The 95,355-nt window shown below is 56.1% G+C and carries 77 protein-coding genes, 1 tRNA gene and 2 pseudogenes; 35 read left to right on the top strand and 45 right to left on the bottom strand.

Going from position 1 to position 95,355, the window contains the following annotated elements:
- Window positions 1–301: 301 nt before the first annotated feature.
- On the top strand, window positions 302–574 hold the full coding sequence (locus DMG62_15435; GenBank protein ID PYY22115.1) for a hypothetical protein: 273 nt from the start codon (window positions 302–304) through the stop codon (window positions 572–574).
- Between the two features lie 91 nt (window positions 575–665).
- On the opposite strand, the gene DMG62_15430 is transcribed toward DMG62_15435, so the two are convergent.
- Window positions 666–1,286, bottom strand: a complete 621-nt coding sequence (locus DMG62_15430; protein ID PYY22114.1) for a CDP-alcohol phosphatidyltransferase — start codon at window positions 1,284–1,286, stop codon at window positions 666–668.
- 83 nt (window positions 1,287–1,369) lie between these two features.
- Between DMG62_15430 and DMG62_15425 the strand changes: the two genes are divergently transcribed.
- The 3 genes from DMG62_15425 to DMG62_15415 all read left to right on the top strand — a co-directional run bounded on the left by DMG62_15425 (window position 1,370) and on the right by DMG62_15415 (window position 5,067).
- Window positions 1,370–2,089: a hypothetical protein gene (locus tag DMG62_15425; protein ID PYY22113.1), complete on the top strand. Its 720-nt coding sequence runs from the start codon at window positions 1,370–1,372 to the stop codon at window positions 2,087–2,089.
- A gap of 44 nt (window positions 2,090–2,133) precedes the next feature.
- Window positions 2,134–2,847, top strand: coding sequence for a hypothetical protein (locus tag DMG62_15420; GenBank protein PYY22112.1), 714 nt, complete (start codon window positions 2,134–2,136; stop codon window positions 2,845–2,847).
- 195 nt (window positions 2,848–3,042) lie between these two features.
- Window positions 3,043–5,067: a DNA ligase (NAD(+)) LigA gene (locus tag DMG62_15415; GenBank protein ID PYY22111.1), complete on the top strand. Its 2,025-nt coding sequence runs from the start codon at window positions 3,043–3,045 to the stop codon at window positions 5,065–5,067.
- A gap of 38 nt (window positions 5,068–5,105) precedes the next feature.
- On the opposite strand, the gene sucB is transcribed toward DMG62_15415, so the two are convergent.
- Window positions 5,106–6,488, bottom strand: a complete 1,383-nt coding sequence (gene sucB / locus DMG62_15410; GenBank protein ID PYY22110.1) for a 2-oxoglutarate dehydrogenase, E2 component, dihydrolipoamide succinyltransferase — start codon at window positions 6,486–6,488, stop codon at window positions 5,106–5,108.
- 225 nt (window positions 6,489–6,713) lie between these two features.
- Window positions 6,714–8,006 (bottom strand): amino acid dehydrogenase, encoded by a 1,293-nt coding sequence (locus tag DMG62_15405; GenBank protein PYY22109.1) that lies wholly within the window; start codon window positions 8,004–8,006, stop codon window positions 6,714–6,716.
- A 192-nt stretch (window positions 8,007–8,198) separates the two neighbouring features.
- On the opposite strand from DMG62_15405, the gene DMG62_15400 reads away from it, so the two are divergent.
- Window positions 8,199–8,564 (top strand): hypothetical protein, encoded by a 366-nt coding sequence (locus tag DMG62_15400; GenBank protein PYY22108.1) that lies wholly within the window; start codon window positions 8,199–8,201, stop codon window positions 8,562–8,564.
- Here the strand turns inward: DMG62_15400 and DMG62_15395 are convergent.
- The 4 genes and pseudogenes from DMG62_15395 to typA form a co-directional block, all read right to left on the bottom strand.
- A complete protein-coding gene (locus tag DMG62_15395) occupies window positions 8,561–9,526 on the bottom strand; it encodes a TIGR00730 family Rossman fold protein (GenBank protein ID PYY22107.1) in 966 nt (321 codons plus the stop codon). The two genes, DMG62_15400 and DMG62_15395, sit on opposite strands and share 4 nt — an antisense overlap.
- Window positions 9,527–9,598: 72 nt before the next feature.
- Window positions 9,599–9,979 (bottom strand): hypothetical protein, encoded by a 381-nt coding sequence (locus DMG62_15390; GenBank protein PYY22106.1) that lies wholly within the window; start codon window positions 9,977–9,979, stop codon window positions 9,599–9,601.
- A 20-nt stretch (window positions 9,980–9,999) separates the two neighbouring features.
- Window positions 10,000–13,071: a hypothetical protein gene (locus DMG62_15385; GenBank protein PYY22105.1), complete on the bottom strand. Its 3,072-nt coding sequence runs from the start codon at window positions 13,069–13,071 to the stop codon at window positions 10,000–10,002.
- A 259-nt stretch (window positions 13,072–13,330) separates the two neighbouring features.
- A pseudogene (typA, locus tag DMG62_15380) lies at window positions 13,331–15,105 on the bottom strand (translational GTPase TypA).
- Between the two features lie 86 nt (window positions 15,106–15,191).
- Here typA and hemL point away from each other — a divergent pair.
- Entirely contained in the window at window positions 15,192–16,511 is a 1,320-nt protein-coding gene (hemL, locus tag DMG62_15375; protein ID PYY22104.1) for a glutamate-1-semialdehyde-2,1-aminomutase, read from the top strand.
- Window positions 16,512–16,565: 54 nt separating this feature from the next.
- On the opposite strand, the gene DMG62_15370 is transcribed toward hemL, so the two are convergent.
- On the bottom strand, window positions 16,566–17,942 hold the full coding sequence (locus tag DMG62_15370; GenBank protein ID PYY22103.1) for a hypothetical protein: 1,377 nt from the start codon (window positions 17,940–17,942) through the stop codon (window positions 16,566–16,568).
- An 8-nt stretch (window positions 17,943–17,950) separates the two neighbouring features.
- Here DMG62_15370 and DMG62_15365 point away from each other — a divergent pair, with 8 nt between their 5' ends.
- Window positions 17,951–18,154 carry a hypothetical protein gene (locus tag DMG62_15365; GenBank protein PYY22102.1) on the top strand — a complete coding sequence of 68 codons (204 nt, stop codon included), beginning with the start codon at window positions 17,951–17,953 and terminating at the stop codon, window positions 18,152–18,154.
- A gap of 81 nt (window positions 18,155–18,235) precedes the next feature.
- Here the strand turns inward: DMG62_15365 and cobA are convergent, their stop codons facing one another.
- From cobA to DMG62_15335, 6 genes are all read right to left on the bottom strand, one after another.
- Window positions 18,236–18,991 (bottom strand): uroporphyrinogen-III C-methyltransferase, encoded by a 756-nt coding sequence (cobA, locus tag DMG62_15360; protein PYY22101.1) that lies wholly within the window; start codon window positions 18,989–18,991, stop codon window positions 18,236–18,238.
- Window positions 18,988–19,557, bottom strand: coding sequence for a siroheme synthase (locus tag DMG62_15355; protein ID PYY22100.1), 570 nt, complete (start codon window positions 19,555–19,557; stop codon window positions 18,988–18,990). Before DMG62_15355 ends, cobA begins: the two co-directional genes overlap by 4 nt.
- On the bottom strand, window positions 19,558–21,267 hold the full coding sequence (locus DMG62_15350) for a nitrite reductase (protein ID PYY22099.1): 1,710 nt from the start codon (window positions 21,265–21,267) through the stop codon (window positions 19,558–19,560).
- 8 nt (window positions 21,268–21,275) lie between these two features.
- Window positions 21,276–22,358, bottom strand: a complete 1,083-nt coding sequence (locus DMG62_15345; GenBank protein PYY22098.1) for a putative sulfate exporter family transporter — start codon at window positions 22,356–22,358, stop codon at window positions 21,276–21,278.
- Window positions 22,359–22,913: 555 nt separating this feature from the next.
- Window positions 22,914–24,389, bottom strand: a complete 1,476-nt coding sequence (locus tag DMG62_15340; GenBank protein PYY22097.1) for an adenosine deaminase — start codon at window positions 24,387–24,389, stop codon at window positions 22,914–22,916.
- 169 nt (window positions 24,390–24,558) lie between these two features.
- On the bottom strand, window positions 24,559–24,789 hold the full coding sequence (locus DMG62_15335) for a hypothetical protein (protein PYY22096.1): 231 nt from the start codon (window positions 24,787–24,789) through the stop codon (window positions 24,559–24,561).
- A gap of 169 nt (window positions 24,790–24,958) precedes the next feature.
- Here DMG62_15335 and DMG62_15330 point away from each other — a divergent pair, with 169 nt between their 5' ends.
- The 4 genes from DMG62_15330 to DMG62_15315 all read left to right on the top strand — a co-directional run bounded on the left by DMG62_15330 (window position 24,959) and on the right by DMG62_15315 (window position 28,880).
- A complete protein-coding gene (locus DMG62_15330) occupies window positions 24,959–25,729 on the top strand; it encodes an ABC transporter ATP-binding protein (protein ID PYY22095.1) in 771 nt (256 codons plus the stop codon).
- Window position 25,730: 1 nt separating this feature from the next.
- The gene (locus tag DMG62_15325) at window positions 25,731–26,363 is read left to right on the top strand and encodes a hypothetical protein (protein PYY22094.1); all 633 of its coding nucleotides are present in this window, start codon (window positions 25,731–25,733) and stop codon (window positions 26,361–26,363) included.
- A gap of 32 nt (window positions 26,364–26,395) precedes the next feature.
- On the top strand, window positions 26,396–27,403 hold the full coding sequence (locus DMG62_15320) for an ABC transporter substrate-binding protein (GenBank protein PYY22123.1): 1,008 nt from the start codon (window positions 26,396–26,398) through the stop codon (window positions 27,401–27,403).
- Between the two features lie 190 nt (window positions 27,404–27,593).
- Window positions 27,594–28,880: an aminopeptidase P family protein gene (locus DMG62_15315; protein ID PYY22093.1), complete on the top strand. Its 1,287-nt coding sequence runs from the start codon at window positions 27,594–27,596 to the stop codon at window positions 28,878–28,880.
- A gap of 162 nt (window positions 28,881–29,042) precedes the next feature.
- On the opposite strand, the gene DMG62_15310 is transcribed toward DMG62_15315, so the two are convergent.
- The 10 genes from DMG62_15310 to DMG62_15265 form a co-directional block, all read right to left on the bottom strand.
- Window positions 29,043–29,630 (bottom strand): protein yceI precursor, encoded by a 588-nt coding sequence (locus DMG62_15310; protein PYY22092.1) that lies wholly within the window; start codon window positions 29,628–29,630, stop codon window positions 29,043–29,045.
- An 88-nt stretch (window positions 29,631–29,718) separates the two neighbouring features.
- On the bottom strand, window positions 29,719–32,427 hold the full coding sequence (locus tag DMG62_15305; protein PYY22122.1) for a glucosidase: 2,709 nt from the start codon (window positions 32,425–32,427) through the stop codon (window positions 29,719–29,721).
- 327 nt (window positions 32,428–32,754) lie between these two features.
- Window positions 32,755–33,516, bottom strand: coding sequence for a 6-phosphogluconolactonase (pgl, locus tag DMG62_15300; protein PYY22091.1), 762 nt, complete (start codon window positions 33,514–33,516; stop codon window positions 32,755–32,757).
- A 106-nt stretch (window positions 33,517–33,622) separates the two neighbouring features.
- A complete protein-coding gene (gene glk, locus DMG62_15295; GenBank protein ID PYY22090.1) occupies window positions 33,623–34,633 on the bottom strand; it encodes a glucokinase in 1,011 nt (336 codons plus the stop codon).
- 217 nt (window positions 34,634–34,850) lie between these two features.
- On the bottom strand, window positions 34,851–36,380 hold the full coding sequence (locus DMG62_15290; protein PYY22089.1) for a glucose-6-phosphate dehydrogenase: 1,530 nt from the start codon (window positions 36,378–36,380) through the stop codon (window positions 34,851–34,853).
- Window positions 36,381–36,812: 432 nt separating this feature from the next.
- Window positions 36,813–37,811 carry a decarboxylating 6-phosphogluconate dehydrogenase gene (gnd, locus tag DMG62_15285; protein ID PYY22088.1) on the bottom strand — a complete coding sequence of 333 codons (999 nt, stop codon included), beginning with the start codon at window positions 37,809–37,811 and terminating at the stop codon, window positions 36,813–36,815.
- 285 nt (window positions 37,812–38,096) lie between these two features.
- On the bottom strand, window positions 38,097–40,988 hold the full coding sequence (tal, locus tag DMG62_15280) for a transaldolase (protein PYY22087.1): 2,892 nt from the start codon (window positions 40,986–40,988) through the stop codon (window positions 38,097–38,099).
- A gap of 309 nt (window positions 40,989–41,297) precedes the next feature.
- Complete coding sequence (gene rpiB, locus DMG62_15275; protein PYY22086.1) at window positions 41,298–41,777, bottom strand: ribose 5-phosphate isomerase B; 480 nt, start codon at window positions 41,775–41,777, stop codon at window positions 41,298–41,300.
- Window positions 41,774–43,792: a transketolase gene (gene tkt, locus DMG62_15270; GenBank protein ID PYY22121.1), complete on the bottom strand. Its 2,019-nt coding sequence runs from the start codon at window positions 43,790–43,792 to the stop codon at window positions 41,774–41,776. The genes rpiB and tkt overlap by 4 nt, the downstream gene beginning before the upstream one ends.
- 410 nt (window positions 43,793–44,202) lie before the next feature.
- The gene (locus tag DMG62_15265; protein ID PYY22085.1) at window positions 44,203–45,327 is read right to left on the bottom strand and encodes a (2Fe-2S)-binding protein; all 1,125 of its coding nucleotides are present in this window, start codon (window positions 45,325–45,327) and stop codon (window positions 44,203–44,205) included.
- Window positions 45,328–45,405: 78 nt separating this feature from the next.
- Here DMG62_15265 and DMG62_15260 point away from each other — a divergent pair, with 78 nt between their 5' ends.
- Genes DMG62_15260 through fsa form a run of 3 tightly spaced genes read left to right on the top strand, consistent with a single transcriptional unit; the run spans window position 45,406 to window position 48,053 of the window.
- Window positions 45,406–46,491: a hypothetical protein gene (locus DMG62_15260; protein PYY22084.1), complete on the top strand. Its 1,086-nt coding sequence runs from the start codon at window positions 45,406–45,408 to the stop codon at window positions 46,489–46,491.
- Between the two features lie 40 nt (window positions 46,492–46,531).
- The gene (locus DMG62_15255; GenBank protein ID PYY22083.1) at window positions 46,532–47,380 is read left to right on the top strand and encodes a hypothetical protein; all 849 of its coding nucleotides are present in this window, start codon (window positions 46,532–46,534) and stop codon (window positions 47,378–47,380) included.
- Between the two features lie 4 nt (window positions 47,381–47,384).
- A complete protein-coding gene (gene fsa / locus DMG62_15250) occupies window positions 47,385–48,053 on the top strand; it encodes a fructose-6-phosphate aldolase (GenBank protein PYY22082.1) in 669 nt (222 codons plus the stop codon).
- A 41-nt stretch (window positions 48,054–48,094) separates the two neighbouring features.
- On the opposite strand, the gene DMG62_15245 is transcribed toward fsa, so the two are convergent.
- Window positions 48,095–49,243: a glycosyl transferase family 2 gene (locus DMG62_15245; GenBank protein PYY22081.1), complete on the bottom strand. Its 1,149-nt coding sequence runs from the start codon at window positions 49,241–49,243 to the stop codon at window positions 48,095–48,097.
- Between the two features lie 234 nt (window positions 49,244–49,477).
- Between DMG62_15245 and DMG62_15240 the strand changes: the two genes are divergently transcribed.
- From DMG62_15240 to DMG62_15215, 6 genes are all read left to right on the top strand, one after another.
- Window positions 49,478–49,963, top strand: coding sequence for a hypothetical protein (locus DMG62_15240; GenBank protein PYY22080.1), 486 nt, complete (start codon window positions 49,478–49,480; stop codon window positions 49,961–49,963).
- A 339-nt stretch (window positions 49,964–50,302) separates the two neighbouring features.
- The gene (locus DMG62_15235) at window positions 50,303–51,028 is read left to right on the top strand and encodes a cytochrome C biogenesis protein (protein PYY22079.1); all 726 of its coding nucleotides are present in this window, start codon (window positions 50,303–50,305) and stop codon (window positions 51,026–51,028) included.
- Between the two features lie 90 nt (window positions 51,029–51,118).
- Window positions 51,119–51,670, top strand: a complete 552-nt coding sequence (locus DMG62_15230; protein ID PYY22120.1) for an alkyl hydroperoxide reductase — start codon at window positions 51,119–51,121, stop codon at window positions 51,668–51,670.
- A 20-nt stretch (window positions 51,671–51,690) separates the two neighbouring features.
- A complete protein-coding gene (locus tag DMG62_15225) occupies window positions 51,691–52,212 on the top strand; it encodes a disulfide bond formation protein DsbC (protein PYY22078.1) in 522 nt (173 codons plus the stop codon).
- 203 nt (window positions 52,213–52,415) lie between these two features.
- Window positions 52,416–54,920 (top strand): ATP-dependent DNA helicase RecG, encoded by a 2,505-nt coding sequence (locus DMG62_15220; protein PYY22077.1) that lies wholly within the window; start codon window positions 52,416–52,418, stop codon window positions 54,918–54,920.
- Window positions 54,921–55,101: 181 nt separating this feature from the next.
- Window positions 55,102–55,356, top strand: coding sequence for a hypothetical protein (locus tag DMG62_15215; protein PYY22076.1), 255 nt, complete (start codon window positions 55,102–55,104; stop codon window positions 55,354–55,356).
- Window positions 55,357–55,377: 21 nt separating this feature from the next.
- On the opposite strand, the gene DMG62_15210 is transcribed toward DMG62_15215, so the two are convergent.
- From DMG62_15210 to DMG62_15200, 3 genes are all read right to left on the bottom strand, one after another.
- A complete protein-coding gene (locus DMG62_15210; protein ID PYY22075.1) occupies window positions 55,378–55,578 on the bottom strand; it encodes a hypothetical protein in 201 nt (66 codons plus the stop codon).
- Between the two features lie 80 nt (window positions 55,579–55,658).
- Window positions 55,659–57,740, bottom strand: coding sequence for an HD family phosphohydrolase (locus DMG62_15205; GenBank protein PYY22074.1), 2,082 nt, complete (start codon window positions 57,738–57,740; stop codon window positions 55,659–55,661).
- A gap of 194 nt (window positions 57,741–57,934) precedes the next feature.
- On the bottom strand, window positions 57,935–60,409 hold the full coding sequence (locus tag DMG62_15200; protein ID PYY22073.1) for a hypothetical protein: 2,475 nt from the start codon (window positions 60,407–60,409) through the stop codon (window positions 57,935–57,937).
- Between the two features lie 253 nt (window positions 60,410–60,662).
- Between DMG62_15200 and DMG62_15195 the strand changes: the two genes are divergently transcribed.
- The gene (locus tag DMG62_15195) at window positions 60,663–61,115 is read left to right on the top strand and encodes a tRNA-specific adenosine deaminase (GenBank protein ID PYY22119.1); all 453 of its coding nucleotides are present in this window, start codon (window positions 60,663–60,665) and stop codon (window positions 61,113–61,115) included.
- A 78-nt stretch (window positions 61,116–61,193) separates the two neighbouring features.
- Here the strand turns inward: DMG62_15195 and DMG62_15190 are convergent, their stop codons facing one another.
- Window positions 61,194–61,376 carry a hypothetical protein gene (locus DMG62_15190; protein ID PYY22072.1) on the bottom strand — a complete coding sequence of 61 codons (183 nt, stop codon included), beginning with the start codon at window positions 61,374–61,376 and terminating at the stop codon, window positions 61,194–61,196.
- Between the two features lie 285 nt (window positions 61,377–61,661).
- Window positions 61,662–63,446 carry a hypothetical protein gene (locus tag DMG62_15185; GenBank protein ID PYY22071.1) on the bottom strand — a complete coding sequence of 595 codons (1,785 nt, stop codon included), beginning with the start codon at window positions 63,444–63,446 and terminating at the stop codon, window positions 61,662–61,664.
- A 223-nt stretch (window positions 63,447–63,669) separates the two neighbouring features.
- Between DMG62_15185 and aroE the strand changes: the two genes are divergently transcribed.
- The 6 genes from aroE to DMG62_15155 all read left to right on the top strand — a co-directional run bounded on the left by aroE (window position 63,670) and on the right by DMG62_15155 (window position 72,498).
- Window positions 63,670–65,280, top strand: a complete 1,611-nt coding sequence (gene aroE / locus DMG62_15180; protein PYY22070.1) for a shikimate dehydrogenase — start codon at window positions 63,670–63,672, stop codon at window positions 65,278–65,280.
- Window positions 65,281–65,634: a hypothetical protein gene (locus tag DMG62_15175; protein PYY22069.1), complete on the top strand. Its 354-nt coding sequence runs from the start codon at window positions 65,281–65,283 to the stop codon at window positions 65,632–65,634.
- Window positions 65,635–65,936: 302 nt separating this feature from the next.
- Window positions 65,937–66,167 carry a hypothetical protein gene (locus DMG62_15170; GenBank protein ID PYY22068.1) on the top strand — a complete coding sequence of 77 codons (231 nt, stop codon included), beginning with the start codon at window positions 65,937–65,939 and terminating at the stop codon, window positions 66,165–66,167.
- 182 nt (window positions 66,168–66,349) lie between these two features.
- Window positions 66,350–67,879: a glutamate--tRNA ligase gene (locus DMG62_15165; protein PYY22067.1), complete on the top strand. Its 1,530-nt coding sequence runs from the start codon at window positions 66,350–66,352 to the stop codon at window positions 67,877–67,879.
- Window positions 67,880–68,058: 179 nt separating this feature from the next.
- A complete protein-coding gene (locus DMG62_15160; GenBank protein PYY22066.1) occupies window positions 68,059–70,284 on the top strand; it encodes a GTP pyrophosphokinase in 2,226 nt (741 codons plus the stop codon).
- Window positions 70,285–70,581: 297 nt separating this feature from the next.
- On the top strand, window positions 70,582–72,498 hold the full coding sequence (locus tag DMG62_15155; GenBank protein ID PYY22065.1) for a transcriptional regulator: 1,917 nt from the start codon (window positions 70,582–70,584) through the stop codon (window positions 72,496–72,498).
- 107 nt (window positions 72,499–72,605) lie between these two features.
- Here DMG62_15155 and DMG62_15150 read toward each other — a convergent pair whose 3' ends face one another.
- Complete coding sequence (locus DMG62_15150) at window positions 72,606–73,487, bottom strand: hypothetical protein (protein ID PYY22064.1); 882 nt, start codon at window positions 73,485–73,487, stop codon at window positions 72,606–72,608.
- Between the two features lie 142 nt (window positions 73,488–73,629).
- Here DMG62_15150 and DMG62_15145 point away from each other — a divergent pair, with 142 nt between their 5' ends.
- Window positions 73,630–74,343 (top strand): UMP kinase, encoded by a 714-nt coding sequence (locus tag DMG62_15145; protein ID PYY22118.1) that lies wholly within the window; start codon window positions 73,630–73,632, stop codon window positions 74,341–74,343.
- Window positions 74,344–74,487: 144 nt separating this feature from the next.
- Here DMG62_15145 and DMG62_15140 read toward each other — a convergent pair whose 3' ends face one another.
- The 5 genes from DMG62_15140 to DMG62_15120 form a co-directional block, all read right to left on the bottom strand.
- Entirely contained in the window at window positions 74,488–74,694 is a 207-nt protein-coding gene (locus DMG62_15140) for a hypothetical protein (GenBank protein PYY22063.1), read from the bottom strand.
- 78 nt (window positions 74,695–74,772) lie between these two features.
- Complete coding sequence (locus DMG62_15135) at window positions 74,773–75,333, bottom strand: cell shape determination protein CcmA (protein ID PYY22062.1); 561 nt, start codon at window positions 75,331–75,333, stop codon at window positions 74,773–74,775.
- Window positions 75,334–75,945: 612 nt separating this feature from the next.
- A complete protein-coding gene (locus DMG62_15130; protein ID PYY22061.1) occupies window positions 75,946–76,707 on the bottom strand; it encodes a 3-ketoacyl-ACP reductase in 762 nt (253 codons plus the stop codon).
- A gap of 211 nt (window positions 76,708–76,918) precedes the next feature.
- On the bottom strand, window positions 76,919–77,176 hold the full coding sequence (locus DMG62_15125) for a hypothetical protein (GenBank protein ID PYY22060.1): 258 nt from the start codon (window positions 77,174–77,176) through the stop codon (window positions 76,919–76,921).
- Complete coding sequence (locus DMG62_15120) at window positions 77,151–77,435, bottom strand: hypothetical protein (protein PYY22059.1); 285 nt, start codon at window positions 77,433–77,435, stop codon at window positions 77,151–77,153. The genes DMG62_15125 and DMG62_15120 overlap by 26 nt, the downstream gene beginning before the upstream one ends.
- Window positions 77,436–77,632: 197 nt before the next feature.
- Here DMG62_15120 and DMG62_15115 point away from each other — a divergent pair, with 197 nt between their 5' ends.
- Window positions 77,633–78,118 carry a RidA family protein gene (locus DMG62_15115; GenBank protein PYY22117.1) on the top strand — a complete coding sequence of 162 codons (486 nt, stop codon included), beginning with the start codon at window positions 77,633–77,635 and terminating at the stop codon, window positions 78,116–78,118.
- A 297-nt stretch (window positions 78,119–78,415) separates the two neighbouring features.
- A complete protein-coding gene (locus DMG62_15110) occupies window positions 78,416–78,844 on the top strand; it encodes a hypothetical protein (protein PYY22058.1) in 429 nt (142 codons plus the stop codon).
- Between the two features lie 240 nt (window positions 78,845–79,084).
- Here DMG62_15110 and DMG62_15105 read toward each other — a convergent pair whose 3' ends face one another.
- Window positions 79,085–79,666 (bottom strand): hypothetical protein, encoded by a 582-nt coding sequence (locus tag DMG62_15105; GenBank protein ID PYY22057.1) that lies wholly within the window; start codon window positions 79,664–79,666, stop codon window positions 79,085–79,087.
- Between the two features lie 143 nt (window positions 79,667–79,809).
- Between DMG62_15105 and DMG62_15100 the strand changes: the two genes are divergently transcribed.
- The 3 genes from DMG62_15100 (at window position 79,810) to DMG62_15090 (ending at window position 84,525) form a co-directional block, all read left to right on the top strand.
- The gene (locus tag DMG62_15100; protein ID PYY22056.1) at window positions 79,810–82,302 is read left to right on the top strand and encodes a ribonuclease R; all 2,493 of its coding nucleotides are present in this window, start codon (window positions 79,810–79,812) and stop codon (window positions 82,300–82,302) included.
- Between the two features lie 120 nt (window positions 82,303–82,422).
- A complete protein-coding gene (locus DMG62_15095; protein ID PYY22055.1) occupies window positions 82,423–82,695 on the top strand; it encodes an oxidative damage protection protein in 273 nt (90 codons plus the stop codon).
- A gap of 90 nt (window positions 82,696–82,785) precedes the next feature.
- Complete coding sequence (locus DMG62_15090; protein PYY22054.1) at window positions 82,786–84,525, top strand: glycosyl transferase; 1,740 nt, start codon at window positions 82,786–82,788, stop codon at window positions 84,523–84,525.
- A gap of 156 nt (window positions 84,526–84,681) precedes the next feature.
- On the opposite strand, the gene DMG62_15085 is transcribed toward DMG62_15090, so the two are convergent.
- Window positions 84,682–85,893 (bottom strand): glycosyl transferase, encoded by a 1,212-nt coding sequence (locus DMG62_15085; GenBank protein PYY22053.1) that lies wholly within the window; start codon window positions 85,891–85,893, stop codon window positions 84,682–84,684.
- A gap of 109 nt (window positions 85,894–86,002) precedes the next feature.
- Here DMG62_15085 and DMG62_15080 point away from each other — a divergent pair.
- A tRNA-Pro gene (locus DMG62_15080) sits at window positions 86,003–86,079 on the top strand.
- Between the two features lie 32 nt (window positions 86,080–86,111).
- On the opposite strand, the gene DMG62_15075 is transcribed toward DMG62_15080, so the two are convergent.
- From DMG62_15075 to DMG62_15045, 7 genes are all read right to left on the bottom strand, one after another.
- On the bottom strand, window positions 86,112–86,558 hold the full coding sequence (locus DMG62_15075; GenBank protein ID PYY22052.1) for a hypothetical protein: 447 nt from the start codon (window positions 86,556–86,558) through the stop codon (window positions 86,112–86,114).
- Window positions 86,559–86,651: 93 nt separating this feature from the next.
- Window positions 86,652–89,135: a 2-oxoglutarate dehydrogenase E1 component gene (locus DMG62_15070; GenBank protein PYY22051.1), complete on the bottom strand. Its 2,484-nt coding sequence runs from the start codon at window positions 89,133–89,135 to the stop codon at window positions 86,652–86,654.
- Between the two features lie 134 nt (window positions 89,136–89,269).
- Window positions 89,270–91,945, bottom strand: a complete 2,676-nt coding sequence (aceE, locus tag DMG62_15065) for a pyruvate dehydrogenase (acetyl-transferring), homodimeric type (GenBank protein PYY22116.1) — start codon at window positions 91,943–91,945, stop codon at window positions 89,270–89,272.
- A gap of 137 nt (window positions 91,946–92,082) precedes the next feature.
- Window positions 92,083–92,745 (bottom strand): elongation factor Ts, encoded by a 663-nt coding sequence (gene tsf / locus DMG62_15060; protein ID PYY22050.1) that lies wholly within the window; start codon window positions 92,743–92,745, stop codon window positions 92,083–92,085.
- A gap of 154 nt (window positions 92,746–92,899) precedes the next feature.
- On the bottom strand, window positions 92,900–93,793 hold the full coding sequence (gene rpsB / locus DMG62_15055; protein ID PYY22049.1) for a 30S ribosomal protein S2: 894 nt from the start codon (window positions 93,791–93,793) through the stop codon (window positions 92,900–92,902).
- 207 nt (window positions 93,794–94,000) lie between these two features.
- Window positions 94,001–94,396 (bottom strand): 30S ribosomal protein S9, encoded by a 396-nt coding sequence (locus DMG62_15050; protein ID PYY22048.1) that lies wholly within the window; start codon window positions 94,394–94,396, stop codon window positions 94,001–94,003.
- A gap of 138 nt (window positions 94,397–94,534) precedes the next feature.
- Window positions 94,535–94,969 (bottom strand): 50S ribosomal protein L13, encoded by a 435-nt coding sequence (locus tag DMG62_15045; protein PYY22047.1) that lies wholly within the window; start codon window positions 94,967–94,969, stop codon window positions 94,535–94,537.
- Between the two features lie 217 nt (window positions 94,970–95,186).
- Here DMG62_15045 and DMG62_15040 point away from each other — a divergent pair.
- Window positions 95,187–95,355 (top strand): annotated as a pseudogene (locus DMG62_15040) (IS1 family transposase).

Raw genomic sequence — 95,355 nt, 5'->3', positions numbered from 1 at the left:
ACCCGAAGTTGCACACATCTTCGCACACATTCTCGCTCTCAGATCTGATCAGGAGAAGTGTTTGCTCTTGACATCGCCTTTTATAGAACCCGGCGCACAGCTTTCCGCTAGACCGACGGTTTTTGATCATTCTGTGGCATTTTTGCCACTTCCCTTGTGGCCGCAATTCGTGGTAGCACAGCAGTAGGAATGTCGAAGTTCGGTGCTAATTCGGGAACTAAGCGGTTGCGGGCTGGCTACTGTCTGTCGAGAGGCGAGAAGTATGGCCAATGGAACCTCATCGTGATCCCACCTCGATACCATGATGATCCCACTGAAATTCGTGGGATATCCCATCCTGATCCCCTGGCACGATGGGGATCGATCCCATGGACCTCATGGGATCACGATGGGATCGGCTCGGCTAAGTCCTTTCGATCATGGGATGGAGCTAGAAACGCAGTTGCTGGGCGATCGAAAAGGCTCGTTGTTGCAGCGGATCGGAAATTCCCGCAATTCGCTGTTATTTTCCCGCCAAGCTGGTCTTGCCCAGTGTTTATGCGGGTTTCCGCTCTTGAAAAAAATTCGCTGTTAAATACGCTGATAATTTCACTGTTAATTCACTGTTCCGATCCTTAACAGCGTAATAACAGTGAATTTAAGCAAGTGCCCTTCGGCGGAAGACGCTAGGTCGTCCGGGCGGCCTTGCCGTCATTGTGCGTCACCGCCCGCAGGCGCACCATCAGCAGGAAGACATAGTGGAGCGCTGAGATGATGGTGAGGGCGAAGACCGTCCACAGTCCTGCCTGCTTGACTGCTTCTACCCAGACCCACGGTTTCACCTCCACCAGAATCGTCGCACCGAGCGCGACGATCTGAGCCACGGTGTTGGCTTTGCCGAAGATGGTAGGGCTGAAGTCGCGGAGAGGAGTCGTGGCGTAGACGAGCGTGCAGACTACGAGGATGATGATGTCGCGGCCGAAGACGATGACGGTGATGCGCCACGGGATGCGGTGGGTTATGGAGAGGATCAGGAACAAGGTGCTGATCAGCAGCTTGTCGGCGATTGGGTCGAGATACTCTCCGAGCTTGGTACGCTGGCCGAGCGAGCGGGCGAGGAGTCCGTCGAGTCCGTCGCTGATGCCGGCGAGGATAAAAAGAGTAAGCGCCACTTCATAGTGGCCGTCGAGGATGGAGCTGACGATAAAAGGAATGAAGCTGAGACGAAGCAGGGTGAGCAGGTTGGGAAAACTGCGCAGTTGACGGAGCAAATGTTGGCTTCCTTCGTTATTCCCTGCGAAAGACATTCGCCAGGGCCGGCGAACAATTTATTTGCGATGTCTTTAGTTTTTCCGCAGGTCTAGCTGTGTGCTCCTCCTAGAATACTGCTGTGGACCGGAATCTGGCAGCGTCTGTTGAAGATCCCATTGAAGGAGCGTCTCCGGACGCGGTGCCGCCCTCGCGCTTTTCCCTGAAACAAAGGCTCTCGCTCTGGCTGATCTCGTGGGCAGGCTTTCTGGCAATCCGACTCATCGGCCCTACCCTGCGCGTCTCGATCACGTATGAACCTGGCTCGGAAAACGAGCCGAGAACGCGTCCGGCGATCTATTGCTTCTGGCACCGGTGCGTATTCGCTGCCGCATACCTGTTTCGGAACCATGGGATTCGCGTACTCACCAGCCGCAGTTACGACGGTGAATACATCGCCCGGATCATCGAGCGTCTCGGCTTTTGCGCGATCCGTGGATCGAGCTCTCGCGGGGCCGTGCAGTCACTGCGCGAGTTGCAGCGCGAGCTGGAAGCAGGCGCCTTTGTCGGCTTCACCATCGATGGTCCTCGCGGTCCGCGGTACGTTGCCAAGCCGGGACCGATTCATCTGGCGCGGCTCACCGGCGCTCCTATCTTCTCTTTTTATGTAGCTGCCGAAAGCGCCTGGATTCTGCGGACCTGGGACGCGTTTATCCTTCCCAAACCTTTCTCACGCGTTCATTGTTACGTGCGCAGTCCAATTCGAGTTGACGCTGACGCGAACCATCAGCAAGCGCTCGCGCGCATGCAGTCGGATCTGGAGACGGCACAGCGCTGCGCGGAAGCTCGCTTCGGCGCGTAACATATTGCGGTTTCAACTCTATATCCAACTGATATATTCGCGGAATGAATGCCAGCGCTCTGCAGGAAGAGCTGCGCCGCGTCTTATGGGAGCGCATCAAGGCGAAGAAACTTAGCGGGCTCGGGTTGGCGAAGCAGACCGGATTCGAGCAGGCCTACATTTCCAACTTTCTGAATCGCAAGCGATCGCTCAGCCTGGAGGGAATGGACCGAGTCCTGAGCGCGCAAAATCTTTCGGTGTATGACTTGCTGAATCGCGAAGAGATCAACAAGCGGGCCAGTAGCATCACGGCGTCTGAGGGTGACTTTGAGAATGTCGTTCTCACCGAGCCCGAGGTCGCTGCCACGGCTCCGAGTATCACTCGCGATAATGTGCGCGACATTCTGAAATTCAAGAAATCATTTCTGCGACGGCTGCGTCCTGCTCTCGGCTCCGGCAGAGAGCAATGGCAGCGTTTTGTACTGATCAAAGTCGATGCTCAGGAAGCGGCCAGCATGTATCCGCGCCTCTTGCCCGGCGCGACCGTGCTGATCGATCGCCATTACAACCTGCTGCAACCGTACCGAAAGAATGAAGCCAATATCTATGCCGTGCATCGGAATCGCACGTGCACCATCAAATACGTGGAGCGAGACGGCGATCACTTGGTTCTGCGTCCGCACAATCAGGCGCATCCTGTGAGCGTTCTGCCCCTGGAGGGAAGAGAGGCATCAGCGATGATCGTCGGACGCGTGTGCCATGTAGCGATCGAAACCTGAAAAATTGAACAGGAGGGCAAAGAGGCAACGGAGGCGGCGAAAAAGTCAGGTAACTGAGTTCTGAAAGCGAAATTGATTTCATGTATTGCCTGCTCCGAAGCCGCCGTGTCCTCCGTGTTCAATTTTCGGTTTTAGCTTTCGCCGCATTCGCGCAACGCTCATCCATGCTCTTGATATCCTTCTGACATTCCGACGATGTCTGCCAAACCCTCAGCAACTCTCGAACGCGAAATCGAAGCTCTTCGTGATCAGATTCGACATCACGAACACCGCTATTACGTTCTCGACGATCCCGAGATCAGCGATGCCGACTTCGATCTGCTTATGCAGAAGCTCAAGAAGCTCGAAGCTGAGCACCCTGACCTGATTACTCCTGATTCTCCGACGCAGCGCGTAGGTGGGAAGCCGCGCGAGGGGTTTCCCAAGGCGAAACATTCCAGTCCGATGTTGTCGCTCGACAACGCTTACAACGAAGGGGAGTTTCGCGACTGGGCGCGTCGCGTCTACGAATTGACCGGCAGGAAGAGCGTCGATTTCGTCTGCGAACTCAAGCTCGATGGCATGTCGCTTGCGCTTACTTACGACAATGGCCAATTAGTTCGCGGACTGACGCGCGGCGATGGCACCACCGGTGAGGACGTCACCGGCAATGTGCGAACGATGCCGGCAGTTCCACTTCGGATCGATCAAAAAAAACTGGCTGCGGCCGGGCTTCCGCCGCAGTTTGAAGTACGCGGCGAAGTAATCATGCCGATCAAGTCGTTTCTGCGTATGAATGACGAGCGCGAGCAGCAGGGACTCTCGCGAGCGGCGAATCCGCGTAACGCGGCTGCAGGCAGCATTCGCATGCTCGATCCAGGTACGGTCGCTGAACGGCGGCTCGATTTCTATTCCTACTTCTTACTGCGGGATGGCAACATTTTTCTGCCGAGCCACTTTGAATCCCTCGAAGCCCTCGAGAAATGCGGGTTCAAAGTGAATTCACATCGTCTGCGGACCAACCATCTCGACCAAATACTGGAGTTCATCAACAAGATGGAGGCACAGCGCGAGAAGCTGCCCTACGAAATCGACGGGATTGTCGTCAAAGTAGATTCTTCGCAATTATGGCGGCAGCTTGGTTTTACTGGTAAAGCTCCGCGCTGGGCTATCGCCTACAAATATGCGGCGCGCTCCGGTACCACGCAGATTGAAGACATCCTTGTGCAGGTTGGGCGAACCGGCAAGCTGACTCCGCTGGCCGCGTTGCGTCCAGTTCCGATCGGGGGAACTACCGTTAAGCGCGCTACGCTACATAACCAGGACGAAATAAATCGATTAGGCGTGAAAATCGGCGACTGGGTACTGGTAGAACGCGGTGGCGACGTCATCCCGAAGATCGTCAAGGTCATCGATGACAAGGATCACCCACGTGGAAGTCGCACATTCGACTTTCCGACACACTGTCCAGAATGCGGGGGGAAAGTGGTGCGCGCCGAGGGCGAAGCCGACCATCGCTGCGTGAATGCGAAGTGCCCGGCCAAGTTGCGCGAGAGTCTGCTGCACTTCGCTTCGCGTGGGGTAATGAACATCGAGGGCATGGGTGAATCGTTGGTGAATCAAGTCGCGGACCGGCAACTCGTGAAAGACGTTGCCGATATTTACTCACTTACCGAAGAGAAGCTGTTGTCGCTGGAACGAATTGGCAGGAAGTCGGCGCAGAATCTATTGCGCGAGATCGATAACTCCAGGCAGCTTCCGCTGGAACGCGTGATTCTCGGATTGGGAATCCGCTTCGTCGGCGAGCGAACGGCTGAATTGCTTGCTGAGCACTTCGGCAGCATGGATGGATTCATGAATGCGAGCTTTGACGAGCTGCAGCAGGTGAACGAAGTCGGTCCACGCGTAGCGGAAGCGATCACCGAATACTTCTCCGAGCCGCGCAATCGCGAGCTGGTCGAGCGTCTGCGCAAAGCTGGCCTGAAGTTTGAGGGCCAGAAGAAGCAGCGCGGCACAAAACTAGCGGGAAAGACCTTCGTGCTGACCGGCACGTTGCCCAACTTCAGTCGAGATCAAGCAAAAAAGATGATCGAAGATGCCGGGGGGAAGGTGTCGGGGTCCGTGAGTAAAAAGACCGACTACGTACTTGCAGGAAGCGATGCTGGTTCAAAGCTGGATAAGGCGCAGGAGCTCAAGATTCCCGTCATCGATGAGGATGGATTGACGAAGCTGCTGGCGTAATCAGTAGAGACGCAACATGCTGCGTCCCTACTGTGTTGCTACCCGATATCCTCGCTCCAGTTCTCGAGGTAATTGCGCAGCGCTACCATGAACTTGTCGGCATCCGCTCCGTCGATGATGCGGTGGTCATAGCCGAGCGTCAGGCGGATGATGGAGCGGATCGCGATCAGATCGTTTCCATCTTTGTCCGTAATCACGACCGGCTCTTTGAAGAGCCCGCCCATGCCGAGAATCGCTACCTGCGGTTGCATGATGATCGGCGTGCCGAACTGCGGGCCGAAGATTCCCGGATTGGTAATCGTGAACGTGCCACCGGCAACCTCGTCCGGCAGCAGCTTTTTTGCCCTCGCGCGCTCAGCGAGATCATTGATTGCGCGCTGCAGGCCGACGAAGCTTCGCTCTTCCGCCTGCTTCACGACTGGAACAATCAACCCCCAATCGAGCGCAACCGCAATGCCGATGTTCACGTTCTTGTGATAGCGGATGCCATCGCCTTCGACTGATGAGTTGACGATCGGCAACTGCTTGATGCCGGCGATCACAGCGCGCGCGATAAACGGCATGTAAGTGAGCTTCACGCCGTTACGAGCTTCGAATTTCGCGCGCTCTCGCTCACGGATTTTTACGACTCGCGTCATGTCCACCTTGAACACAGTATGGACGTGCGCGCTGGTGTGCTTCGATTCGACCATGCGCCGGGCGATGATCGAGCGCATCTTGCTCATCGGCACGAGTTCGCCTGGCATAGGAGCAGGCAGCGTCGGGACAGGAACGGCTGCTGCTTGAGGTGCGCTCGGCGCAGCAGCCGCTGGACGCTGCGCTGCAGCCTGTGCGGGCGCGCCCGCAGGATACTTCTGAATGAATCCCAGGATATCTTCCTTGGTGATACGGCCGCCCATTCCCGTTCCGGGAACCTGACCTAAATTTACATTGTTCTCTTTGGCGATCTTTCGGACCAGAGGACTGGATCGGACGCGATCACCATCGCCCGTGCTGATCTCGGTGACGTTCGAAGACTGACCACTCGACGCGGCAAAAGTTTCGGTTTCATCTTCCTCCTGCGATGGCGCAACGGGCTGCGCTTGCGCCGGAGGTGCTGGAGCGGGAGCAGGCGGTGCAGCGGCTTTCGGCGGCTCAGGCGCCGCAGCTTTGGCCGGAACCGACGGAGCGGCGCCACCAGCGCCGTCGACGTCAATCACGCCTACGACTGTGTTTACCTGAACGGTGGTGCCTTCCTTAATCTTGACTTCCTTCAATACCCCACTTGCCGGCGCGGGAATCTCGGCGTCGACTTTATCAGTGGAGATCTCGAAGAGCGGCTCGTCGCGCTGAACTTTGTCTCCCGGCTTCTTCAACCACTTGGTAAGAGTGCCTTCGAAGATGGATTCGCCCATCTGAGGCATGATTACATCTGTAGGCATGCAGACCTTTCTAAACAGCAGCTATTAGCAATTAGCGATAAGCAATTAGCGAAAAGCTGACCCCAACGCAATTTTTAATTATAGCTGTTAGAGACGGCGCCCAGGCCACTGGAACAAGACACCCGAGGTGAAGCAATATGCAAGTAAGCGGAAGCAAAATCTTCCGTTATTTCATGCAGGCGTAGCTAATCGCTAATTGCTAATCGCTGCCGTTCTGCTGCTTCTTCACGCATAAATTCCGCGCTGGCGAATTGTGAACTGCACGCGATCTACTGCGAGCATATACGCGGCGATGCGATTGTTCACGTTGTGTGTCTCGGAGTAGCGAACGACTTCATCGAACGACTCTTTGAGAATGTCTTCGAGCTGCTCGTTCACCACTGATTCCTTCCAGAAAAAGCCTTGGCGATCCTGTACCCACTCAAAATACGATGCAGTCACTCCACCGGCGTTCGCGAGAATGTCTGGAATTACGAAAATGTTCTTGTCGGCGAGCATGTCATCAGCCACAGCAGTCGTTGGTCCGTTCGCGCCTTCCGCAATGATTCGCGCTTTGATCTTATCGGCGTTGCGGCTGGTAATCACATTCTCGATGGCTGCCGGAATGAGAATGTCGCAATCTGTGACGAGCAGCTCATTGGTGCTTATCGCCTCCGCGCCTTTGAATTCAGTGATGGTGCCATTCCGTTGCCGGTGCACAGTTAGCGCATCCACGTCGATACCGCTCTTGTTGTAAAGACCGCCATCGTACTCGCCGATCCCGATGATCTTATAGCCGACATCCCTCATCAGCTTGGCGGCATTGGAACCGACATTGCCGAAGCCTTGCACGATGACGCGCGTACTTTCCGGCTGCATGCCGAGCTTGCGCACGGCTTCATTGCAAACGATCATCAGGCCGCGTCCGGTTGCTTCGCGACGTCCGCGCGATCCGCCGATGTTTAACGGTTTCCCTGTGACCACGGCTGTGACGGTCTGACGCATGTGCATGGAGTAGGTGTCCATAATCCATGCCATGGTCTGCTCGTTAGTGTTCATGTCGGGAGCGGGAACGTCTTTCTCAGGACCGATGAACTCGATGAGTTCGGCGGTGTAGCGACGCGTAATCTTTTCCAGTTCCGTAGACGAGAGCTTCTTCGGATCGCAAATAACTCCGCCTTTAGCCCCGCCAAACGGAATGTTCACCACAGCGCACTTCCATGTCATCCAGCTGGCGAGGGCGCGAACTTCATCGAGTGAGACATCGGGACTATAACGAATGCCTCCCTTTGCCGGTCCGCGCGCGATCGAGTGCTGTACACGGAATCCGGTGAAAACCTCAATACTGCCATCATCCATCAGCACGGGAATGTGCACGATGATCTCGCGGTTGGGATAGCGCAGCACCTTCCAGATGCCGGGATCGAGCTTCAATTTCTGTGCGGCTAAATCGAAGCGCGCAGCCTGAGCCTCCCATGGGTTGAATTCCTGTTCGGCGGAGAAATTGCTGACGCCGGGTTCCTTGGTCTGAGTCGTCATGGATGATCTCGCTGAGGTCGGATTAGGAAATGCGATTGGCGCAGGCTAGACGGGGGCTCTATCTTGAAACCTGCCGCCCGAGCAAACCTGCCAGTATAAATTCGCACATGGTCCCGCGCAAATCGCGGAACCTCCGACGCCAACTCCGGATTTGATAAAGTAGGAGCACTACTCCTGCAATTCTCAAACTGAATGCGCAAGAAAATTCTCTCCGTGGCAAGCAACGACGCTCTACGTGTCACGCGCCACATGATGCTCCAAAGCCGGGGCTTCGAAGTAGTGTCTACCGCCAATATTCGAGAAACACACAATGTTCTGAAGTCGGCCGATTTTGATCTCGTGATCTTGGGCGTTGCCATCGAGGGTGGTCAGAAGCGCGAGATGGCGAATCTGACTCGCAAGCATTGCGATCGCGCGGAGATTCTTGAGCTTTGTCGCATCAGCCCTGAAGTCCGCGATGCGGACCATCATCTCTTCAGCGCCGAGCCTGAAGAGATCGACCACACCATTCGACGCATTCTCAACGGCAAGAAAGTGCCGGAGCAGACATCGAACTAGCCACGCGTCTTCGCAATCTCCGGTGCCTCGCCCTGGTCCTTCGCTTCTTCCTTGTCTGGTTCGGGGGCGGGAAGGTGTTGCGGCTGAAGGTGATACCTGGTCAGGCCTTCCTTTAATATTTCAAATCCCTCTTCCGGAGTGTCGACATAGCAGAAAAGCTCCTTGTCTTCCGGAGAGATAGTTCCGGTATCAACCAGAGCATCGAGATTGAGCACGCGGTTCCAATATTCTTTGCCGTAGATCAGCACCAGAATTTTCTTTGCCAGCTTTTCCGTCTGTGCCAAGGTCAGAATCTCGAATAACTCATCGAGTGTGCCGAAGCCACCGGGGAATATCACCAGCGCCTTGGATAAATACGCGAACCAGTATTTGCGCATGAAGAAGTAGTGGAACTCGAAGTTGAGCTCGGGAGTAATGTACCGATTCGGGAATTGCTCGAAAGGCAGTCGGATATTGAGTCCGATGGTCTTCCCGCCGGCCTCGCTGGCCCCCAAGTTCGCCGCCTCCATGATTCCCGGACCGCCGCCCGACGTCACCACGAACCGATGCCGCTTGGAATGCAGCTTCATCGACCACTTCGTGAGCAGGAACGCGAGCCGTCGAGCCTCCTCGTAATAGCGCGCCATTGCCACTGCGGCTTGAGCTCTCTTCAATTTGAGAGAGTTTTCCCGGCCATGCAGAGCCCCGTCGAGAGTCGCAGGTTGCTCTCGCTCCGGAGCTGGAATTGCGGAACCCGGTTTCTCGAGAAGCTGCAGCGCTGTCTGAGCCGAAGAAAGATTGGCAAACCGCGCAGAACCAAAGAAGACGACGGTGTCCTGAATGCGCTCACGACGGAAACGCGCCAGCGGCTCCTGATATTCGGCCAGGATGCGCATGCCACGTCCATCAGGGCTGTTTAGAAATTGTGGGTTCTCGTAGGCGAGAGGAGCTTTTTCAAGAATCGGTTTCTCGTGTTGTGGCATGAGCAAGAAAGTTGAAGTTGGCCTTTAGTCTGGATTCAAGCTTACAGGAGTGGGAAGAGAGATGCAGACGGCTCAGCGCCGATCGCGATAATGCACGGCTTCGGAGATGCCGATCCAGAGGTCCAGCAGGCCCAACCCGCTGGCCAAGCCCCGAATGAATCCTGTGCCCAGGAACGAGCGGAGTCCCGGAAAATCGTTTACGAGAGCATTCTCCGTCCAAGCCGGGAGCCAGGGAAGAACACAGAGAACCAGTCCGACCCACAAACAAAAGATGACCGTGCTGACCAGAAAGAAGCGCTGCATCCACACGGGCGGAGGGGGCTCGCTCGAAGGAGGTGGCGTGAGCAATGCAGTTGTGGTATCGACGCGAGAAGCCACAGATCTGTCCTGCTCAGATGCAGAGTCCGGCTCATCGTGAGCGGGAAACCTCAAGGTCTTGGCTTCACGATCCATCAAGCTCGATTGTAGAGCATTTAGGTACGGAGACTGCGGATGCGGTCGGCTACGTCGCGGTAGTCGATGTTCGCTCCGTACACTTCCATGAAGTTGTCGAGGGCAGCCTTTTTGTTGCCTGCTGATTCGAAGGCATTCGCCATGTCGTAATAGACAGCGAGGCGGCTGTCTTCGCTGATGCCGCTCACGGCCAGTGCCCGTTCATACCACCGGATTGCTGCTTGTGGTGCTCCTTTATCTACCAGGCACTGCGCTAGCCACGTGTACGCCTGGATCGACTGAGTAAAAGAATGACCGTTGTCGAGAGCGCGACAGACCTTCTGCAATTCGCCAATTGCCTCGTCGAGGAGTCCCATTTCGCGGAAAGCGACGCCGAGATTGTAGTGAGTCTCAGGATCATCTCCGCCGGATGCGGGCTCGTCGATGCCTTCCTTGAATTCATCGAGCAGATCGGAAAGCATTGAGTTCGCCTGCAGCGTATCTGCCGAGTCGGACAGTGCTGCGCGGGCTTGAGCGGCCACTTGCGGGCGCGCTCTCGCTGGAGCAGCAACAGTTTTCTGACCAGGAGCCTTTGCGGAGGCCGGAGTTGGTGCAGGGGCGAGGTCCCCAAGTGCATCTTCCAGATCGGCAACCATGCCGGCCAGTGGATTCGCTGAGGCAGCCGGCGCTCGCGCCGCTGCACGTGATGGAACAGCGGGAATAGCAGGAGAAGTTCGAATCGAAGGCGCAGTAAATGATGCCGGCTCGCCCGCTGCTACCTCCGGAATCAGATCTTCCAATCCGGAGGCTGCATCGTCTGCCAGCAGATCGCCGAGTACATCTTCGTTCTGGGCGGAAGCAGCCGCTGCTGGACGTTGGGGCATCGGAGGCTTCTTAGCGGTCTTAGCGGCTGGCGGCGCCTCTGGCGCCGTGGCAGGCACCCATGGTTTGGCTTTGCCCGAAATTTCAATAGCCACCGCTGGCTTGTGTTCAATTTCGGGAATGACTTCCACGGGGGCAGGTTGCGCCGCACGCGCAGGAGCGACCTTCAACTTTCTCGCGGATACGCGCAGTTCTTCAAGCGCAGGATGTTTGGCGGCGACTGTCTCGAGCCGAGCGATGGCTGCTTCAGCCTCCGCGGACATGCCCTGCGACACGTAGAAACGAGCTTCTTCCAGGATCTCGTCCGGAGTGCCGTCTGCAGTGATCTCTTGCACTCCGCCGGACCGAGCTACCGTCTCCGGACGCTTTGCGTGCTGTTCCGCCGCGGCCGGAGATTCCACGGTGAGCATGTCTTCCCACTCACTAACGCCTTCGGCCTCCGCCGGTTCATTCGGAGTCAATTCCGCTGCCGCTGCTGGCATTTCTTCCACGGGAAGCGCTGAGAGGTCGAACTCAGCAATCGACGGCTCTTGCGGAGCAACGGACGACGCTTCAAACTGCGCAGGCTCAGCCCCAAATGAACGTAATTCGCGAGGCGGCTCCACTGCTGGAGTTTGATTGATGTCGACCACCGGAGCGGTGGCTGCGGCTCCCGCCGCCTGCTCCTGATACTTCCTCGCCATCTCGCGGAACTGCGCTGTCTGGGGCTCAAAACCCGCTTCGGCGTGTACTTCAGCCAGAGCTATGCATGAATTCGCGGCATCAGCGAATCGACCAACTCGCGCGTACGTCGCCGCGAGCCGCTGGCGCACACGAATGTCCTTTGGCGCCTTAGGCAAAATCTGCTCGAGCGGAGCAATCGCCTTATCGGGAACGTTGTACGAGGCGAAGAGTTCTGAATCGGTGAGAGCCGAGTTGATCTCTTCGCTGAGATCCCTCGAGTATTCCTGAACGAATGCTGGGGGAGCCTCGAGGTCATCGCCCATGAGGGCGTCGACCATCAGCGCCCGCTCGCCTTCTTCCGTTGAGAGCTCGCGCGTGACTGCGTCTTTGCCCATGCGCGAGTTAATCTGGCGGTAGTTCTGCTCGTGCAGAGGATTCTCAGGCTCGGCTTGGGCTAGCAGTTGATAGAGATCCGCAGCTTTCTGAAGCTGCCCACCCTGCACGTACGCATGCGCCAGCAATTCCTGCACTTCACACAGCGAAGCTGGCGGTGCACCCGCCTTCTGCAGAAGCGCGAGGGTTGATTGCAACGCTGGTGGGCTCTCTTTCGCTTTCGAAACCAGCGCCGAAAGGGCATCCATCAGTGCCTGGCTGTTCCCCGGCAAAAACTTGTCGGCATACCGCTCGTAGACGCTAACCGCCTTCTCAGCTTTGCCGGCATCGAGCAACACATTCGCGTACATGGTGACCGTCGAAGCGTCGTTCTGCTCGGCTACGATCTTCGCGATCAGCGGATCTGCCTTCTCGAAATCGCCGGCCTGAAGGTATGACTGAAGCAGTGTCCGCACCACTTCGGGACGAGAATCCGCATCAGGCAGCTTCGCGAAATTCTCGGCTGCCAACGCGCTGTCGCCGGACGCGGCCGCGATTTGTCCCCGCAGCAAAAGCGCTGGAGAGTACTTCGGATCCAATTTGAGAACGCGCGCTAACGCTTCGTTTGCCGCATCATTCGACCCGCGCTGGTAGTGTGATTGCGCGGAATTGAAGTAGATCTCAAGCGCTTCCTGGCTCTTGCCCAGCTTCAGGTAAAGATCCGCAACCTTGGCCTGCATCGCTGCATTCTCGGGATCGAGATCGAGCATCTTCTTGAGAATGCCGGTCGCCTGCTCGCGATCATTGTTCTTGAGATATTGGTCAGCTACTGTGGAGTACTGCGCGCGCGCGTCGTTATACAGGCCTTGTTGCGTATATAACTCGGCAAGGCGAACCACCGAATCCAGCGCATTAGGGCTCAGCTTCGTCAGCTTCTTATAGATGGCGATCGCCTTGACGACAAAGCCGTCGGAGGAATAGGCCTCAGCAACTTTTCGGAAGTAATCTGCGGCGAGGTCTGCCCGGCCCAATCGCGCGTAGAGGTCGCCAACGGTATTGAGAACCGTGAGATCTCTCGGATCCTGTTTTAGAATCTTCTCGTATTCGGCGATGGCGTTCTGCAGCTTGCCTGACTGGACGAACTTCTCAGCCGCGCTGAGGATCTTCGTCTTATTGGAACCGAAACCAAGCGCCATATGGGATGAGTCCGAAAACGATAACGACGTGACGCTGACGAAATTGGGCGGCTTGACTGCGCAGCGGCACGTGCGGTCTGCAACCGCAAGATCACCGAGGTCGAGACACACCAATGCCGTTAGACCCGCGTCGGTGGCAAAGTTAACACATCCATTGTGCGGCTAAAGCAAGCCGGGTCTTAGTCGTAACGGGTAAACACCTGATTACGATAGGGTTCAGTCTTCGCTGTTACGAATGGTTCGCGGCTGAGTCGCGACGCTAATCCTTCTCGGCTCCGACGAGCTGCGCGCCACGCTTTGGCCGGCGGTTTGCCTGAAGGACCTTTTTGCGCAGACGCAGCGTCTTGGGAGTCACTTCGACGAATTCGTCGTCCGCAATGAACTCGATCGCCTGCTCAAGATTGAGAGCTTTATAGGGCACAAGCCGAATCGCTTCGTCGGCGGTCGAAGCTCGCATATTGGTTAGTTTCTTCTCCCGCACCACGTTGACATCAAGATCAACATCCCGCGCATTCTCGCCGATAATCATTCCCTCATAAACATCCGTCCCTGGACCAACGAACAGCTCACCACGCTCCTGCAGGTTAAATAGCGCGTAGGCGGTGGCGACCCCGGCACGATCCGAAACCAGTGCACCGGTCAGGCGCTGTGGAATCTCTCCCTGGTACTCGGTGTAGCCATCGAACAGCGAATTCATGATGATCGTGCCGCGCGTGTCGGTCAGCAGCTCGCTGCGGAGGCCGATCAATCCGCGACTTGGCACGCGAAATTCCAGACGCACCCGGCCGTAGCCGTGGTTGTGCATCTTGGTCATCTCACCTTTGCGCGGACCAAGCTTCTCGATCACCACGCCAATGAAGTTCTCAGGGATGTCGATGGTCAAGTGCTCAAGCGGCTCCATGAGCTTGCCGTCGATCCTGCGCGTCACAATCTCCGGCTTGCCGACCATCAGCTCGTAGCCTTCGCGGCGCATGGTTTCAATCAGGATTGAAAGCTGCAGCTCGCCGCGCCCCATGACCTTGAAGTTGTCCGTGTTGACCGTCTCTTCGACTTTGAGGCTCACGTTGGTCAGCAGTTCCTTCTCGAGGCGCTCGCGCAGATTACGCGAGGTTACGTACTGCCCGTCGCGCCCCGCAAACGGGGAAGTGTTGACTGTGAATTGCATCGCGATGGTGGGCTCGTCGATCACGATCGGGGGCAAGGGCGCGGGCGATTCAATCCCAGTGATGGTCTCGCCGATGGTGATTCCGGTGACACCGGCGACAGCGACAATGTCTCCGAGCTGCGTCTGATCGATGTCCACGCGCTTGAGTCCGCTGAAAGAGAACAGCTTGGTAATCTTTACTGTTTGAAACGATCCATCCCGCTTCGCGATGGCGACCTCTTCGCCGTTCTTCAGCGTGCCGTTGAATACGCGTGCAATGGCCAGGCGCCCCAGATAGTCACTGTAATCAAGGTTGGCGACCTGAATCTGAAGCGCTCCAGCCGAGTCTCCCTTTGGCGGAGGGATGTGTTCCAAAATGGCATCAAAGAGCGGCTGGAGATCAGTGGCCGGGGATTGGATCGAACTTGAGGCGGTGCCGGCTTTTGCGTTGGTATATAGAACAGGAAAGCCTAACTGATCTTCTTTCGCGTCGAGATCGATGAAGAGGTCATAGACCTCATTCAGCACCTCTTGCGCGCGAGCATCCGGACGGTCAATCTTATTGATGATCAGCACCGGGGGCAGTCCTGCTTCTAGAGCTTTGCTAAGAACGTAGCGCGTCTGCGGCAGCGGCCCTTCACTGGCATCGACAAGCAGCATCACACCATCCACCATCTTGAGAGCGCGCTCCACTTCTCCGCCAAAGTCGCTGTGGCCGGGAGTATCAACAATGTTGATCCACGCTCGAGTTCGTTCGAGTCCATCACGCGTTCGGCCACTATTTCATTCGAGCGGAATGCGCCGCTCTGGCGCAGCATACCGTCGACTAGCGTTGTCTTGCCGTGGTCAACGTGAGCAATGATGGCGATGTTTCGTATGGAAGAATTCAAATGACACCTTTCATATCTAATCTTACCGAACTGACCATTCTCGAATCGCTCTTTCTGCAGAACTAACTCGTATACTCTGGATATCCATGCCTGGTTCGGCTAAATCCCATGCATTGCAACAACGCGCCGAAAAGCTCTTTCCTGGAGGCGTGAATTCCCCCGTCCGCGCGTTTCGTGCTGTCGGAGGAGATCCGCCGATCATCGTTCGTGCGCAAGGTGCAAAGCTGTGGGACGCCGACGGTAATGAATATATCGACTATGTTGGCTCCTGGGGACCGATGATTCTCGGGCATGCTGATCCTGAAGTGACCGAGGCGGTAGTTCGCGCGACCCAGAATGGTACGAGCTTCGGAGCATCGACTCCTGCTGAGGTAGAGCTTGCCGAGCTGGTGAAGGCCGCGTTCCCTTCCATGGAGATGATGCGGTTTGTGAGTTCGGGAACTGAGGCGACGATGTCCGCGATTCGCCTGGCACGCGCATTTACCCGGCGCAAGTACATCGTGAAGTTTGAGGGCTGTTACCACGGACACGCTGACTCGTTGCTGGTGAAGGCCGGCTCCGGCGTCGCGACATTAGGCATTCCCGGATCGGCAGGAGTCCTCGACGAGCAGGCGCAGTTCACTCTGGCGCTGCCATTCAATTCGATGAAGGCCGTTGAGCAGGCCTTCGCGCGCTACAAAGATCAGATCGCTGCCGTAATCGTCGAACCGATCGTTGGCAACATGGGCTGCGTGCGTCCGCGCGAAGGGTATCTGCAGAAACTGCGCGAGATCACGCGCGAGCAGGGGTCACTCCTCATATTTGATGAGGTAATGACGGGATTCCGCGTTGCCTTTGGCGGAGCGCAGGAGCTTTATGGCATGCAGCCAGACCTGACGACGCTTGGCAAGATTATCGGCGGAGGTTTGCCAGTCGGAGCTTACGGAGGCCGACTCGAGATCATGCGCATGATCGCACCGCTCGGCCCGGTGTATCAGGCGGGAACGCTCAGCGGAAATCCCCTGGCCATGGCGGCAGGAATCGCAACCGTAACCCGACTGCAGCGAGATCGTACAAAAATTTATTCCGCGCTCGAGCGCAGCTCTTCAACGCTGGTGAACGGCATCACAGAAGCAGCGCGCGAGAACGGAGTTGAGGTTACCAGCGCACGCGTCGGCTCGATGTTCACGTGGTTTTTCCGAACGGGGCAGATCTTTGATTACGAGGACGCCGCGAAATCAGATACGGCACAATTCGCGCAGTTCCATCGTGACATGCTCGACAGAGGCATCTATCTTCCACCCTCACAATTCGAAGCAGCCTTCCTCAGCATCGCGCACAGAAAAGCAGAGATTGATCAGACCATCGACGCCGCGCGTGATACCTTCCAGCAAATCGCATCTAAGCCGCTGGGCGTCAGCCGATAACCAAGGAGCACTCGAGAGCGTGGAAGCTTAGGAGCTCAGCAGCTCAGAAGCTGGTTACCAGTCCTTCGTAAATCCCGTCCAGTAATCGAACGAATTACACGATTCGTCCTGCTCCGCCTTCGAGTAAAGCGTCACGTAGGTAAGAGCGCGCATCCGGCCAAAAGTTCTCCCATCTGGTGTGGAAGGGATCACATCGCGCCAAGTGCCGGTGTTTATGTAGAAACGATCCCCGGACGCGTCGCTCTTGATCAAGCAAACTTCAGGCGAGTGAGTATGTCCCGCAAGAACCACGCGGACCTTGTTCTCAACCACGAGTTGTTCTCGCATCGCCGAGAGTTGCGGCTGATCGGGCTCTCCTCCCATCATGAATCGCGCGATCTTTCGCGCCGCCTCACGCGCCGGCCGGTTGCGCCATCCGCCCATCTGCAGCAGTCCTCTCGCTAACTCCAGTTCAGCAGGCGCCCAGGGCTTGGCTCGTCGGGACAGCCAATAGCGAAAGAATTTGTTGTCGTGGATTTCGGCAATGAGTTCCTGCAGCACCGGGACCAAATTTTCCCAAGCCTCTTCCGCCGAAAAGTTGCCGCGGGAATCATCCAGCATGTAATCGAGCAAAGCCGACTGTGGACGCACATCGTCGAACTGCAGCAGTCGAAGGTACAACGATCCCAAAACCGGATCTTTCAGGATCTGCTCATCCCCGTACTTTCGCCGAAATAGATAGGGAAGCCGGACAGCAACGTCGATAGTGAGGAAGTCACCGAAATTCGCTTGCGAGTAACCCGCTTCCTCGACCTGCAGCGGAATCGGTTCTTTTCTGGAAAAATCGACGGTGAAGTTATTGTTGTCATACTCGTGGCCGTGCCGAACCAGCGCGTCCGGATCCTTGAAGAGCGCATAATGCGGAAATCGCTCGACGGACTGGATGCCGATCAGCTCGCATACTCGCTTTCGGATTGCGTCTGACGCGTTGGCCAGCCGGTCATGATTGCCAGAGAGACAGGTGATCTTCACCGGGCAAGGAAACTCCTGCTCGACCCAATCGCGCGATTTTTGATCATGGCCTTTGTACTTTCCTGCGGCCAGGTTGCGAAACAGCTCCAGCGTCCGGCTCACTGCAGGTTCGGCAGCTACAGCATCGACGATCTTCAGAATCTTCTTTTCCAAGTCGGGAGAAACCTCGTCGAGCGATACATAAGGCCGAAGGTCGTCGCTGAACCAAAGCACCGTGCGATTGAGATCGAAGAGGTCGCCGGCAATTACCAGTTCGAAACGCTCCGAGCGTCGCCGTCGCGCTTCGTCTGCCATATGGGAAATGAAGCTGCGGTAGGCTTTCGGATCAAGATTGCGGTGAAAGATGATTTGCTTGCCATTCCCGCTGATTACGTCGGAGGCTTCTTCTTCGAAGTGCAGGTCAGAGATGACAGCAATCATGCAGGGATGTGAGCTCCGGGAGATTCGCCCGCGAATCTTATGATTCTGTCATCCTGAGCCTTCTTTTGACGAAGGATCTCCCGGAATATTTCGTCTTAACTGCTGGATATTGGCTTTGGCCCGGAATCGTGAAAGAGCCAGGACACGCCATTGAAGATTGCGACATAGCGGGAGATCTTTCGCCAAAGAAGGCTCAGGATGACACTGTTTAGGAAATCGGAGGCACGATTGCCAAGGTTAGGCGGCGCTCGCATTCACCTTAGCGGCACATCCAAGACCTATAAGAACTGAAGTCAGATGACTTTGCCGCTGCGGTTTGCTGAACCTGCATCGAGTGGCGCGAGGGCTTGTATTTCATCGTGCCTAAGCACCTCCCCGACGAGCAGAATCGAAGGCGCAGGCAAAGCTCCCGAATTGGGAAGAGCGCCCAGAGTAGTCCGAAGAACTGATTGTGTCTCGTGCGAAACGGCACTTACCACCGCACAGGGAGTTTCGGCAGAAAATTTTTCCTGCAGAAGCTGATTCACTATCGTCGAGTAATCGGAACCAGGCATATACACCACGTGTGTCGCCCGGTCGTCGGAGGCTCCCTGGGAGCGATGCCCAGTGCTGAAGATCACTCGAGCGGCCTTGCGACGATCGGTAAGCGATGTCTGCAGAGCCGCAGCGGCAGCGAACGCCACGCTGATTCCGGGGATCACTTCGAATTCAATTCCGCGCGCATGTAGAGCATCAATTTCTTCCCCCGCCCGCCCAAACAACATCGGGTCCCCAGACTTCAGCCTCACTACGTTTCGTCCGAAGCTCGCATAGGCGACGATCATCGCGTTGATCTCTTCCTGGGTAACGCGTGCAGCGCCACAGCGCTTGCCAACGGAGATAATCGTCACTGTCCGCGGAATTAGTCCGAGAATCTCGCGACTGATCAAATCGTCGTGCAGTACGACATCAGCTTCGCGCAGCACGCGAACAGCCTTCATCGTGAGCAATTCCGGATCGCCCGGGCCTGCGCCTACCAGGAAAACCTTGCCGATGAGTGAAACCTTCACGTAGTAACTCCGCGCGGATAGACGAGGCCGCGCAAGAGCTGCAACCGCTCCGGTCCAGGCGCGTGCTCACGAAGAATTCGCCGGCGTTCGTCTCCGATTCGCTTGACCGTTTCGTCAAGATCCTCGGGCAGAAGCTGGCCGATCTCATCGCGCACGCGTTGTGCCAGCTGTGGGCTCTCGCCCTGCGACGAGACCGCAACGACTAGCGATCCTCTACGAACTACCGCAGGGTAGTAGAAGTCACAGAGCGGTGGCACATCAACCACATTGGCAAGAATCCCGCGCTGCTGCGCTTCGCCGTAAATCTGCTGGTTCACTTCTGGATCCGATGTCGCTGCGATGACAAGATAAACGCCGTCCAAATCGCCGGGCACATATTTTCGGGTATACCAGGTCACTCGATTCCCGAAAAATTCCCGCGTAGCAACAGCCGGCGAGGGATCGACGATCGTCACCTGCGCCCCTGCATCGAGCAAGCCCGCGATCTTCTGCGTGCCGACCTGCCCCCCACCGATGACCAGGCAACGTCGTCCATCGAGCTTCAAAAAGATCGGAAAGAGATTCATCTACTCCACTCCATGCGGCACTGCACGCGAGGCCAAATCGCGTTCGACGGGAGCAAACTGCGCTCCGGCAAGAAATTCGCGAAGCTCGAGATCGCTGTGGCGCGAGAACCACGCGCGCAGGTTCTCACCACTCTCCCGCGTCGTGAGGTAAGTGCGGAGCAGTCGCTCCAGCGCTTCGGGCACCTCGGTCGCCGGCACGCGATATCCCACCGGCCGCGCGGTTCGCGCCCATGCGCCTACTGATCCGCCTGCGCAGAAATAGTAGGCGTCCACCAGCTTGCCGTTATGCTTGATCTTCTTTCCCTCGAGCCCAATGTCCGCGATCCAATGCTGGCCGCAACTGTTGGGGCAGCCGGTGACGTGCAATTTGAGCTGCTGATCGAATTCGGGAATGCGCGACTCGAGCTCTTCAACGAGCCATCGGGCAAACGATTTCGTTTCCGTAATTGCCAGCTTGCAGAACTCCGTGCCGGTGCAGGCGACAGCGCCGCGCCAGAAGGGTGTCGCTTCAACCTGCAGATCGATATGCTGCAGCTCCCGCGCGAGTTCAGAAGCGCGGCTCCGCGGCACATTGACGAAAATGAGGTTCTGCATCGTGGTTGTGCGCAGTTCGCCCGTGCCGAAGCGTTCGGAGAGCTCGGCGGCCTGGGCAAGCTGATCTCCAGAGACGCGTCCGCGGAGAACCGACGCGCCGACATAGGCGAGCCCAGGCTGCTGCTGCGCATGAATTCCAACGTGGTCGCGATAGATATCGGCCGGAACCTGCTCATACTCAGCAGCCTCGAGCTTGTAGCCCAATCTCCACTCAAGCTCGCAACGGAACCGTTCTTCACTCCACCCTTGCTGAAGAAACAGGTGCTTGAGCCGTGCACGTTCCCGGTTCTCGCGCAATGCTGATTGTTCACGAAAGAGTTCCGCCACCGCACGCACCACATCGACCGCTTTTTCCAGCGGAATAAATGCGTTCAGCCGAACTCCGAGATGCGGATCAGCAGAAAGCCCGCCGCCCACACGCAGAGAAAATCCTGCCTCTGTTCGGCCAATCCGGACTCGCTCAGTCGCAGTCAGCGCGACATCGTTGATTTCGGGATACGAGCACCACGTTCTGCACCCTGTCGCGGTAATTTTGAATTTGCGCGGCAAATTGTAGAACTCCGAATTTCCGGAGAGTGCGCGCGCGATTCCCTGCGCGATCGGCGACGCGTCGAAGATCTCATCGGCCGCAACTCCCGCCAGTGGACATCCGGTCACGTTGCGCACCACGTCTCCGCATGCGCCTTTGGGGCCGAGTCCCACGGCTGCGAGTGCATCCATGGTTTCGACCAGTCCTTCAATTGTCAGCCAGTGCAGTTGAATGTTCTGTCGGACCGTGATGTCAGCCAGATTGCGAGCATGTTTCTTCGCGACCGCTGCAATCGCACGCAATTGATGAGAGTGCAGAATGCCGTTCGGCAAACCGATGCGCATCATGAAATACTCGGTCGCGAGTCCCTCGCCGCCTTTGCCTCCGATAGCGCCTGCTCCATCGCCCTGCGTGTAAATCCCCCACCATTTGAAGTACGCGTTGGCCCATTGCGAAGGAATGCTGCCGCGCCCATCGCGAGCAAACTGCCGGATCTGTTCGACGTGATCCCAGGGGTTGAGTTCACGCTTCAGGCGCTCGATCTTCTGCGCCTTGGTTTCTTTCACGACTTGTGCCGCTTCTGCCATAGAGATCCTTAGAAATGAGCTACGCGGCTGGCGCCAAGCACCAATCCAAGCGTGAGGGTTGCAATTACGATTTCTCCCAGAGCTCCCACCACAAACGGACGCAGCCCTTGCTTCGCCATCGCGCGGATGTCGGTTCGTAGACCGACCCCTGCAAAGGTGAGCAGGAACGCCCAGCGCGAAAGATTCCCCAGCGCTGCCGTCTGCGCCTTGTCAAAGACATGGAAGCTCGCGAGCGCCGAGATGAGCAGGAAGCCGAGTACAAATTTGGGAAACTTGGTCCAGAGGAATTGAGCTTTGTTTGGCTTGAATTCCCTAGCCTTGCTGGCAGCCCAGCGCAGAGCAAATCCAAGCACTACAAACCCAATCATCGCGTTGCGGGTGGTCTTCGCCAGCACAGCAAATTTCTGCGCGATGTCGGAGTAGATCGCGCCGGTTGCAACCGCTTCTGCCGTGTTGTCTACGGCAAGGCCAGACCAGAGTCCGAAGGCGTGATCGGACATGCCGAGCGCGTGTCCGATGAGCGGGAATGTGAACAATGCAATGGCGCCGAGCGCCAGGATGGCGGCTATTGCGAAGGATGCATCCTCGTCGTCGGCGTCGATCGCGCCCTGCGTGGCAATAATTGCTGAGACTCCGCAAACTGACGATCCCACCGCGAGCAGTGCGCTGAGATTTCGGTTTAATCCAAACAGACGGCCAAGCCATGTCATGAAGGTGATGGCAAGCGCCAGCTCGATAACAACCAGCACAAGGCTCACGCTGCCCATTAGCGCCAGGTCGCCAACCAGAAAGCGGGCTCCGAGCAGGACAATTCCCGTCTTGAGCCAGAAATCATACGTGGCGATCCCGGCGCGAAAGACCTTCGGGACTCCTACGGTATTGGCAACAACCACGCCAATGAGAATCGCCCAAAGAACATATTCAATATTGGGAAGGTGCAAATGATGCGTCTTGCCGTAGAGCGCGATCCTCTGCTCGATGAATTTTCCGAGTAGCCCGATCGCGGCGAGCAGGGCAATGCCCGGCAAGGGTTCGAAAAGCCGTTCTGGGAAGGAGGCTAGTCTCGGTTGCGGTATCGCAGCGGTTGCCATCTCGATCTCCTCTACCAGGGAACTTTCTTGATCACGCCCAGGCGCACGATCACAGCCAGGGCCAGCGCTGTCCACACGGCGAGCGCATCCAGTGACAGGGAAAAACGTTTGCGAAGTTGCGTCATAGCTGCTCCATTTGCGGCTGAAAGTAAGAAAGCCCATCCGGTATGGATGGGCTCTGGAGACTTATCGGGAACTGCTAAGAAAGTCTAGGAATGCACCTCCACACACGAGCGCACACAAATCCGACAACAACACATGCTCGCGATGGAGAGGTTATGCATTAGCAAAATAAACTATCGGACGGAGGTCTGGTCTGTCAACTGCGCATGAGATTCGAGTGGAAGGTTGCGGGATTCACGGATTTTGGCAATACATCCCAAGTAGTTCTGTGACAGGGAATAAGGAGAGCCGGCCGCCTCGGCCGTGTTTGGGAGTGGCACCTCATCACAAGGTTGGATCGGACAGTCAAAAGTCAAAACCCGGCCGAGGGCGGCCGGTTCTCCTTTCAATTAGCGTTCCACTTTAATCAGCGTTCCACTGACATTTGGGATGTCACCATTTTCGTCCCTCAAACTCCCTGAACCTCGCATCGAGATCGCTCAACAACTTCGCTCTCACCGGCGGCTCAACGAAGCTATACGCAATCGAGTCCCTTACGATCTTCTTCAATTCCGCATACGTCAGCCCATAAGCCTGAACAGCCCGCACATACTCATGCGTCATATCGCTCCGCGAAACACCCTCATCATCGGTAGCGATCACGACCGGCACTCCATACTTGCGGTACACCGGGAAAGGATGCCGATCCCCTTTAACGCCGAGAATCAGATCATTGCTTGTGAGACAAATCTCCACCGCGATCTGCTTCTGCGCCATCTCTCGCAAGAGCTCGAGCGGACGATCTTCCTGCATCACATCCGCTCCGTGTCCGATGCGCTGCGCATGACCGGTATGGATCGCCTCGCCAATATGCGAACGCAGCCCGCTCGGCGGTACCTGACCTGGAGCGAGCTCACCCGCATGTTCCGTGAGGTGCACGTCGGGATAGAGCTTGTGGAAGTAATCAAAGATCCTCATGTGCAGGTCGTAATCGTGCATCGAGGTGTATCCGTCTTCCGGCATCACGGGATTCACAGCTACGAACCGCGGATCGGCCTTCACGACGGCAAACCCGGTCATGATTTCAGCAAAGACCTGCTCTTTCGCCGTTCCGCGATAGACCTCGTAGATGTAGCGGATCGTCACCTTGCATCCGGGATCGGTATGGGCGGCTTCGGGACAACCGAGCACACGATCTTTCTCCGCCTCGGCGTCGTTGAGGATTTTCAGAACGCCCGCGACGGCGCTCTGGATTCCGGCAGCATTGAGCTTCTCGCGTTGTTCGTCGAAGTTATCGCTCCAAGCCGTTTTGGAACCAATCGCTCCGGAGTTCCGGTCGAATCCGACTGTCATCTCCAGGTACGACTCATTCTGGTGTCCAGCGCGCGAAGCCACTTCAGCAAGCGTTTCTCCAGTGTGAGCATTTGCCACTGCGACGAAGCGCCCAAAGGTCTGGAAAAAATGATCTTCAGCCGACTCCGAGCTCCCCGGCATGGAGTATGGAACGAAGTCGCGCATCGAAAGCGCGTCGATCATCAAGCGGTAGAGCGTCGGATCACTCGTCAGCCGTTCGGCGGGAACGATATCCCGTGACTCGTCGCATGGAGGCTGCGCAAAGGTAAGATGTTTTTGATCGATGCACAGCTTGTCGTTGACGGCGAACTGCAGATAACTCTCCGCATAAATTGCGCCGATTAGGTGATTGTGAAGGTCTCCACCTTTCGGCATTTCCCGCAAGAAAGCCGCAAGCAGCGGCGGACTCTTGCGTATGGATTCCAGATAATTGGAAGTTCGCTGTTCAGGAGTTTGCGCGAAGAATAATGGTGAACAAACGATCAGAAGATATAGGCAAGAAATTACTCTCGACATGGGAATCGCAAAGGATAACAGTTTTTGCCTGCGTGGTTCCGGCCGCCCTCGGCCGGGCATGGGCTGGGGCTTCCAAAGGTTCGATCTTTTGATGGGAAATCATCAACGGGAAAGTCGCACGAACTATATTTATGGAGTCCCCGCACCGTACCGGCCGAGGGCGGCCGGAACCACGTAGGCAAACAAAAGCCTCCCAAATCGGGAGGCCTTGTTTTTTGATTTGCAGAGTTTATTTGGGGTTCGAGGTGCCAGCGGTGCTTCCCGAGTCCGTAGTGGTGGTGCTCTTCTTGTGCTTCTTGTGATGCTTCTTGGTGGTCGTGGTCGTGGTCTTGGTCGTGCTCTGGTCACCGGAGGCTGTCTGTCCCGAAGACGCAGTGCTTCCGCTTGTTCCGCTCTGTCCTGACGGGGCGCTGTCCTGAGCGAAGCTCAGCGACGCTGTCAGAGCGAGGGCAAATACCATGGTCAACAGTTTTTTCACTTGTTCCTCTCCTCTTGGGGTAAGTAGAGATAAAACCGAGTGACGCGATCTCTGCCCCATATTGTAGACAAAATTTGGCAATCGCACACAACTGGCTGGAAATGACGCGGATCGCGTCTAAGATCGCCTTCCTGCGATACCATTCCAGTAAATGAGCAGCACGGACGAGAGCTCCGGATCCTCGCCTGTCATTGAATTCCGTGAAGTTGGCTACAAACTCGCCAATCAGAGTTTGCTGTGCGACATCAGCTTCTCTGTTTCCGCAGGTGAAACTCTGGTTCTGCTCGGGCGAAGTGGCGCGGGTAAGACCACTGCGCTGAAGCTCATCAATCGCCTGCTTACGCCTACGTATGGCGAAATACAAGTGAATAGCCGCAGCACGATCTCGTGGGATCCAATTCTGTTGCTGCGATCGATCGGATGGGTGATCCAGGAGTCCGGACTTTTTCCTCACTACTCTGTGGAAGGCAATATCGCTGTGGTGCCGAGGCTTGAGCGTTGGCCGGAGGATCGCGTAAGAGCACGCGTCTCCGAACTCATGCAGCTTGTCGGGCTGGACGCGAATTTGCGAACTCGATACCCACATCAGCTCTCCGGTGGCCAGCGGCAGCGTGTTGGGGTGGCAAGGGCGCTGGCGGCCGACCCCCGCATTCTGCTGATGGACGAACCCTTCGGCGCACTCGATCCAATCACTCGCGCGGAGTTGCAGAAGGAGTTTCTGGATCTGCAACGGCGCCTGCGAAAGACGGTCGTAATGGTTACCCATGATCTTCACGAGGCCCTGCGGCTTGCCTCGCGTATTGCGTTGCTCGATTCGGGAAAGTTGATCGGCCTGTTCGGCAGTCAGGAATTTGCCCATTCACAGGACGAACGCGTGCTGAAGTATGTGAGCCCGTTTCGGGAAGCGGCGTTGCCGATCTAATATGCTCAACTTCTTCATCAGGAACCGAGGCCAAATCGCCTCGCTCACGCTCGAGCATCTGTGGCTCGTGGGCGTTGCTATGGCTTTTGCCGTGATTGTTGGCATTCCGCTTGGAATCCTCGTGAGCCGCAATCCATGGCTGCGTAAACCTGTCCTGGGCGGAACGAACGTTCTGCAGACCATTCCTAGTCTGGCGCTGTTCGGGTTTCTTCTGCCCGCTCCATGGCTGGGAGCACGCGCTGATCGCCTGGCCATCGTTGCGCTTGTGCTGTACGCGCTGCTGCCAATTGTGCGCAACACCTACACAGGGATCATGAGCATCGATCCCGCAGTAAGAGAAGCGGCGATTGGAATGGGAATGACAGGCAACGAGCTTCTCACGCAAGTGGAGCTCCCGCTGAGCGCGCCCTTCATGCTCGCCGGAATTCGCATTGCAACAGTGACTGCAGTAGGAGTTGCGACGATAGCTGCGGCCGTCGGTGCAGGAGGTCTCGGCGAACTTATTTTTCGCGGCGTCGCGATGGTGAACGATCAATTGATTCTTGCCGGAGCCATTCCCGCAGCCCTGCTCGCGATCGTGGCCGACATTGCGCTTGGTGCAGTCGAGAAGCGGCTCCGCGTGCCCAACCCATGAGAGCGCGTGCCCGCCCACGCTGCATGGTAGAGATGCGGCATGCTGCGTCTCTGCCATGCCGCTTGCACCATGGAATCTGTCATCCTAAGGCCCTGATTTGGCCGAAGGACGTCCCGGGATGCCTGAGAGTGCTGGGTCGCAGGTGCGGCTCTTTGACCAAAGATGCCGTATTGCAGGCTTTGATTGCAACGCTGCTCATCCTGACCACCGGCTGTCAGCCCTCACACTCCAACCGAATCGTCGTCGGCTCAAAGAACTTCAGCGAGCAGGTGGTCCTCGCAGAACTGATTGCACAACACATCGAAGCCAAATTGCACGTACAGGTCGAGCGACGATTTTATTTGGCAGGAAGCTATATCGCTCACCAGGCAGTGTTGGCGGACCGTATCGATCTCTATCCCGAATATACCGGCACCGCCTTCACAGCAATCCTGAAGCAAGCTCCAAACTGGGACGCGAACGTTGTTTTCAACCAAGTGCGCGAGCAGTACGAGAAACAATTTCACCTCACCGTAATCTCGCCGCTCGGATTCAACAACTCGTTTGCGATGGTCATGCGCGGCGCGGAGGCGCGCAGACTCGGCATATCGAAACTCTCCCAAGCGAAAACCTACTCACCGCAATGGACGTTCGGCTGCGGCTACGAGTTTCTCGAGCGTCCGGACGGCTATTCGGGCTTTGTAAGGAGGTACGATCTTACGTTTGCCGGCAAGCCGCGCGTGATGGACCTTGGCCTCTTGTATCGCGCTCTCAAGGATCACCAGATAGATCTTGCCGCCGGCAACGGCACTGACGGTCTGATTGCAGCGCTGGACATGGCGGTGCTCGAAGACGACCTGCACTACTTCCCGCCGTACGAGGCTGTTCCCATTGTGAACGACAAAGCCCTGCGCCGCTTCCCTCAACTCGCGACGACGCTGAACGATCTCACCAACACTATCTCTGACGGCGAAATGCGGCGGATGAACTATGCGGTCGATGGCGAGCACCGCGACGTGGTCGATGTAGTCAGGGAATTTCGGGAGAAGAAAGGACTGTAAAGAATCGGGCCATCGGGCCAAGTAAGAAGGCCATCGGCACTCGGCTGTCGGCTTTCGGCCTCTGGGTTGCTGTGTAACTCACAGAAGAGCTTCCTGGCAGAAAGCCGAACGCCGATAGCCGAACGCCTTTTGAGTTTTTACTTCACCCGATGGCCCGATCACCCGATTCTTTCTATAATCTCGCTCACTCATGCTCACTCGCCGCGACTTCACCAAACTTGCTGGACTCGGTGCAGCAACTGCGCTCGTCCCATCGATCTCGACAGCCCAGGAACAGAATGCGCCGAGTCTTCCTGCGCCGATTGCGCAGCTGAAGTCGCGCAAAGCTGAAGCCAAGCCAATCGCGATCGAGGAGCGGCAGCAGCGGCAGGAGCGGGCCCGCCAACTGATGCGCGAGAACAACCTCGACGCCATCCTGATGATCGGCGGCACTTCGCTGGTGTACTTCACGAACATTCGCTGGTGGAACAGTGAGCGGCTGTTCGCGGCGGTTCTTCCCGCGAAGGGAAATCCTTTTTACGTCTGTCCCGCATTCGAGGAGGACCGGGCGCGCGAGCAGATCGCCAATGGTCACGAAGGCAACAACGCCGACGTTCGCACGTGGCAGGAGGACGAGGATCCGTACCGCCTGGTCGCCGCCGGGCTCAAAGATCGGGGTATCAGCAGTGGACGCATTGGCATTGAAGAGCGCACGACATTTGTCTTTAGCGACGGCATCGCAAAAAGCGCACCCCAAGCGAGCATCACCAGCGCAACTGCCGTGACTGCGGGATGCCGGATGATCAAGACTCAGCACGAGCTCGATCTCATGCGCCTGGCGAATCAGGTGACGCTTGAGGCCTACGAGGCAGTTTACAAGTCCTTGCACGCGGGAATGTCGCAATATGACTTTGCCAACCTCATCGAAGCTGCCTATTCCAAATTGGGATTTCGTGGCGAAGCCAGTGTGAACACCGGCGAGGCTTCTGCCTTGCCGCACGGATCGGCGAAGCCGCAGATCATCCGCGAAGGCACAATCGTCCTCATCGACGATGGCTGTTCGGTGGAAGGCTATCAGTCGGACATCAGCCGAACGTTCGTTCTTGGAAAACCGACCGACAAGATGCGCAAGGTCTTCGATATCGTCCACCGAGCTCAAAGCGCCGCGCGCCAGCAGGCGCGGCCCGGAGTAGAAGCGCAATCAGTGGACGCAGCCGCGCGCAAGGTGATCGCCGACGCTGGCTACGGACCGGACTACAAATACTTCACGCACCGCGTCGGCCATGGCATTGGCATGGACGGCCACGAGTGGCCGTATCTAGTGCGTGGTGACACCATCGCGCTGCGCCCGGGCATGGCTTTCAGTGATGAGCCAGGGATTTACATTCGCGGAGAATTCGGCGTGCGGCTCGAGGACGATATGTACATCACCGAGAACGGCGCCGAGCTATTCACGCCGCAGAGTCCGTCGCTTGAGGACCCTTTTGGGAAGGGATGAAGAATCGCGTGATCGGGCCAAGTAAATGGCCATCGGCACTCGGCTGTCGGCCTTCGGCCTCTGTGTTACTGCGTAACTCACAGGAGAGCTTCCTGGCAGAAAGCCGAACGCCGATAGCCGAACGCCTTTTGAGTTCTTACTCCACCCGATCACCCGATTGTATTATTTCCCCGGCCCCTTCTGCGTCAGCTCGGCATCGATGTCGATCTTAATCTCTTCGCCAATCATCACCGCCGGAGCTTTTGCTCCGACGCCGAAGTCTTTGCGGTTGACGCTGGTCGATGCCGAAAGTCCACGACGCTTACCTCCACCGCGCTCAATGGGTGCTGATGGACCATCCACGTCGAGGGTAACTTCCTTCGTCACGCCATGAATGGTAAGGTCACCGACAACTTTCAGTTTGCCCTCCCCATTCTTACTGATGCTCTTCGACTTGAAGGTGATCTGGGGAAACTGCGCGGCGTCGAAGTAATTCGGACTCTTCAAGTCGCTGTCGCGATTCTCGTTGCCTGTGTCGATCGTATTGACTTCCATGGTCGCGGTGACACTCGACTTGGTGACGTCATTGTCGTCAATCATTGCCGAGCCGGCGGTCTTCACAAAGCGGCCATGAACATTGCTAATGCCCATGTGGCGCACGGTGAAGCCAGCCGTGGTGTGCGCGGGATCGATTTGCCACTCTGCGCCCTGAGCCCAGACAGCGGCGGTGAATAGTGCAACAGCGAACAAGCTGATTGCGTGTCGTTTCATTCGGTCTCCTGAAAAAATCGAATTAGTTCAATCAGAGATGCAGGACATTGTACGGTCTGATGCAAATTTTGCGCACGTTAACTTAGCATCACTTCGCGACTTTGGTCTGCTTCCTTGCATTCGCCGATGCTCCCACCCGCCGCATCTGAGGCTCGCCGTTCTGCTGCATGAGCTTGGCGATCAGACCGGTCCAGCCCGTCTGGTGCGACGCACCCAGTCCGGCGCCGGTGTCGGCGTGGAAATACTCATAAAAAAGCACAAGGTCTTTCCAGTAAGGATCGCTTTGGAATAGCGGATTCCGCCCGTGCGCCGGGCGCTTTCCCTCTGCGTTTCGCGTAAATAAGCCTGCTAAACGATCGGAGAGCTCAGCCGCCACCTGGCCGAGATTCATTGAGTTTCCCGATCCGGTCGGACACTCCACTTTCAGCTTGTCGCCGTAGTAGTGGTGATAGCGCTGCAGCGCCTCGATAATCAGGAAGTTGACAGGAAACCAAATTGGGCCGCGCCAATTGGAGTTGCCGCCGAACAAACTCGTGGTCGACTCACCTGGCTCATAGTCCACCACAGACTCGCGTCCGCCAATCTCCAGCTTGAATGGATGATCGCGGTGAAACTGCGAGATGCTGCGGATTCCATACGGCGACAGGAACTCCTTCTCGTCGAGCATAATCTGCAAAATCCGCCGCAGACGCTTTTCATCGACGATCGCCAGCAGTTGCCGTTCCTTCACGCCTTCGGCGTGGAAGCATGCGATGTTTCTTGTAAGGTCCGGACGATGCTCCAGATACCACTGGATTCTGTGCGCGAAGTTCGGCAAGCGCTGCATCAGTCCGGGTTCGAGTGTCTGCACGGCGAACAGCGGCACCAGTCCCACAATGGAACGAATGCGCATGGGGATGTGCTCGCCATCGGAAACGTGCAGCACGTCGTAATAGAAGCCTTGTTCCTCGTCCCAGATCCCTTCGCCATCGATGCTGCGGTTCATCGCGTTCACGATGTACAGGAAGTGCTCCCAGAACTTGATGGCCGTATCCTCGTACACGGGATCCTGCATCGCCAGATCCAGCGCGATCATCAGCATGCTGAGGCTGTAAGTAGCCATCCAACTGGTGCCATCGGATTGCTCCATGAAGACGCCGCTCGGAAACTTCATGCTGCGATCAAAGGCGCCGATGTTGTCCAGTCCCAGGAAGCCTCCCTCAAAAATGTTGTTGCCTGAGGTATCTTTCCGGTTCACCCACCAGGTGAAGTTGATCAGCAGCTTGTGAAAGATGCGCTCGAGATAAGCAAAGTCCCCTTTGCCCGTCATGCGCCGCTCGATCTGATAGACGCGATGCGCAGCCCAGGCGTGCACCGGCGGATTCACGTCCGAGAAGTTCCACTCGTACGCAGGCAACTGCCCATTGGGATGCATGTACCATTCGCGGCATAGCAGCGTGAGCTGATCCTTGGCGAAGTTCCAGTCCATCAAAGCAAGCGGAACACAATGGAAAGCCAGATCCCAGGCCGCGAACCACGGATACTCCCACTTGTCCGGCATGGAGATGATGTCGTCTGAGTAGAAGTGGCTCCAGTCGTGATTTCTGCCCTGAAGCCTTTCCTTGGGCGGCGGCGGTTGTGCGGGATCGCCCGCGAGCCACGTGCGCACGTCGTAGTTGTAGAACTGCTTCGACCAAAGCATGCCGGCAAAGCCTTGGCGCATGATGTTGCGACCCTCAGGCGACATCGACTGCGGAATGATGTCGCGATAGAACTCGTCGGCATCCAAGATTCGTTCGTGGAAAACCTCATCGAATGCCTTCCCGAAATGATCCTGCATGCTGTTGATGTTTTCGGTAAATACCAGCTTGACGACCGCGCTCTCGCCCGGCGCGATCTCCAGGTCGTAATACGCCGATGCCTTGGTCCCGGTCTGCTCTGCGTTGATGCGATAGCGCTGCGCCTTCACCACGTAATCGTTGATGCCGTCTTTCTGATAAAAGCCGCGATTAGGCGCGTTGAACAGACGCCTCAGATTGCTCTCGTTTTCCGTGAACAGAAGCTGTGGCGATCCCTCGGCGAAGAGCCAGCGCTCGCCGTACTGGGGATGGTAGACGCGCATTAAAGGCATGCCCTGAACGTCAGCCATACGCTCCAGCTTCGGCTTGATCTGCTCGGGATCGTCTTTCCACGACCAGAGGTTGCGAAACCAGATCGTCGGCAGCAGGTGCAGCCGTGCCGTTTCGGGACCGCGATTCCACGCGGTGATGCGAATCAGTATGTCCTCGCTCGTCGCCTTCGCATATTCGACAAACACGTCGAAATAGCGCCCATCATCGAATATTCCGGTATCCATCAGCTCGAACTCGGGATCGAGGCGCGTTCGCCGGCGGTTCTCCTCAATCAGCCGCGGGTAAGGAAACTCCTGCTGCGGATACTTGTACAAAGCCTTCATGTAAGAATGCGTCGGTGTGTTGTCCAGATAGAAGTAGCATTCCTTTACATCTTCTCCATGATTGCCTTCTTGTCCGCTCAGTCCAAAGAGCCGCTCTTTGAGAAACGGATCATGCCCATTCCACATGGCCACGGCAAAGCAGATGAGCTGATGCCGATCGCAGAATCCGGCGATGCCATCTTCATTCCAGCGATATGCACGCGATCGCGCCTGATCAAAAGTGAAATAACCCCACGCATCGCCATTCGCACTGTAGTCCTCGCGAACTGTGCCCCACGCGCGCTCGCTGAGGTACGGCCCCCAGCGCTTCCAGTAGACTTCGCGATTCTTGTCTTCGATTAGGCGTTCGTGTTCTTTACGCATGAAGAGGCAGCGGAAAAGCAGCAATTAGCGATTAGCAATTAGCTACAGCAGTATCTCTATCGGATTGCAGACTGTTCACTTTGTTGCAGGATAAATGTTTCGATGTTGCTCGGCGAACTTGGGAACTAATGAATTGTCATCCTGAGGCCAGATGTTGGCCGAAGGATCTCCCGCGATGTTTCCGACATGATTGCAGCCAGTGCGGCTCTTTCACCAAGAACTCGGGCATTTTTGGCCAAAGTGCCATGCGAGGGCGACTAAGTTCGACGCATTCCGGGAGATCCTTCGGCCAACATCGGGCCTCAGGATGACAACGCAACAGTGCAGTCACTTAGTCGCTGGCGCGAGCGTCGCTGCTGCCGCCCTATCCACCAGCCAAATCAGTTCTCCGTGCGTCGGCTGCACATACTTCACTGGATAAACATCCGGGCTACCCTGACCGATCACCTCGCTGAAAGGCTGCGCTTTATCTTTCCCGCAGACCATCAGCAACACGCATTCTGCCTGATTGATCACAGGACGCGTGAAGGTAACCCGCCACGTATTGAACTTCGGCACCCAGTTCGCGACTACGCGCTTCTTGAGTTCATGAACAGCCGTTGTACCAGGAAAGAGCGAAGCGGTGTGACCGTCAGGTCCCATCCCAAGAAAGATCAGATCGAAGCGCGGCAGCTGATCGTCACCCTTGAGTTGAAAGACCTTCACCAGTTCGCGATCGTATTCTCCGGCTGCTTTGGCGGCATCGGGATTCTCGGTGTGAATGCGGTGAATGTTAGCCGCGGGAATTGGGACCTTCGACAGCAGAGTCTCCTTAGCCATCCGGTAATTGCTGTCCGCATGATCGGGAGGCACATGGCGTTCATCGCCAAACAAAATTTGCACTCGCGACCAGTCCACCAGCTTGGGATTCTTCGCCGAGCGCTCGGCCAGGATGGAGTGCATCGTTTTGGGCGTCGATCCACCCGAGAGTGCGACGGTGAATCGCCCATGATGCGAAATCGCGCGCTTCGCGCGCGCAACAAATTCGTCGGTAGCGGCCGCTGCGACTTGTTGAAGATCCTCGAGTACATGGATGCTGGGCTTGGACATCAGTTGCTGCCTTTGCGGAGAAAGTAAACCCCAACCATAGAATAATTGGCTTTTACTTTGCCCGATGACCCGATCAGCCGATAACCCGATGGCTCAATTCTTCCCTTCACCCAATCGCCACCTGCCCAACCTCGCTCCCCGCATGCATCATCGCCACATGTCCCGCGCCGAGCAGCGCGGTCTTGTCATTCAGCACCACGCGCACGGGAATGTTCTCGAGCAGCGGACGCAGGCGTCCCTTATCGCAAAATGCCTGGAAGAAGCGCGGCTCCTTCATTTTGAGCAGAATCTTCGGCGCGATGCCGCCGCCGATGTAGACGCCACCTGTTGCCAGATACTTGAGCGCCAGATTTCCCGCAGCTGCTCCGTAGATCTCAACAAAAAGATTTACCGCCTGCACGCACAACGGGCTCTTTCCCGAAAGACCGTGCTTTGAAATCACTGCCGAAGCATCGCCCGCCTTGATTTCGTCGGCGAGCCAGGCCTCTTCCTTCCCTTTTCCGGTATCGCGCAGGAACTCGTAGATATTGAACTGCCCGGGACCAGAGAGGACGCGCTCCCAACTCACGTGTCCGCCGAACTTCTGGTGCAGGTAATGCCAAAGTTCGGCCTGAAGCTCGTTCGCTGGAGCAAAGTCGGCGTGTCCACCCTCGGCCGCAAACGGATGATGCACATCGCCGTCCCAATATAGTCCGGCTTCGCCCAATCCAGTGCCGGCGGAAATGACAGCACGATTTCCCTTCGCTTCCGGTACTCCCGGAGCGATCACCTCGAAATCTTCTGCGCACAGCTCGGAGAGTCCATGCGCGTTAGCTAAGAGATCGTTGATCAGGTAAACCTTGTTCAGGCGGAGTTCCTTCTCAAGTTCCTTCTCGTCGATGATCCACGGCAGGTTTGGAGCTTCGACGCGGCCTTCATTCACCGGTCCGGCGACACCAAAGCAGGCAGTCCCGATTTGGTATCGATACTTGTCTCTGAATTCAAGCACTGCGGCATAGAGACTGCTGTAATCGTGGCTGTGCTTGACCTCTTCCACGATGGGGCGCAAACGTCCGTTCTGCCCTTCAAAATATGCAAGCCTTGCGCTCGTACCGCCGATGTCGCCGGCCAGGATCATGGTCAAGATTGTCTTTCTCCCATTGTTGCTCGAGGAATCGGGCCATCGGGTGATCGGGTCATCGGGTGAAGTAAGAAGGCTATCGGCACTCGGCTGTCGGCTTTCGGCCTATGTGTTGCTATGTAACTCACAGGACAGCTTTCTGGCAGAAAGCCGAACGCCGATAGCCGAAAGCCTTTTGGGTTTCACTTCACCCGATGACCCGATGGCCCGATTCCTATAGGTTTCTCCAGTGTCTGCCATCCCGAGCCATCAACTCCTCAGCCTCCCTCGGCCCCCACGTGCCTGCCTGGTAGTTCGGGAATTCCCTTGGAGGCAGCGCCTTCCACACGTCGAGCACTGGATCAACTGCTGACCAACCGGCCTCGACCATATCCGCGCGCTGAAAGAGAGTGGCATCGCCGATCATGCAGTCGTAGAGCAATACTTCGTAACCAGTTTGCGCGGTGCCGCCAAAATAATCCTGGTAGTTGAAGCTCATGTGCACTGGCCCGACCTTCACCAGCGGACCCGGAACCTTGGCGCCGAACTTAAGCGCAATACCTTCTTCCGGCTGGACGTTGATGACTAATTGATTGCTCGGCAGGTGCTCGATGTCGGTGTCGCGGAAGAGCACGAACGGCGCGCGCTTGAACTCAATGGCGATTTCCGTATGTCGCCGCGCCATGCGTTTGCCTGTGCGCAAGTAGATCGGAACGCCTGCCCAACGCCAGTTGTCGATCGAGAGCTTCAGTGCGATGAAGGTTTCAGTTCGGGAACTGGGATTCACGCTCGGCTCCTGACGGTAGCCAGGCATGCGTTCGCCTTTCTGCGTCGTTCCAGTGCCGTATTGACCGCGCACGGCGTTGTGAATCACCTCTTCTCCGCTCATCGGACGAATGGCGTGCAGCACCTTCGACTGCTCATCACGCACGTCATCTGCCTGGAACGAGATCGGAGGCTCCATCGTGGTCAGGCTGATGAGCTGCATGATGTGGTTGGGCACCATGTCGCGCAGCGTGCCCGAGGTGTCGTAGTAGCCTCCACGGCCTTCCACTCCCACGGTCTCGGCCACAGTGATCTGCACATGATCGATGTAGTTGCGGCTCCAGATCGGCTCGAAAAGTCCATTCCCAAAACGGAATACTAAGATGTTCTGCACCGTCTCTTTGCCCAGATAATGATCGATGCGGAAGATCTGGCTCTCGTAGAGCACTTCCTTGATCTGCTTATTCAGCTCCCTGGCTGACTCCAGATCATGCCCGAATGGCTTCTCGATGATGACCCGGCGCCAGGAACCGTTCTCTTCCTCCGAAAGATTTGACTCGCCCAGCTTCTGCACCGAGGTGGCAAAGAACTGCGGCGCGATGGCGAAGTAAAAGAAGTAATTGCCGTGCGTCCCGTGGACCTCATCGACTTCCTTCAACTGCACGCGCAAGCGCTTATAGGCTTCGCTGTCGCCGAATTCGCCCTGCACATAATAAGAATGACGTTCAAGCCAATCCACCAGTTCCGGATCGGCGCCCTCGGCGAACTGCTTGAGCGAATCGCTGACATGCTTGCGAAACTGATCGGTAGTCCAGCCATCCTTGGACATGCCGACGATGGCGAACTCGCGCGACAGCAGTCCGGTGCTCAACAGGTTGTAGATCGATGGCAGCAGCTTGCGCTTGGTAAGGTCGCCGGTCGCACCGAAGATGACCATTACGCAGGGACCGGTGGTCTTGGTGTGTGGAATGTTTGTCTGTACGGACGTTGCGGTCGCCATATGAGTCCTTTTTCTGCAGCTTACTTTTTATCGACTGTCATCTATCGACTGTCATCCTGAGGCCCTCTCTTGGCCGAAGGATCTCCCGAAATATTTCGGACGTACTTGCAGCCAGTGTGGCTCTTTCACGAGAACCCCAGACGTTTGGCCAAAATGCCACGCGGCAGCAATTACGTTTGACACATTCCGGGAGATCCTTCGGCCAAAAGAGGCCTCAGGATGACAGTTCTTTACTGCACGACAGTGGCTTACTGCATGGTAGAAGCGCAGCATGCTGGGTCTCTACGAAAATTTATCGGGCACTGTCGCACAGCCTCCGTCGGCTGTGGCTCTGCCCAAAACGAACACAGGCGAGGGCGCCTGTGCCACAAATGAGTTGATACCAAACTGCTTCGTGGCCGAAAGCCGACAGCTGATGGCCGAAAGCCGTTTTCAAGCAATCTTTCCCGCCGCCTTCTTCGGCTCAACATGTCCGCCAAACTTTTGCCGCATGGCTGACAACGTCTTCTCGGCAAATGTGTGTTCCTGGCGCGAGCGGAATCTGGTGTACAGCGCGGCCGTCAGCACGTCAGCCGGAACCGCTGTGGCGACCGCGGCTTCGATTGTCCAGCGTCCTTCGCCGGAGTCCTGGACGAATCCGCTGTATTGGGCAAGTTCGGGATCTTCTATAAGGGCCATCGCCGTCAAGTCGAGCAGCCACGAGGCCACTACCGATCCCCGACGCCACACTTCGGCGATCTCCGGAAGGTTTAGGTTGTAGCGCTGATCTTCGGAAATTTCTTTGGAGTTGGCGTTGCGGAAAATATCGAAGCCTTCGGCATACGCTTGCATCAGGCCGTACTCGATGCCGTTGTGCACCATCTTCACGTAATGTCCCGCTCCCGAAGGACCGGCGTGAATGTATCCCTGCTCGGCGGTGTTGCCCGGCTTCTTCTCCCATCCGGGAGTGCGTGGGATGTCACCGATTCCCGGCGCGAGTGTCTTGAAGAGCGGATCGAGACGCTTCACTGCCTCATCGGGACCGCCAATCATCATGCAATAGCCGCGATCGATGCCCCAGATGCCACCGCTGGTGCCGACGTCGACGTAGTGAATGCCTTTTGCCCTGAGGATCTTCGCGCGGCGGATGTCGTCCTTCCACATGGAGTTGCCGCCGTCGATGATGGTGTCGCCAGATTCGAGCCTTTCCGTGAGTGCGAAGACCGTCTTCTCGGTGGGATCTCCGGCGGGAACCATCACCCATACAGCACGCGGCTTGTTGAGTTTCTTCACTAGATCGTCCAGCCCGCTGCTGGGGACTGCGCCTTCCTTAGCGATCGCGTTGACAGTTTCGGCGCTCAGGTCAGAAACAACGATCTGATGGCCTCCGCGTATAAGGCGGCGCACCATGTTGCCGCCCATTCTTCCTAGACCTACCATGCCCATCTGCATAAGGTGGAACTCCTTTTAGAAATCGACACTCTTCGACCGTCATCCTGAGCCCCTCTTTTGGGCGAAGGATCTCCCGCGATGCGTCGGACTTAGTTGCCCCTTCGTGGCACTTTGGCCATGCACTCAGGCCCTCGTGAAAGAGCCGCACAAGCAGCAAGTAAGTCCGACATATTCCGGGAGATCCTTCGGCCAAAACCGGGCCTCAGGATGACAGTCTCTGAATTCAATCTGCATGGAGAGACGCAGCATACTGCATCTCTACCGATGTTCGTCACTTTGAGGTACTCAAATAACCTGCTTAACCACTCGATCCAGCGTCGCCAATCCCGCCGCCACATCTTTCCCTAAATGCACCCTCAGCGCCCGCCGATTCCGTTTGCTTAACACCTGGAAGTCGCCCCGCGCCTGCGCCGCTTTCACCACGCCGAACGTGAACTTCTGCCCGGGCACGGGCAGATCGGCTGCATCGTCGCAAGTGATCTGCAGAAAGACTCCCGTATTGGGACCGCCTTTGTATGCCTGTCCGGTGGAATGCAGGAAGCGCGGACCAAAGCCAAGGCACGTCGCTGATTTCTTGCGATCGCGGATCGCCTTGCGTGTGCTCTGCAGCGCCTTGTCATTAGCTTCGTTCATCTGCACGTAGGCGAGCAATGCCGCATAATCTCCAGCGCCAATGGTGTCGAGATGCGCACGGAGATACGCCGCCAGCGTCTTTTCTTTGCCTGCAGCAATCGTGAGCTTGCCTGCGTACTTCTCGTCCGCGAAGAGCTTGATGCCCTGGTCGTCGAGGATGGGGGACTCGGGCGGCAACGATCCGGTCTCTTCGTACTTCTGGGTGAGCTCGCGCGTCTCGATCTTGCTGGCCTCGACGTCGGGCTGATTGAAGCAGTTGATTCCGATCACAGATCCTGCAACCGCGGTTGCGATCTCCCAGCGGAAGAACTCCTGACCGATGTCGTACTTGTCCAGCACCTTGATGCGGACGACGGAGAGCCCAGCTTTCTCCAGCGCGTCCACCTTTGTGTCCTGCGCGGCATCGGCTGCGCCTTCCAGGCGGATGTAAACGAAGAGCCGGTCTTTGCCATAGACTTCAGGCGAGCCGACCTCTTCGCGATCCACCGGGATAATGCCTTTACCCTCTTTGCCAGTAGACTCGGCAAGCAACTGTTCGAGCCATGCACCCAGGTCGGAAATACCCGGAGAGGTAATGAGTGTGACCTTGTCTTTGCCGGCATTGCAGTGCACGCCCATGATGATTCCCAGAACGGCACCTGGATTGTCGGCTACGGGAACCGTCGCCGCACAGGCCTGCACCATCTCCTCGGTACAGTTCAGGAATTTCTTTACGTTTACGCCCATCACCGCTGAGGGTACGAGTCCGAAATCGGAGAGCGCGGAGTAGCGGCCGCCGATGTCGGCGCGTCCGTGGAAGATGTGACGGAACTTATCGCGGGTCGCGACCTTCTCGAAAGCCGATCCCGGATCGGTAATCGCGATGAAGTGCTCGCCAACTTTCGCTTCTCCTACCGTCTGCTTCATGCGCTCGAAGAAGTACTGTTTGAAGATGTTGGGTTCCAGCGTGCTTCCTGATTTGCTGGAGACGATGAACAATGTCGTCTTCAGGTTGAGCCTGCCCTCGAATGCTTTGATCTGCGCCGGATCAGTAGAGTCGAGCATGTGGAACTCGGGAAAGCCTTTCGCGCGTCCGAAAGTCATGCTCATAACTTCCGGAGCCAAGCTCGATCCCCCCATGCCGAGCAGCGCCACGTGGCTGAAGCCAGACTGCTGCACTTCTTCGGCGATGGAGTTGAGATGGGCGATATGCGCAAGTTGATCTTCGGTCATCGCCAGCCAGCCCAGCCAGTTGGATTCGTCGGAGTTGGTCCAGAGCGACGAGTCGCGTCCCCACAGGCGGCGCATCTTCTTGCCCTGTTCCCATTCCTGAACGGTCGCTTTCACCCTGGCTTCGAGATCGGCAGGCAGCTTCCACGTCATCTGGGCGATTTTTGGGGCTAAATTCTTCTTCCTGTTCTTCTCGATGGCTTCGAGCAATTTCCCGAATGCTTCTTCGAAGATATTCACTCCATCGGCGAGCAGTTTCTCCGTGGCGTCTTTCATCGACACCCCGGCGTTCGCCAGGTTCTGCATGGTTTGGCGCGCGGCGTCGAGATTGGCTTCGAGGCTTTCTTTGGGAACGCCGTGATCGCGGAATCCGTCGAAGGTTGCCGGAGGAATCGTATCGACGGTGTCTGGTCCGATAAGCTCCTCAACGTAGATCACATCGCGATAGCTTGGATTCTTGGTGCTGGTCGACGCCCAGAGCAGACGCTGTGTCTGCCCGCCCTTGGCCTTGAGCGCGTTCCATCTTGGGCCGCTGTAGATCTGCTTGTACCTTTCGTAAGTGAGCTTTCCATTGGCGATGGCGACTTTGCCTAACAGGGATTCGAGGAGCTGGCGCTCCTGGTCGGAGCCGGCACGCTTGATTTTTTCTGTCAGAAGGTTGTCGATAAGCGTATCGATGCGGCTGATGAAGAAGCTGGCCACGCTGGCCACGCGCGATACATCCCCGCCTGAAGCGGCAAATTTCTCCAGTCCGGTGATGTAGGCCTCGGCTACGTTTTCATACGCCTGCTGCGCGAAGAGCAACGTGACGTTCACGTTGATGCCTTCGCTGATCAGTTGCTGAATCGCCGGAACGCCGGCTGGAGTAGCAGGCACTTTGATCATCACGTTCTCACGCGCGACGCGCTTCCACAGACGGCGGGCCTCTTCGAGCGTTCCCGCGGTGTCGTTGGCGAGATCGGGCGAGACCTCCAGGCTCACGTATCCATCGCGGCGTTTCGTCGCTGTGTACACCGGCTTCATGATGTCAGCGGCGTCCTGAATGTCGCCGATCGCAATCTCTTCGTAGATTCCCTTCGCGTCCAGGTTGCTGGAGTTCAGGCGCGATAGCTTGTCGGCGTAGTCGTTGCTGCCGGCGATTGCCTTCTCGAATATCGCGGGATTCGAGGTAACGCCGGCGAGACCATCTTCGTCAATGTGGCGCTGCAGCTCACCGCTGGTGATAAGACTGCGCCGAATGTAGTCGAGCCATACGGATTGTCCGTAGGTGGCCAGCGCTTTGAGTGGATTGATGGAAGTGATGGACGTAATAGCAGTGGCACGAATCGCGCTCATTTTCTTGTACTCCTAAAAATTTTTAATTCGAGGCTGCATGGTAGAGACGCAGCATGCTGCGTCTTTACGAACGTTTAGTGAGTCCTGGTGGCACAGCCGCCCTCGGCTGTGGCTCCGCCCACACTCAACAACACTGGCACAGCCCGTACCACCATGAACTTTCCTGTTTTACTGACATACAAATTTGTCAGTAATCAGTGAATCCAGCCCTGTGCCCGAAGCACCTTGTCTGTTGCGAGCCTTGTGCAGAGCCACAGCCGAGGGCGGCTGTGCCACAAAATCCACAAGGAGCCTTCTACTGACAACCGCTTAGTGAATACTGCTTTTCACCGAAACTTTCTTCCCGTACCGCTCCTCAATCGACATCACCTTGTTCAGCCTGCGCTCGTGCCGTTCCTCATGCGTAAACGCGGCGCGCATGTAGTTGTCGACCAATTCCTTGGCTAATGCGACGCCGATTACGCGTGCGCCGAGGACCAGCACATTCATATCGTCGTGCTCCACGCCCTGATGCGCCGAGTAGCCGTCATGGCACAATCCAGCGCGGACTCCGGGCATCTTGTTGGCCGCCACCGACGCGCCCACGCCGCTGCCGCAAATCAGCACCGCACGTTTCACAGTGCCGTCGAGAATGCTCTTGCCCACAGCCTCAGCGAAATCCGGATAGTCGACTGGATCGGTGCTGTTGGTGCCGAGATCAATCACCTCGTGACCCTGTTCGCGCAGATGAGCCGCGACTTCTTGCTTGAGCGGAAATCCGGCATGATCGGCGCCAATAGAGACCTTCATGCTCCCTTGGCTACCTTTCTCGTCAACATTTCCCTGGCTACACTGATGATCGCCTCAGGCGTAAAGCCGAATTTTTTCTGCAACTCTTTCAATGGGGCTGAGGCGCCAAAAGTCTTCATGCCAATGCGTGCACCGGGATTGCGCACGTACTGCGCCCATCCATAAGTGGAAGCCTGCTCGACAGAAATGCGATTCTGCACTGCCGAGGGCAACACGCTCTCCCGGTATTCCTCACTTTGGTGCTCGAAGAGTTCCCACGAAGGCATGCTGACGACGCGCACATTTTCGCCCTCCGCGGTTAACTTTTCGTAAGCCTCGACGCAGATCTGCACTTCGCTGCCAGTGCCGATGATGATCAGCTCCGGCGTTGTCTTCGGATCGCCGGCCAGAACATACGCTCCTTTGGCCACTCCCGAAGCGGGCGCGTACTTCGCGCGATCGAAAGTCACGCAATTCTGACGCGAAAGGATCATCGCCACCGGCTCCGAGGTGAGCTTCATCGTCACCTTCCACGCTTCCGCCACCTCGTTGGCGTCGGCTGGACGGAAGGTGATGAGTCCCGGAATGGCACGAAGCGATGCGAGATGCTCGATAGGCTGATGCGTGGGCCCGTCCTCGCCGACTCCAATCGAGTCATGAGTAAAAATGTGGATTACCGGCAGCTCCATGATCGCGCTCAGGCGAATGGACGTGCGCGCGTAGTCGCTGAAGATCAGGAATTGCGAGCCGAACGGGCGGAGCTTCGAGGTCGAGAGTCCATTGAGAATGGAGTGCATCGAGTGCTCGCGGATGCCGAAGTGCAGATTGCGTCCGCCATAGTTTTCGGCGCTGAAGTCGCCGGCGCCGTCGAAGGTGAGGCGCGTCTTGGTCGATGGTGAGAGGTCAGCCGATCCCCCGATGAGCCAAGGCACGTTCTTCGCAATTGCATTCAGAACCTTTGCTGACGAGTCGCGTCCGGCGAGTCCCTTGGAATCGGCCGGAAAGATGGGAATGTCCTTATCCCAACCATCGGGAAGCTGGCGGCGCTGCATTTTGTCGAGATCACCGGCGAGCTGCAGATATTTCTGGCGGTACTGTTCGAACTTCTGACGCCACCCAAGGCGTGCTTCGCTTCCGCGCTTCCCGATTCCGGACTTGAAGTGGTCTATCACACCGTCGGGCACAAGGAACTTCGCGTCTTCGGGCCAGCCATAATTGCGTTTCGCGAGCTTAATCTCGGCCTCGCCCAGCGGCTCGCCGTGAGCGCCACTGGTGTCCTGCTTGTTGGGAGCGCCGTATCCGATGTGGCTGTCGACGATGATCAGAGTGGGACGGTCTGCGCTCTTCTGCGCGCTACGGAAAGCGCGCTCCAGCATCTCGAGATCATTGGCATCGCCTACGCGGGTGACGTTCCAGCCGTAGCCCATGAAGCGCGTCGCTACATCTTCGCTGAAGGCCAGCGAGGTATTGCCTTCGATGCTGATGTGATTGTTGTCGTAGATCCAGCAGAGGTTCGAGAGCTTCAGGTGTCCAGCGAGCGAAGCGGCTTCGCTGGAGACGCCTTCCATCATGCATCCATCGCCGCATAGCGCGTAAACGCGATAGTTGAACATCTCGAACTCGGGACGGTTGAAGTACGCCGCCTGCCACTTGCCGGCGACCGCCATGCCTACACTCGTCGCCACTCCCTGACCGAGCGGGCCTGTAGTTGTTTCTACTCCGGAAGTCCAGCGATATTCCGGATGTCCGGGACATTTGCTTTCAAGCTGGCGAAAGCGCTTGATGTCATCAATCGTGACAGTCGGCTTGCCGACTTGTTCGTAATTGGAATCGACCGCCTTCACATTGGTGAGGTGCAGGATGGAATACAGCAGCATCGACGCGTGTCCGATGGAGAGCACAAAGCGATCGCGGTTCGGCCAGATGCAGTCTTCGGGATCGAAACGCAGGACGCGATTCCATAAGGTGTAAACCACCGGCGCCATGGCCATCGGTGTGCCCGGATGCCCGGAGTTGGCTTGCTGCACCGCGTCCATGCTGAGCGTGCGGATGGTGTTGACGCAAAGCTGGTCGAGTTCTTTCGAGTCCACGAAGTCCTCCAGGAGCGGTTAAATTGTCCGGGCTTTCGGCGCGGAAATCCTACGCGAAAGTGAGGTTCCCGTCATCTGGCGCGTCCGGAAATGCTCTAACGAGTCCTAACGGGGGTGAGCAGGGCCCGAGATTGTTTGCCGCAGGCCCGTCACTCTATCAAATATCGGGAATCGATGCCCCAAAATCTTGTTCTTACTGCTTTTAAATTTGAGGATGAGAATCGGGAAATCTCGCGGAAGTGACAGGAAAGGGCTTTCGGCAATTCGGCTTTCGGCCACTCGGCATCTTTGTGTCCACCAGAGAGCGGCGAGGCGGCTTACTGGCCGAACGCCGACAGCCGAGCGCCGATAGCCCCCTAGCTACGCCACCTTAAAGTGACCGGGCCAGTCATCGGATGCTGCATTTTTGAGCCTGTTTTCTTCGCCTGAAAGTACGCATTCTTGAGCTGGAAGTACCATTTACCGAGCTTATCGGCGTCATCAATGAGCATTAACGGGGGGTTATAGCGCAGCCCTTCGGCCTGCAATTCCATCGTGGACTGGTCCTGACGGATGAATTTGCGTGCAAATACGTTGAATATAGGCGTTACAAACGGCACCCAGGAGAAGATATTCCACGCCGCAACGAAGTCAATTCGGCTCCGATTCTGGTCAATTGGCGTCACTACAGCGCGGTTAATGACCCAGTGATCGCCGATCCGAATCTGCTCAACCCGGATATTTGGCAGCGTAAACTCGATTGAAGTGGTGACCGAATCGCCATAAAAACGCAGCAATTTGTACGCTCCACTGTTCGCGCTGGGCGTATGAGTGCGTATTCGAAAGCCCATTGGGATGGGTTCAAAGGTCTTTTCCTTGTCGTGAATGCTGCGCCTGGTACGCCACCACCACGACTGATGAACGAACGGACCGTGCGCCGGATCCATTAATCCGATGACTCCATGGTCCACATTGCAGGGCAATTCGGCCGATAAATGGGTGATCTTATGCCTTCCCGGCGGCAGCGGAAGCTCCGGAACCGGCGCTGGATTGGCTGCAGAACTGCGCGATTCGGCCATAAAAACCCATACATATCCGTCCCGTTCCTGGCACGGATAGTGCGTAGCGTGGATCTTTTCTGGCTTTATCTTGGAGTCCGAAGTGAGCGAAGGGATCTCTGTACACGTGCCGGAGTGCACATTGAACTTCCATCCGTGGTAGCAGCATTCGAGGTTTTGACCCTCAATCCGGCCGCAGGAAAGGGGAATTCCGCGGTGTGGACAGATGTCCTTCATGGCGAAAGCATGGCCGTTAGCATCGCGTCCAAGCACCAATGGCTGTCCTAAAAGCGTAGCTTTGACCAGTTTTGTGCCGCGCAAGGCACGACTTAGGAGCGCTGGATACCAGAAATCAAACAGCATTTTGCCCGCCGCAGACGTGTTATCTGCGGTTGCAGCGGGGACTGGCTCCTGAACTTGAACAGGGGATTCCACTGCTTTCATTAGGCAATAGGCGATAGATGATGCGCAATAGGCGATTCAGCTTCGTAGCTGCGAAGCTTTTGGTAGGCTGATTCATTCATGCGCACGACCTCGGCCAAAGGGCTGTGTCTTCCGGCGTTAATGATGGTTTTAGCTTCCGGATGCGGCACTCCGGGGCCTCCGCAGCCGCCTTCATTGAACCTCGCTAAGCCGGTTTCTGACCTCAAAGCCACACGCACTGGCGATCAAATCGCTCTGAGCTGGACAATTCCTAGCGAGACCACAGACGGTGCTTCCTTCACCCATGGCGGACAGACGAAGATCTGTCGCGCTATCAATCAATCGCGAATCGAACAACCAGCACAATGCAATGTGATCGCAACTATTGCTGCTCCAGCAACGCTGAAGACGGCTAACGCGGCCACATCTGTACCCGGGGAAGCTTCTGCTTCGAAGGACTATGTCACGTTCGCCGTTGAGGTCGACAACGACCGTGGACGCAACGCCGGAGTCTCCAATCAGGTGCAGGTTCCCACAGCAGCAGTGTCAAAGCTGAATGGAAATCCAGTCAGTCAGCTCACACCAGACGCAGTGCTGGTGATAGCCAACGTCACTCCCCAAGATGCGGGACTCCCGCAGATGCTCGAACTGCGCCGGAGCGAAAAGGGAGCACCGCAGGAAATCACTGTTACGCGGCGAATGATTGAGTTGCCCTCTGTAGAGGCCGCGAATGTTGAGCTTCGCGATGAGAGCTTTGCGTGGGAAAAGGCTTACGCGTATCGCGTAGTAATTGTCGGATCCATAAAGCTGCCGAACGGCAGCACGGTGGTCTTCGATGGCGCCTCTACAACCCCGATTGACGTCGTGGTCCACGACATTTTCCCACCTGCCGTTCCCACCCAAGTACAAGCCGTATTCTCTGGCCAACTATCAGGGCAGCAACCCTCGATCGACGTCACGTGGAATCCCGTTATGGACCGAGATCTGGCGGGATACTTCATCTATCGACGGCGGGAAAATGAGTCCAATGTTACGAAGCTCAACCAGCAGCCGATCACTGCACCTGCGTATAGCGACAAGGCAATCCAGCCGGGCATCAGATATTTTTATTCAGTCTCTGCCATTGATGAGCGTGGAAACGAAAGCAAGCGCTCCGAAGAAGGTTCAGAGCAGGTCCCGAAGTAGACCATTTTAATTTCATCTCCGCAGACCTTAAGCTGTATGCATGCGCTACTGTAAGTTCCCTACCTCCGACGGCCCGCAATATGGTGAAGTTCAGGTTCAGGGTGGCGAGGATGTAATCGTTCGCCGCATTCCTCCTCCCGAGGAAGATCATGCGTGCATTTTTCGCGAAGAGGAGATGCAGCCGATCCCGCTTAGCGAAGCACACCTGCTGCCTCCGGTAAATCCGTCGAAGATCGTCTGCGTCGGACGCAACTATCGCGAGCACGCCAAGGAGCTCGGCAATGAGGTGCCAGCCGACATTCTCATTTTTCTGAAACCCCCGTCTTCTCTGCTCGCACCCGAGGGCAAGATCGTGATGCCGCAGATCTCGCAACGAGTGGATCACGAGGGCGAGCTAGCCGCCGTGATCGGAAAGAAATGTCGCAATGTGACACAGGGCGAGGCGCTGTCATTCGTTCGCGGCTACACTTGTGCCAACGACGTAACTGCACGCGATCTGCAGAAGAGCGACGGGCAGTGGACGCGAGGCAAAGGATTCGACACATTCTGTCCTGCAGGTCCATTCGTAAGCGATGAGGTCAGCCCCCAGGAACTGGATCTCGAGACTCGCGTGAACCGCCAGATCCGGCAAAAGGGAAACACACGGGATTTCATTTTCCCGCTGCCTGACGTGATCCGTTACATCAGTCGAGTGATGACGTTGCTGCCGGGCGATCTCATTCTTACAGGAACTCCCGCCGGGGTGGGTCCGCTTAAGGCAGACGATCGCGTGGAAGTCAGCATCTCCGGCTTGGGAATTCTTACGAACTTTGTGGTGCCGGAGGAAGGGTTTACGTCATCTGAAATGAAAGAAGCGCTTACCGCATTGAGTGAGGGAAAGAGGCATTAAAGCCATGAAATTCTTTTTAGATACCGCAAACATAAAGGAAATTCGCGAAGGCCAGGAAATGGGCGTTCTCGACGGAATCACTACCAATCCCTCGCTGGTCGCAAAAGAAGGCCGGCCGTTCAAAGAGGGCATTCTCGAAATCTGTAACACAGTAAACGGTCCCGTAAGCGTCGAAGTGACTGCCACGGATCTCGAAGGCATGCTCGAGCAGGGACACACCTACGCCAAATGGCACCGCAATGTGGTGATCAAGTTTCCCAGCACTCGCGAAGGCGTGAAGGCCTGCAAGACTTTCGCCGAGGAAGGCATCAGAGTGAACATGACGCTGTGCTTCTCGCCTACACAGGCCTTGATTGTTGCTAAGGCCGGCGCCACATACGTGAGCCCCTTCGTCGGACGCCTCGATGACATCAGCACAAATGGTATGAATCTGGTGCGCGAGATTGTGCAGATCTACAAAAACTATGGCTTCAACACGCAGGTACTTGCTGCGTCATTGCGCCATCCCATGCATGTCGTCGAAGCGGCAATGGCAGGGGCACACGTTGGCACCATGCCATTCAAAGTTCTGGAGATGATGTTTCATCATCCGCTGACTGACATTGGTCTGGAGAAATTTTCTAAGGATTGGGAGAAAGCGAATTTGAAGGACCTGCAAAAAGCATTGGGGTAGCAGAGTTCATCGTGGAAACGAGTCCGCCGCGGCTGATGTTTCTACGAGGACGGCGGCGGCACATCCTGCGCTCTACCTTTCCACTCGCCACCTTTCCTCCGCCAGTACTTCACTGCCGAGTGAATCGTTGCGTAAACATAAAAAATCGCAGCGAAGGGCAGGGTCACAGTCGAGAGGAGATTAATTCTGTAAAACCCGAGCATGGGCACATAGCTCACGAACATGGCGATACATGCAGCAACTGCGATCCATCCAGCCGTCTTATCGGTCGCGCATACCAGTACAAGAGGAAGCACAAACGTAAGCAGCATGGCGAAGACACAAGCGATCAGCAAGAGCGATGAATGTCGAAGCTGACTGAAGGCAGTGCGCGAAATCATCTCGAGAAGCGTTGAGATAGTCGCATAGCCGCGAATGCTGCGAGTCTCCTGGCTTACTCCCATCCACAATTGTCCTCCAGCTCGCTTTACCCGAGCGGCCAGACTGCAATCGTCGATGATTTCCCCGCGAATGGATTCAAATCCCCCAGCCTTCTCCAAAATCTCAGGACGAATCAGCACACATCCACCTGCGGCGCCTGCTACACTGCTGCGGCGATTAGCGACTCGCGCAGGAGGGTAGAGCAGAAAAAAGAAGTAAACAAAAGCGGGAATTGCAAACTTCTCCGCTAGCGTTTGGCAACGCAATTTCACCATCACTGACACGAGATCGAACAATCCCTGCTCGGCTTGAGTGACAAGACGCGCGAGATTATCGGGTGCATGCTCGATGTCGGCGTCTGTGAGCAGCACAAAGTCTGGATACATCATTCGCGCCGCCTGCAATCCCTGCTGCATTGCCCACACCTTTCCCGTCCATCCAGCGGGCACTGATGAACCGCTGATGACTACCAGCTTTTCAGAAAGGCCCAGTGCACCGGCGGCTGCGCGGGCAGCATTCGCCGTCGCGTCCGTGCTGTTGTCATTTACGACGAACAAACGAACGTCTCCCGCAAACTCCTGGCGCAAAAGTGAGCTTACTGCCCTACTGATAACCTCACCTTCGTTTCGAGCGGGTATCACGATAGCGATTCGCCTCAAGGGGCGACTTGCTGTCCTGGGGAGGTGAAACTTGTCTATGCGCCAGAACTGCGCGTGAACGAGCAGCAGATACTGCCAGATCAGCAAGACAAGAATGGACAATGCGAGCAAGGTGAATGATGAGAATCAGTAAATTCGCGATTTGCAATCGCATAACCGCGAAATCGGGAAATCACAAAATCGAAAAGCCCTGCCAATTGTTCGATTGTCACTCGATAGTAATAGGTACTTCGCTTGATAGGTGGAAATGGCTGGTTCGCGGTAAGCTTAAGTATCCTCCGGTAGCCATCTGCGAACGCTAGGTCTGTTTCGTTTGATTCTGGCCTCTCCGGTCTTGAGGAATTCATGTTGACCGCTCTCCGTCTCTACGTGATTGCCGGCAGTGCACTTGTTCTCGGTGGGCTTGCCGTGCTGCGTTTAGCGACGCGGCGCAAAAAATCTGCAGAGGACCATGAGCGCGAGCGCCGAGAGCTTCTCGACCGCATCGGTCGATTGGTCGATGGCACAGTCATCGATGTGGCGGAACTGAACCCCGACGAGCCGAACGCCTCTCAGCTTCTCATCTACAACTATGATGTCGCAGGCGTCCAGTATGAAGCGTCGCAGGACGTGACGCATCTGCGTCAATACGTCGATCTGCACAACTGCCGCATTGGAGTGCCCACTTCGGTAAAATACGATCCGCAGAACCCCGGAAATTCCATTGTCGTATCGGAACGCTGGAGCGGCTTGCACAGCGGTACGCCGCTGAGGCTCGGAATTGACCGGATGTTCACCGGAGAGCGTCGCCAGCCTCCCCCGTCGCGACATGAGGCGGCTCCTCGCAAGTAGATTTAGGGTTTGGAACGTGGTTCCGGCCGCCCGCCGAAGACAGCCAGAAAATCACCCAGGGATGCTTACCAGCTGCCCCAGCCAAAGCCGTTTGAAACCAGAGATCTTTAGAACGTCGAGCATGGACATTCGTGCAGGAGTACTAGAAGCAGTAGCAGACACTTAAGCCCTCCCGAGGAACAGGAAGTTTCCCAAAACGGGTAAATTCGACCCACATTTTTCAGTCCAAATAGGGCAGGACTGCGTTATTCTCTTGTAGCCTTTTTCGGTCGCGGAGTACAAATCATAGCCCAGGATTGGACTAGCCCCGGAGTTCAGTCTTGTAGAATTGCGCCTAGCATGCAGAGTCTCCCATTGGCGTTAGCTGCCTTCGTTGCGGGACTTGCCTCGTTTCTTTCGCCCTGCGTGCTCCCACTCGTCCCAGGTTATATCTCGCTTATCTCTGGAGCTTCGGTGGATGAGCTGCAGAGTCAGCTGGGCGCCAGCCGTATGAAGGCGGTCATGGTGAACTCCCTGACTTTCATCGTGGGGTTTACTGTCGTTTTCGTGATGCTTGGCGCCGCCGCGACTTCAGTCGGCCACGTGCTGCGCGAGTACAAGGGTTTAATGGGCCAGATCGCAGGAGCGATCATCATCATATTTGGGCTTCATCTCACGGGTATTCTCAAGATCAGCGCGCTTTATGCGGATAAGCGCATGCACACGGTCGGCACCGGCAAGAGCGCCTGGGGATCGTTCCTCGTCGGCTTCGCCTTTGCCTTCGGCTGGACACCCTGTATTGGACCAATTCTAGCGGCCATCCTTGCGATCGCCGCGTCTCAAAAAACAGTTTCAAAAGGAATCTTACTGCTGGCGATCTACTCCATGGGACTGGCTGTGCCGTTCATACTCACATCACTTGGAATCGAGAGATTTCTAGCCTTCTACAACCGCTTTCGGCGGCATCTACACGCAGTAGAAGTAGCCAGCGGAGTGCTTCTGATCGTCATTGGAGCCTTGTTTGTCACTCGCCATTTCGGGGTCCTTTCTGGTTACCTTGGCTTCCTGAACCGCTTTGCACTCTGAAGGCGAAATTGAGATGATTTCATTGGGGGTATCTAATCTGTGAAACGTAATGCTGTCGCCATTGTCGTGCTGGCCCTAGTTGTAGCTGTAATGATCTTTGCCGGGGTTAGAAACTCAAGTAGATCGAAGGTCTCGCCTTTGATTGGCAATCCCGAACCGATCTCTTCAGCCGAGGCGAAAGGCAAACAGGCCCCCGACTTCGCTTTACAGGACCTACAGGGTAAGCAGGTGAAGCTCTCCGACTTTCGAGGCAAGGCCGTGCTCCTTAACTTCTGGGCGACGTTCTGTGGCCCCTGCAAAGTCGAAATGCCCTGGCTAGTGGAGCTGCAGAAGCAATATGGGCCTCAGGGATTGGAGATCTTGGGCGTCGCACTGGATGATTCCGGGAAGGATGCAATCGAGAAGTTTGCGAAGGGAATGGGCGTGAATTACACCATCCTGCAAGGACAAGATGCGGTGGGCGATGCATATGGCGCCGTTGGTCTCCCAGCTACGTACTATATCGACCGAAACGGCAAGATCATCGATTCAGCTTTGGGACTCGTAAGCCGCAGCGAAATCGAGAACAACATCAAGAAGTCCTTAGCTGAAAACAGGTCGGAAGCAGAAACGGCCAGTGGCCGGGTGAAGGCAGCGTCCTGAAGGCGCTGAGCGGAACCCCAATGAAAAGGCTTCTCTTCGTACTCACAATTCTTTGCTTGCCATTGCTGGCTGCAGAAGCGCCGCGTGTTTATGTGAGCTTCGAGGGCGCGTCGCCAACAACCGTCACTCCTGGGAAGCCAACCGATGTGGAGCTGCACTTCAAAGTCAAGGAAGGCTTCCACGTGAACTCCAATCAGCCGAAATCGGAATTGTTGATCCCAACCACATTGAAGCTTGAGCCGCCCACCGAGCTTGCGGCCGGAAGTATTACCTATCCTGCCGGCAAGGACTTGAGTTTTCCTTTCGACCCGAGCGAGAAACTCAGCGTCTATTCGGATGACTTCACCGTCATGGCCAAACTGAGCGCCGCGAAAACGGCGAGTGTGGGGAGCTTCACTGTCCACGGCCAGCTCAGATATCAAGCTTGCAGCGATAATGCCTGCTACCCGCCGAAGAGCGTTCCCGTGCAGTTTGACGTCCAAGTTGTCAATCAGGCGAAAGGCGCACGCGGAAGTACTCCGCCAAGTCAGCACATAAAGTAAATCGGGTGATAGCGTCATCGAGTGAAATAAAACCAAGAATCTAACTTAGTGTCATCCCGAAACGAAAGTGAGGGATTTGCTGTTCAGTGGGACGCCGAGAAAACAGATTCCTTGCGCAAAAACAGGCGCTCGGAATGATTGTATCCATCGAGGCGGTTTTTACTTCACCACCCGATTCTTCTTCCCCTCCATGATTAAATATTTTGTCCTTCATGCTTGAACTCCACACCCCGCTCCAATATGTGAAAGGCATCGGTCCCCGTGCCGCGTCCATTCTTGGCGAAAAGGGGATCTCCACCGTTGAGGACCTGCTCTACCATTTGCCTTTCCGCTACGAGGACCGCGCGAATCCTCGCGAAATTTCGGAATTACGCGTTGGTGAGTTCGCCACCATCATTGCGGAAGTGCGTAATTCCCACCTGTACCGCACCAAAAGCGGAATCCCTATTTTTGAACTCGTCGTTGGTCAAGGAATGAAGACGATCGTGTGCACGTGGTTTCACGGTTCCTACCTTCGCGATCGCTTCAAAGCCGGACAGATGCTGGCCTTGTACGGCAAGGTAGAAGAAGGATGGGGAAAGTTCTCTAAAACCCGATTCCAGATCATGCAGCCTCAGGTCGAAGTTCTCGGACAAAACGAAGACGAACCGGAAAGCCTGATCGAAGAACGCCTGGAGCAGTCGGTCGAGATAGGCCGGATCGTTCCCGTCTATGAAGCGATCGGGAAGCTGAATTCGCGCTGGTTTCGCAATGTGCTTCATCGCGTAGTGCAGGAACTCTCTCCCAACATTCCCGACGGCATCCCTCCTGGCGTACGCGAACAGATGCAACTTACGTCGCGGCGCGATGCGTTTCAGCAAGTTCACTTTCCCGAGCTGGGAGAAAGCTTCGCCAATCTGGAAGCGCGCGCCACGCCGGCACATCGCCGCCTCATCTTCGAAGAATTGTTTTTTCTGGAGGTCGGGCTCGAACTCAAGCGCCGCAATTTGCGCCGCCGCACCGGAATCAGTTTCCAATTAACCGATCGCGTGCGGGAGTCCATTAAACGGTTTCTACCGTTCAGACCTACAGGCGCCCAGAAGAAGGTGCTGGGTGAAATCGCAAATGATATGCAAACGCCGGTTCCGATGCGGCGCCTGCTGCAAGGAGATGTCGGATCAGGAAAGACTTTGGTGGCGCTCGAAGCAGCCGTCATTGCGATCGAGAACGGTTATCAGGCTGCCTTCATGGCCCCGACCGAAATCCTTGCTACACAGCACTATCTCGGTGCGCGCAAGCTGCTGGAGGAGCACGGCTATCGCGTTGTGTTGTTGACCGGATCGCTGGAGGAAGACCGAAAGCGGGCAACGCGTCGGCACATCGCTCAGGGCAACGCCCAGCTCGTAATCGGCACGCACGCGCTCATTGAAGAAAAAGTAGAATTTGCCAAATTGGGACTGATCGTGGTCGACGAACAGCATCGCTTTGGCGTAATGCAGCGCTGGCGCTTGATGCGGAAGCCAAGTGATAACTCACCGGCCGATAGTCAACAGCAGCTTCCCACGCAGATGAAGCCAGATTCAAAGGATAAACGCAGATCTACTTCCGGTGTAACTTCGCCCGATGACCCGATCACCCGATCACCCGATATTTATGAGCCCGATGTGCTCGTTATGACTGCGACCCCGATTCCGCGCACTCTCGCTCTTACGCTTTATGGCGATCTTGACGTCAGCATCATCGACGAACTTCCACCGGGACGTACTCCGATCACTACGCGCTCGATTTCCGACGAACGTGCCCCTGAAGTTTGGGATTTCGTGCGCAAGCAAGTGGCGCTAGGGCGGCAAGCCTATGTCGTCTATCCAGTGATTGAAAGCGCCGGAGAGGAAGGTGATCTGTTAGCCCGTGACGTAAACGAACAAGAAGCCGAAACTTCGGGCACAGTCACTCGGCGAGGAAACGCCAGAACGCAAGCCTCGGCGCAAAGACGATTCGCAACCAGGCGTCCCGGTGCTATCGATCCGCGAGCACCGGGTTCCGCTCGGGAGCTCGCGCGTCTCAGACAGACGTCCTTCAAGGGCATGCCAGAGCCAACCCCAACACGGAATGTCAGCCTGAAGTCCGCCACTGATATGTATGAGGAGCTTCGGAAGAATATCTTTCCGGACCTGCGCATTGCGCTGTTGCATGGTCGGCTCTCTTCGGACGAGAAAGAGCTGGTCATGGCGCGCTTTCAGCGCGGGGACATTAACGTCTTGGTGGCGACGACTGTTATAGAAGTGGGAGTCGATGTACCGAACGCGACAGTAATGGTAATCGAGCACGCCGAGCGTTTTGGCCTCTCCCAGCTTCATCAATTGCGCGGGCGCATTGGCCGAGGCTCACACAAGTCCTACTGCGTGCTCATGACCGGCGGCAAGATCACCCCACAAGGAGTGCAGCGGCTCGACGCCATGCTGCGCACGCAGGATGGGTTCGCGATCGCCGAGCTTGACCTCGAACAACGCGGGCCGGGAGAATTCTTTGGCACGAAGCAGGCGGGAGCTCCAAGCTTCCGTGCCGCAAACCTGATTCGGGATCGCAAACTCCTCGAACTGGCTCGGGCCGAGGCTCAACGCGTCGTCGAAGAAAAAGGCCTTCCCATTTCCAAAATGGATCGCAATACGATGATGTTCCATCTCAAGACGCATTGGCAGCGACGGTATGGTTTAGTCGAGGTTGGGTAGCGGTCCGCTCATATCAGCAAGTAAGTGCGAAGCATCGCGGAGATGCTTCGCCCAGCAGAGAGGCTCAGGATAAGAGAAGTAGATGAGCCTCGAATGGCTACTCTTTACAAATTCCTTACGCGCTCTTGACCTGCTGCTTACGGACTGCGCGGTGAAATAAGGTGTGATTCCCGACTCCCTCATGCATGCCGGCGTGCTGGTCGACCTGGGCCTGGCTACGGTATGCTTTGCGATTCTCGCACTCGGTATCTGGATTTGGCGCAATCCTGAAGCCTTCTGGAATGAGTTCAATCCCTACTTGAAGCCTCACCGTAGTTTCACCCTCAGCCTTGGACGAGTGATCGGCTCACTCTGGAGCTTCGGAGCCGTTTTGGGTTGCATTATCACAATAGGTAATGCTGTCCGAGATGGGGTGCATCATCACTGGTTGAAGTGAACAGGGCGTTGCCTGCTGCGATCAGAATCTCCTCGCAGCCTTCCGTGATTGGCCTGGGGCATCGTAAACGCTCTGCTGCTCTTCCTCAGAATCGTCCGTCTCCCATAGCGCAGAAAAAATCTTGTAGATGCACGCAGGAATCGTGAGAAGCATCAACACTGCCCCTGCGAACCAAGCAAAGGTAAGCAGTCGCGAGAAGAAATGGGTTAAAGCATCCCACATGACGGGGGATTATGACAGAAGAGCCTGTTCGTTACTAGCTACTTGGCTGTGAGCGGAGCGCTGGAGTGGAATCCAGCTTCTCAGTACCGATGCGGTTCAACCTTCCACTTCTGATAAACCTTCGCATCGAGAAAGACTTGGAAGAGCGCTGCGTCGAGCTCGCCATCCTTTACCGCATATCGCAAGATTTCCAGGGCGCGTTCCAAGTCTACAGACTTCTTGTAAGGACGATCGGCCGCGGAGAGCGCGTCAAAGATGTCCGAGATCGTCATCATGCGCGTCTGCACCGGGATCTCCGGCGCTGAGAGCTTATACGGATAGCCCAAGCCGTTGAGCTTCTCGTGATGACCGCGAGCGATTTCGGGAATGTTGCGGATCTCGGAAGTCCAGGGAATCTGCTGTAGGAAATTGAACGTGTGGACCACGTGCGACTCGATCTGCAGGCGCTCGTTTTCGTCAAGCGAGCCTTTGCGAATTGAGAGCAGGCGTACTTCATCCGGAGTGAGCAGCGGCTTCTCTTCGCCTTCGAAATCACGATAGTGACGCGCAGCGATGTCAAGCAGCTTCTCGAAATTTCCTTCCGGCAGCACGGTTGGTTCGTCGGATTTGAGGACAACCGAGAAAAAGCGATCTGCCTCCTCCAGCTGTTTCTTCAATTGCTTATCGAAGGTACCCAGCTTCGCCAGATACTCTTCCCGGCCTTTCTCGAGAACATAGTCTAAGCGTTGCTGCAGCTTCTCAGCCTGCATCGAGCGCTTCACAAATTCGAAGCGTTGCTTCACTAACTCAAGTTGCGCGGGGTAAAGCTTTTTTGCCTTGACCAGCACTTCCTCGCGCACGCCAACTTTGCCGAAGTCGTGCAACAACGATGCGTAGCGAATCTCGCGCATCTCTTCGCGCGTAAAGCGCAAGTCGGCATACGGGCCGGTTTCGATGCGTTGCACCGCCTCGGCGAGTGCGACTGTCAGGTTTGCAACCCGGAACGAGTGGCCTGATGTCGTGGGATCGCGAGCCTCAATCGCAATAACCGAAGCGCGCACAAAGCCCTCGAAGAGCCGCTGGATCGATTCGTATAATCTGCTGTTTTCGACTGCGACCGCGGCCTGGCTGCCGAGGGATGCGACGATGTCCTGCTGCCGGCCGTTGAAAGAAACCACCTGTTCGTCCACGGCAGTGAGGGAATCGAGTTTGACCTTGCCGTCGCGCTTCGCATTGATCAACTGCAGCACGCCGACAATGTGGTCCTTCTGATCCCGAAGTGGTACCGCCAGAATTGACTTGGTGCGGTATCCAGAGTCCTCGTCGAACTTGCGGTTGATGCTGTAAGGAATTTCGGGAGTGATGTGGTACGCGTCTTCAATGTTGACGATTTCTCCGGTAGCTGCAACGTAACCGGCGATGGACTTGTGGTTAATTTCGATTGTCGATTCCCTAAAGGGGATCGTGATGGAATCGTTCTGCGCCAGCTTGAAATGTAGACGCTTTTGCTTCAGCTCTTCCTCTTCTTCTTCCTTGACCAGCGCGGCAGCGGGCAGTCCGCTGGTCCCGTCGGCATTGAGCGGCAACATCGCGTGATGGGGCGCAAGAGGCTTTTCCTGCTGCTGCGCTGACTCGACCAGGTAGAGTGAACCGGCATCGGCGTTCGTGATGTGCCGACTCTTGGTGAGAATTAGTTCGAGCAGGCGATCGAGGTGATGCTCGGCTGAGAGCGCTGCGCCGATCTTGTTCAGCTCCTGGATCTCGCGAGTGACTCCGCGCAGCCGCTCATTGATTTGTTCACGGACGTGTATCAGGTGGATGTGATCGAGAGCGTTATCGATCGTGCGTTCTAACAACTCGTGAGGCGTATTCGCGGGCAAGTAGGCATAAACAAGCGCGTCGAGCCGCGGGTCATGAAAACGATGGCCGGTAAGCGCAATCAGCCGGAAGGATGGTTTGCGAATCTCTTCGTAGAAGCGGAGCAGCAGCGATTCTTCACCGCTGATTACGATTCGTTCCACATCTGCCGGGAGCTTGAGAGCGCTCTCGAAGGCGATAGGCCGATAGCGAGGTATGTCGACCAGATTGCGCCGTATTTCGATCTCTTCGTCGAAGAACACCAGCAAAGGCAGGACGCGAAGCGTCGAAGTTGCCGCCGGCTTGGTCATCGAGCTGGTGGACATACCTGTGCTCTGGGCCGCGGATTCCGCCGCTAAAGCCTCAGCGATCTCCTCACGGCCGCTGTGGGGTTAAGCCAGAAAGTGCGGTTACTATAGCATGGGCAGAACTGCGGTTACCTTGCGCCCAGAACCATAGGAGCTTCCATTAAAGTCGCGCATACAGGCTGCATCGTTAGGATTCAGAGTGGGAATCGCGCTTATTCGTGCCGCAATGCCACCATGGGATCAACCTTGGCAGCCCGCCTGGCGGGTAGATAGCAAGCCGCCAGCGCCACTGCCGCCAGCGATGCGGCGGTAGCAAACATCACGAAGGGGTCGCTGGGATGGACTTGATGCAACAATCCAGAGAGCAGTCGCCCGGCGACCAGGGCGGCAACTAGTCCGGCAACAAAGCCAAATCCAGCCAAACGCATTCCCTGTTTGAGTACAAGCGACAAAACATTGCCTCGACTTGCTCCCAAGGACATGCGAATGCCGATCTCGCGAGTGCGCTGCGTCACCAGGTACGACAAGACGCCATAGATGCCGACAGCGGCAAGCAGCAGCGCAAGTCCGGAGAAGAGACCTACAAGTAAGGCTAGAAATTGCTGTCCGCTGGCGTGTTCGGCAATGACATCGTTCATAGTCCGCACTCCGAACAGGGGTAGGGCTGAATCAGTCTCTGCCAGAGCGTGCCGAACTTCCGAAGTTACATCCAGCGATAGCCTTGAAGTGTGCACCACCACATACAAGTACTGTGAACCGTCGAAGGCAGTGTAGGCCTCTGGATAGGGCCGGCTTGTAATGCTGTGTTGTTTCACATCACCTGTGACGCCTATCACCTGATACCAGGGACCATCCTTGTTACCGCGCGCAAACATCTGGCCGATAGGATTCTGATCAGGCCAGAACTCTCGCACCATCTCCTGATTGACCACTGTGGGAATCGTGATTCCATTGCTCTGCTCGGGCGTAAGTTTCCCACCTGCCTTGTAGATTGGCGCGACGCGCTCATCAAGCGCGAATTGACTGTTCACGTCTTCTTCAGTGAACGTCCTGCCCTGAAGTAATGGAATTCCCATCGCTTTGAAATAATCCGGCGAAACGGCATGACTTTCGACGAGCGGCCCGCTCATAGGATGAAAGGGCTGGCCACGAAGAGAGATATAACCGTTACTTCCTCCTTCAAGGGGCATTCGCGTGCTGAGCGCAGCTGATTCCAGCCCGGCAATGCTTTTCACCCTGTCCAATAAGGATTGTGCGACATTGAATTGAGGCTGGTTTTCTTTGTACTTAGCATCGGGGAGAGAGATAACGGCGGTCCAAACACCCTCTGGACGCACGCCAATATTGTTGCTGCGCAGCCTTACGAAATCTTTTAGAAGCAGCCCTGCGGAAATCAGGAGCAGAAGCGAGAGCGCGACCTCGCCAATAACCAACGTATCGCTGACGGAGCGACGTTTGCGGCCGGGACTCACAGCGCCCCCGGCTCCGCCCTTGAGTTCTTCATAAAAACTCGGACGGGAAATCTGCAATGCAGGCACGATTCCGAAGACGATTCCGGTAATGAGTGCCAGTACCAAAGTGAAACCGAGCACTGCGGGGTTCACTTCGATCACGTTCGCTGCAGGGAGTCCCAAGTGCTTCAGAGAGGTAATGACTCTTACTCCGGCCCATGCCAGCAGCAGACCGGCAATGGCTCCTGCACCCGCCAGCAAAATACTTTCGGTGAGCACCTGTCGCATCAGACGAGTTCGTCCCGCGCCAAGCGCGCCGCGTATGGCCATCTCCCTTTGCCGAGCGACTGCCCGCGAGAGCAACAGGTTGGCGATATTGGCACAGGCGATCAGAAGTACGAGGGCAACCGCCCAAAGCATCATTAGCAACGAACTGCGCGATTCGCCCACCATGTCTTCGTGTAACTCAACCAGCGAGGCGCCCACTTTGTGATTCGAATCTGGATATTGCTGCTCCAGCCGGCTGGCGATCACCGACATCTCCGATTGCGCCTGCTGCAGCGAGACACCGGGCCTGAGCCGCCCGAAAGCCCGAAATGAGTGACTACCACGCTGGCCGAGGCTCTTGCTGTCCATGTCTTGCGGAATCCAAAGCTGAGCTTCAGACGGAAAATGAAAGCCGGCGGGCATTACACCAATGACACTGTACTTTTCCCCATTTAACTCGACATCGCTCCCGAGGATCTTCGGGTCTCCACCGAAATGACTTTGCCAAAGTCCATAGCCGAGTATCAGCACATGATCGTGATCCGGCTCATCTTCCGCCGCAGCCCAGGTTCTTCCGAGCAGGGGACGCGCTCCCAGCAGCGAGAAGAAATTCGATTCGGTGGGAACACCCATTACGTGGTCAGGTTCGCCGCGTCCGCTCAGGTTCATCGAGTGAGCCCAGCTGATGAGCGTCATGTCCTGAAAGCTGTGATTCTGCGTTTTCCAGTCCAGAAAATCCGGCCCTGTGAACGGATAGTTGCCCGGCGCCGCCTCAGTTTCGTACAGGCGGACCAACTGCCCCGGCTTTTGATAGGGCAAGGGACGCAATAGAGCTGCGTAAATGATGCTGAAGATGGCCGTGTTTGCGCCGATTCCCAACGCCAACGTCAGGATTGCAATCAGTGCAAAACCGGGAGCCCGGCTCAGGCCGCGAAGGCCATATCGAACATCCTGGGCGAGAGTGTCCATTGCCCCTCCTGAAACAAGCTCTTAGACGTCCGGCATCGAGGATGGTTAGGCATGCTAAAGTGGCTCCGGCCGATCTCGGCCAGTCCACGGGCGACATCACAAGAACAGCGATTCAGGACCCCTTTTATGCTGGTCCTACCGTCACTTTCCAGAATTCTTGCAATCCCATCGCACTAAAGTCAGCAAGCCGCCATTTACAATCGATTTAGCTTCTCAACGTTTTCTGTCCAGGTGAGGATTGGATCTTAAGTTCATGCGGAGAGCGATTGAACTCTCCCTGCAGAATGTTCATTCCGGGAACGGCGGACCTTTCGGAGCTCTTGTAGTCAAGGATGACGAGATTGTCGGCGAAGGTGCGAATCAGGTGCTTGCTACGAACGATCCAAGCGCACATGCCGAGGTCATCGCAATCCGCGCTGCTTGCCGAAAGCTGAAGACGTTCCAGCTGACCGGCTGCGAAATCTACACAAGTTGCGAGCCTTGTCCTATGTGTATGGGCCTAATCTACTGGGCTCGTCCGAAGAACGTGTATTACGCGAATACCGCCGCGGACGCAGCGAGAATCGGCTTTGACGACGCGTTCATCTACCAGGAACTCGCGAAACCAACGTTAAAACGTTCAGTCCGGATGCAGCAGCTATTGCGGGAAGAGGCGCTGGCCGCATTCAAGGCTTGGGAGCAGAAGCCGGACAAGATTCCCTATTAGGGATGGCGGTAGAGACGCGGACCACCGCGCCTCTCCCATCAGTTCATTCGCAGCCGCCCGCAGTTAGACCAACTTGGTTTAGGCGGCTTTGCGATGCGAGGACGAAGATCGTCCACTGCTCTTCTTCGCGGGCACTTTCTTTCCCTTGCGCCGCGCTTCAGAGAGACCGATCGCGATCGCCTGTTTGCGGCTCTTCACCGTCTTTCCGCTTCGACCGGATTTCAGTTTCCCGCGCTTGAACTCATGCATTTCGCGCTTCACGTCGCTCCCGGCGCTGGGGCTATATTTGCGGCGTGAAGACTTCCTGCCGCGCGATCGACTGCTCCTGCTACGCGAACTGGAGCTGCGACTACGACTCTTCGTTGCCATGGATTGAATCCTCCCTTAAGAACCTTCCTTCAGTCAGATTCGGTTGGCTGTGAGGCGGGTTGGCGGAGAAAAGCTCGCCGGTGGCTTGAATAGTGGACGTTGCGAGCACCTGCGTTCTGATAAAGACGCAGCATGCTGCGTCTTTACCATGGAGAGTCCCGTCCTGGAACGTTGCTCTTATTGTTGCGGAGGAGCTCCGGCCGGAACCATCACAACCACAACCTTGGCTCCCGTTTTGGTTTGCGCTGCGCGAGTCTGAATGCGACTTGCATCGATACCCTTGCTCTGAGTGAGATAGGTCTTCGCGTTTTCGGCGCGTTGCAAAGCCAGAGCTTCGTTCTCTGATGGATTTGCCGAGCCTTCAATGATCAACGTTGCGTTCGCATCGCGCTGCAGGCGAAGAGCATCGTCATCGAGCTCCGCTTTTGCGCGGTTATCCACACGAGCGCTGCCAAGCTTAAACGTGAGTTCGTTCAGCATGCTGGGAGTGAGCGAGCCGGTGCTCTCCGTGCTGGTTGGAGACAACGGCGCTGACTGCACGTCAAGGTTCACCGTGCTTTGCGCTGACAAATTGCGATCATCAACCGCTGTCGCGGTCACGGTAATCGGACCAGGAGCGTTCGGAGTGAGTGTTGCTCGATTCTCTCGAGGAGTGATCTGTCCGGCGCTTGCCTGATAGCTGTAGGTCAGCGTGTGTCCTTCCTCAGCGACACCGTTGCAGGTAATGATTGACGACTCTCCAACCTGGATCGTGGAGCGGCTCACGGAGCAATTGATAGTTGGAGGCAGGGCTGCCGCGGTGGCCTCAACTGCCGGAGGCGGTAATGGTGTCGAGTCGATCATCTCAATCGTATCGCCGAGGTGAATTTCTTCTGGGGTGTACGTGGTGAGAGCAGTCGAAGTGTTCGGAGTCGTGTTTAGGACGATCATTTCTCCGATGGCGCGAATGGGCAGCTCACCTGCGTGTCCACGAAATTCGAAATTCGGGGGATTCTTCTGCGTCGGGTCGTATGGCGGAGCCTTGAAAGGCAGGGACTCAGCCGGATTGTTCGCGATGGAGCCGTAGTCGCGCAGCGCCCGGAAGTAGTCGCCAGGCTTGACTCCTTGTGCTTCTCCGACATTAAGGTAAATGATTCGGTGATTACCGACCAGGGTGCCTAGATCCTGAGCCAGCACGACCCGTCCTTTTGTCTTGCCAGTGGGTACAGCAAACTGTTCAAAATTCGTCTGCTTGTATTCCGGCCGCGGACGTTCCTGAAATGGGACGGCCATATCACCCGGCAGGACCTCAGAACAGCCCTGTTCAACCAGTGCAACTCCGACCTTCTTTCTTACCGCGATCACCTTGGCCCGACCCAAATCCTCGTACAACTCACCCAAACTACTGAGCAACCCAAGCTGTCCGGGGAAAGACTGATTGTGATTGGGATCGTGTGTATGCCGTAACAGTAGATACTCCCGGCCTTCCTCCACGCCCCTGCCGCTCAGATAAATGTAGGAACGTTCTGCCGACCTCACCTGTTCTGGCGCGCGCGCATCGTCGATGACGATAGCGCTGGCATGAACATCCTGCTTGGTGATAAAGCCAGAACAGTACACATCGGAGAGGGTTGGGCCCCTGAATAGCTCAACCTTGTTTGTCTTGGCAATGCTCGGTTGTGCCTGGGTCGGCTTGGCCAGATTCTCTGGAGCAGGTTCTGGTGTTGGCGCTTGTTGAGGAACAGGCGCCGCCTGAGCTGCGGGCACTTGCGCGGGCGGCGCTTGAGTCTCAGGCTGCTGAGCAGCTGGCGGCTGCGTGACGCTCGGCGCTTCGGTCGTTGCGGGCGAAGCAGGAGTCACTTGCTGCTGCGTCTGTTGCTGCTCTTGCGGTGGGTTGCCCTGAGTGGGAGTAGATGTAGACGGCTGATCCTGGGCCAGAGCAGCGGCAGTCATCAGCAAAAAGGCAGCAAGTGTGTTTCGCATAGGTCCTCCAAGCTTCGCGGACGCCAAGTCTTAGGAAAAGAGCACTTTAGGGAATGTCCCCCGAGAACCGGATCCGGGGCGCGGCAACGCGAGATGCGCCTCAATGTAGCCGAGCATACCCGACAGTACATTATGCGCGTAGTAACCAGATGAATACGGGAGTAGCCCACCAGCATAGTTCACTTTAGCTTTGCAGTTGCATCTACTCTTGTGCACCATTAAGATGCCCGTCCGGCGTAAGTTGATGAAAAGCGATACTCCAGGCTATGCGGCACGATTTCTGAGGCATCGCCTTCCTCGGCTATGTGTTGCCTTGTTCGCCTCCAGCCCCTCTGAATTGATGGAGAAAATCGAACACGCCGCGAACGAGAACTCCTTGCTGGAGTTACGTTTAGATTACCTTTCCAAGCCTGCTCTGCTATTGCCCAAGCTCAAGGAATTCGGCGGATTCCACCGGGACATTCTCTTGATCGCCACCTGCAGGAGGGCGGCAAACGGCGGCAAGTTTCGCGGAACCGTTGCTTCGCAGCTCGAGATTCTCCTAAAGGCCGCTGCCGCCGGATGTCAGCTGGTGGACATTGAGATGGAATCAGCTAAGGCTCTGAAGGCAAATGACATCGAAAAGCTACGCCAACAAGCTGGCCTGATGATCTCCTTCCACGACTTTCGGGGCACCAAGAAGCTGGAAGAAACCTGGGAGCAGATGCACGAGTTCCCCGCCGATTACATCAAGATTGTTTCGACTGCCAAATCGCTGTCGGACAACGTGAAGATGATGCGGCTTCTGGAACAGCGAAGCGACTTAGTCAGCACGGTTGGGGTGTGCATGGGTGAACGGGGCATTATCAGCCGCATCCTGAACGTTCGGTTCGGAAGCGCGTTTACCTTTGCTTCGGCTGAAGCTGGTGCAGAAACGGCCCCCGGACAGATGACGGCTCGGGTCTTAAGGGATGTGTTTCGTATCGATGCGGTGGATGCCGCAACCAGGGTCTATGGCGTCGCAGGTGTTCCCATTGGTCACTCTCTATCGCCTGAAATGATGAACACCGCGTTCCGGCGCGAGAACATTAATGCCGTTTACGTACCCCTCCAGACCTCCGACGTCGATGATCTGCTGAAATGCGCCCGCGATATGCCCATACAGGGTCTGAGCGTCACGATGCCCTTGAAACAAGAGATCATTGAGCGTCTCGACAAAACGGATGCTCTGAGCACCAAAATTGGAGCTTGCAACACTGTCATTCGCTCGCAGGACGGAAAACTGTACGGATTCAACACCGATGTCGCTGGTGTAGTTCGTCCACTCGAACAGCGCATTAGCCTGACGCGCGCGAAAATTCTGGTGATTGGAGCCGGAGGTGCGGCGCGCGCCGCGGTCTTTGGTCTCAAGGAACGCAATGCAGAGGTCTGGGTCATGAATCGCACCGCGGAGACCGGACAGAAGCTGGCACGCCAAGCGCATGCGCATTATATTTCGCATACGCATCTCAAGAAACTCGAATTCGATGTCATCATCAATGCCACTCCCGTAGGAATGGAAGGACGCCCGCAGTCTCCGCTCGAGGAGTCCGACCTCCGAACGCGCTACTTGTTTGAGATGATTTATAACCCGGCAGAGACGCGCCTGGTAAAAATGGCGCGTGCAAAAGGCATTCAGGTAATTCCCGGAACGGAAATGTTCGTACACCAAGGTGCTCGGCAATTTGAGATCTGGACAGGTAAGCCAGCTCCCGTCGAAGATATGCATCGAGCTGTGCTGTACGCTTTGGGAATCGTGCCGCCTGCATTTTCGATGCGCGAATCTCCTCAGCTGGCACAGGCGAAACGAGGCTAGATGCTCCAACTGCTGACAGAGCTGCTGGGATATGCTCGCAAACTTCTTCCCTTAATGGAACTTTACGCCGCGCGCCGTACGGCGCGGCCGGTGCGGGATTCCGCAACGCAGGAATTTCAAAGTTACACGTCGGAGGCCCTGCGCTCACACCAGCACAACCTGATGGAGCTTCGCTCCGCTCTTGAAAGTATTCAGCAGCGTTTGAGAGTCATTGATGATCAGTCCGTATCTCTCCAGCGTGAAGTCGCCAGGATGGCCGACCAGCATCGAATCTTACTGATTGCTCTAACAGTGTCGGCCGTGGCTTCCGTCGCAACGCTGGTTATGGGAATCATTCTGGTTTCACGGCACTGATCTGGTTATCCATCCTGCGCCAAAGTTCGATTCATGAATGCCGGCCTTCGTTGAGAAGCAGCTGACCAACCTCTCCCGCGAAAAACCTCATCGAATAGCTTGCTACGCGCCAGACATCTACATGCAAGAAAGCCTATGAAGATAGAAGAAACGAACTTTATTCCTGAAGATTGCGGCACCTTGGAGGATGCAGCAACTCCGCTCCCACCATCTGTTATAGAAACCATGAAGCTGGTTTTTCGCGAGACTCACGGCGGCGAAATGACGCCTGAGGACCGCGCCTTCCTTGGAATCTCTGATCAGTGAAGAAGCAACAGCCCGGAAAAAACTCGGATTCGCCAGCCGGATCCAGAGTGCGCCGGCCCGCTCGCGATGGTCAGTTACGAAATGCGATCGAGAATGTATTCAGACTGACCCATGGCCGTGAGATGACGCAAGAGGAAAGACGCCTCTTCGGATTATCAAATGAAGATGAAGGACGCCAGCCGAATCGACGCGCATCGCACACGTACGAGGATGGCGACGCTACGTAACTGTTCGGAGGATGGCATGCCCAAACTAAAAGCCTCATCTGTGGTTGCAAATGAGGCTTTCTGATAAATGGCTAAGCGACTTGGGCCCTCTACTACTGTCGCTCCGAATGATCAGATACCTACCCTGCAGCACAGGTTGGCTCCTCAGCGTGCCTTATTTCCCTTTTGTTAACATCGATTGAGTGAAGTCCCCCCAAAAAATCCGCGTTCGCTTTGCCCCGTCTCCCACGGGGTTGCTACACGTTGGTAATGCGCGAACCGCCCTTTACAACTGGCTGGTCGCCCGACAAAAGAAGGGGATCCACGTTCTCCGAATTGAAGATACGGATGTGGAGCGGAGTGAGGCACGCTTCGAAAAACAACTGCTCGAAGATCTGCGTTGGCTCGGCATCGATTGGGATGAGGGTCCCGATATTGGCGGTCCTTTTGTTCCTTATCGGCAAAGTGATCGCATGGATACTTATCAGCGATATGCCGGACGTTTGCTGGAGGAAGGAAAAGCTTACCTGTGCTTCTGTACCGCCGAGGAGCTGGAGCGGGAGCGTCAGGCAGCGGCGGCAGAGCGTCGTCCACAGGTGTACTCGGGCAAGTGCCGACTGTGCGACGCAACGGAGGCGCAGCAGCGTCGGGCGAGCGGCGAAGCCGCTGCAATTCGGCTGAAGATTCCCGAGCACCCGATTCACTTTCATGACATCGTACGCGGGGACGTCACTTTCGACAATGAATCGGTCAGCGATCCGATCATCGTGCGATCGTCCGGGATTCCCGTTTACAACTACGTGGTTGTCGTCGACGATGCTGAGATGAAGATCACCCACGTGATTCGCGGCGACGATCATCTCTCCAACACTCCCAAACAAGTCGCCTTGTACGAAGCGCTGGGATTTCCTATTCCGGAATTCGCGCACTTGTCCACAATTCTAGGACCTGACCGCGAGCGACTCTCGAAGCGGCATGGCGCGACTTCGATCTCGCAATTCCGCGAGATGGGAATCCTGCCGGAAGCTCTGGTGAACTATCTGGCACTGCTGGGCTGGGCGCCGAGCGGAGGCACTCGCGAAACGTTCACGCCCCGCGAGCTGATCAAGGAGTTCTCACTCGAGCGCGTGACTCCCTCGCCGGCGATTTTCGATTTCGACAAACTTTACTGGCTAAATCGGCACTACATCAAAGCGGCAGACCCACGGCGCATTTTGGAGTTGTCTCTGCCCTACTTTCGCAAGATAGGACTGCTTCCCGATAACGAAAACCCGGAGGTCCGTTCATGGACAGAAAAAGTTATCGCGCTGCTTATCCCGTACGTTGACCGGCTGGAGCAGCTACCCGAAAGGGCCAGGTTCCTGCTGAACTATGACGCTGAAGCAGCGGTGAAGGACGATGACAATCAGGCCCTTCTGACTTCTGAAATTGGACAAAGAGTCATCGCTGAATTTGCAACTCGAGTCCGAGCAGGCAGCAATGGGTTCACGCCGGAAAGTTTCAAAGCCGTTATTAATGAAGTAAAAGAGGGAACTGGAGCGAAGGGCAAAGACCTCTTTCATCCCATTCGGATCGTCATCACCGGTTCCCATTCTGGTCCAGACTTCGACCGCGTGATTCCCCTCATCGAAGCCGGGGGACAGCTTTTGTTACCGCAGCACGTGTTGAATGTCCGTGAACGGGTCGACGCATTTGAGACAGTGTTTCATCGCGAGCGCGGCTCCGCCGCATAGCGCTATTTCCCTGCCGCCTAACGTGGTTCCACTTAGGTGACGTGGTTCCGGGCCGCTGGTACAGGGTTTGTAGAACCCAGCCGTGTTTTCGCTACTGGCTCCCTTCGTAAGCATGGCGATCCGCAGATGAGCGCTGAGTGCTGACGGCTGCCTGCTTCCCCCCGCAGCTATAATCAATCATGGCGACACTGCGCCAGCAGATCGCGACCAACGTTCTTACGGCGACAAAATTCCGTGACCTGCTGAACCTGGTTCGCGAGAACCGTCCGGCTGATGACCTCGACATCATCCAGCGCGCCTACGAGTTCTCCCTCCAGCACCACAATGGGCAAACTCGCGCTTCCGGCGAGCCTTATCTGGTCCATCCCCTCGAAGTAGCGTTGGTGTTGGCAGAAATGAAGCTGGATTCCACGGCGATCGCCGCCGGACTGCTGCACGACGCAGTGGAAGACACCGACGTTACAAACAGCCAAATTGAGGAGAAATTCGGCACCCCGGTCGCTCATATCGTTGACGGCGTAACGAAGATCGCGAAGATCAATCTGGCTAGCCGCGAGGAGCGGCAGGCGGAGAACGTCCGAAAGATGGTGCTCGCGATGACGGACGACATACGCGTCGTCCTCATCAAGTTGGCCGACCGCTTGCACAACATGCGGACGCTGGAACATCTTCCGCCTGATCGTCAGCAGCACATTGCGCAAGAGACTCTCGACATCTACGCTCCTCTTGCACATCGTCTGGGTATGGGCAAGGTCCGAGGCGAACTAGAAGACCTCGCATTCCAATATGTCGATCCCATTGGCTACACCCAGACCAAGGAGCAGGTCGAAGCGCGGCGTAAGCAGGGTGAGGCCTTCCTCACGAAAACCGTAGCTTTTATCCGCGAGAAGCTGAAAGAAAATGGTGTGGAAGCACGTGTCGACCATCGCATCAAGCGCCTTTACAGCATCGCGCAAAAACTCCAGCGACAACGAATCACCGTCGACCAGGTTTATGACCTGCTGGCGATCCGCATCATCACTTCCTCAGTAAAAGACTGTTACAGCGCGCTGGGCGCAATCCACAGCATCTGGCGGCCGGTTCCTGGACGAATCAAAGACTTCATCGCTATGCCGAGGCCGAATCTCTATCAATCTCTGCACACCACGGTCATGGCGGAAGGCGGCATGCAGTTTGAAGTGCAGATTCGCACTGAAGAGATGCACAAGATGGCGGAGGACGGTATCGCCGCGCACTGGAAGTACAAAGACGGCACTCCAGTCAACGCCAAAGACGAGCAACGTCTGTCGTGGTTGCGGCAGGTTGTAGAGTGGCAGCGCGACGTCTCCGATCCCAACGAGTTCCTCTCAACGCTCAAGATCGACCTGTATCCCGAAGAGGTTTACACCTTCACTCCCAAAGGCAAAGTCGTCATCCTGCCCCGTGACGCCACCTGCATTGACTTCGCCTACCACATCCACACTGAGGTCGGTAACACGTGTGTAGGAGCGAAAGTGAACGGACGCATCGTCCCACTTCGGTACAAGCTGCGCAACGGTGACATCGTTGAGATCATCACCCAGACAGGACATCAGCCAAGCCGCGACTGGCTGGGATTTGTTAAGTCCTCTCGCGCACGAAACAAGATCAAGCATTGGCTTCTGGTTCATCAGCGCGAGCGCGCACTCGAAATTGGCCGGAAGTTGCTGGAAAAAGAAGCCCGCAAATACAAGGTTAGTCTCAAAGAAGTCACACAACAGAACTACGCAGCAGTCGCGAGCGAATATGGGATAGGCAGTAACGAGCAAGATCTGGTTGCGTCGATCGGCTATGGCAAGTTCTCTGCGCGCGCTGTTCTGAAAAAGCTTGTTCCAAGTGCAGTTGGCGGCGCCGAGCCAGAACCAGAAGAAGAAACCGGGCTGATCGGCGGCATGATCCGCAGGGTCTTTGGCGACGACGGCGGATCGCTCAAAGTTCAGGGCCACGATGAGCTACTTGTCTATCGCGCACGCTGTTGCAATCCGATCCGCGGCGAGGAAATTGTCGGCTTCGTGACTCGCGGCAAAGGCGTCGCGGTTCACTCGAAATCCTGCCCCAACGTCACCAATCTGATGTACGAACCTGACCGGCGTATCAACGTCACTTGGGGGCGACCTAGCGCCTCGGTCTCCGGCCCGGCAAAGGCAACATATCCGGTCAAGCTCACCGTAGTCTGCGATGACCGCACTGGAATGTTGAAGCAGGTCACAGCAGCGATTAGCGATGACAACACCAACATCCGCCACATGGACGTACGCACGGGCGATAGTCGGGCGTCGATCGACATCACGATAGACATCGAAGACGTCAAGCACCTTGATCGCATCGTTTCGGGGATTCGCCGAATTCCGGGAATCATTGACGTGCAGCGGCTAAAAAAGATTTAAAACTTCTGCCAAAACCCACAAGATCGGCAGATCTCGGGCAGATTCATGCCTCAGAATGATGGAAATTGACAGTTTCCTGTGATTCCCATACCAAAGTACCTTTCCGGTGTTTTCCTGAGTTGGAAACAACTCCCAATCAGCTACTCTGTTTTCAATCACTTACGAAATCGGTGACCAAGGTCCATTTAGCAGCGAGGTACCTTTCGTCATCTACCCACCCGGCGCCGCCGGTGGCATTGTTAACGCGCCCTTCTCCCGAAACTTGCGAGTTACCAAAGTCACTGGAGGACAGTGTCAATGTTGCGCAAAAGATGGTGGTTGGCCCTGGCATCGGCCTGCGTAGTCTCCTTTTTCATCGGCTATGCCCATGGTGCGACGCCGCACATGATTGGTCCTGACGGGGGAGATGTTCGTTCGCTAGCTTACGATCCCCATAATCCGGACCGCATCCTGCTCGGTACCAGTTCGGGACAGATTTTCGAATCACGCGATCGTGGTCTTTCCTGGAACCGCTTCACACACCTGGGCACTGGACCTGACTATGTGCTCGACCACATAGTTTTTGATCCAGGCGATTCCCGCAAAGTGTATGTTGCGGCGTGGAGCATCGAGAGCCAAAACGGGGACCTGTTCCGCTCGCACAACGGTGGAAAGTCGTTCGAGTCGCTGAACGGAATGAAGGGAAAGTCGATTCGCTCGTTTGCGATGGCGTCCTCGAATTCCAAAATCCTCGTCGCAGGCGCGCTCGATGGCGTGTTCCGTTCTAACGATGGTGGCGATCACTGGGCCCGCATCTCGCCGGAAGGTCACAAGGACATCAAGAACATTGAATCGTTAGCCATCGATCCGCAGAATCCTGATGTGATTTATGCCGGCACATGGCATCTTGCCTGGAAGACCGAGGATGGCGGAAACAACTGGCATCAGATTAAGAACGGAGTCATCGACGATTCCGATGTTTTCTCGCTGATCATTGATCCGAAGCAGCCCTCGACGATCTACTTGAGCGCCTGCTCCGGTATTTACAAGAGCATCAACGGCGGCGATCTCTTCCACAAGGCCCAGGGAATTCCGTTCTCGGCACGACGAACGCGCGTGTTGAAGCAGGACGCGAACCATCCAGACGTCGTCTTCGCCGGAACCACCGAAGGTCTGTGGAAGACGCAGGATGCCGGTGCAACCTGGCACCGAGTCACAGCTCCGAACATCATCGTGAACGACGTGATGATCGATCCACGTGATTCGACGCACGTAATGCTCGCCACGGATCGCAGTGGCGTGTTGGTAAGCACGAACAACTCGGCTTCGTTCAGTGCATCGAATGATGGCTTCGCTCACCGTCAGGTGCGCGCGCTGCTTGCCGACAATAAGAATCCCAGTGCGCTGTACGCCGGTATGGTGAACGACAAAGAGTTCGGCGGGGTCTACGTGACTCGCGATGCCGGACAGCGCTGGTCGCAGCTCAGCAATGGACTCAACGGCCGTGACGTCTTCACGCTCGCCCAGGATGAGAAGGGTAATGTCTATGCCGGGACCAACGCCGGCCTGTTCCGCCTGGCTCCAAATGCCCGCATGTGGGCGCGCATGACTGTGCCGGGCATGATGCCGAACGTTCCAGATCTGGCAATCATAGGCAACATGATGTTCGTTCCCACGACCTCAGGCACACTGCTAGTCTCACGCGATCTGGGCAAAACCTGGACGCAACAGCGCGCCGCCAAGAAGGAACCCTTCGTGAAGGTTCGTGCCAATAACGGCATGGTTGCAGCGGCAACCTACACCACGCTGCTGGTTTCCGCCGATGGAGGGAAACACTTCAACGTGGAGCAGAGTCTGCCCGTGACGCTAATTACCGGCATTGCCATCGACGCCGATCAGAACCTCTGGATTTCATCTGCACAGGGTCTCTTCCGCCAGCAGAAGGGCGGAACTTGGGAGCCAATGTCCACCGATCTGCCGAAGGCCAAGATCACTTCGCTCGATTACGACCAAAGCGGCAAACACCTTCTCGCGATTGTTGATGGCTCAAGCGAAGTGTTCGGAAGCGCCGACGGACAGAGATGGCATCGCATGGAAGACGCAGGCCTGCCACTCCACCGCGCAGTCCCAATGCGGGATCGGATGTTTGCGCTCAGCCTCTACGAAGGCGTTGTGAGCTTCGAAGGCAGCAATCGCATGAGCGCCCGCATGGAAGAGTCCCGCGGCAACGAATAGTTCAAATTCACCCCTGACCGGAGAGGGCGGAGCCAGAATGTAGGTTCCGCCCATTTTTTTAGCAGCAATTAGCAATTAGCAATGCCCGATTAGCGAAGCAGATGAGTCTATGCCGTGGCTGCTGTGCTCGTGGTTGCGCGTTTGTTCATCCACTTCCGCCATTCCAGAAGAAGCTGGACCTGGTTCGCGAGCAATCGCAGTGCCTGTCTCTGCTGATCCGTTATGGAACGCGGCTCCTGGGCAATCACGCAGACGCTACCTAAAGCTTCTCCGTCGGGTGTACGCAGAGGGGAGCCGGCGTAGAACCTAACCTTCGGAGCTGACGAGACGAGTGGATTGCCGGCAAAGCGCTCGTCTTTGGTCGCGTCCTCCACGACCATCACCTCATGATGCATGATGGCGTGTGCGCAGAACGAGAGTTCGCGAGGCACCTCGTTGGCAACGAACCCGACCATCGATTTGAACCACAGGCGGTCAGAATCAACAAATGTAATCATCGCTCCAGGAGTCTCACAGATGATCGCCGCAAGCTGCGCTAGATCGTCGAATGACTTCTCCGGCAAAGTGTCGAGAATGTCGTACGACCTGAGCGCCGCTATACGCTGGATCTCGTTGTGAGGAACCGGAACTGATTCCACAGATTTGACTGCCCGTGCCAGATCTTCGGTTGTGTATGGCTTATTGAGGAACGACGCGGCCCCCATATCTCGCGCCTTACGAATATCGATGGCAAACGTGGGCGAAGCCGCCACAATTACTCTGGCTCGGAGGTCAGGATGCTTGCGCAGTCGGGCACACAGCTGCAAACCATGTAGCTTGGGGAGAACCAGCTCAAGCACTACGACGTCCGGCTGCATCTGTTCGACCAGTTGTAGCCCCGCAACGCCGTCGGTTGCCGTTCGGACTTTGTATCCCCTGCGCTCCAATTCAGTACGGCTGGATTCGAGCAACTCTTCGTCGAAATCGATCAGGGCAATTTTTGTGGGCATCGAGCCGTCCGGAGGGCGATTCCTGAGAGGTACGGTGGGAATATTACTCCGGATTGTCGTCTTGCGCCGAGAATAAGGACTGGTGCGCACGTATAAGCTCTTCGCGAGCCAGCAACTGCGGCCGTTCTATACTGAAATCATAATGTCGACTGTCTTTAAGCGCGTTCTCTTAAAGCTATCCGGGGAGGCCCTCGCGGCTGGACAAGGGTTTGGGGTCGATGCCACTCGAGTTCACGAAATCGCCGCAGAAATTGCTGAAGTACATGCTTTAGGGGTTCAGATTGCGATCGTGGTTGGCGGCGGCAACTTTTTCCGCGGCGTAGCCGAGCAGGCTCGCGATATGGACCGCGTCTCTGCCGACCACATGGGCATGCTGGCCACCATGATCAACGCCCTGGCCTTGCAGGATGCGCTCGAGAAACAGCATGTTCATACTCGGGTAATGTCCGCCATTGAGATGAATCAGGTGGCCGAACCATTCATTCGGCGGCGGGCAATGCGGCATCTTGAAAAGGAGCGCGTAGTCATTTTCGGCGCTGGGACAGGAAATCCCTACTTCTCCACCGACACCGCCGCTTCCCTCCGCGCCATGGAAATCAAAGCAGATGTGATTCTTAAGGCGACCAAAGTCGATGGCATCTACGACGCCGATCCATTCCTCGTGAAGGACGCGACAATGTTCCAGCAAATCACCTATATGGAAATCATCAAGCGCGGTTTGAAGGTCATGGACACTACGGCCATTAGTCTGTGCAAAGACAACAACCTGCCCATGATCATCTTCAATTTAAATAAGCACGGGAACATCCGCCGCGTGATCACAGGTGAAAAGGTGGGCTCGCTGGTTTGTGCGTGAACGGCAGCGATTAGCAATTAGCCAAGAGCAACACCAACACGAAAAGCTCAGGAGCTTCAAAACACAAAGGCCAGCGCAGTCGCTGGCCTTTCAAGCTAATTGCTTATTGCTAATCGCTGCTTTTCTAGCTGACCTTCCGCTTTTCTAGCTGACCTTCCGCACTACCTGCATCGTGCCCCAGTCGTAATCGAACTTCTGCCCGCAATCGAGGCAAACGACGTAGTGACCACCCTGTCCAATGGGCTCCCAATCGGAGTTCCGACCAGAGGATGCGCTGGCTGCGGCGAAAGGCTTTGACGTATGGCGATGACGACAGCTGAGCGACAAGACTTGCAGAAATTTTTCCAACATCTTAATTCAACCCTTTATTCCATTAACGTGGCCTGTCCCGTCCGCCTCTGCAGACGAGGACAGGCCGAGAAAGCAGACTTAGGCGCGAGCTGCGGCCACAGCTGAGGACTCGATCGAGACAGGCTCCTTCGAATCGTTTTTCTGCTGCTGACCAGGCTTGCGAATGTCAATGCCGCCCTTGAAAAAGGCGCCATCTTCGATGCTGATGCGCTGCGCTACGACGTCGCCGGTGAGCGAGCCTTCGTTGCGGATATCCACGCGATCGCTGGCGTTCAGGTTACCGCGGACTTTGCCGAGCACAACCACTTCGCGGGCGTTGATATTTGCAGAAACTTGACCGTTGCGGCCGATAGTCACGCGATTACCCGGCAGCTGAATGGATCCCTCGACCTTGCCGTCGATGTATAACGACTCGGAACCGGTTACTTCACCCTTAATGACGAGGCTCTTGCCGATCGTCGCCTGTTCCTGGGTGTTCAGAACGGCGTTGCGATTGGCCGGCGCTGGAGTTGGTTCAACAGCAGCGGGTGTAGGACGGGTCTCCACAGACGGAGTCGGCGTCGGTTTGGTTTGAGTCGGGCCGACAGCCGGATTGCTATTCGGCTGGTTCGACGTCGGGGGATTGGCTGGCTTCCACATTAGGTTTTGTCTCCTTCAATTCTCTTTCGAGTTCAAGTGCCGCAAGCTCCAACTCTAACTTATCAGCTCCTTGACGCTGGCCAAGAGCGAACCGGGAAGGTGCTGGCGTCTTGCTTTTGCTAGCTGAGTGTACCGCTCGCGCAGGACTGTGGAAACCACATGAGCACCTAAAGTTCCGAAGTTTTCCTCTTAAGCCGAACTACGCCCAACCCCGCTCCAGAACAACACTTGAGCAACTCTGTTTCCCGCAATCCACCCGCCTGCAAAGCCCTTGCGATGTAAAACTTGCGTGCTTACGGAGCAGTTCTTTCGTCGGACAAAAGCCTTAGGTTTTTTGTAAAAACGCGACCCTTGATACAGCTCTGTGGCACAGCCGCCCCCGCTGTGGTTCTATCCAACTCAGCACGACGAATCTGGCGTGAAATGAGACTCGCTTAGCTCTATTCATCGCTGACCGAATGACTTACAGGCTTGGCTAAGCAACGTGCAAGAGCAAAACAGGAAATTCGGTTTCCCACAATGTGCCGGACGTCTTAACCTTGGGCGGAACCACAGCCGAGGCTGGGTGTGCCACACAACCATATCTCTCTGTCCTATGCTCCCGCCCCTGCCTTACTGCATTCTCCAGCCGCCATCCACAACGACGGTCTGGCCGGTTACCATGCTCATGGTCGCAATCAAGCTCACGATCGCCTCGGCTACATCATCCGGCGAAAGCACTTTGTGAAGAGCGGTCTCTTTCTTCCACGATTCTCTGAATTCGTCCAGTCGCTTGATAGGAGCGATCCAGCGCGTCTCAATCAACCCCGGCGCCACCGCGTTCACGGTTATCTCTGGACCAAGGACCTTTGCGAAGGAACGGGTAAGGGACAGGATAGCCGCCTTCGATGCACAGTAAGCGATCGAGCTTCCGCCTCCCGTATACGCTGCAACTGAGGAGACGTTCACTACGCGTCCCCAAGCCTTAGCCTTCATCATTGGCGCTATCGCCCGAGTGCAATACAAAGTGCCATTCACGTTGACCGCGAAAGTGCGATCCCACTCTTGCTGGTTCAATGCATGCAGATCGGAAAGATCGGTAAAACGAGTGAAGGCGGCATTGTTTACCAGGATTTCCACCGGACCCAACTGGCGCCGCACTTGCTCGATCATACGCAGGACTGCAGATTCATCGGAGACATCCGCCTGGACCGCGATTGCCTGAACGCCACAACTCTGAGCTTCCTTTGCCGTTGCCGCAGCCTCGTCCTTGGACTTCGAGTAGTTCACAGCGACGGCAGCACCCAGCTGAGCCAGCTGCAGAATGGTGGACCGACCAACACCGGTGCCACCGCCGGTTACGAGCGCAACTTTTCCTTTCAGATCCACATCCATCTCACCTCTACTTGCTCATATTCCAACGTTCCGAAATGAAACCTTCGTGATGGCGGCCCGGTCCTCTTAATGAATGCCATTTTCCATTAGAGCTTTAGGTTACAGGCTGGAGCGGTCAGGTGAATCATCAGCTTGAGGCGAACGTGCTGATGAAGGGAGCTAATCGTGCGAAGGCCTGAGTTCGAACAAATGCTTTGACAGCGAAGGGCCGTCAACTCAGTTTGCGCCGGAGCTTCGCAGATTTTGCTCCGTTGCGACCTTTGGGAACCGCAGCAATAACGGAACGCAGCAGTTTGTTCACAGATTCGGACGAGTTGAACACGCGAGCGACATCGGGGTCGAGAACGACGGCGATAGCTGTTGCCTGCAGCCTGGGCGCAAATCGATTCGGCCGCGCACGTTTATAGTCGAATTCATAACCCGAGCGCATCTCTGCTTTTGGCTTATTCTGCCGACGTGCCCTGCTCATAGTCCCTCCGTTCTCGCTTTGTTGCTAAACGTGCGCTAATAATCCGAACTTTCCCTTCACGCTCGGTGAAACAAACAATCAGGAGCCGACGCCGCACCGAGTGCCCAACAATGATTTCGCGAGCCTCTTCGATTGAATGATCCGGGTCATCGAAGATTTTCGCCATCGGATCCGCGAAGACCGCTAAAGCCTCGTGGAAGGCAACGCCATGCTTTTTCTTATTCGCTACATTCTTGCGCGCACTCCATTCGAACTCCATCCGACCTCAGTATATCTACCCTCAGAGACGCTCGTTAAAGTAGTTCCCGCGACATTACCGCAACGTAGAAATTTACCAGCCGAACATTATTGAACTTTTTCTTGACGGCCTTCATCTACTGTCCGGAATTGCCGGCCTTGAGCGAAGGTTTTTGCACAAATCCCAATTCAGGAGAAACCATGATTCGTCATTTGGTGATGTTTTCGCTCCTTGTAATTCCCTTATGGGCGCAGAGCACAAAGCAGCCAACTGAAAGGAAGGACACATCCGCGCATGTGCGCTACATCAATCCGCCGGGATTAGCAGTGAATCCGCGTTTCACTCAGTTGGTCGAGATCAGCGGTGGACGCACAATTCTGATCTCCGGCCAGGTCGCTTACGACAAAGACGGCAAAGTCGTGGGCAAAGGTGACATTCGCGCACAATCCAAACAAGTCTTCGAAAATCTGAAGGCTGCGCTCGACTCAGTGGGCGCAACTTTCAATGACGTGGTCAAGCTAAATACTTTCATGGTGAATATGCCTGAAAACTTGGAGGGCCATCGCGAGGTGCGTGGGCAATATCTAGCAAAGAACGAACATCAACCGGCGAGTACCACCGTCGGAGTTGCCGCATTGGTGAATCCTGACTTGCTACTGGAGGTAGAAGCGGTGGTGGTGCTTCCTTCGCAGCGGAAGGAGTGATTGATGAATCGGGTGATCGGGTGAAGTGCTCTTGCTTCTCTAACGAAGTGCTCCTCTTTCCACACTGTCATTCCTAAGCGCCTGGTTTTGGCGCGAGGAATCCGCTCTTTGGTGTCGCAACAAAAGCGGATCCCTCACTTCGTTTCGGGATAAGAGTAAGGTGTGGGTTCGGAATGAAAGAGAGGGTAGACGGGTCGCGGTTTTACTTCGCCCGATCACCCGATTGCTTCTGTCGATTGTCCCGAAGCCTAACGTCATCTGGTATAAAGCAGCAATCAATTCGGAGGATCACCATCCATGGCGAAGGCGGTTGTACTTTACCGAATCGCTTCCGTGTTACTCATTCTGTTTGCCGTGGGACACACATTCGGATTCCTGAAGTTTCAGGCGCCCACTGCAGAAGGACGCGCGGTCTGGGAGTCGATGAACAATGCCCATTTTCAAGTCGGACGTACTGATGCCACATATGCACGCTTCTACGTTGGCTTTGGACTGTTCCAGACTTTATATCTTCTGTTTACAGCATTTCTGGCCTGGCGCCTCGGCACCTTGGCTCGCAGCGCTCCGCAGACTATAGGCGCACTCGGCTGGACCTTCTTCGCAGTGCAGTTAGTCTCGTTAGTGCTGAGTTGGATTTATTTTTTGGCGCCGCCAATCGTGCTGTCGGGATTAGTGGCAATCTGCATCGGTTGGGCTTCGTGGTTGGTAAGCACAGCCCGACCATAGAAGAACGGCGGCCTAATCGCGCTATAGAACTGTGATCCTGAGCCGCTTTTGCCGAAGGACCTCCCGCAAATGCATCCGACTTCGTTGCTCTTTCCTGGCTCTTACACCAGAGCCTTGCGCCAGAAAGCCGATATACAGCAATAAGTCCGAAAATATTTCGGGAGGTCCTTCGCCCAAAATAGGGGCTCAGGATGACAACATGTTTGGTGAAAGTGATCGAAGAAACGAATGCGTTGTCGTTCACCGGATTAGCTGATCGCTCGATTCTTTCTGATTTTCCTCATACGGGACCTCGACCGTTTCGCTCTTCCAGACTCCAGGTTGAGCGACCTTCAGCGGCAGTCGCGTGCGTCTCTGGATTTCTTGCAGGAACCCATCCGGATCTGCATTGTAGCCAGCATGGGTGATTTTGCGGTTGTCATTACTCCGCACGCTGAACTGCTTGTTTCCGGTGTTGTAATGCAGGCTGGCTATGTCTTCCCACCGGATCTTCTTCTCGCTGCCATACCACGTACGCGATGTAACTCCATCCACGTCAATCGTCAGCACCGGCGGATACATGAATGGAACCATGGCGAGAAATGCCATAAACAGGAATGGCACCCACCATTGATTAGGCTTGCGCAACACGACGACAGAAATCACTACAAGCGCCGTAAACAGTAAGCCGCAGAGAGCGGTCACAATCTGGATCGCCGTGGTCGGTCCGAATATCTTGCGACCCGCCTCCTCCTTAACTTTTCCACTTCTCGACGATTTCCAGAGCCAGTTAAGAACCAATGCAAGCAACGCGGCCGTTAAGACATGGCGTAAAGCATCCATGCATCGCAGTATAGAGGCGATGGTCCGAAGCCATTGAGTGAGTACCTGAGTAATCAGGAGCGGCAATGGCCGGCAACAGCGCTGAACCGTGTGCTCACTATTTCGATAAAGTGGATAGATTCAACTGTGGATAGATTCAACTGATGACGAACGATCGAGAAATCCTGGCCCGCATCTCTCGCCAACCAAATCACGCGGCTGGGTACAAGCAGCTTGTGCGCGAGTTGCGACTGCGTGGCGGTGAGGAGCGACGGCTACTGGATGAGCGCCTGCAAAAGCTCGTCGATCGCGGCGAGCTGGTTCTAATGGGACGCGATCGCTATGGATTGCCGAAGGCAGCGGCCAAGCACAACCTGGTTGCCGGCGAGCTCTCTGTTCATCGTGATGGCTACGGATTCGTCCGCCCGCGAGATCCAGCAGTAAAGGATCGGATCGAAGGCGACATCTACATCTCTCCTCGTGATATGAACGCTGCCATGCACGGAGACAACGTGCTGGTTGAATTAGGTCCGGGGCGCGGAGATGGTAGAGCTGAGGGAAGGATCGTCAAAGTTGTTGGCCGCGCCCATCCGACTGTAGTAGGAATCTTCCACTACGGCGATCGGTTCAACTACCTTCAGCCAATCGACGAAAAGCTCACCGATCCCGTGATGATTCCCGGCGGCATGGAGGTTCCATCGGTAGAGACGCAGCATGCTGCCTCTCTATCGAGCGAGTCGCGACACCGCGTCATCGGAAAGGAAGCCCGCCGGAGCGCGCCGGTCGATCTCGAAGGCATGATCGTCGATGTCGAGATCATTCAATGGCCTTCGGGCTCACAGAATGCTCGGGGTAAGGTAATCGAAGTTCTCGGATACGAGGACGATTTCGGCGTCGATGTCGAAATCATGATCCGCAAGCACCACATCCCACACGTATTTCCAGCAGAAGTGCTTGAAGAAGCCGAATCGTTTACCGCCGTAATCCCTCGGAATGAAGTCGCGCGGAGGCACGACTATCGCGACTTGCCGATCGTCACCATAGACGGCGAGACGGCGCGCGATTTCGACGACGCGGTGCTCGTTCGCAAGCTGCAAAACGGGAATTACGAACTTCAAGTGCACATCGCGGATGTCGCGAACTATGTGACAGACGGCTCCGCGATCGATGCGGAAGCACGGCTCCGGGGAACATCGGTGTATTTTCCGGATCGCGCTGTTCCCATGCTGCCTCTGGAGCTTTCTACCGACCTCTGCAGCCTGCGTCCACAAGTGGAACGGCTGGTGCTCTCTTGCATCATGGAAATGGATCACGCGGGTGAGATCGTCAGTTATCAGATTCACGAAGGAATAATTCGCTCCGCCGCTCGCATGACTTACAACGAAGTGCAGGCCGTCCTCGATGGCGATCACAGCATGCGCCAGCAGTATGCTTCGCTGGTCAGCGAATTCGAGCGTATGGAGGTGCTCGCCAAAATTCTCAACCGCAAGCGCGTCAAGCGCGGTTCCATCGACTTCGACATGCCGGAGCCGGTAATCGAATTCGACGAGTCCGGCCTTATGCAGGGCGTAGCCCGCGCGGAGCGGAAGTTCTCCCATCGGCTCATCGAGGAATTCATGTTGGCGGCAAACGAGTGCGTAGCTGCCCATCTCGAGAGTCATGAGGTTGCTTCGCTCTACCGCATCCACGAAAAACCCGATGCGAAGCGGGTCTATGACTTTGAACTTTTGGCAGCGGCGTTTGGGTATTCGCTGGGAGTAGACCTGCCGGTCCGGCGTTTCCAGATGCGTGGGGAGCGCCGCGAGCGTCATGGCAGCGGACGCAATCCGCGGCAGCACGAAGTTCCTCAAGAGGTGCACATTACTCCGCGCATGTACCAGAAGCTAACGCAGAAGATCGCAGGCAAGCCCGAAGAACGCATCCTGTCGTACCTGATGCTGCGCTCTCTGAAGCAAGCCCGCTACTCGGAGGAGAACGAAGGACACTTCGCGCTGGCTGCTCCCAGTTACACGCATTTCACGTCGCCGATTCGACGTTATCCCGATTTGATCGTGCACCGGATTCTGAAGGTAGTGCTGCACGACGGGACGCACGCGTCTGCCTCGGCAAAGCAGCGACAAGACAGCCGAGGGCGGCTGTCCCACGGGGAAATGAGTACGTCGCACGATGGCCAGCAACCTTCACCGTGGTCGAAACGTCGAGAAAGGAAGCAGGCTGAAGATGGCAAGAATCATCTGACAGAGATTATTCCGTTAGATGAACTGCACGACATCGCCGTCGATTCCAGTACTACCGAGCGCCGCGCCGACGAAGCCGAGCGAGAGCTGATCGAGTGGAAGAAGATTAAGTTCATGGAGGACAGAGTCGGCGAAGACTTCAGCGCGCTGATCGTGAGCGTGACGAAATACGGACTCTTCGTGGAACTCGACGATCTGTTCATCGAAGGATTGGTTCCACTTAGTTCATTAAGCGATGACCGCTACGCATATCACGAAAACACTCGCCAGATCATCGGCGAGCGTTCCGGACATGCATACTCGATCGGTGATCGCGTTCGCGTGATCCTCGACCGGATCGATCGCGTGCAACGCAAGCTGCAGTTCTCAATATTCCAAGAACCAAAACGGGAGAGGCCAACACGAAGGGCACGAAGGTAAAACTCTAAGGTCACGGAGTTTTCTTTGTGACCTCTTCTTTTCCCTTCGTGACCTTCGTGTTCGCCTCGTCTCCTGTAAAATTGAATATTCATAATCCTCTAAGGAGGACAGTAGAGCTGCATGGCACACATGGTGCGGTGCGTGAAGTATGGCCGGGAGATGGAAGGGCTCGACGAGCTTCCTTTCGACAATGAGCTCGGCCAGAAGATTTACGACAACGTGTCGAAGCAAGCCTGGGCGGAGTGGGGCGAGCATCAGAAGATGCTCATGAACGAATATCGCCTGCAGCCCTGGAAGAGAGAAGCGCAGGAGTTTCTCGCGCAGCAACTACAGGCATATTTCTTCGGCGAAGGTTCGCAGCTGCCGCAGGAATACGTGCCGCCCTCACGATAAGCATTGGCGATCGCTCCCCCACCCATAATAGAACTGCGTTCGTCACAGGTCTCTGCAAACTCATGGCCTGAGCTGCTCCGCCGCCATTGGATGGCTTGGACTGCGATCTTCCTGATGTTCGCGTTCGTCTATCTTGGGTCGCTCTCGTCTCCGGCGATCTTCGACGATGCGGATGCGACCCACGCCGAAGCCGCTCGCGAGATGCTGGCTAATAATGATTGGGTCACGCTGCACGTTGATGGCATCCGCTATCTCGAGAAGCCACTGTTGCCGTATTGGCTGGTCGCAACCTGCTACCGCGTTTTTGACGTTTCAGAATGGTCAACGCGACTGCCGACCGCACTTGCCATCCTGCTGCTGATGATTCTCGCGGCCGATTGGGCACGACGCGCATTCGGCGCGCGTGCGAGCATCTACGCCGCGCTGTTCGTTGTCACGACGATTGGATATTACCTGTTCTCGCGAATTCTGATTCCTGAAGCGCTACTCGCACTCACAATCGCCGGAGCACTTTACTTCGCCCTGCTCGCGCTCGACCGTGGGAGAGCATCGCGCCTTTGGTACGCGTGCTATGCCTGTTTGGCTGTAGCCGTCCTGGCCAAGGGACTGGTGGCGATCATCTTTGTTGGCGGAACGCTGCTCGCGTATTTGTTCGTCACCGGCGAATGGAGGCGCTGGCGCGAGTTCCGTCTCGTTACCGGCACACTTCTCTTCTTCGCGATCGCAGCTCCCTGGCACGTCCTCGCTGGACTGCGTAATCAGGGCTTCTTCTGGTTCTACTTCGTCAATGAACACCTGTTGCGCTTTCTTGGCAAGCGTTACCCGAAGGACTACAACAAGCTTCCGGCGATCGCCTATTGGACTCTGCATTTGGTCTGGCTTTTCCCCTGGAGTCTGTTTCTCGGTCGAGTAGTGGAGAACCTGCGTGAGCGCGCGAAGCACCGAGTTCCATCAGAGTGGACTTTCGCCGACCGCACGCGAATGATCTGCCTGATCTGGTCGGGATTAATTCTGGTGTTCTTCGCGATCTCCACCAATCAGGAGTACTACACATTTCCGGCATACCTGCCGCTCCTTCTGCTTGCGGCAGACGCCCTGGCTTCTGATCGCTTCGGCAGCCGATGGAGCAAGGTCGCTTATGGAGCACTTACCGTTTTGGGAGCTGCCGCCGGCATCGCGTTGATCGCGGGCGTGTGGTCGTCTCGCAGTTTGCCCGTTCCGCTGGATCTGGGAACCGTACTCGCCAATCGGCAGGTGGCAGACAACACTCTAGCGATGTCGAAATTCTTCGATCTCACCGGCCCGGCCTTTGCGGGATTGCGCTTGCCCGCATCGCTCGCTGCCTTCGCTCTACTCGTCGGGCCTCTGGCGGCTCTGCTCTCATCTCGTCGTTCGACGCGCGTTGCTGTCTGGACACTCGCTGTTACTTCCGCGATTTTCTTGCTTGCTGCGCATATCGCGCTGGTCCGCTTTGGCCCATTCCTGTCGTCACGCACTCTTGCTCGCCAGGTTCAGCAGGTGATTCGTCCCGGCGATCAGGTGATGATTTACGGCGATCAAGCATACGGCTCCTCGCTGATTTTTTATCTGCAGCGCCAGGTCCTGCTCGTCAACGGATGCAGCACTTCACTTCTATGGGGATCAAAGTATCCCGATGCTCCTCACATTTTCCTGACCGATGAGGATCTGCTTCGGGCGTGGGAAGGTCCGCAGCGGGTTTTCCTGTTTGTGCCTGACGAACAGCAATCGCGAGTGAAAGCGCTTCTTGGAAAAAGAGCCTATTCGTTCGCCCAAATATCGGAAAAAGAGATATTAAGTAACAGGCAGTAAGCTGCGTGGTTCCGGTCGCCCTCGGCGGGCAAGGCGCGGGACTTTGAGAAGCCAAGGTTGCAATGCCCTCAAACCAGGAGCTCGCATCAGCCCACATTTTCGCAATCCGAAACCGTGTCCGGCCGAGGATGGAGCACGTAACCAGCGGCGACAATACTATTTGCCGCCGGCGACCGCTTCTTCCTGATTTGGAACATCGGTCGGCTCTTCCAAACGCAACATCAGTCCGCCGGTTGAGAGCCGGTATATCTCGCGCCGCCAATGGATCTTCGCGCTCAGATAGCTGCCGATCCACAGGAACATTCCAAGCAGATCACGAATGGGATACAGAAATGCGTGAGTCAGAGCCTTCCGGTCGGCGGCAACGCAATATCCTGCAACGATCGACTGAATCACTCGATTTAGGAACGCAGCGCCAAACAAGCTCCAACCGAGGGCAGGGTGTCCAGTGGCGAGTGCAGCGATCAATCCCAGTACGCCATAAGGCATCGCGTACGTAAGCACAGTTCCGAAATGCCCTTTGGGACGCGAGAAACGAGTGCTTCGCATCCAGCGCACCTGGTGACGCATTGAGTCGAGAAATGAATGATGGAAGACCATGTGATCGATCACATGGTGCGAGAGAACGACTTCCCTGCCGGATTCAGCGACTCGATTTCCCAGGATGTAATCGTCGGCGCAGTAATCGGCCATGAATCCGAATCCGCCGAGCGCTTCCACGCATTCACGCCGTACGACCATCGTGGGGCCGAGCGCGAACTTCATGCCTTCGAGCATGTCGGCAACGACAACTCCCGAGGTCATCTCGACCGAGTATCCGAATGCCTCGAGCTCAGTCCAGAAGCCACCTGCCGGTAATCCCCGATAAATGCAGGTCGTCATTCCCACTTTGGGATCGGCAAAGGGCTTGATGATCTCGCGAAGATAGTCGCGCGAAACGCGAACATCGCTGTCGCTGATCACGAGCAGATCGTGAGCGGCTTCTTTCCACATCTTCTCCAGCGAGAACAGTTTCGCGTTCGTCCAGGGCGGCTCGCCGCAAGCGAGAATCCTGACCTTCACGTTTGGATACTTACGCGATAGCCGTTGTGCCATCTGCAGCCCAGGATCGTTCGCCTGGCGAGCGCAAAAGATAAGTTCGAAATCGGGAAAATCCTGGCAGAAGAAGCTCTCGAGGTTCTCTTGGAGATTGGGTTCGAGTCCGTGAACTGGCTTTAACACGCTCACCGGAGAGAAGTATGCTGCCGCAGAGCGAAATTGCTTGCGCTTTCTGGCAAAGCGCGACGAACCGAGTAGAGCCAGCACGAGGAACACAGTGGAGGTTAAGGTTCCGAAGATGGCGATCGCCAGGAGAGCACGCAGAAACATAGTGGGTGAAAACTCGATTCTACAGGCTTAGGGCAGGCTTTCGGCCGGAAGCGCTGTAGTATCATGGAGTCACCCCAATCCCGCTGCCTGCGGGATCTTTCTCTGCTGTCGGGACGTGGCTCAGCCTGGTAGAGCACTCGCTTGGGGTGCGAGGGGTCGGCAGTTCAAATCTGCCCGTCCCGACCATTCCGTTCTTGGGTGCAAAAGCTAGTCGCGCATCATTTCTGGCGCGCCCATTCGATCGACCGTAGCTTCGGTAACGGAAACCGAGCCGTGCTTGCTTCTACTTCCGCCGGGGACCCAGGCAATTGCGGAAGGACTTCGCGCAGAGCCCATTGAATCCGCTCAACTGCTTCCACAACTCCAACTTCCTGCTTCTCGCCTTTGCGGCTATAAAACGTAATGACCTGCAGCGCGTTGCGAATATGGTGGTTCATCTCGGCGATCACGCGTAAGCGGCAGTCGACATAGGCCCGACGTTGCCGTTCCCGAACTGAAAGGAAGTAAACCAATGCTGCGGCTACGAGTCCTACCAGAAAGCTGGATAGCAGGATAAGATCGCGGCCGGGAATACCGTTCCGGTGCAAACGTACTTCAAGTACATAGCTGCTTACCGCAACCAGGAGTAGGACAAGAAGGCTCTTGGCAACACTTCGGATGGTCACATCTGAGTAGACGTCGAAAGGAGTTGGATCGATCTACGACAAGAACCTTAGCCGAAGAAGCAATTTGCCTGTTGGCCGCTGGCATCGATTGCGCTACTTTGCAGGATTTCCAAAGGCGACTTGGAGCAGCGTCTTCTGTTCCATATCGTGAGCCTTGGCCGAGCCGGTTGCTGGACTGGCGCTGGCCGAGCGCTTTACGGTCAGGACCGGCCGGCCACCGGAGATCCGCTTCAGGCGCGGTACCACGAACCAAAGGGCTCCCATATTCGAAGGCTCTTCCTGTACCCACACAATCTCTCGCGCGTTCGCGTGACGCTGTAATTCCGCCATGAGTTCCGCTTCGGGCCAGGGATAGAGTTGCTCGATGAAGATGATGCCGGTCGAGTCATCTTTCCGCTTTTTGCGCTCCATTCGCAGCTCGTGCCCGATCTTGCCGGTGCAAATCAGGAGGCGCTTGGGATCGGCGATTTCCGTTTCGGGAAGAACGTTCAGGAAGTGAGGACGGCTGAACTCCTGCCGCGAAGAGCTCGCGTCCGGATGGCGGAGCATACTCTTTGGGGTAAAGACGACCAGCGGCTTGCGCCAGGGACGCAGCACCTGCCGCCGCAAGAGATGAAAGTATTGTGCGGAAGTCGAGGGCTGACAAATCTGCATGTTGTCGCGCGCAGCCAGCTGGAGATAGCGTTCGATACGTGCGCTGGAGTGCTCCGGTCCTTGCCCCTCGTAGCCATGAGGAAGGAGCATTACGAGGCCACTAAGCAGTCCCCATTTGTCCTCTGCCGCAGCGATGAACTGATCAATGACGATCTGCGCGCCATTGGCGAAGTCGCCGAACTGCGCCTCCCACAGGACCAGGGACTCGGGATAATCGCGACTGTATCCATACTCAAAGCCGAGCACACCGGCCTCAGACAGGATCGAGTTGTATACCTCGTACTTCGCCTGCTCCGGCGCGAGATGATTCAGCGGAATGTATTCCGTCTCGTCCTCGATGTCGATCAGCACGCTGTGGCGCTGGTTGAACGTGCCGCGCTTGCAATCCTGTCCGCTGAGACGGACCGGCACTTCCTGGAGCAAGAGCGAGCCAAAGGCCAGAGCCTCAGCCATACCGTAATCGAAGGCGCGCTTGCCATGTCCCATTTCAGCACGCTGCTCCAGCAGCTTCTTGATCTTGGGATGGATGTGAAACTCTTTCGGATAGCTCGCCAGCTTGTCGGCAATCTGGCCAACCTGCTCTGTGGAAATTCCCGTTTCGACATCGTATTCAGGTTTGAATCGGCCGCCGTTGTAGTTGTCCCAGTACTCGGGAAGTTTGGCTAGACGTGGCATCTTCTTCAGCTTGGTCGCCTGCTTCTGCGCTTCACCAATCTCGGCCGTGATCTCCTGCACCCGTTGGCTGCTATCGACGCCGATCCTCTTCGCATAGATTTCGTGCAGCGGCGGATGATCCTTGATGCGCGCATAGCGAATCGGCTGCGTGATCGTCGGGTCATCGACTTCGCTGTGGCCGTGACGGCGGTATCCGACAAGATCAACAACGACATCGCTGTGGAAGGTGTAGCGATATTCGGTTGCGAGTCTCGCGATGCGCAGGACTGCATCCGCATCTTCAGAATTTACGTGGAGGATTGGAATCGGCAGACGCTTCGCCAGGTCGGATGCGTAACGTGACGAATTGGTTTCGCAGGGTTCGCTGGTGAATCCGATCAGATTATTGGCGATGATGTGCAGGCCGCCGCCAACCGTATACCCATCCACGGCTGCGAGATTCATGGTCTCAGCCCAGATGCCTTGTCCGGCGAAGGCGGCATCGCCGTGGATCATAACGGGAAGAACTCTCTCTTCACCGCCCATGCGAATCTGCTTGGCCCGCACCCGTCCGGTTGCTACTGGATCGACGGCTTCGAGGTGGCTCGGATTGGAAACCAGATGCAGGTTAATCGTTTGACCACCACGTCCGGTGAAGGTCCCGGTTGCCCCCTGGTGGTACTTCACATCGCCGCCGCCAAGCACGCTGCGCGGATCAACATCTTCGAACTTCGCGAACATGTCTGCAGCGGTTTTGCCGACGATGTTCACCATTACGTTAAGCCGTCCGCGATGGCTCATGGCGATTACGACTTGCACGGTTCCGCGTTCGGCAGCATCGTTTAGGACTTCGTCGAGAAAAGGAATGAGAGCAGTTACCCCTTCCAGCGAAAAGCGCTTCGTTCCCAGATAGCGCGACTGAATCACTTGCTCGAACAGGTCTGCCTTGGTGAGGAGTTCGAGTATGTGCTTCTGATCCACAGGCGCGGGCTCGCTCTCGAGACGCTCCTGGATCCACTCCCGCCTGGCCACATCCGGAATATGCATGAACTCAGCGGCAATGGTGCCGCAGTAGTAGCGGCGAGCTTCATCGGCGAAATCTCCCTGTACGTCGAGCTCGGGAACCATTTGCGGAGCAAAGTACTGTCCCAACGGGTCGAGCTGAGCCTGAAGGTATCCCCAGCGCCGAAACGTCTCAAAGACGCGCTCGCGGTCTTGGGGATCGATGAGGAGGGAGCTCCTCTGATATTCCTGAGTGGTAGAAGCCATAGGTTGATTCTAATTGCTGCCAAGTTGATGATCGGCTCTGGACATTCGGCGCTCGGCTTTTATCCACTAAGCCGTTCGGTGGTTTTACCAAAACGTTTCGAGGCCGAACGCCGACAGCCGAAGGCCACGTCCTTCTACGCTTTCGCAGGATCCATCTTCTCGGGATTGACGTTCAGCTCCTGCAGCGCCTTCTGCGCCTTCTTTGCGTCAAATTTCTTCTCGCGTGAGAGTCGTGACAGCGCGGCTGCAGCGATGGATTCGGCATTGACCTCGAAATGTTTGCGCAGATACTCGCGGTTGTCGCTGCGTCCGAAGCCGTCCGTGCCCAGGCTCAGCAGCCGCCCGCGCAGCCATGGTGAAAGCTGATCGGGTACGATCTTCATGAAATCACTGGCCGCGATGATGGGGCCCTCAGATCCTTCGACCGCTTTCAAAATATATGGCTGCTTTTCCTTCTCGGCGGGATGGAGCAGATTCCAACGATCAGCCGCCAATGCTTCGCGCCGTAGTGCGGTGTAGCTGGTCACACTCCATACGTCGGCCTGCACGCTGTATTTTTCTGCCAGAATCGCTTGCGCTTTGAGAGCTTCGTTCAAAATTGGGCCGCTACCGAACAACTGGACAATCGCTTTGCCGCCTGGAGCAGCTTTGTACTTGTAGATGCCGCGCAGCACGCCTTCCTCGACGCCCTTTGGCATCTCGGGCATGGCGTAGTCCTCGTTGTACATCGTGAGGTAGTAGTAGATGGCTTCACTGTTCTGGTACATCCGGCGCAGGCCATCCTGGATGATTATGGCCATCTCGTACGCGAATGCCGGATCGTAGGTGATGCAGTTGGGATAGACACTCGACATGACCACGCTATGCCCATCACAGTGCTGCAGCCCCTCCCCAGAGAGCGTCGTGCGGCCCGCAGTGCCGCCCATGAGGAAGCCTTTGCCGCGCGCGTCACCGAACGCCCAGATGAGATCACCCACGCGCTGAAAGCCAAACATTGAGTAATACATGTAGAAGGGGATTGTCGGGACGCGGTAGTTTGAATAAGCCGTCCCTGCCGCGGCGAACGAAGCCATTGATCCGGCTTCGGTGATCCCTTCTTCCAAAATCTGGCCGTCTTTTTCCTCACGGTAGTACAGCAAAATGTCCTGATCGTGCGGTGTATAGAGCTGGCCCTGGCTGGCGTAGATGCCAACCTGGCGGATCGCCGACTCCAGGCCGAAGGTACGTCCCTCATCGGGAACGATGGGCACAATCAGCTTTCCTATTTCGGGATGCTTCATCAGCGTGCGGAGCATGCTCACAAAACCCATGGTGGTCGAAACCGCACGACCACGCGATCCCCCCAAGGCATCGGAAAAGAACTCGAGTTCCGGTGCCTGCAGGTTTGGCTCTCGTTTCTCACGTGCAGGCAAAAAGCCGCCAAGCTCCTTGCGCCGCTGCTTCATGTACGTGATTTCCGGCGTGTCTTCCTTGGGCCGATACGGCATTCCGTCCTTCGCCGCTTCTTTGGGCACAGGAATCTTGAAGCGGTGCTGGAAGGCCACAAGCGCCTCGTCAGTCAGCTTCTTTTCCTGATGCGTTGCGTTGCGTGCCTGCGCAGAACCGAGACCGTATCCCTTCACCGTCTTCGCCAGGATGACTGTAGGCCCGCCTTTGTGCTCCACCGCTCGCAGATAGGCGTTATAAATTTTCTTGGGATCGTGACCACCGCGGTGCAGGTTCTCGAGCTGCTCGTCGCTCATGTCAGCCACGAGTTCGAGTAATTCGGGATATCTGCCGAAGAACTCTTTGCGCACATAAGTGCCGCCCTTCGCCTTGAAGCTCTGGTACTCGCCGTCGACGGATTCCTCCATGCGTTTGAGCAATAAGCCGGAACGATCACGGGCGAAGAGCGAGTCCCAATCACTACCCCAAATGACCTTGATTACATTCCAACCAGCTCCACGGAAGGCGCCTTCGAGCTCGTTGATGATTTTTCCGTTTCCACGAACTGGCCCGTCGAGGCGCTGCAGGTTGCAGTTCACGACGAAAATCAGATTATCGAGCTTCTCGCGAGTAGCTACGGTGAGTGCCCCGAGCGACTCTGGCTCGTCGGTCTCACCATCTCCAAGGTAGGCCCAAATCTTGCGCGGGGTCTTCTCGATCAGATTGCGGTTTTCGAGATAGCGCATGAAGCGCGCCTGGTAGATGGCATTGATTGGACCAATGCCCATCGAGACCGTCGGGAAACTCCAAAAGTCAGGCATCAGCCACGGGTGCGGATACGACGAGAGTCCCGGCTCGCCCCGAGTTTCATGACGGAAATTCAAGACCTGATTCTCGCTGATTCGGCCTTCCAGGAATGCGCGGGCATAAACTCCGGGGGAAGCATGCCCCTGGAAATAAATCAAGTCCCCGGGCTGCTGGCCATAGCTGCAGTGGAAGAAGTGATTGAATCCAACTTCGAGCAGCGTGGCGAGTGAGGAATATGTCGAGAGATGTCCACCGATGCCGGAGTCTTTCTTATTCTGGCGATGCACCATCGCCATTGCATTCCAGCGAATCAGCGCTTCGACGCGGCTCTCCATTTCGCGATCGCCGGGATAGGGCAGCTCTTGCTCTATGGGAATCGTGTTCTTGTAAGGCGTATTGAGCTGCGCGGGAGGGTTTACGCCCGACTCGCGCGCGCGCCGTGTGAGCGCCTCGAGCATTTCGGCGGCCCTGCTCGGGCCCTCTTCTTCGATGATCTGATCGAAGGCCTCAAGCCACTCGGCAACTTCGCTCTGATCAGTCTCCACCGGCTCAGCCGGCGCAACTGGATATGCGTTCATAACTACCATGATATTACTTGCTTGCGGCCGCCCTTTTGATTGTGATTTGCGATTACGTAAGTGCTGGATAAAACAAAAACGCCGGGCGATCACGCCCGGCGCTCCGTTTCGATCTAAGCATCCGTTGCACTGGAAACCTACTGTTTCGTCTCTTCTGTACTCGCTGGCTTCGTCTGTCCAATCGTCCAGTTCTGCTCGCCTACTTTGAAGCGGGCGAAGCGGCGGACGGAGATGTTCTCCCCCAGCTTGCCGATCTTGCTAGCGATCAGTTGCGAAACGCTGATGGTCTGTTCTTTGATGAAGGGCTGATCAAGCAAACAGACCTCCTCGTAAAACTTCGCCATCTTGCCTTCGACGATCTTCTCCACTACTGGAGCAGGTTTGCCGGTTGCCGCAGCCTGCGAGCGATAGATCTCCTTCTCGCGGTCGTAGTCCTCAGGCGTGACATCTTCGCGGCGGATGTACTTGGGATCCGTCGCGGCAATGTGCATGGAGATGTCGTGCAGCAGCTCCTTGAAGTCATCGGTGCGGGCGACGAAGTCGCTTTCGCAGTTGAGCTCAAGCAATACCCCGATCTTGCCACCGGCATGAATGTAGCTGGAAACCGAGCCCTCGTTCGTGCTGCGTGATGCCTTTTTGCCCGCCATGGCGATGCCCTTTTTCCGCAGCAGGATAATCGCCTGCTCGATATCGCCGTTGGAGCCCACGAGAGCGTTCTTGCAGTCTCCGAACGGAGCACCGGTTTTGTCGCGCAGCTCCTTCACCATTTTTGCGTCAATGTTCACAGTAGTAGTGCTCATTTTCCATTATGCCTTCTGCCGGCCTGTAAATCCGGCCTAACAAGTAATGACCCGAGCGCCACAGCGGCTCGGGCCAAGAATGTCGCGTTTGTATCGTGTATGTATTTGATGACGTTTAGCAGCGATCCGACTCAGCCGCCCCACCCAGCTCGGATTAGCGTTCCTCGACAGCAGCTTCTGCTTCCACGGTAGCAGCAGCGGCTGAAGACTTGCGGATATTGCCGCCCAGCACCTCTTCGAGGTTGATGTCATCAGAGCTTGCTTCACCGTCCTCACCGTATTCGCCGCCTACGGCGCTCTCGCCGGCAGATGTCTCGGTCGCCGCACTCACTGCGCCTGCCAAGTCAGCGTCCTGCTTGTCTGTGGCCGCCTGTGCGCCTTCGACAATCGAGTCAGCGATCTTTGAAGCAAACAGGCGAATTGCGCGCAGCGCATCGTCGTTGCCAGGGATTACATAGTCCACTTCGGTCGGATCGCAGTTCGTGTCAACCACCGCAACCACCGGGATTCCCAACTTGCGGGCTTCACGCACGGCAATCTGCTCTTTGTTCGAATCGATCACGAACAGCGTATCGGGCAGCCGCTTTAATGATTTGATACCTGCCAGGTTCGCCTGCAGGTGCTTACGTTCGCGCTCCAGCTTGATAACTTCCTTCTTGGGCAGCAGATCGTAGCGCCCATCGGTCGCCATGTCGTCGAGTTCCTGGAGCCGCTTTACCGACTTCTGCACCGTGACCCAATTCGTGAGCAGTCCGCCGAGCCAGCGCTGGTTCACGTAGAACATTCCACAGCGGGTGGCCTCTTCGGCGATCGCGTCTTGCGCCTGGCGCTTGGTGCCGACAAACATAATCGTCTTGCCTTGCGCGGCCATGTCCTGCACGTACTTGCTCGCGTCTTTGAACATCTTGAGCGTTTTCTGCAGGTCGATAATGTAAATTCCGTTGCGTTCTCCGAAAATGAATTCCTTCATTTTGGGATTCCAGCGCTTCGTCTGGTGCCCGAAGTGGACGCCCGCTTCGAGCAGTTCCTTCATGGTGATATTCGCCAATTGACCTCCTTTTTGTGGTTTGCATTCCCAGGATCAGTCTTGCATCCCAAAAATTACATTCCCGGCCCGGACCCGTTAATTGGATTTCGGGTTCGGGAAGATTTGTGAAAAACCAGCTTTCAGCAATCAGCCGTCAGCGCTCAGCTAAGGCAACTGCCAAATCGTTCATTCAGCAGAGACGCAGCGTACTGCGTCTCTACCAAAACCTTACCGCTTCGAGAACTGGAAGCGCTTTCGTGCTCCCTTTTGTCCGTACTTCTTACGCTCTTTGCCGCGCGCGTCTCGTGAAAGCAGCCCTTCAGCCTTGAGCTTCTTGCGCAGCTCGATGTTGAACTCAAGCAGCGCGCGGGCGATGCCCATCTTTACTGCGTCAGCCTGTCCATTCACGCCGCCGCCTTGCACCGTCGCTACCACATCGAACGTGGTGCCGGTCTCGCTGCTCACCAGCGGAGCTTTGGCGCTTACGCGTTGCGCATCGGTCACAAAATAGTTGTCGAATGCACGTCCGTTTATTTGAAAACTTCCGCTGCCGGGACGCAGAAACACGCGAGCAATGCTCGACTTGCGACGTCCCGTGCCGTAATACTGAACCAGATCAGCCATAGAAATTCCGTTGTTTCCTATTTCCTCAAAATAAGCACTCAGCCATCAGCATTCAGCCAGTCAACCGCTGGTGGCGCATCCGAACTTTATTCAACCCAAGCACCCTCATGGCTGAGTGCTGAAGGCTGAGTGCTCCTTCTACTTCGCCAGTGTCAGCGGCTCGGGCTTCTGGGCCGCATGGGTGTGTTTGTCGTCGCGATACACCTTCAGCTTGCCCGCCATTGCGCGGCCAAGCTTGGTGTGGGGCAACATGCCCTTGATCGCATCTTCCACGACCGCTTCCGGACGCCGTGCGAGCTTTTTGTCGTACTGCTCAGAGCGCAATCCGCCGGGATATCCGGTATAGCGGTGATAAATCTTTTGCCCTGCTTTCATTCCGGTCAGCTTGACTTTCGCGGCATTGATCACAACCACGTGATCGCCGGTATCGATGAAAGGCGTGTACTGCGGGTTATGCTTGCCCGCGAGAATATGTGCAACCCGGGTCGCGAGGCGTCCCAAGGTCTGGTCCGTGGCATCGACCACGTACCACTTGCGCGCGATTTTCCCCTCAGTGGGGAAAGTAGTAGACATTCCAATTCTCCAAATGGATGAAAAGGGACAGGCAGACTCGGCGACCGCCAATCCTTACGAAAAAGAGCAATGAAACCGCAGGCTGAAACTCACCGGCCGATTAGCGCGATGTGACCACCCAGGCGGGCACTTGCAGGACTACACAAAGTATAGATATTAGCGGAGTTGCAAAAGGAGTGTCAAACGGGGGTAGTGTCCTAATTTGACCTGTTGTCCGTTCGTAGAACGCCATAACCTCACCATGAGAATGCAGATGCGGAGATTCACGCGACTCACAAACGCTTTCAGCAAAAAATTGGAGAACCTGAAAGCGGCAATCGCGTTACACTTCGCTCATTACAACTTCTGCCGTGTGCATGGTTCTTTGAGAATCACTCCCGCGATGG

Source organism: Acidobacteriota bacterium (assembly GCA_003225175.1).
Lineage (GTDB): Bacteria > Acidobacteriota > Terriglobia > Terriglobales > Acidobacteriaceae > Gp1-AA112.
This window is presented reverse-complemented; position numbering and strand designations above follow the sequence as displayed.

What these genes read in the sequence shown, in the direction of transcription:
- DMG62_15435 (PYY22115.1), top strand. Translation starts at nt 302, where the DNA reads ATGATGATCCCACTGAAATTCGTGGGATATCCCATCCTGATCCCCTGG.
- DMG62_15430 (PYY22114.1), bottom strand. Translation starts at nt 1,286, where the DNA reads ATGTCTTTCGCAGGGAATAACGAAGGAAGCCAACATTTGCTCCGTCAA.
- DMG62_15420 (PYY22112.1), top strand. Translation starts at nt 2,134, where the DNA reads ATGAATGCCAGCGCTCTGCAGGAAGAGCTGCGCCGCGTCTTATGGGAG.
- DMG62_15415 (PYY22111.1), top strand. Translation starts at nt 3,043, where the DNA reads ATGTCTGCCAAACCCTCAGCAACTCTCGAACGCGAAATCGAAGCTCTT.
- sucB (PYY22110.1), bottom strand. Translation starts at nt 6,488, where the DNA reads ATGCCTACAGATGTAATCATGCCTCAGATGGGCGAATCCATCTTCGAA.
- DMG62_15405 (PYY22109.1), bottom strand. Translation starts at nt 8,006, where the DNA reads ATGACGACTCAGACCAAGGAACCCGGCGTCAGCAATTTCTCCGCCGAA.
- DMG62_15400 (PYY22108.1), top strand. Translation starts at nt 8,199, where the DNA reads ATGCGCAAGAAAATTCTCTCCGTGGCAAGCAACGACGCTCTACGTGTC.
- DMG62_15395 (PYY22107.1), bottom strand. Translation starts at nt 9,526, where the DNA reads ATGCCACAACACGAGAAACCGATTCTTGAAAAAGCTCCTCTCGCCTAC.
- DMG62_15390 (PYY22106.1), bottom strand. Translation starts at nt 9,979, where the DNA reads ATGGATCGTGAAGCCAAGACCTTGAGGTTTCCCGCTCACGATGAGCCG.
- DMG62_15385 (PYY22105.1), bottom strand. Translation starts at nt 13,071, where the DNA reads ATGGCGCTTGGTTTCGGTTCCAATAAGACGAAGATCCTCAGCGCGGCT.
- hemL (PYY22104.1), top strand. Translation starts at nt 15,192, where the DNA reads ATGCCTGGTTCGGCTAAATCCCATGCATTGCAACAACGCGCCGAAAAG.
- DMG62_15370 (PYY22103.1), bottom strand. Translation starts at nt 17,942, where the DNA reads ATGATTGCTGTCATCTCTGACCTGCACTTCGAAGAAGAAGCCTCCGAC.
- DMG62_15355 (PYY22100.1), bottom strand. Translation starts at nt 19,557, where the DNA reads ATGAATCTCTTTCCGATCTTTTTGAAGCTCGATGGACGACGTTGCCTG.
- DMG62_15350 (PYY22099.1), bottom strand. Translation starts at nt 21,267, where the DNA reads ATGGCAGAAGCGGCACAAGTCGTGAAAGAAACCAAGGCGCAGAAGATC.
- DMG62_15345 (PYY22098.1), bottom strand. Translation starts at nt 22,358, where the DNA reads ATGGCAACCGCTGCGATACCGCAACCGAGACTAGCCTCCTTCCCAGAA.
- DMG62_15340 (PYY22097.1), bottom strand. Translation starts at nt 24,389, where the DNA reads ATGCCCGGCCGAGGGCGGCCGGAACCACGCAGGCAAAAACTGTTATCC.
- DMG62_15335 (PYY22096.1), bottom strand. Translation starts at nt 24,789, where the DNA reads ATGGTATTTGCCCTCGCTCTGACAGCGTCGCTGAGCTTCGCTCAGGAC.
- DMG62_15330 (PYY22095.1), top strand. Translation starts at nt 24,959, where the DNA reads ATGAGCAGCACGGACGAGAGCTCCGGATCCTCGCCTGTCATTGAATTC.
- DMG62_15325 (PYY22094.1), top strand. Translation starts at nt 25,731, where the DNA reads ATGCTCAACTTCTTCATCAGGAACCGAGGCCAAATCGCCTCGCTCACG.
- DMG62_15320 (PYY22123.1), top strand. Translation starts at nt 26,396, where the DNA reads ATGCGGCATGCTGCGTCTCTGCCATGCCGCTTGCACCATGGAATCTGT.
- DMG62_15315 (PYY22093.1), top strand. Translation starts at nt 27,594, where the DNA reads ATGCTCACTCGCCGCGACTTCACCAAACTTGCTGGACTCGGTGCAGCA.
- DMG62_15310 (PYY22092.1), bottom strand. Translation starts at nt 29,630, where the DNA reads ATGAAACGACACGCAATCAGCTTGTTCGCTGTTGCACTATTCACCGCC.
- DMG62_15305 (PYY22122.1), bottom strand. Translation starts at nt 32,427, where the DNA reads ATGCGTAAAGAACACGAACGCCTAATCGAAGACAAGAATCGCGAAGTC.
- pgl (PYY22091.1), bottom strand. Translation starts at nt 33,516, where the DNA reads ATGTCCAAGCCCAGCATCCATGTACTCGAGGATCTTCAACAAGTCGCA.
- glk (PYY22090.1), bottom strand. Translation starts at nt 34,633, where the DNA reads ATGATCCTGGCCGGCGACATCGGCGGTACGAGCGCAAGGCTTGCATAT.
- DMG62_15290 (PYY22089.1), bottom strand. Translation starts at nt 36,380, where the DNA reads ATGGCGACCGCAACGTCCGTACAGACAAACATTCCACACACCAAGACC.
- gnd (PYY22088.1), bottom strand. Translation starts at nt 37,811, where the DNA reads ATGCAGATGGGCATGGTAGGTCTAGGAAGAATGGGCGGCAACATGGTG.
- tal (PYY22087.1), bottom strand. Translation starts at nt 40,988, where the DNA reads ATGAGCGCGATTCGTGCCACTGCTATTACGTCCATCACTTCCATCAAT.
- rpiB (PYY22086.1), bottom strand. Translation starts at nt 41,777, where the DNA reads ATGAAGGTCTCTATTGGCGCCGATCATGCCGGATTTCCGCTCAAGCAA.
- tkt (PYY22121.1), bottom strand. Translation starts at nt 43,792, where the DNA reads ATGGACGCGGTGCAGCAAGCCAACTCCGGGCATCCGGGCACACCGATG.
- DMG62_15265 (PYY22085.1), bottom strand. Translation starts at nt 45,327, where the DNA reads ATGAAAGCAGTGGAATCCCCTGTTCAAGTTCAGGAGCCAGTCCCCGCT.
- DMG62_15260 (PYY22084.1), top strand. Translation starts at nt 45,406, where the DNA reads ATGCGCACGACCTCGGCCAAAGGGCTGTGTCTTCCGGCGTTAATGATG.
- DMG62_15255 (PYY22083.1), top strand. Translation starts at nt 46,532, where the DNA reads ATGCGCTACTGTAAGTTCCCTACCTCCGACGGCCCGCAATATGGTGAA.
- fsa (PYY22082.1), top strand. Translation starts at nt 47,385, where the DNA reads ATGAAATTCTTTTTAGATACCGCAAACATAAAGGAAATTCGCGAAGGC.
- DMG62_15240 (PYY22080.1), top strand. Translation starts at nt 49,478, where the DNA reads ATGTTGACCGCTCTCCGTCTCTACGTGATTGCCGGCAGTGCACTTGTT.
- DMG62_15235 (PYY22079.1), top strand. Translation starts at nt 50,303, where the DNA reads ATGCAGAGTCTCCCATTGGCGTTAGCTGCCTTCGTTGCGGGACTTGCC.
- DMG62_15230 (PYY22120.1), top strand. Translation starts at nt 51,119, where the DNA reads ATGATCTTTGCCGGGGTTAGAAACTCAAGTAGATCGAAGGTCTCGCCT.
- DMG62_15225 (PYY22078.1), top strand. Translation starts at nt 51,691, where the DNA reads ATGAAAAGGCTTCTCTTCGTACTCACAATTCTTTGCTTGCCATTGCTG.
- DMG62_15215 (PYY22076.1), top strand. Translation starts at nt 55,102, where the DNA reads ATGCATGCCGGCGTGCTGGTCGACCTGGGCCTGGCTACGGTATGCTTT.
- DMG62_15210 (PYY22075.1), bottom strand. Translation starts at nt 55,578, where the DNA reads ATGTGGGATGCTTTAACCCATTTCTTCTCGCGACTGCTTACCTTTGCT.
- DMG62_15205 (PYY22074.1), bottom strand. Translation starts at nt 57,740, where the DNA reads ATGTCCACCAGCTCGATGACCAAGCCGGCGGCAACTTCGACGCTTCGC.
- DMG62_15200 (PYY22073.1), bottom strand. Translation starts at nt 60,409, where the DNA reads ATGGACACTCTCGCCCAGGATGTTCGATATGGCCTTCGCGGCCTGAGC.
- DMG62_15195 (PYY22119.1), top strand. Translation starts at nt 60,663, where the DNA reads ATGCGGAGAGCGATTGAACTCTCCCTGCAGAATGTTCATTCCGGGAAC.
- DMG62_15185 (PYY22071.1), bottom strand. Translation starts at nt 63,446, where the DNA reads ATGCGAAACACACTTGCTGCCTTTTTGCTGATGACTGCCGCTGCTCTG.
- aroE (PYY22070.1), top strand. Translation starts at nt 63,670, where the DNA reads ATGCCCGTCCGGCGTAAGTTGATGAAAAGCGATACTCCAGGCTATGCG.
- DMG62_15175 (PYY22069.1), top strand. Translation starts at nt 65,281, where the DNA reads ATGCTCCAACTGCTGACAGAGCTGCTGGGATATGCTCGCAAACTTCTT.
- DMG62_15160 (PYY22066.1), top strand. Translation starts at nt 68,059, where the DNA reads ATGGCGACACTGCGCCAGCAGATCGCGACCAACGTTCTTACGGCGACA.
- DMG62_15155 (PYY22065.1), top strand. Translation starts at nt 70,582, where the DNA reads ATGTTGCGCAAAAGATGGTGGTTGGCCCTGGCATCGGCCTGCGTAGTC.
- DMG62_15150 (PYY22064.1), bottom strand. Translation starts at nt 73,487, where the DNA reads ATGCCCACAAAAATTGCCCTGATCGATTTCGACGAAGAGTTGCTCGAA.
- DMG62_15145 (PYY22118.1), top strand. Translation starts at nt 73,630, where the DNA reads ATGTCGACTGTCTTTAAGCGCGTTCTCTTAAAGCTATCCGGGGAGGCC.
- DMG62_15140 (PYY22063.1), bottom strand. Translation starts at nt 74,694, where the DNA reads ATGTTGGAAAAATTTCTGCAAGTCTTGTCGCTCAGCTGTCGTCATCGC.
- DMG62_15135 (PYY22062.1), bottom strand. Translation starts at nt 75,333, where the DNA reads ATGTGGAAGCCAGCCAATCCCCCGACGTCGAACCAGCCGAATAGCAAT.
- DMG62_15130 (PYY22061.1), bottom strand. Translation starts at nt 76,707, where the DNA reads ATGGATGTGGATCTGAAAGGAAAAGTTGCGCTCGTAACCGGCGGTGGC.
- DMG62_15125 (PYY22060.1), bottom strand. Translation starts at nt 77,176, where the DNA reads ATGAGCAGGGCACGTCGGCAGAATAAGCCAAAAGCAGAGATGCGCTCG.
- DMG62_15120 (PYY22059.1), bottom strand. Translation starts at nt 77,435, where the DNA reads ATGGAGTTCGAATGGAGTGCGCGCAAGAATGTAGCGAATAAGAAAAAG.
- DMG62_15115 (PYY22117.1), top strand. Translation starts at nt 77,633, where the DNA reads ATGTTTTCGCTCCTTGTAATTCCCTTATGGGCGCAGAGCACAAAGCAG.
- DMG62_15110 (PYY22058.1), top strand. Translation starts at nt 78,416, where the DNA reads ATGGCGAAGGCGGTTGTACTTTACCGAATCGCTTCCGTGTTACTCATT.
- DMG62_15105 (PYY22057.1), bottom strand. Translation starts at nt 79,666, where the DNA reads ATGGATGCTTTACGCCATGTCTTAACGGCCGCGTTGCTTGCATTGGTT.
- DMG62_15100 (PYY22056.1), top strand. Translation starts at nt 79,810, where the DNA reads ATGACGAACGATCGAGAAATCCTGGCCCGCATCTCTCGCCAACCAAAT.
- DMG62_15095 (PYY22055.1), top strand. Translation starts at nt 82,423, where the DNA reads ATGGCACACATGGTGCGGTGCGTGAAGTATGGCCGGGAGATGGAAGGG.
- DMG62_15090 (PYY22054.1), top strand. Translation starts at nt 82,786, where the DNA reads ATGGCTTGGACTGCGATCTTCCTGATGTTCGCGTTCGTCTATCTTGGG.
- DMG62_15085 (PYY22053.1), bottom strand. Translation starts at nt 85,893, where the DNA reads ATGTTTCTGCGTGCTCTCCTGGCGATCGCCATCTTCGGAACCTTAACC.
- DMG62_15070 (PYY22051.1), bottom strand. Translation starts at nt 89,135, where the DNA reads ATGGCTTCTACCACTCAGGAATATCAGAGGAGCTCCCTCCTCATCGAT.
- aceE (PYY22116.1), bottom strand. Translation starts at nt 91,945, where the DNA reads ATGAACGCATATCCAGTTGCGCCGGCTGAGCCGGTGGAGACTGATCAG.
- tsf (PYY22050.1), bottom strand. Translation starts at nt 92,745, where the DNA reads ATGAGCACTACTACTGTGAACATTGACGCAAAAATGGTGAAGGAGCTG.
- DMG62_15050 (PYY22048.1), bottom strand. Translation starts at nt 94,396, where the DNA reads ATGGCTGATCTGGTTCAGTATTACGGCACGGGACGTCGCAAGTCGAGC.
- DMG62_15045 (PYY22047.1), bottom strand. Translation starts at nt 94,969, where the DNA reads ATGTCTACTACTTTCCCCACTGAGGGGAAAATCGCGCGCAAGTGGTAC.